Origin of the sequence: Pseudomonas sp. BNK-45, assembly GCF_047456255.1 — a bacterium.
Taxonomy (GTDB): domain Bacteria; phylum Pseudomonadota; class Gammaproteobacteria; order Pseudomonadales; family Pseudomonadaceae; genus Aquipseudomonas.
The window spans coordinates 4380965-4496307 of record NZ_CP179909.1 but is presented as its reverse complement, the minus strand read 5'-3'; the positions used below and the strand labels follow the sequence as shown (position 1 = coordinate 4496307).

The window sequence follows — 115343 nt, the reverse complement described above, 5'->3', positions numbered from 1 at the left end:
CCGGTGGATCTGTTGAGCGAGGACTTTCACCCGCGGCGCAGCGAGCTGTTCCAGGCGTGCCTGGAGGAGCTGGAGGATGGCCGTTACCGGGACAGCATCCGTCAGCGCTTTGTCGCCAAATGGGGCCTGCAATCGCCTTTCGTGTTTTGGAGCGTCTTGAGCCAGGAACTGCTGGAACTGGCCCTGGACTGCCTGCCGGCCGAACACCTGAAACACTGGTTCCAGCGGCTGCTGCTGGACATCCGGGCCAACCGCGCCGGCATGCCGGACCTGATCCAGTTCTGGCCCGAGGAAAAGCGCTACCGGATGATCGAGGTCAAGGGCCCGGGGGATCGTCTGCAGGACAACCAGCTGCGCTGGCTGGACTTCTGCCAGGAGCACCAGATGCCGGTGGTGGTGTGCTACGTGCAGTGGCAGGCCCCGTCCTCGTGAGCTATCGCGTCGCGGTGCGAGCCCTGTGTGAGTTCAGTGCCAAGACCGGCGACCTGGATCTGCGCTTCACCCCGTCGCCCAGTGCGCTGGAGGGCATGCTCGGGCACCGCACCGTGGCGGCCCGGCGCAATCCCGACTACCAGAGCGAAGTGCCCCTGGAGGGCCGATACGGTGAGCTGCTGGTCAGGGGGCGGGCGGACGGCTACGACCCGGCGCAGAACCTGCTGGAAGAGATCAAGACCTACCGTGGCGATCTGGCGCGCATGCCGGACAACCACCGGCAGTTGCATTGGGCCCAGGCCAGGGTCTATGGCTGGCTGTTGTGCCAGAGCCTGCAGTTGCCGAGCCTGCGGGTGTCGCTGGTGTATTTCGACGTGGCCAGCGAACAGGAAACCGCCCTGGTGGAGGAACACAGTGCCGCGGCATTGGAGGCGTTCTTCAAGCGCCAATGCGCGGTGTTTCTGCAGTGGGCGCAGCAGGAACTGGCCCACCGTCAAGCCCGGGACCAGGCGACCCGCGCCCTGAACTTTCCCCACGCGACGTTTCGCCAGGGCCAGCGGCACCTGGCCGAATCGGTGTACAAGGCGGTCAGCACCGGCCGCTGCCTGCTGGCCCAGGCCCCCACCGGCATAGGCAAGACCCTGGGCACGATTTTCCCCATGCTCAAGGCCATGGCCCCGCAGCAGTTGGACAAGCTGCTGTTTCTCACCGCCAAGACCCCGGGGCGGCAGTTGGCCCTGGATGCGGCGCGGGTGCTGTTCGCCGGACAGGCCGGGCTGCCGTTGCGGGTCCTGGAGCTGGTGGCCCGGGACAAGGCCTGCGAACACCCGGACAAAGCCTGTCATGGTGAGTCCTGTCCCTTGGCCAGGGACTTCTACCAACGCTTGCCGGCGGCGCGCCAGGCGGCCAGCCAGGTGCCGATGCTCGACCGCCAGGCGCTGCGCCAGGTGGCCCTGGAGCATCAGGTCTGTCCTTACTACCTGAGTCAGGAAATGGCCCGCTGGAGCGATCTGCTGGTGGCCGACTACAACTACTACTTCGACTTCAGCGCCTTGCTGTACGGCCTGGCCCAGGCCAATCAGTGGCAGTTGGCGGTGCTGGTGGACGAGGCGCACAACCTGGTGGAGCGCGGGCGCGGCATGTACAGCGCAAGCCTGGATCAGCAACAGCTGGCCGCCGTGCGCCACACTGCGCCCCAGGTGCTCAAAGGCGCCTTGCAACGCCTGAACCGAGAATGGAATGCCCTGCACAAGGAACAGCTCGCGCCGTATCAGGCCTATAGCCAGTTGCCCACGGCGCTGCTCAGGGCCCTGGCCCTGTGCGTCGCGGCCCTGGGTGACTACTTCAACGAGCAGCCCCAGGGCCTGGACGCCGGCCTGCAGGGGCTGTACTTCGAGTTGCTGCAGTTTGCCCGGGTGGCGGAACTGTTCGATGAGCGGCAGTTCATCTTCGACATCAGCAAGCGCGCCCTGAGCGCCAAGCGCAGCCTGTCGCGCTTGTGCCTGCGTAATGTGGTGCCGGCGGCGTTGTTGGGCCCGCGACTGAGCGCGGCCCGCAGCACCGTGCTGTTTTCTGCCACCCTCAATCCCGAGCGTTACTACCGTGACCTGCTGGGCCTGCCGGACAGCACGGTGTGGCTGGAGGTGGAGTCGCCCTTTGCCGCCGCCCAGTTGCAGGTGCAGATCGTCAGCCGCATCTCCACCCGCTATGTGCACCGGCAGGCGTCGCTGGCACCGATCGTCGAGTTGCTGGCCCGCCAGTTCGCCGCGCGGCCGGGCAACTACCTGGCGTTCTTCAGCAGCTTCGATTACCTGCAGCAGGTGGCCGAGCTGCTGGCCCGGGAACACCGGCACATCCCCCTGTGGTTGCAGTCCCGGGGCATGGATGAAGCCTCGCGCCAGGACTTTCTCCAGCAGTTTCGCGCCGAGGGGCAGGGCATAGGCTTTGCCGTTCTGGGCGGGGCGTTCGGCGAAGGCATCGATCTGCCGGGGACGAAGCTGATCGGCGCCTTTGTCGCCACCCTGGGGCTGCCCCAGCTCAACCCGCTGAACGAGCAGATGAAACAGCGCATGGCGGCGTTGTTCGGTTCCGGCTACGACTACACCTACCTCTATCCGGGCTTGCAGAAGGTGGTGCAGGCGGCGGGGCGGGTGATTCGCAGCCAGACCGATCGTGGCGTGCTGATGCTGATTGACGACCGTTTCGCCGAGTCCCGGGTGCGGCAGTTGTTGCCGGGGTGGTGGGCGATCCAGGCCGAGGGTGCGGGGCCGGCTGAGGTGGAGCCGGCGGCAGGGTTTGGCGGGGAGTGACGATCAGCGGCGGGGGATGGCGCTGTCACTGGTCCCGGTGGACGCGGACAAAGCGGCGCAGGGTCTGGCCCGGCCCGGTGCTGAAACGGGTGGGCCGCGGTTGCCCCTCGTCGGCGGCGATGAACACGAACTCATCGGCGCTCAGTTGGTAGCTGGCCGGCAAGGGCTTGCCGGCGTCGGCTCCGATGGAATCGACCCAGGTGATGGACTTGGGCTGGGTGCTGCTGTCGAGGCTGAAGCTCCCCGCCAGCAGGGTGTCCCCGGCCACCGTCACCACGCGAAAGCGGTTGCCTTCGATCAGGGTCAGGGCGCCTGGCGCGCTGTGCTCGTCCGGTGGGTCGAGTACGCCGCTGTCTTCCATCGAGATCTGTTCCCAGGCGCCTTGCAGCGCCTCGAGCTGCAGCAGGTCGGCGTGCTTCAGGGGGGACGAACCATCCATTTTCGGGGGCTTCCTTATGACGATCAGTTGAAGATGTTGCGGCCAATGCAGTAGGTCAGCAGGTCCTGGTCGCTCTGCACGTCCAGCTTGCGCATGGCGGAGATCTTCTGGGCACTGATGGTTTTGGAGCTGCGGTTCTGGCTGCGGGCGATGTCGCTGACGCTCTTGCCGGAAACGAACAGCCGCAGGATCTCAAATTCCTTGGGCGACAGGGTGGAAATTCGCTCGTCGATCGCCACATTGGATTCCATCACCGAATGGGAGGCCGGCTCCAGGCTGCGGTACACGCCTTTTTGTGCGATGGCCTTGAGGGCGGTCTGGATCTCCTCGTGCAACTGGCTTTTCTGGATCACGCCCACCACCCCCAACTCGCGCAGGCGGGTGAGGATCAATTGATTGGAAATCATGGTCAGGATCAGGATCTGCAAGTGCGGGAAGTTGCGCTTGAGGTACTCCACCAGCTTCAGGCCATCGCCGTAAGGCGAGTCTCCGGGCATGTTGTAGTCGGTAATCACAATGTCCACCGGCCGGGATTCCAGCTGCTGGATCAGGCCTTTGGAACATACCGCTTCACCGACAATTTCGAAGCGGTCGTCGCGCTCCATGAGCTCGCGCACGCCGAGCAAAACAATAGGGTGATCGTCAGCAATGACTACTTTCAGTTTTTCCATGGCAAACACACCCGTGTAATACGCAATTTAGTAAAGAAACATAAGACTGACGGTACATTAAACCCTGCCACCCATTATTCAAGGGGCAGCAGAAGTTCCGACAAGTGCTGCATCAGTTGCCTGACTTGGCCCTCCAGAATCGGATTCAAAGTGTTTTCCAGCAATTGGCACTCCAGCTCGGCGCAGGCCTTGGCCAGGATGCCGGCCTGCACCGCGCCCATGGCCCCGGCGATGCTGTGCAGGCGCTCGGCGGCGGTCCGGCCCGAGCCGGTTTCCAGGGCCTTGGCCAGGCGTTGCAGGTCGTCGCGCATGGTGCTCAGGAACAGCGGTCGCATTTTCTCCGACACCTGTATCCGCTGCTCGGCCGGAGCCGGTTCCCGGGGCTGCAGCGGCTCCACCGGCCTGATGGTCGCGGGCGCTGCGGTGTTGCTGTCAGGCACCGGGCAGAGCTTTTCCAGTTGCCCGCGCAGGGTCTGCAGGGTCATGGGCTTGACGATCCAGGCACTCATGCCGGCGGCCAGGCAACGGCTGCCTTCCTCGCGCAGGGCGTTGGCGGTGACGCCGATGATCGGCAGCTTCGGCTCGCGTCGGCGCAGCTCCCGGGCCAGATCGTAGCCATTCATGAGCGGCATGTTGACGTCGGTGACGGCAATGTCGAACAGCTGGGGCTGCCATTGTTCCAGGGCCTGTTCGCCGTTGGACGCCAGGGTCACCTGGCAACCCAGGGCTTCGAGTTGTTCCTTGATGATCGTCTGATTGAGCGGATTGTCTTCCGCCACCAGAACATTGAGCGCCAGGTGGCGCAAGGTCCCGGGGGCGCGTTGCAGCAGGTCCAGGGGTTGTCCCTGGCGGGCCAGCGCCGCGGCCTGGGCGATGGCGCGGATATCGTGGGCGTCGACCGCCCATTGCGCTTGCGGGTGGTCCCGGTGACCCGCCGCTCCGGCGGTGACACAGGGACCGGGCCAGCCGGGCTGACTGTCACGGGGCAGCATGTCGATCAGCACCGTATTGCGCGGTTTGTCGTCCGTGCACAGAGGCACCGGAAAGGCTTGCAGGCCGAGGCGGTTGAGCCATTCGCAGGTGCTTTTCTGCAGCTCCGGCACCGGCGCCCGGACATACACCGGTGGCCCCTCGGGCAGCGGCGCGGCGCCTGGCAGGGCGCCTGCCAGGCACGGCAGGCTCAGGCGCAGGGAGAAACTGCTGCCCAGCCCCGGTTCGCTGATCACCTGTATGTGTCCACCCATCATCTCGCTGAGACGCTGACAGATCGCCAGCCCAAGCCCGGCACCGGCCTCATTGGAGGCGTCGCGGACCTGGTAGAAGGGGGCGAACAACTGCGGCTGCTGCGACGGCGAGATGCCGATCCCGGTGTCGGTGACTTGCCATTCGATGCTGGCCAGGCTGTCCTGCTGCGCCAGCACCCGGACTCGCAGCACCACCCGGCCGCTGTCGGTGAACTTGATGGCGTTGCTCAACAGGTTGTTGAGAATCTGCCGGATGCGCCCGGCATCCCCGCGCATCAGGTTTGGCAGGCTCGGGTCGATGCACGCGTAGAGCAGCAGTCCGCGGCGTTCGGCGAAGGCCGCATAGCTACGCAGCGCGTCTTCCACCAGGTCCAGTGGGCAGAATTCCACGGGTTCGATGCTCATCTGGTCGGACTCGATCTTGGACACGTCGAGCACGTCGCTGATCAGTTGGAACAGGTTGCTGGAAGAGCGCTGGATGGTTTGCAGGTATTCGCTCTGGCGCGCGTCGAGCGGGGTCAGGCCCAGCAACTCCAGGGTGCCGAGCACGCCGTACAGCGGGGTGCGGATCTCGTGGCTCATGGTGGCCAGGAACAGAGTCTTGGCCTGGTTGGCCGCGTCCGCCGCGAGCCGGGCCTGTTCCAGCAGTTGCGCGTCCTGCACATGCGCGGTGATGTCATAGAAGGTGCACAGCAGAACGTCCTGCCCCTGGTAGCGGGTGGCGACCAGCCCCACCTGCAAGTGCCGGCCTTCGATCTCGAGGCAGGTTTCGCCGCTGTCGCTCAAGGGCGGGTCGCGCTGCAGCATGCTCAGCAACTGGGTCGTGCCTTGCCACTGCACGGCCTGGCGATTCTCCATCAGCACCTTGAAGTCCTCACGGCGCACCACGCACAGGCCGGTGGGCGCGGTATCGAGCACCACGCGGCTGAAGGCCTCGCTCTCGGCAAGGGTCTGGTGCGCCAGTTGCGCCGGAGCCACCACCCGGTCGCGGTACCAGCGGCTGGCGATCCAGCCACAGACGATCGCGCCCAGGGCCAGCGCCGGGAGGCCCAGCAGCAGCCACAGGGCATAACCGAGATAACTTTTGTAGCTGATGCTGTAGAGCCCGGTCCAGAGCGCCGGAGTCGGGCTGGTGACCTTGAAGACCATGCCCCGCAAGCCGAAGTTCGGGCCTTCGCGCAATGCCTTGGCCGCAGGCAGGGAGCCGCTGAGGACGCTGCCGGAAGGTTCGATGAGGGTGAAGTCGTCGTAGATCGACCAGTCCATGAGGCGCTCGATGTCGTTGATCTTGTCCAGATTGAGCAGCGACGCCACCATCATCCAGCTGTTGGCGCCATGCAGCTGCAACGGCTGCGGTCCGAGGTGCAGATTGACGTAGGCCAGCAGCTTGGGCGCGACGTCCAGTGACTCCGGGAGCCTGTAGGTTTGCCAATGCACCTGTTGGTCCCGCGGGTCGCTGTGCTTGACCTTCAGTTGCCGCAGCACCTGTTCCATTTCGCCGTCATGGGAGCCGTTGCCCTGCCACGGATTGCCGCGCGCCTGGCGCGCCGCCGGCAGGCTGATGTCGTAGTTGCCGAAGCTGTTGAACAGAAAGGTGCGGGGCGCGTGATAGGGCGACGTGGACCAGAAGGCGTTGTAGAAGGTCGACAGCTGCAGGCCCAGGGCGAAGGCCTTGGGCAGTTCGTTGGCGGCCTGCGGTTGAGAGTCGAAGCTCGGGTCGAAGGGCGTCAGCAACGGCGGCTGGGCCTGGGAGAGGTCATTGGCGTCATGGGGCAGGGGCTGCTCGGCAGCCAGCGGCGCTGCGCTCGCTTGACGGGAAGCCAGCTTCTGCAGAAACAGTTCCTGTTCCTGGATGTTTTCCATCAACCGCGCGAAATGCAGCCTGACGCTGTTGTGCTGTTCATCGATCAGGCGCTGGGTGGTCCAGAACAGTAGGGCGAACAGCAGCAGCGCAAGGCCCGCCAGGGTCAGCAGGCCCTTGTTCAGGCGAATCGAACTGCGAGTCAGATTCTCCATCAAGGTATTGCGGTATTTCATCACTGAATTCCCAGATACGTAGAAGGGCCCCGCGTTCGAGATTCCTCTCTCTGAAGCAAGGCGGTCAGCGATGAGTGGCTGGTGCGGAGCAGGGCAATGGGTTCATCGGCTAGTACACCGTCGCCGGTCCATCTTGGGCCAGCAGTTGCTGAAACTGTTGCGAGGACACCGCGTGGGATATGAGGAAGCCCTGCACCTGGGTGCAGTCGATCTTTCTCAGCAGGGCCAGCTCCTGGGCGCTTTCCACGCCCTCGGCGACCACCGTCAGGCCCAACTGCCGACCCAGGGCGATGATGCTGGTCAGGGCCTGGGCCAGTTCTTCGTTGGCGTGGCAGCCCTGGACCAGGGCCCGGTCGATCTTCAGTTCGGTGAAGGGCGTGGACACCAGGTTCATGTAGGAGCTGTAGCCTTTGCCGAAATCGTCCTGGGACAAGCCGAAACCCTTGATGCGCAGGCGGCAGGCGCCCGCGTAGAAGTTGCTGATGTGTTCCGGGGTCGAGCATTCCATGAGTTCGAAGCAGATCTTCCCCGGTATGCCGTTGCGCTGGATGACAAAGTCATACAGGCGGTCGGCCAGGTCGGCGCTGTTGAGCAGGTGGGTCGGCAGATTGATCGAGACCGGGATGTCATAACCGTCCTCGCGCCAGCACACCTGGGCCGCCAGGGCCTGATCGAGGATCAGCCACAGCAGTTCTTCCTCCAGGCCGGCCTCGGTGAGCTCCGGAAGAAAGTCGCAGGGCAGCAACATGCCGTGCTGCGGGTGCATCCAGCGCACCAGGGCCTCGGCGGCAACGATGCGCCCGTTGTTCAGGGCCTTCTTGGGTTGAAACCAGGCTTGGATCTGCGCGTCGCGCAGGGCGTGCTGGAGGGTTTCACGGCTGCACTCGACCCACACCGCCGGCGTCGGTTCGTTGCTGGTAAGCCCCGGCAGTTGTGCCGTGATGCTGCGCAGGGCGGCCAGGTTGACCGGTTTGGAGATCAGGCCAATCACCCGCAGGCCCAGGTTGCGGGCCACCAGGCTGGCGCCCATGAGCATGCGCCGCGAAGAGGCGCTCATGATTGCCAGGGCCGGGCGCACACGATGGGTGGCCAGGCCCTGGATGAACTGCACACCGTCCATGCCGGGCATCAGCAGGTCCGTCAGAACCAGATCGAAGTGCCGCTGCTTGAGACGCTCCAGGGCCTCCCTGCCGTTGCTTGCGACCTCCAGCTGATACGGGCCCAGCTCGTTGAACAAGTGTTGCAGGTACATGTACTGAAACGGCTGATCTTCGACGATCAAAATGCTACAGGACTTCATGAGGGGCTCTTTCATAGGGCGCCAGATAGTTGAACAACGCTCTTAATGCAAACGGCTTGACCAGGCAGTGGTTCATCCCGGCTGCAAGACAGAGCTCTTCTTCTCCGCGCATTGCATTGGCCGTCGCCCCGATGATCGGGATCGAACAGCCCTGACGCCGAAGCTCTTTGGCCAGTTCGTAGCCGTTGAGCTTGGGCATGTTCACATCGGTCAGGATCACGTCGAAGTGCCCGGCTCTCCAGATGCAGAGCGCCTCTTCGCCGTTTGACGCCAATTCCACGCTGCAACCCAGCTCTTCCAGCTGATCCTTGAGAATCAGCTGGTTGATCACGTTGTCCTCGGCCACCAGGACATGCAGGCTGAGTTTTTTCAGTTCTCGGCTGTCGGGGTGCTCCTCGCTCGCAACCACCCAGACGCCCTGGGCCTGGCTGACCGCCTGGTGGATGGCCCGCAGGTTGTTGGTGTTGACATGCCAGCAGCCGCCCCGAATCCGCGGTTCGTTGTGGCCGTCGCCGCTGGCCAGCACCAGAGGGCCCTGCCAGTCCGGCTCCAGGCGCTGCTCCACGGTGCCGGGATGCAGTTCGATCAGCACATGGCCGCGGTTGCGATCCGACTGGGTCGGCAGGCTGAACTGGGCCCTGGCCCCCCAGCGGCGCAACCAGCCGGCCACGGACTCCGCCAGTTCGCGCACCGGCGACACCACGTAGATCATCTCCGGCAGCAACGGGCTGATCAGTGGCGCGCTGGCCCCCAGGGAGGAAGCTTCCAGAGGCAGGGTCAGGGTGAAACTGCTGCCCAGGCCGAGTTCGCTGACCATGCGGATGTTGCCGTTCATCAACTGCGTCAGACGCTGGCAGATCGGCAGGCCCAGCCCGGTGCCGGCGATCACGTTGGTGTTGCCCTCGGTCTGGTAGAAGGGCTCGAAGATCAGGGTCTGGTCGTCCTGGGCGATACCGCGGCCGGTGTCGGAAACCTGCCAGAGGATATTGCTGCGCTCACCGTCGCGGCTGTCCACCCGAACCCGCAGGACGATGCGCCCGGAGTCGGTGAACTTGACCGCGTTGTTCAGCAGGTTGCTGAGGATCTGGCGGATGCGCGTGACGTCGCCGAGCAGCACTTCGGGTAAATGCGGATCCACGCAGGCGTAGAACTGCAAGCCCTTGGCCTGGGCTGCGGCGGCATAACCCTGGATGATCTCGTGCACCAGATCCAGGGAGGAGAACTCGCTGAGTTCCAGGGCCAGTTGACCCGCCTCGATCTTGGACACATCCAGCACGTCGCAAATCAACTGCAGCAGGGTTCCGGACGAGCCCTCGATGGCCCGCAGGTAGTCTTTCTGCTGGTTGTCCAGCTGGGTGCGCGAGAGCAGCTCCAGGGTGCCGAGCACGCCGTACAGCGGTGTGCGGATTTCGTGGCTCATGGTGGCCAGGAACAGGGTCTTGGCTTCGTTGGCGGTATCGGCCAGGCGCTTGGCTTCCTCCAGCGCCGCTTCGATCTGCTTGCGCGCGCTGATGTCGCTGAAGGCGCAGAACAGCACGTCTTCGCCGTTGTAGCGGGTCGGCGCCGAACTGAGGTACAGATGGCGTCCGTCGGCGGTTTCGAAGTAGTCCGAGCTGTTGGGGCGATTGGGGTCGAAAGCCTGCTCGATCCAGCCGGCACACAGCTGGTCGCGCTCGGTGCCGTTGCCCAGCCACTGCTGGGACAGGGTGTTTTCCAGCACCACCTGGCCGTCGCTGCGGCGCAGCACGCAGAGCGCCACCGGGGCGATCTGGATCACGTCGCGGCTGAATGCCTCGCTTTCGATCAGGGCCTGGATCCGGTGCAGCGCCGGAGCGATCAGGCGCACCTCGATCCAGTGGCTCAGGAAGCCGATCAAGGCCATGCCGAACAGGCTGATCAGCAAGGCCGCAAGCAATTGCGGCCAAAGGCTCTTGAGCAGATTGTGCAGGTCGAAGGCGTAGACCAGTTGCCAGTCCGACGACCCCAGCTGCTTGCGGATCACCAGGTGATCGGGCCACCAGCGGCCGCCGAGAAACCCGAAGAAGCTGCCGCCCTGGACTTGCCGGACCTCCTCGCTCAACTGGGCGCTGGGAGTGCTGCTGAAGATCAGTCCACCCTGGGAGTTGAACATCATGAAGTCCCCGGCGCTCTGATCGCTGAGGGCGGCGGATACGCTGTTGCCTTCCATCTCCAGGCCCAGCCAGCCGGAGTTGGGGTAGCGCTCGTCGAGACGGGTGAAGATGTACAGGCGGGCGCTGCTCGAGGAGTGATCCATCAGCCACAACTGTTGCCCCGTCGGGATCTGCGAGGAGTTCAGGCTGGCCAGCTTGGCCAGCATCAGTGCGGGCAGGTAGGCGGCTTCGGGCTGGGTACTGAACAGACGTTGGACAGGCGGTTGTTCGCCGTCGTGGACGTAGAGCAGGTTCAGCTGTTTGCTTTTCAGGTAGTCGCGCATGCGCTGGGTGAGCCAGACCCCCCATTGATGCTCCCCGGGGGCGCCCAGTTGCAGGTGGATTTCCTCCTCGGGGTCGCTGCTGGATTCATAGTTGGGGTTTTGCCGGGATTTGTGCACGGCCGACAGGCTCAGGCTTTCCAGCAAGGCTTCGCGGCTGGTGAAGAACGTCTGCGCTTCGGCGATGGCGCTGCTCATGTAGCTGCGCCGTTGCGACAGTTCATTGTTGATGCTCGAACGCAGGAAGTTGTAGACGGCGCCGAGCAGGCCGATCAGGAAAATCAGCGCGACTACACGAAGCAGCCGACGGGCTGCTTCAGGACTGGAAAAAAGGGGATTGATCTGATGCAGGTAGCTTTTTAATCTCATCCGCCAACTGTAATTGGGGGCATGACAAGCAGGGATCAGACAATTCTTAAATAACCGGAAGCAAAGGATTTTTATACTGTTGAAACTTTTCCGGACACTAAGTTAATTGTCTGAAAGAGCAACTTTGCGGGTAGTCACTTTCTTGCAATTAATCTCTTGTAACTTCGCTTGCAATCGAACATGTCTGATTCCGCTATAACGTTTAAACCATCTCCAGAGGCTGCTTGCGGCGAGGCGGGGTAAACACCTGATCCAGTGCCTGCAGGTCCTGGGGCCGCAATTGCAGTTCGCCGGCCCGGGCATTGAGGCGCACGTGTTCCGGATTCACGGCCTTGGGAATCACCAGCACTGCGTCTTGACGCAACAGCCAGGCCAGGGCCACCTGCGCCGGGGTCGCGCCATGTTCCCGGGCAATCCGCTGCAACTGCGGTTCGGCCAGCAGGGCGCCGGCCTGGCCGATCGGGCAATAGGCCATGATCGGCATCCGGCGCTGCTGGCAGGCGGGCAGCAGGTCGAACTCGATGCCCCGGGACTCCAGGTTGTACAGCACCTGATTGGTGGCGCAGGCTGGCGCGTCGAGTTCATCGAGGTCCGCCAGATCGAAGTTGGACACTCCCCAGCGGCGAATCTTGCCGGCCTCCCGCAGGCGCTCGAATGCCTCCACGGTCTCCGCCAGAGGGTAGTGTCCGCGCCAGTGCAGCAGGTACAGGTCGATGACCTCGGTGCCCAGGCGCCGCAGGCTGCGCTCGCAGGCCAGGGGCAGGCCTTGGCGACCGGCATTGTGGGGATAGACCTTGCTCACCAGGAACACCTGATCGCGGCGCCCGGCAATGGCCTGGCCGACCACTTCCTCGGCGCCGCCTTCGCCGTACATCTCAGCGGTGTCGATCAGGGTCATGCCCAGCTCGATCCCGCTGCGCAGCGCGGCGATTTCCCGATCCCGCAGTCGACGATCCTCCCCCATGCGCCAGGTGCCCTGGCCAATGACCGGAACCTGGGTGTTCGCGAGCTCGAGCGTGCGCATGCTGCCTCCTGGGATCTGTGGCGAGTCGGATGGGAAGGGCACAGGGAAACAAAGCCATGGGCGGCGGTCAAGTTCCGCTGTACGGACTCCAGACCGGCAAATCCCGGGGCGAGGGCGGCAATTCAATATATCTAAAAGGCATAAAATACTAATTATTTATTCCTTTGAAGGCTTTGGCCAAAGGTGCATGTTTGTCACCAGCCGCTCAATTCCTGAGTCCGGTGCCCGCAGAGGATTTGCCAGCATGACCATTCAAGCCATCAACGTACGCAACCAGTTCAAAGGCGTGATCAAGGAGATCCACGAAGGCCAGGTGGTGTCGGAAATCGACGTGCAGACCGCTTCGGGCATCGTGACCTCGGTGATCACCACCCGCTCGGTGCGCGATCTGGAACTGAAGGTCGGCAGCGAAGTGATCGCCTTCGTCAAATCCACCGAAGTGTCCATCGCCAAGCTCTGAGCCCGACCACCGGACATCGTCAACTCACAGGGGAGTGAACCATGCCGCACTCGCTGGATATCACCGCACTACCGATTCTGGACCTGAGCCAACTGGAGGCGAGCCAGGAACAGCGCCAGGCGTTTTTGCTCAACCTGCGCCAGGCCGCGCGGGACGTCGGCTTCTTCTACCTCACCGGGCATGGCATCGACAGCGATCTGCTGCGCCGGGTGCAGGAGCAGGCCCGGGCATTCTTCGCCTTGCCCGAGGCCGACAAGGCCGCCGTGGGAATGATCCACTCGCCGCATTTTCGCGGCTACAACCGCGCGGCTTCGGAGATTACCCGCGGCCAGCCGGACCTGCGCGAGCAGTTCGATCTGGGAGCCGAACGCCAGGCCCTGCCGCTGGACCCCGACAGCCCGCCCTGGGCACGGCTGCAAGGGCCCAACCAGTGGCCGGCGCAGCTGCCGCAACTCAAGCCGCTGCTGCTGGAGTGGCAGCAGGCAATGACCCGCATGTCCCTGCGGCTGCTGCGCGCTTTCGCCCAGGCCCTGTCCCTGCCGGAGCAGGCGTTCGACCCTCTGTACGGTGCACGGCCCAATGAACACATCAAGCTGATCCGCTACCCCGGCCGCGCTGCGGGGCAAAGCAACCAGGGTGTCGGCGCGCACAAGGACTCCGGGTTTCTCAGCTTTCTGCTGCAGGACCAGCAGGCCGGCCTGCAGGTGGAGGTGGAAGAGGGCCGCTGGATCGATGCGCCGCCTCGGGACAACACCCTGGTGGTGAACATCGGCGAACTGCTGGAACTGGCCACCCACGGCTACCTGCGTGCCACGGTGCACCGGGTGCTGTCGCCGCCGGCGGATCGCGAGCGGCTGTCCATCGCCTTCTTTCTGGGGGCCCAACTCGATGCCCGGGTGCCGCTGTACCCCTTGCCCGAGGCGCTGCGACAGGAGGCCCGGGGCCCGGCCAGCGACCCCCACAACCCGCTGTTTCGCGACGTCGGCTGGAACTACCTCAAGGGCCGTCTGCGCTCGCACCCCGACGTGGCCCAGCGTTACTACGCCGATGTCCTGATACCCAAGGCCCTGAGCGCCTGACCCTCATTCGTCGAACCAAGGATGATTGCCATGCTGAAGACCTCCCTGTTTGCCCTGGCGCTGCTGGCCAGCCTGGGACACACCCTGCCGGCCAGCGCCGCGCAACCGTTACGGGTGGCCGCCGATCCGGTGCCCCACGCGCAGATCCTCGCCTATGTGCAGAAGCTCGACCCGCAACTGCCACTGAAGATCATCGAGATCCCCAACGGCGTGAATTCCAACGAACTGCTGGCCCACGGCGACGTGGACGCCAACTACTTCCAGCACCTGCCGTATCTCAAGTCCCAGGAACAGGCGCTGGGCCAGCCGTTCGCGGTGGCCGCCAGCGTGCATATCGAGCCTCTGGGCATCTACTCCCGGCGGCACCAGAACTTCGACCAGGTGCCTCAGGGCGGCAGCGTGGCGGTGCCCAACAATGTCACCAACCTCAGCCGCGCCCTGTACCTGTTGCAGAGTTACCAGCTGATCCGCCTCAAGCCCGGTTTCAGCGACCCGGCCCGGGACCAGGCCACCCCCAAGGACATCGCCGACAACCCGAAGCAGCTGAAAATCCTCGAAATCGAATCACCGCAGATACCCCGGGCCCTGGAGGACGTGGACCTGGCCGTGATCAACGGCAACTACGCCCTGGAAGCCGGACTGGTGCCGGCCAAGGACGCCCTGGGCCTGGAGAAGGCCGAGCACAACCCTTACGCCAACATCCTGGTGACCACCCCCAAACTGCAGGACGACCCGCGCATCCGCCAGTTGGCCAAGGACCTCAATTCACCGGAAGTGGCCCGATACATCAGTGAAACCTACTCGGGCTCGGTGATCCCGGTCGCGGGCCGCCAGCCATGATCCAGGTGGAGCAGGTCAGCAAAATCTATGGCAAGGGCCAGCCTCCGGCCCTGGATCGGGTTTCACTGACGGTTCCCGACGGCGCGGTGTACGGCATTCTCGGCCGCAGCGGTGCCGGCAAGTCGACCCTGCTGCGTTGCCTGAACCTGCTGGAGCGTCCCAGCAGCGGGCGCATCCTGATCGATGGCCAGGACCTCGGCGCATTGTCCGAGGGCTCGTTGCGCCGGCAGCGCCAGGGCATCGGCATGATCTTCCAGGGTTTCAACCTGCTGCATTCGCGCACGGTCGAGGACAACGTCGCGGTGCCCCTGGAAATCGCCGGCCTGGCCAAGCCGCAACGCCAGGCCCGGGTCCTGGAACTGCTGGACCTGGTGGGGTTGAGCGACAAGGCCCGGGCCTTTCCTTCCCAACTGTCCGGCGGCCAGAAGCAGCGGGTCGGGATTGCCCGGGCCCTGGCGGCGCGGCCTCGCTATCTGCTGTCGGATGAAGCCACCAGCGCCCTGGACCCGGAAACCACCGCCTCGATCCTGCAACTGCTGACCCACATCAACCGCGAGCTGGGGCTTACCATCGTGCTGATCACCCACGAACTGGCGGTGGTCAAGGCCATCTGCAGCCACGCCGCTTCCCTGGCCCAGGGCCGGTTGCTGGAGAGCGGTCCGATCGGCCAATTGCTCGCGGACCCGCAATCGGCACTGGGCCGTGCCTTGCTGCCGGGCTACAACCTGCCGTTCAACGCTAGCCAGCCCGAAGCCGAACTGACCTTTTTCGATAACCAGCGCGCCGCGCCGCTGTTGCAGCAACTGAGTCGCCAGCAGGGGCTGCCACTCAAGGTGCTGGCCGCTGGTGTCGAGTCTGTGGGCGGCCAGCGGGTAGGGCGCCTGCGCATCGCCGCCGCCCCCGCCGATGCCGGCAAATTCCAACAACTGCTGACGGCCCTGGCCCAGCGAGGGATTCGGAGTGAACGCCTGTGAACCGCAGCCTCGATTGGCCGGAGCTGGCGCAACTGCTGCTCACCGCCACCGGCGAAACCCTGTACATGGTGTTCCTGGCCTCGCTGTTCACCCTGTTAATCGGCCTGCCCCTGGGGGTAGTGCTGTTCGTCAGCCGCCCGGGCGGCCTGCGTCCCATGCCCCGACTCAATCGCCTGCTGGGCGCCCTGGTCAATCTGGGACGCTCCCTGCCTTTCGTGGTGCTGCTGATTGCCCTGATCCCCCTGACCCGGCTGGTGGTGGGCACGACCCTGGGCAGCACCGCGGCGGTGGTGCCGATCACCATCGGTGCCTTTCCGTTTTTTGCACGGATCGTCGAGAACGCCCTGGATGAAGTGGACAAGGGCCGGATCGAGGCGATCCTGGCCATGGGCGGGCATATCGGCCACGTGATCTTCAAGGCCCTGCTGCCGGAAGCCTTGCCGGCGCTGCTGGCCGGATTGACCCTGACCCTGGTGATGCTGATCGGCTTCTCTTCCATGGCCGGGGTGATCGGCGGCGGAGGCCTGGGGGATCTGGCGATCCGCTACGGCTATCAGCGCTTCAACAACCAGATCATGGTGGCCACGGTGCTGATCCTGGTGCTGCTGGTCCAGGGGGTGCAGAGCGCCGGCGACCGGCTGGTGCGGGCCCTGGCCCATCGGCGCTGAGTCCGGCGCGAAAGGGCGCTTCAGCGTCCTTCATGCTGCTTGCGATAGGCCCCCGGCTGCAGCCCCACCGCCTTGGTGAAGGCCCGGGTGAACGCGGCAATCGACTGATAGCCCACCGCGGCCCCCACTTGTTCCACCGTCTGGTTGGCCTTGAGCAGCTGGCAGGCATGGCGCATGCGCAGGGCCAGCAGCACCTGTCCCGGCGATTGCCCGGCCAGTTCATTGAAACGCTTGAAAAACGCCGAGCGCGACAGCCCGGTGAACGCCGCCATGCTTTCCAGGGGCCAGGCCTGGCCAGGGTGCTGGATCAACTGCTCCAGCAACGGGGCGAACCCCGGATGCCGGGCCAGGGCCACCAGGCCGCCGAGGTCCTGGTTGTCACTGACCTGCTGGCGCAACACATAGAGAAACAGCAGGTGGCTGAGGCGCTCCAGCAGTGCCGACGAGGGCGCGGGAGCGCGTTGGCACTCATCGAGAATCAGCTGGAACAGCGCCCGGGCAGCGCTCAGCGACGGATCGCCGGCCCGCAGCACCAGCCAGCCCGGCAGACCCTCGATGATCAGCGACGACAACCCGGGCTTGAAATGAAAGAAACCGCACACCAGCCCGACCCCATCCTGGGCGCCGGCATCCAGGGCGCTCATGGCGATGCGTGGCAGTTGCTGCGCCACTTCAGGCTGCGGGGCGCTGGACAGTCGATAGCCCAGATCCCGCAGCAGGAACACCGCATCTCCGGCGTTCAGGCGCAGGGGCTCGGGCACGCCGTCGATATGCAGCCAGCAATGGCCCTGCACGATCAGGTGGAAACTGGCCCGGGCCAGCCCCTGGGTGCTGGCGTGCCAGCCACCGCAGTAGCGCCCGACATGAAACAGGCTGGCGTCCAGTTCCAGGCTTTCTAATAACCAATCGACCAAGGGGCTTGATGAAATCATCTAAGGGAAACACTCAGGAGCAAGTAATCGCTACTTTAGAATATGGATCGGAATTCTTATAACCAACAGACTTGACGCACACCTACATACCAGGAGTCCACTCCATGTCCCGCGTCACTCTACACACCTTGCACACTGCCCCAGAAGCGGCCCGGCCATTTCTTGAAAACGCCCAGAAGAATTCCGGCTACATCCCCAACCTGCTGGGCATCCTGGCCAATGCCCCGGCGGCCCTGGAAACCTACGTCACCGTCTCGGGCCTCAACGCCAAGGCTGATCTGAGCCTGGCGGAGCGGGAAGTGGTGCAGTTGATCGCCGCCACCACCCATGGCTGCGATTTCTGTGTCGCAGGTCATACCGCCGTGGCCCTGAACAAGGCCAAACTCCCCGATCCGGTGGTCAGTGCGCTGCGCGAGCAGAGCACCCTGCCCGAAGCCCGGCTGGAAGCCCTGGCGGCCTTTGCCCGGGAAGTGATCGCCACCCGCGGCAAGGTCGACGAAGCGGCGTATGCCCGGTTCAAGGCCGCAGGCTACAGCGAGGGCAATGCCCTGGAAGTGATCCTGGGCATCAGTCTGGCGACCCTGTGCAACTTCGCCAACGTGTTCGCCGGGACCGAACTGAACCCCGAGCTGGCCCAGTATCGCTGGTCGGCCCAGGGTCAATGATTCAAGGCGCCGGTTATCCAACGGCGCCCCCTTCAAGGAGAAAACCACATGCTCAGTGCGCACTTGAGTGAATGGCTGGATGCCCAGGCCCAGGCGCTGGACCAGGGTCACTGCGATCCTCAGCAGGTACTCGTTCGACTGGCCGGGGCCGACGTGCTGCGGGTCGGCATCGACCAGGAACTGGGAGGCAGCGGCGGCGAACTGACCGATGCCCTGGAAGTCATGGCCGCGGTGGCCAGTCACTCCCTGGCGGCCGCCTTCGTGTTCTGGGGCCAGCGGGCCTTTATCGAATACCTGCTGCACAGTCCCAACCAGGCGCTGCGCGAGCGCTTGCTGCCCTCGTTGCTCAGTGGCGAGCTGGCCGGGGCCACCGGGCTGTCCAACGCCATGAAGTTCCTGTCCGGGATCGAGGCGCTGCAAGTCAAGGCGCGGGACCACGGCCAGGGCTGGAGCCTCAACGGCCGCCTGCACTGGGTCACCAACCTGCGCAAGAGCGGTTTTGTGGTGGCGGCGGCCATCGAGCACGAGGAGGGCGGTGCGCCCTTTATCCTGGCACTCCCCGATGCCTTGCCCGGGCTGCAGCGCTCCGACGACCTGCAACTGATGGGCTTGCAATCGAGCAACACCGCGGCCCTGGACTTGAGTCAGGTGCAGGTTCCGCGAGACTGGCTGCTGCACGACGACGCCCGGGTGTTCCTGCCGGCGGTGCGCCCGGCCTTCCTCGGCCTGCAATGCGCCCTGGCCATCGGTCTGGCGCGTCGCGCCCTGAGCGAGGTGCAGCAGCACCTCGGTGGCTCCCGCTCGGTGCTCCAGGAGCCGTTGCAGGAGCAACGCCAGCAGCTGGAACACAGCGTCGACGAGCTCAAGAGCGGCTTGCTCGACGGGCGTTTCCTGAGCCAACCGGCGGCGCTGTTCCGGGTGCGCATCGCCCTGGCCGAAGCCGCCGCCAACGCCGTGCAGCTGGAGTTGCAGGCCAGTGGCGGCAAGGCCTACCTGAGCGAGTTCGGCAGCGGTTTCGCCCGGCGCTGGCGCGAATCGGCCTTCGTGCCCATCGTCACCCCGAGCCTGGTGCAACTGCGCGCCGAACTGCAACGCCAAGGGCGGAGCGCGGCATGAGTGGCGTGCTCGATGCCCGACAGATCAGCCTGGGCTACCCCGGGGCCGACGGCTGGCACGCGGTGCTGGAAGACTTCGACCTGCAATTGCACGCCGGCGAAGTGGTGTCGATCCTCGGCCCCAGCGGGGTGGGCAAGTCCAGCCTGCTGCGGGTCCTGGCCGGCTTGCAGCAACCGCACAAGGGCCGGGTCAGCCTGCTGGGCGAGGAGCTCAGCGGGCCCCATCCACGGGTCGCGGTGGCCTTTCAGGACCCCAGCCTGCTGCCCTGGCTGAACCTGGAACACAACGTCGCCTTCGGCCTGGACTTTGCCCGCCAGCCGCACCTGAGCCCGGCGCAGCGCCAGCAACGCGTCGATCAGGCGATTGCCGCGGTTGGCCTGGAGCAGGCCCGCCGGCGCTACCCGGCGCAGCTGTCCGGCGGCATGGCCCAGCGCACCGCACTGGCCCGCTGCCTGGCGCGGCAGCCCCAGGTGTTGCTGCTGGATGAGCCCTTCGGCGCCCTGGACGAGGTGACCCGGGCCGACATGCAGCAACTGCTGCTGCAGATCATCGGTCGGCAGCGCACCGCGGCGTTGCTGATCACCCACGACATCGACGAAGCCCTGCTGCTGTCCGATCGGGTCCTGCTACTGGGTCACAGCCCGGCGCGCACCCTCGGCCAGTGGTCCATCGACCTGCCGGCGCCGCGCGCCGAGCGGATCGAGGAGCTGGGCGCCCTGCGTATCGAGATTCTCAAGACCCTTCGGCGGGCGAGCCGCAATCCCTCAACTTCCCCATTGCCTGCACCGTCGGAGATTGACCATGTGCCTGGACGACTTCACTCACACTCGGCGTGATTTTCTCAAACTCAGCGCGCTGCTGACCGCCGGCGGCGCCATGCCGCTGCTCAACAGCCTGCAGGCCCGCGCCGCCCAGGAGCCGGACGCGCCGGTGCGCATCGGCTACCTGCCGATCACCGACGCCACGCCGTTGCTGGTGGCCCACAACAACGGCCTGTTCGAGGCCGAAGGCATCAAGGCCGAGCGGCCGGTGCTGCTGCGCAGCTGGGCCCAGGTGATTGAGGCGTTCATTTCCGGCCAGGTCAACGTGATCCACCTGCTGTCGCCGATGACCGTCTGGGCCCGCTACGGCAGCCGGGTGCCGGCCAAGGTGGTGGCCTGGAACCACGTCGGCGGCTCCGGCCTGACCGTGGCCCCGGGCATTACCGAGATCAAGCAATTGGCGGGGCAGTCGGTGGCGATTCCGTTCTGGTACTCGATCCACAACGTGGTGGTGCAGCAACTGTTCCGTGACAACGGCCTGGTGCCGGTGAGCAAGGCCGCAGGCAGTGCCCTGGGGGCCAACGAGGTCAACCTGCTGGTGCTGCCGCCGTCGGACATGCCGCCGGCTCTGGCCAGCCAGCGGATCGCCGGCTACATCGTCGCCGAGCCGTTCAATGCCCTGGCCGAGGAACTCAAGGTCGGCCGGGTGCAGCGCTTCACCGGGGATGTCTGGCGCAACCACGCCTGCTGCGTGGTGTTCATGCACGAGCACGACCTGAACAACCGCCCTGAGTGGTCGCAGAAGGTGGTCAACGCCATCGTCAAGGCCCAGCTGTGGACCCGCGACCACCGCGCCGAGGCCGCCCAGCTGCTGTCCAAGGACGGTGCCAACCGCTACACGCCCCATGCGCCCCAGGTGCTCAACCGGGTGCTGGCCCCGGCGGCCACGGACCGCGAGGCCTACCTGGCCAGCGGCGCGATCCGGCACAGCCACTGGGACGAGCAGCGCATCGACTTCCAGCCGTACCCGTTCCCCAGCTACACCCAAGAGCTGGTCAAGCGCCTCAAGGACACCCTGATCGAGGGCGACAAGGGTTTTCTCGCCGGCCTCGATCCGGCGCACACCGCCCAGGACCTGGTGGACGAGCGCTTCGTGCGCAACGCCATCGCCGCCGTCGGCGGGCTCAAGGCCTTCGGTCTGGCGGACAGTTTCGAGCGTAGCGAGGAGTTCGGTCTCTGATGGGCAAGCAACCTTCCTCCTTGAACCACTGGGTCCTGGGCCTGGCGGGGCTGGCGAGCCTGCTGCTGGCCTGGTGGCTGGGGGTGCACCTGCTGGGCGGTGGCAGCGGCCTGGCGGCGCGTTTCTCGCCCGAGGCCACCTTCGCCAGCCTGGTGGAACTGCTGGGGCGTGGCGAGCTGTATGAGCACGTGCTGGTGAGCCTCAAGCGCATCCTGGTGGGCCTGCTGCTGGCGCTGCTGATCGGCGTGCCCCTGGGCCTCTTGGTGGGCAACTACCGGCACCTGGAAGCGGCCACCACCCCGGCGTTCCAGTTTCTGCGGATGATCTCGCCGCTGTCCTGGATGCCGGTGGTGGTGATGCTGATGGGCGTGGGCGACCAGCCGATCTACTTCCTCCTGGCGTTCGCCGCGCTGTGGCCGATCCTGCTCAACACCGCGGCCGGCGTGCGCCAACTGGACCCGCGCTGGCTGCAATTGAGCCGCAGCCTCAGCGCCACCCGCTGGGAAACCCTGCGCAAGATCATCCTGCCGGGGATCCTGGGGCACGTGCTGACCGGGGTGCGCCTGTCCATCGGCATCCTGTGGATCGTCCTGGTGCCCTGCGAAATGCTCGGGGTCAGCGCCGGCCTGGGCTACTTCATCCTCGACACCCGGGACCGCCTGGCCTATTCGGAACTGATGGCCATGGTCCTGCTGATCGGCGTGCTGGGCTTTGCCCTCGACGCCCTGGCCCGCGGCCTGCACCGTCGCTGGTCCCACGCCTGAGCCCGCAGCCAGGTGCAGGCGCAGTGATGACGAGAGCCTCTTGAAGCGGCGGCGCTCGTGGTCACGCCTTCAAGCAGGGTTTTGCTCCGGCTGAGTCTGCCGCGCCTGTTGCAGCAGGGTCACCCATTCGTTGGCGAAGCGGTGACAGTCTCCCGGCCAGCGGGCGGTCAGCAGATTGCGGTCGCGTACCACAAAACCGCGTTCGGGATGGGCGGCCGAGTCTCGGCGCGGGAGCCAGGGTCCGGACAGAAAATCCGCCGGGCTGGCCAGGGCCTGCTTGATCTCTGCCTCGACGCTGCAGTCGTAGGTGCGGTAGTAGCGCCCCAGCCAGGGCGCGGTGACGATCCAGGCCGCCAGTTCCATGGGGCCGGCCAGCAGCGCGGTGACCTTGCGCCCATAGAGCACGGAGCGCCCGGTGTCGGGATCGATGCAGCGGGCCAGGGCCAGGGGGCCATGGCACACCGCGGCCACCGGCTTGTCGGCCTTGAAGAAGGCCAGGATGATCCGCCTCACGTCCTCGGACTCCAGCAGGCTGCGCATGCCCCGGGCATGGCCGCCGGGAATCAGCAGGCCCTCGAAGGCCTGCGGATCGACCTCGGTGTACTTCAACGGACGGCGAAATTCCGGGTCCCGAGTCATGCTGTGGTAGCGCTGCAGATCCGCCGCCGGGGTCATCAACAGCGGATTGAGCGGGCCGAAGCCCAGGCTCACCAGGCGCGAATCGGCGTAGGCCGGCATCCCTTGCGGCGTGGCGAATTGCGCTTGGAACCCGGCGTCCCGGGCGGCCTGCCAGGGCAGGCTGCTTTCAGTGGGGTCGTAGTCGGCGTGGGGCAGCAGGATCAGGAACATAGCGCGGGCTCGCAGCACAAAAGGTGCGCTGCAGATTAGCAGTCGCCGGGCAGGCTGTAGTCGAACTCGTAGTGGTGCTGGCCATCCTGGATGCGGATCTGCATCCGGCCCGCCAGGCCCAGCAGTTCACCCCCGGCGGAGTCGGGCAGTACCTGGATATGCTGGGTCGCCTGGCCCCGGTCCATGACCCCGTAGTGCATCAGCACGAAGCTGCCGTTTCGGCCGGCCAGGCTGCCCTCGACGCGTTCCAGGGCCACATAGCCTGCCGAGCCCGCCACGGTGCCGAGGCTGTTGAGCATTTCGCCGAGGCTGGTTCCCTGCAGGTCGCCTTCGAAGGTCTTGTGAATGGCCATGCGCCCCAGTTGGGCTGCTTCGGTGCCCGGGGCTACGGGGTGGGCGGGCAGTTTGACGCTGAATTGTCCTGTGGCGAGCATGCTGTTCTCCGGTATCGGCTGGGTGATAATGCGCGGCGGACCTTGGGGCGTTGGGCCCCGGTTCGGGAACAAGGATGAAAACACACGCATCATGCAGTGCATTGGAAAAAAGCGACCGCCAGCCGCCACCGCTCCCGGGCCGGCTCGGGGCGTGCTCAATCAGCGTCTGGCGGCCCGGCACGTCGAACACTTGCGGCAGGCACCGCCGCCCGCCCTGGCGCCCTGGGTGGAGCACTTCTGGTACGTGGGCTGGGCGTTGCCCGAATCGCGGGTCGAGCACCAGCAAACCTTGCCCCACCCCAACGTGCATCTGGTGCTGGAGGGCAATCAGGCGCGGATCTGGGGGCCGCACCGGCAACGCTTTTGCAAGACCCTGGCCGGTCACGGTTGGGTGTTCGGCATCAAGTTTCGTGCGGCGGCGTTCCAGCCGTTCTGGGGGCGCTCCATGGAACTGTTGCGCGACCGTTCGCTCGCTGCGGCCGAGGTCTTGGGAACGGCCGACAGCCTGCTTGAGGCCGGCCCCTGGCCGGGCATGGCGTCGATGTGCGAGCGGGCCACGGCCTGGCTGCTGGCCCACCTGCCCGTGGTCGATGAGCGCGTGGAGCGGCTCAACCAACTGGTGGAGCGGGCCGCCGTCGACCCGCAACTGACCCGCGTGCAGGACCTGGCGCAACGGGCCGGCGTGAGCCCGCGCCAGTTGCAGCGGCTGTTTGCCCATTACGTGGGGGTGAGCCCGAAATGGGTCATTGCCCGCTATCGCCTGCACGAGGCCCTGGCTTTGCTGCAGCGCGGCGAGGCCCAGCCGGATGCCGAACTGGCCCTGCGCCTGGGTTACTTCGACCAGGCGCATTTCGTCAGGGATTTCCAGCGCATGGTGGGCCAGCCGCCGGCGGCCTATGTGCGGAGCCAGGTGGCGCGGGACTGAGCCCGCGCCGGCCTGGCAGGCGGCTGCCCCGTCACTTGGCCGCGGCGGCGCGGGTGCGCTGGATGTCCTGCACCAGGCCCTCGATGCGTTGCAGTTGCTCGCGGTTGTCGTGATCCCAGGGATGAAAGCCGGGTTTGAAGAACTGCAGCCAGGGCAGGGCAATGCGCGGGAACACGCCCTGGCTGCCATAGAGGTACTTGAGCACCCGCCACAGGCCGCGCCAGTGGCCGCCGCGACGGCGGTCGGCGATCAGCATGCGCACATGGAAGTCGAACACCACCAGCCAGAAGGTCAGGGTGGTGAAGAGCATGGTCGCGCTGCGCAGCAGGTAGCGTTTGGGCCCGGGGCGGATCACCTGGTTGAAGACGTCGAAGGACACTGCCTTGTGTTCGGTTTCCTCCAGGGCATGCCACAGCCACATCTGCCGGTAGCCTTCCACCGAGTGGCCGAAGCGGCTGGGGTCGCGCAGCAGCAGGTCGGCGAGGATCGCGGTGTAGTGTTCCAGGGCCACGGTGATCGCCAGGTTGAAGGCCGGCGGAAAGTGTTTCTTCTGGAAGTCGAGGATGATCCGCAGCCGCCGGTCCAGCAGATGGGCCGGCAGTCCGGCGTTCTGCAACAGGTCGTTGTAGTGCTGGTGCTCGCGGCTGTGCATGGCTTCCTGGCCGATGAAGCCCTGGATCTGGCGCTTGAGCTCGGGGTCGTGAATCTGCTCGCGGTAGTGGCGCACGCTGTCCATGAAGAACAGTTCGCCGGCGGGAAACAGCAGGGACAGAGCATTGAAGAAGTGGCTGACGTGGCTGCCTTGTTCGTGCCAGTCGCAGGCACGTTCGGCAGGCAGTTCAACCTTGATGTCACGGCGGATGGGCAGCATGGCTGGCGCTCCTCTAGACACTTGGCGGTGAAGGTGGGGGCCTCAGAGGCCGCGTTCGTCCTGGGGCTTGTAGAGCGGCGGCCGCTCCCGGCCCGGCTTGGGCGCCAGGCGCCGGCTGAGCCACACCACCAGTCCCTGGTAGGCACTGGGCAGCAGGCGCACGAACAGGTCGAGCAGGTGCGCGTCGCGACCGATCAGCACCCGTCGCTTGTTCTTGCGCACCCCGTGCAGGATCACCTTGGCGGCGGTTTCGGCGCTGGTGATGAAGAGTTTTTCGAAGTCGTCCCGGGCCTGCTGTTCGTTGTCGATCAAAAAGCCTTTGACGTTGTCGCTGATGCGGCTGGTGCGGGCGATGTCGGTGCGGATGCCCCCCGGGTGCACGCAGGTGGCGGAGACCCCGTGGCCTTGCATGTCCAGTTCCTGGCGCAGGGATTCAGTGAAGCCGCGCACCGCGAACTTGGTGGCGTTGTAGCCGCTCATGCCCGGCTGGGAGAACAGCCCGAACACGCTGGAGGTGTTGATGATGTGCCCCTCGCCGGCCTGCTTGAGGTAGGGCAGGAAGGCCTGGGTGCCATGGACCACGCCCCAGAAGTTGACGTCGACGATCCACTCCAGGTCCGCCAGGCTGGAGCCTTCCACGGTGCTGGACAGGGCGACCCCGGCGTTGTTGAAGATCAGGTTGATCTGGCCGTGTTCGGCGGCGCTGGCGGCGGCCCAGGCGAACATCGCCTCGCGATCGCCGACGTCCAGCTCCTGGCTGCTGATGCGCAGCGGCAACAGCGTGGCGGCCCGGGCTTGGGCCACGGTCTGGGCCAGTCCCTGGGGGTTCTTGTCGGCCAGGGCCAGGTGGCAGCCCTCGCGGGCCAGGGCGACGGCCAGGGCCCGGCCCATGCCGGAGGCGGCGCCGGTGATGGCGGCGACTTTACCGTTAAAGTTTTTCATCGGACGGCCTCTTCGAGGTTCAGTGGGCGCGCTGCGGCTTCGGCGGCGGCGACGGCGACGGTTCCGGGCTGGGGCAGCTGGGTGCTCAGGTAGTCCTGGAGGCGAAAGTGCTGCACGGTCTTGCGAAAGCTCCAGGTGGACCCGGGCCACAGGGTGGTGTTCTTGCCGCTGCGCGGGTCCAGGTACCAGCTGCGACATCCGCCGACGCTCCAGATGGCGCCGGCCAGGCGCTGCTGCAGGCGCTGGTTGTACTGGCGCTCGACCTCGGGGCGCACCTCGATACTGGCCAGGCCGTCCTGGCGCATCCGTTCCAAGGCCTTGAGGATGTAGTCCACCTGGGCCTCGATCATCAGGATCATCGAGTTGTGGCCCAGGCCGGTGTTGGGGCCGACGATCATGAACAGGTTGGGAAAGCCCGGCAGGCAGGTGCCGAGGTAGGCATGGGCGCCCTGTGACCAGCTGTCCACCAGGTCCTGGCCCTGGCGGCCGAACAGCAGGCCGCGGGGCAACGGGTCGGTGGCCAGGAAGCCGGTGCCGAAGATGATGCAGTCCACCGCATGGCGGTTGCCGTCGGCGGTGATCACGGCGTCGCCGTCGATGCGCAGGATCGGCTCGCTGATGACCCCGACGTTGCCCCGGGACAGGGCCGGGTAGTAGTCGTTGGAGATCAGGATGCGCTTGCAGCCGATGCTGTAGTCAGGGGTCAGTTTCTGGCGCAACAGCGGGTCGGGCACTTGCTTGCGCAGGTGACGCAGGGCCACGCGCTGCACCAGCTTCATCAGTTGCGGCCGCCGGGCAAAGGCAATGACCCGGCTTTCCAGGGCCCAGTACAGTGCCGAACGCACCAGATGCTGAGTGAATGGCAGGTGCTTGAAGGCCCAGCGTTCCAGGGCGCTGAGTTCGCGGTCGGGCTTGGGCATGATCCAGGGCGGGGTGCGCTGGAACAGTTTGAGCTGGGCCACCCGCGGAGCGATTTTCGGCACGAACTGGATGGCGCTGGCGCCGGTGCCGATCACCGCCACGCGCTTGCCTTGCAGGGCATAGCGATGGTCCCACTGCTGGGAGTGGAAGCGCTTGCCGGTGAAGCTTTCCAGCCCGTCAATCTCCGGTAGCGCGGGGCGCGACAGGCCGCCCATGCCGGACACCAGCACCCGGGCACTGACCTGGCGGCCGTTGCCAAAGCGCAGTTGCCAACGCGCGCTGGCCTCATCGAACCGCGCCTGTTCCAAACCCATGTTGAAGCGCAGCCAGGGGGCCAGGGCGAAATCCCGGGCGCAGTTTTCCAGGTATTCGCGGATTTCCGCCTGGGGCGCGAACTGCCGGGTCCAGTGCGGATTGGGCGCAAAGGAATAGGAATAGACATGGGATTGCACGTCGCAGGCGCAGCCGGGGTAGTGATTGTCGCGCCAGGTGCCCCCCAGGGACGCGGCTTGTTCGGCGACAAAGAAATCCACTAGCCCGGCTTCCTTGAGCTTGATCGCCATGCACAGCCCGGCAAAGCCGGCGCCGATGATGGCGATGTCCACGACCTCGGGGTCGTCGGGTGGCGAGTACGCATTCATGGTGTGTACCTCGATTGTAGGGTGACGCTTGGGGAGACTTTCGTCGGTGAGTGAAATCTCAGGATTGCACAATTTAAAATAATGTTTTAAAAATTAATTTAAATAAATCACCTGGAAATGTCACCTACGCCATCGGCTTGTGGATTTTGACCGGGCGCCTGCGCACTGCGCCGGCGACGCCACAGGCGGCACCAGGCCAAGGCGACAGCCATGCAGCCGGATCATCCTGGTCCTGGCGTGCGGCGCAGGGAAGCTGAGGGGGCGGGTTATGGAATGGCTAGTGGCGGCGGCAGTCTTCCTGGTGGTCAGTGCGCTGCTCTGGGGCGTGAGCGTCCGCATCAATCGCAGGATCGAACGCCAGGTTCCGATCAACGGGCGTTTTCTGGAGGTCGGCGGCGAGCGTATTCACTACACCGACGAAGGCCGCGGTCCGGCATTGCTGATGATCCATGGCCTGTCCGGCTGCGGGCGCAACCTGACCCACTCCCTGGCTCCTTCATTGCGCGAGCGGTTCCGGGTCATCACCCTGGACCGCCCCGGGTCCGGCTATTCCACCCGGGCCCGCGGGGCGGCGGCGGACCTGCCGGCCCAGGCCGCCCTGGTGGCCAGATTCATACGTACCCTGGATCTGGGGCAGCCGCTGGTACTGGGACATTCCCTGGGGGGCGCGGTGGCGCTGTCGTTGGCTCTGGATCATCCGCAATCGGTGTCCGGGCTGATCCTCGTGGCGCCCCTGACTCATCCGCAGCGCATGCTGCCGCTGGTGTTCCTGTCCCTGGGCGTGCGCCCGTCCTGGCTGCGCCGCTGGATGGCCCTGACCCTGGCGGCGCCCATGGCCATGCTCGGCCGCCGTGGGCTGGTCAAGGCGATATTCGCCCCGGACCCGGTCCCCGAGGACTTCGCCGAGCGCGGCGGGGGCTTGCTGGGCATGCGTTCGCAGAACTTCTACAACGCTTCCAGCGAGATCGCCGTGGTCAACCGTTCCTTGCCGGAGATGGTCAAGCGCTACCCCAGTCTGAATCTGCCGGTCGGCTTGATCTATGGCTCGGAGGACTCGGTACTCAATTACCGCAAGCATGGGCAAGCGATGGTCGGCAAGGTGCCGGGGCTGTCCCTGGAGATTGTTCAGGGCAGGGGGCACATGCTGCCGATCAGCGCCGTCGAACGGGTGGTGGCCCTGGTTGAGGAGGTCGCCTCCCGGGCGACGCCGCACCGCAGCGCCACGGTGCTGCGCCCGCCGTTCGCGGCATCACGAGCAAGCTAGAGGGGAGGTGGGGGACGGTTTCGAGCCTCCCCCAACCCCTCTGCAAGCCGCTGTAAATGCGTCACGGGCGACATTCAGGACAAGCCGAAAAAATAGTTGACGAGCTAACGAACCCGAGCTATTTTTTTAAAAAAATGTTTTGAATGTTTTTTTTGAAAGTGCAATTGAGCGATTAAAATAATGAAAATAACGCCATTTCACGCTTTTGTTTTTTCATCCAATCACGCGCCATGCAGCGTCATCGCGCTGTCCTTTATAGCATCCCTGTCCACTGCCTCTGTGCGGAGGCTGCCATGACTGTTTCCGTGGCGGCACCCGGCGTCTGGACCGATGGCAAGCGCCACCTCTGGTGGCTTGGCACCTTGCCGATGATCACCCCTTTGCTGGCCGGGCTGTTTGCCCTCACCACCGGTGTCCAGGTGTTCTGGTGGAGCGGCGTGGTGGTGATCTTTGGCCTGATTCCACTGATTGACGGCCTGCTGGGGGAAGACGCCAGCAACCCGCCGGAATCCGCGGTTCCCGATCTGGAGAAACAGCCTTACTACCGCTTTATCGTCTACAGCTGCGCCGTGCTCTCGGTGTTGTCCCTGGTGGTCACTGCCTGGATGGCGGTCAGCGGGGTGGACTGGATCATCGCCGGCGGGCTGCTGCAGTTGAGCCAGCAGCTACACCTGCAGGGCGGCCTGGCGAACTTCGCCACATTCCTTACCGAGCGTGCGCAACTGCACGGCAGCGTCGGCTGGTTCACCTACCTGGGCATGGCCATGTCCACCGGTGCCGCCACCGGCATCGCCATCAACATCGCCCATGAACTGGGGCATAAGAACCGCGGTATGGCCAAGTTCCTGGCCAAACTGGCCCTGGCCTCGACCTTCTACGGGCACTTCTTCGTCGAGCACAACCGTGGCCACCACGTTCGCGTGGCGACCCCTGAAGATCCGGCCAGCTCGCGCCTTGGCGAGTCGTTCTGGAGTTTCCTGCCGCGCACCGTGTGGTTCAGCCTGCGTTCGGCCTGGCACCTGGAAAGCGAGCGCCTGCACAAGCTCGGGCTGCCGACCCTGCACTGGAAGAACGGCGTGCTCAGCGCCTGGCTCTACAGCGTGGTGCTCTGGGGCGTGCTGATCGCCTGGCTGGGCGTGACGGTGATTCCCTTCCTGGTGATCCAGGGCATCTACGGTTTCTCCCTGCTGGAGGTGGTGAACTACGTCGAGCACTACGGCCTGCTGCGCCAGAAGCAGCCCAACGGCCGCTACGAACGCTGCTCGCCACGCCACTCCTGGAACAGCAACCGTATCGTCACCAACATCTTCCTGTTCCAACTGCAACGGCACTCCGACCACCACGCCAACCCGACCCGTTCCTACCAGGCCCTGCGCCACTTCGACGAGTCGCCGCAACTGCCTTATGGCTACGCCACCATGATCGTCTGGGCCTATGTGCCAGTGCTCTGGCGGCGGCTGATGGACCACCGGGTCCTGGCGCATTACGCCGGGGACGTGCGGCTGGCCAATCTGCATCCGGCCAAGCGTGCCGAACTGCTGCGGCAATACGGTTTTACCGACACCGATCCAGGCTCCGCCGTTTAGCTGTACCGCTCGCCTTCAAGCGCCGGTGGCCTGTCCGGGGCATCCGCTTGAAGGGCCAGCGAGGCAACACCGAAGTCCTTACGCCAAGTTGACCGACAACAACAATAAGCAACTGCAAGGAAGTCACGGATGTCTATTTCACCTCTGTTCGCTGCCCGGCTGTTCGTGGTCCTGGTGGGCGTGTCACTGCTGAACGCCGCCGAAGCCGCGCGCATCGAACCGGCCAATACCGAGTTCAGTGCCAAGGGCCCCATCAGCTTTGCCAAAAGCATCATCAATGCCGACTGCACCATCCAGGTCAGCGGCAAGGTCAGCCCCGACGGCAGCTTTGCCAGCGTCGACAAGGTCGACTTCAGCGGTGGCCTCAAGTGCGGCCAGGTGGAGGCCACGCACCTGCCCTGGAAGCTGGTCGCCAAGGACGAAACCAGCGGCGCCATGTCCGGCATCCGGGTCACGGTGCACGCGCCCCTGGTGGGCGGCGAATGCGGGCCGAGCACCGCCGAGGGCAGCTGGAACAACAGCACCGGAAAACTCGAGGCGGCCCAGGTCAGCCTCGACGGTGGCTGCACCATCAAGACCGTATCGATCCAGATGCCGCCCACGTTCCGGGTGGCGCCCTGAAGCCAGCACACCATCCATGGAGGGACGCTGATGACACTGCGATTGAGTCCGGAAGTACCGGTTGTTCAAGCCGGGTCGGTATCGCCCTAGCGCGCTCCAGTACCGAATTCGGTCGAGCCCGAGAGCCGATGGCGTCATCGACCCCCTGGCAAGGCTGATAACCCCCTGGCAACTGCCTGTTGCCTAAATCTTGAGGAAAACAACAATGCAAAGCATCAAGACTCTGGTCTCCGTAGCTTCCTTCGCCATCTGCCTCGGCGCCGCGTCGATGGCCAACGCCGCAACCATCGCGCCTGCCGGGGCGACCTTCTCGGCACCGGGCACCATTTCGGTGTCTTCGCCGGCGTCGTTCGGTCTCCCGGTCAATTGCAACATCAACTTCACCGGTACCGTGGCCGCCAACGGCTCCAACGCTTCGATCACTGGTGCCACCGTCAGCGGCAGCAACTCGCTGTGTAACGTGCCGGTCCTGTTGGGCCTGCCTTGGACCCTGTCCGCCTCCAGCGCCACCGCCGGCACTGTGAGTGGGGTCAACTTCAAGATTGTGTCCAACTGCAGCAGCTCTCCGGTGGCCATCAACATCAGCTGGAACAACGCTACCAATACTCTGAGCATTCCTTCGGCACAGACCGTTGGCAGCTGCAAGATCACTGCTCTGAGCGTCAATCCAAGCCCAGCCTTCACCGTAACGCCATGAAGTTGAGGTGACTTCAGCCTGTTGATCACTTGCTGAAAAAAAACAGGCGCCTCGTCAGAGGCGCCTGTTGCAGTCCCCCGGATCGGTGGTGACCGACCGCGGTCGATAATAATAAGGAGTGGGGCATGAATAATAAGAAACACAAGATCCAGACAGTCATCGGCCTGGCCATGCTGGGCGGCCTGATCAGTTCCGGGTCGGTGCAAGCGGGTGGTTTCACTACTCCAACCTACGGTACCCCAGGCTGGGGGCGGGCATTCGGTGGCGGCTCGCTGTTCAAGAATGATCCCAGCGCGGCGTACAACAATCCGGCGGCCATGGCGTTCATCGATCAGAACGTGGCGCAGATGACGGTCGATTACGCGCGGATCAAGCTCAAATACAAGGGTAATGCCTACGATTACCAAGGCAAGCCGGCTTCCAGCTCGCCGATTGACGATCCTTTCGCCCAGACTCCGATTGAAGGCAATGGCGGCGAGGGTGGTTTTACCGCCTGGTTGCCGACCGGCTTCCTGGTCATGCCGATCAATGATCGTTTTGCCTTTGGCCTGAGCCAAGTGGTTCCCATGGGCATGCGTAGCACCTGGGATAGTGACTGGAAGGGCAAGGATTTTGCGGTGGACACCAAGATCGAAACGGCGGGCGTCTCTGGCTCCTTTTCGTTCAAGGTCAATGATCAGTTCGCACTCGGCCTGGGCGCCATCGTCCAACACACCAGCGGTTTTGTCAGTCAGAACCTCAACTTGAGCGGTGCCGCCGGGGTCTCGCTGTTGCCGGGTGCTCCTTCTGGCGTGGGTTCCAACCTGATGCGGGTCAAGGTGGACAACACTTCCGTCGGCTGGTTTACCGGGGTGACCTGGAAACCAACCGAGCAGGACACCCTGGGCCTGAACTACCACGCCAAGATCAAGAACAAGCTGGAGGGCAAATACAATATCCGTGCCGACGCACTGGGCCGGGCGTACACCGACTCTTCTTCAGGGCCATCCCTGGTGGAAATCGCCTACCCGGGGCTCAAGCTGTATCCGGATGGCGCCAATGCTTCGGCTCAGCTGGATATTCCGGCTAGCGCCGGTATCGACTGGGTTCACGTATTCAACGATCGCTTCACGCTTGGCGTCAGTGCCCTGTGGACACAGTGGTCGTCGTTCAAGGACCTGACGCTCAAGTCCGATGGCAATACCATCGTTTCGATCCCCTACAAATACAAAGACTCGATGATGTATTCGCTGGGCGGTGATTACCGTTTCACCGATCAACTGACCCTGCGTGCCGGTGTGGCTTTTGATGAGACGCCGACCCGTGGCTCAACCCGTGACCCACGGATTCCAGACAATGATCGCTGGTTCACCTCGCTGGGTTTTGGTTATGACATCAAGGCCATTCCAGGGCTGACCATCGACGGCGCTTACTCACGGCAATTTGTCAAGGAAGCCCGGATCAAGACCCAGAACCAGGATCGTCTTGGCGGGTCGCGGCTGGATGGCAAAGTCGAAGCTTCGGGTGAGGTGGTCAGCCTGTCGGCAACCTATCACTTCTGATTCAAGCGTTGTTCCGGCTTGGGTGTGCGGCGGTGCGGGGCGTGAGCCCGGTATTGCCGTAGCCTGGGTTGAGGCCTTCATTTTCGTTGCTAGCTATTGTCCTCGATGACCCCGGGCTGACGCTGTTCAGCCGTTATGCATTGGCGAATTCACTCAAAACAATATTTAAAAATAAAATTTGAAACATGCTTCTTTCCTTTGTAGGGTGATCTGCAGGGGGCCGGCACAACGCCCAGGGCCCTGGTGGTCGTCTCGTTAGAACAAGAGAGGTATTCCATGATTGTCTGGTTATTGGTGGGACTTGCCGCAGCGCTCGCGCTGGCTTATCGACAGGCGACAGCTGCCCTGTGGCTGGGCGCCGCAGTGGTGTGGCTGGCGGTCGCGTATCTGTTCAGCCTGGTGGGCACCCTGGGATTGACCCTCGGCGTGTTGCTGGTGTTGGCGCCGGCCGCGCTGCTGTGCATCAAGCCCTTGCGCCGCGCCTTGCTCACCCGCCGCGCCCTGGCGATGTTCCGCAAGATCATGCCGGCCATGTCCGACACCGAGCGTGCGGCCATCGAGTCCGGCACGGTCTGGTGGGACGCCGAGCTGTTCAGCGGCAAGCCGGATTGGCCGCGTCTGTTGCAGAGCGCTCCGGCCAGCTTGAGCGCCGAGGAACAGGCGTTCATGGACAACGAAGTGGAAACCCTGTGCGACATGGCCAACGACTGGGAAACCACCCAGATCTGGCAGGACTTGTCGCCCAAGGCCTGGCAATACACCAAGGACGCCGGGTTCCTGGGGATGATCATTCCCAAGCAGTACGGCGGCAAAGGCTTCTCCCATTACGCCCATTCCCAAGTGGTGATGAAGCTCTCGACCCGCTGCTCGGCGGCGGCGATCTCGGTGATGGTGCCCAACTCCCTGGGCCCGGCCGAGCTGCTGCTGCACTACGGCACCGAGGCCCAGCGCCAGCATTACCTGCCGCGCCTGGCTCGCGGTGAAGACATTCCCTGCTTTGCCCTGACCAGCCCCTATGCCGGTTCCGACGCCGGGGCGATTCCCGATGTCGGGGTGGTGTGCAAGGGCCAGTTCGAAGGCCAGGAAGTGCTCGGCTTTCGCGTCACCTGGGACAAGCGCTACATCACCCTGGGCCCGATCGCCACGGTGCTGGGGCTGGCGTTTCGCGCCGAAGACCCGGACGGCCTGCTGGGCAGCAAGGGCAGCCTGGGGATCACCTGCGCGCTGATTCCCACCACCCATCCGGGGGTCAATACCGGGCGTCGCCACTGGCCGCTGAACGCGGTGTTCCAGAACGGCCCGACCACCGGCAAGGATGTGTTCATTCCCCTGGAATGGGTGATCGGCGGTGGCGCCCAGGTGGGCAATGGCTGGCGCATGCTGATGGAATGCCTGGCCGCCGGGCGCGCCATTTCCCTGCCGTCGGCCAACGTCGGCCTGGGCAAGGTGGCGGTGCGCGGCACCACCGCGTATGCGGCGATGCGCAAGCAGTTCGGCCTGCCCATCGGCAAGTTCGAAGGGGTGCAGGCGCCCCTGGCGCGCATGGCCGGGCATCTGTATGCCTGTGACGCGGTGCGCAAGGTCTCGGTGGCGTCCCTGGATGCTGGCGAGAAGCCGTCGGTGATCTCGGCCATCGCCAAGTACCACGTCACCGAGCGCGCCCGGGCCATCGTCAACGACGGCATGGACATCGTCGCCGGCAAGGGCATCTGCATGGGCCCCAACAACTTCCTGGCCCGGGCCTACCAGCAAAGCCCGATCGCCATCACCGTGGAAGGCGCGAACATCATGACCCGCTGCCTGATCATCTACGGTCAGGGGCTGATCCGTTGCCATCCTTACGTGTTCCGCGAAATGGAAGCGGCGCGGGACACCGGGCGCAAGGGCCTGGAAGCGTTCGACAGCGCGATGTTCGGTCATATCAGCTTTGTCTTCGCCAACACCGTGCGTGCCGCCGTGCATGCGCTGACCGGCGGCCGGCTGATCAAGGCCCCGGCCAATACCGACAAGGCCCTGGCCGGCTATTACCGGCAGATCCAGCGCCTGTCGGTGGTGCTGGCCCTGGCTTCGGACATTTCCATGGGCGTGCTGGGCGGTGCCCTCAAGCGCAAGGAAAGCATCACCGGGCGCCTGGGGGACATTCTGTCACAGCTGTACATCCTGTCCTGCGTGTTGAAGCGTTTCGAGGACGACGGCCGGCCCCAGGCCGATCTGCCCCTGGTGCACTGGGCCGCTCAAGACTCCCTGCTGCGAGCCCATGAAGCCCTGGCCGAAGTGCTGGACAACTACCCGTCCAAGGCGGCTGCGCGGATCATTCGCGGCCTGAGCTTTCCCCTGGGCATTGCCCAGCGCAAACCCTCGGATCGCCTGCTGGCGCAAGTGGCCGAGCTGGTGCAGACCCCAGGCCCGACCCGCGACCGCCTGCTGGCCGACTCCTACATCCCGCAGCCGGACATCGACAAGCTGGCCTATGGCGAACTGGCGTTCCGTCTGCAGCCGCAGGTGGACCTGATCGAGGCGCGGCTCAAGCCGGCGATCAAGCAGGGCGTCCTGGCGCCGCTGCCGATCTCCCGCGAGGCCTTCGTGATCTGGCGGGTCAAGGCCCTGGAACTGCAACTGATCAGCGCGGACGAGGACGAGCTGCTGGGGCGCTACGTGGAATACGGCGATCACGCGATCCAGGTCGACGACTTCCCTCAGGACTTCGGTCTGCTGGAAGCCCTGCAGCAGCGTCAGGCGCACTTCGAGCAAGGCGCCAGGCCGGCCTCGCGCAAACGTGCGGCCAGCAGCGAAGACGCGGTGGTCGCCAGCGATTCGGCCTATTGACCCTCTACTGGATTGGATCGGGATCTCTTTATGTCTGACGGTTATCTTTCGTTCGTCAATTCCGGGTGGGGCCGCTGGCTGGCCCAACGTACCGGCCTGCCGCAACCGGTGCCGCTCCAGCGCCACCGCGAGGGGCAGGGCGGCAACCTGATCAACCCGGTGATCCTCGCCGCGGCGCCCGAAGGCCGCCTGCTGGGCGAACTGCAACGGATCTTCGCCGCCACCGACACCGTGGCGGCCCAGGCCGCGAGTATCAATGCACCTTCGACGGTGAAGGTCCAGGGCCTGGTGTTCGACGCCAGCGGGCTGGCGGATATCGCCCAGCTCGATGAGCTGTACCGCTGCTTTCACGCCAATGTCCGGCGCCTGGGCGCCCATGCTCGGGTGCTGGTGCTGGGCACGCCGCCGGAACACTGCAAGGCGTTGGAGCAGGCGGTGGCGCAGCGGGCCCTGGAAGGTTTCGTGCGCTCCCTGGGCAAGGAACTGCGTCGGGCCATCACCGTCCAGTTGCTGTATGTCGAGCCCGGTGCCGAAGCCGAACTGGACAGCAGCCTGCGCTTCTTCCTGTCCCGGCGCTCGGCCTATGTCTCGGGCCAGGTGGTGCGCATCGGCGAGCCGGTGGACGTGCCCCGGCACATCGATTGGGAGCGGCCCTTGAGCGGACGGCGAGCCCTGGTCACCGGTGCCTGCCGCGGCATCGGCCTGGCGATTGCCAAGGTCCTGGCCCGGGACGGCGCCCAAGTGGTGTGCCTGGACATTCCCCAGGTCGAGGCCGAGTTGCAGCAGGCCGCAGCCGGCCTCAAGGGCGACGCCCTGGCCCTGGACATCACTGCCGCCGGGGCCGGGCAACGCTTGCTGGAGTTCGTCGGCGAGCACGGCGCGTTCGATATCGTCGTGCACAACGCCGGCATCACCCAGGACAAGACCCTGGCCAAGATGACCGAGGCGGCGTGGCGCAAGGTCATGGCGGTCAACCTGGAAGCGCCGCTGCTGCTCAGTCAGGCGTTGCTCGCGGGCCAGGGCCTGAACCCCGGTGGGCGGATCGTCTGTGTGTCGTCGATTTCCGGAATCGCCGGCAACCTCGGGCAAAGCAACTACGCCACCTCCAAGGCCGGGGTCATTGGCCTGGTGCAGAACCTGGCGCCCCTGGCGGCGCGTCAGCAGATCACCGTCAATGGCGTGGCCCCGGGGTTCATCGAAACCCAGATGACCGCGAAGATCCCGCTGCTGATCCGCGAGGCGGGACGGCGCATGAACTCCATGAACCAGGGCGGGCAGGCCGTGGACGTGGCGGAAACCATCGCCTGGCTGGCCCATCCGGGTTCCGGCGGGATCAATGGGCAGGTGGTCCGCGTCTGCGGGCAAAGCCTGCTGGGGGCCTGAGCCATGAATAGCGACAGCGCCATTCGCATCATCGAACCGCCACCGTCCCGGGGCCAACTGCTCTATGACGGCATCCGCAGCCTGCGCAAGCCCAAGCCGGACACCGCGCCGGCGCTGCCCGCCGAGCGCCTGGTGCGTCCGGCGGTGGAGTTGCAGGCCGCCGGGATCGCCCGCTACGCCCAGGCCTGCGGCTTTCGCCGGGAACACGGGGTGCCGCTGGCCTTTCCCCATACCCTGGCGTTTCCCTTGCACCTGTTGTTGCTGACCGACCGCAGGTTTCCCTATCCGGCCAGCGGCATGGTTCACCTGGCCAATCGCATTCGCCAGTACCAGAAGCTGGAGGAGGGCCAGGCCCTGCGCCTGGAAGTGTTCGCCGAACGCTGGCTGGCCCATCCCAAGGGCCAGGCGCTGTCCATCGCCACCCGGGGCCACAGCGGTGGCAGCCTGGTCTGGGAAAGCCACAGCCTGTACCTGCGCCGTGGCGTGTCCAGCCCCATCGGCGAGCCCTGGGAAGGCGCGCTGAAGCAGGATGAAGCGCCACTGATTCGCACCCAGCGCTGGAACCTGGGGGGCGACCTGGGACGGCGTTTCGCCCAGGTCAGCGGCGACTTCAACCCGATTCACACCTCCTGGCTCGGCGCCCGGCTGTTCGGTTTCCGCCGCCCCATCGCCCACGGCATGTGGACCCTGGGCCGGGCCCTGGCGGCCCAGCAACCGCCTCATGCGCTGGCGGCGGCGGAGCTGGACTGCGAGTTCAAGCTGCCGATCCTGCTGCCGGCGGCGGTGACCTTGTGGAACCGTCTGCCGCACGGTTCGCGCCATGAGTTCGAAGTGCGCAACAACGCGGGGGACAAGCCCCACATGCGCGGCCTATTTATCTGGGGAGCTGGGCAATGACTGAGTACAGTTTCAATCCGGCGCCGGTGCGCCGGGTGGCGATCATCGGCGGCAACCGGATTCCCTTCGCCCGCTCCAACACGGTCTATGCCAACGACAGCAACCAGGACCTGCTGGTGGCGGCGTTGCAGGGGCTGGTGGATCGCTACGGCCTGTCCGGCCAGCGCCTGGGGGAGTTCGCCGCGGGGGCGGTGATCAAGCATTCCCGGGATTTCAACCTGGCCCGGGAGAGCCTGCTGTCCACCACCCTGGCGCCCCAGACCCCGGCCTATGACGTGCAGCAGGCCTGTGGCACTGGGCTTGAGGCGGCGTTGCTGGTGGCCAACAAGATCGCCCTGGGACAGATCGAGGTGGGGATTGCCGGCGGTGCCGACACCACCTCCGACGCGCCGATCGGCATCAATGAAGGGCTGCGCCGGATCCTGCTCCAGGCCAACCGGGCCAAGGGCACCGGCAACAAGCTGCGCAGCCTGCTCAAGGTGCGCCCGGGGATGTTCTTCAAGCCGCTGCTGCCGCGCAACGGCGAGCCACGCACCGGGCTGTCCATGGGCGAGCACTGTGAAGAAATGGCCAAGCGCTGGCACATCAAGCGCCTGGCCCAGGATGAACTGGCGCTGGCCAGCCACCAGCAGCTGCATGCTGCCTATCAGCGCGGCTTCTTCGACGACCTGATCACCCCGTATCGCGGCCTGACCCGGGACAACAACCTGCGAGCCGATGCCAGCCTGGAGAAGCTCGCCGGCCTGGGCCCGGCCTATGACCGCCACAACGGCACCCTGACCGCCGGCAACTCGACCCCGCTCACCGACGGTGCCTCGGTGGTGCTGCTGGCCAGCGAAGACTGGGCCGCGGCCAACAACCTGCCGGTGCTGGCCTACCTGCGCACCGGGGAAACCGCCGCGGTGAATTTTGTCGACGGCAGCGAAGGGCTGCTGATGGCCCCGGCCTACGCCGTGCCGCGCATGCTGGCCCGGGAAGGGCTGGGCCTGGGGGATTTCGACTTCTACGAGATTCACGAAGCCTTCGCCGCTCAGGTGCTGTGCACCCTCAAGGCCTGGGAAGACGCCGATTACTGCCGGGAAAAACTCGGCCTCGAAGGGCCGCTGGGCAGCATCGAGCGCAGCAAGCTCAACGTCAACGGCGGCTCCCTGGGCTGTGGGCATCCGTTTGCCGCCACCGGCGGACGCTTGCTGGCGACCCTGGCCAAGGCGATCCACCAGCGCGGCTCCGGTCGGGGACTGATTTCCGTCTGTGCCGCAGGCGGGCTGGGTGTCACCGCCATCGTCGAAAAATAAAATAACAAGGAGACTGCCAATGAGTGTCGTGAGCCTGCAACCCGCCGAGCGTATCTGGCTGAACGCCTACCTGCCGGGGGTGCCCAGCGATATCGAAGCCGACATCGACCGCTACCCGTCACTGCGGGAAGTGTTCCTCGAACACGTGGACAAGTACCGCCACCGGGTGGCCTACGTCAGCATTGGCACCGAGATGGGCTACGACCTGTGGGAGAAACGGGTGTTCGCCTTCGCCGCCTGGTTGCAATCCAAAGGGGTGAAGAAGGGCGACCGGGTGGCCCTGATGATGCCCAACTGCCTGCAATACCCGATCTGCCTGTTCGGCACCCTGCTGGTGGGGGCGGTGGTGGTCAACGTCAACCCGCTGTACACCGCCCATGAACTGCGGCACCTGCTCAAGGACAGCGGCGCCGAGACGGTGGTGATCTTCGAGAACTTCGCCCACACCCTGGAGCAGGCGATGCCGGGCAGCCGCCTGAAGAACATCGTGGTGGCCGCCATCGGTGACCTGCTGGGGACCTTCAAGGGCGCGGCGCTGAACTTCGCCCTGCGCCACGTGCAGAAGCAAGTGCCCAAGTTCAACCTGCCGGGCTCGATCCGCTTCCCGGCGATGATGAAGCTGGCCAGTGTGCTGGAGCACCGGCCGGTGGAGCTCAAGCAGGATGACATCGCCTTCCTGCAATACACCGGCGGCACCACCGGCGATGCCAAGGGCGCGATGCTCAGCCACCGCAACATCCTCGCCAACCTGATGCAGGCCAAGGCCTGGGTCGGCGATCAATTGGACGAGAACCAGCAGGAAACCAACGTCACCCTGCTGCCGCTGTATCACGTGCTGTCGCTGACGGTGAACTGCCTGATGTTCATGTGCCTGGGCGGGCGCAACATCCTTATCGCCAACCCGCGGGACGTGAAGCGGGTGCAGATGATCCTGCGCAAGGAGAAGTTCAGCGGCATCGTCGGGGTCAACACCCTGTTCAACGGCCTGCTGGAAAACGAGGAGTTTCGCGGCCGGGACTTCTCCGACCTGAAACTGGCCATCGCCGGTGGCATGGCCACCCACACCGCCGTGGCCCGGCGCTGGAAGGAGGTCACCGGGGTGCCGATCATCGAAGGCTACGGCCTCACCGAGTGCTCGCCGGTGGTGAGCATCAGCCCGATCGACATCGCGCGCATGCGCGAGGGCGATTTCACCGGGACCATCGGCGTGCCGCTGCCGTCGACCTGGGTGCGCTTCGTGCGCGAGGACGGCGAGCTGGCGGAATTGGGCGAGGAGGGCGAGCTGCAGGTGCGCGGGCCCCAGGTGATGAAGGGCTACTGGCAGCGTCCGGAAGAAACCGCCAAGGTCCTGGACCGCCACGGCTGGCTGTCCACCGGGGATATCGGGGTGATGAACGAGCAGGGCTTCATCCGTCTGGTGGACCGCAAGAAGGACATGATCCTGGTCTCGGGTTTCAACGTGTACCCCAACGAGATCGAGGACGTGGTGGCCCTGCATCCGGGCGTCGCCGAGGTGGCGGCGATTGGCGTCGAGGATGGGGTGACCGGGGAGAAGGTGAAGATCTTCGTGGTGCGCAAGGACCCGAACCTTACCCAGGAGCAGTTGCTGGCCCACTGCCGCGAGTACCTGACCGGCTACAAGGTGCCGCGCTACGTTGAGTTCCGTACCGAAGAGTTGCCCAAGACCACCGTCGGCAAGGTCCTGCGCCGCGCCCTGCGTTAGTTTCGAGGGCGTCCGAGGTTCTTCTGAAGATCGTCAAGCAAGGCCCTGCGGGCCTTTTCGCAGCCTCGCCGGGGCTCGGCAGCGGCTACCTCCACGGCGATCACTGTAGCCGCTGCCGAAGGCTGCGAACGGCCCGCAGGGACGCAAGTGTCCCGAGGGCGCTAGAGGTTCTTCGGGTGATAGCCGGGTAAGCCTGAACCTACAAGGCGTTGGGCAGGCGGACCTGGCCCGGCTGCAGGCCGAACACTTCCACGCCCTCCGGGGTCGATTGGCCCACGCTCACCGGTACCCGCCGGCCTGTTTGATCGGCCGTTGCCCGGTATTCCACGCTCATGCCGTCGGCCTCGCGCTGGATCGCCGCTGGCGGCAGCACTATGGCCTGATCGTTGCGGTAGGTAATGATGCTCAATCGCGCACTCATGCCCAGGCGGACGCGCTGCTGTTGTTCGCGGGTCAGCTTGGGCACCGACAGGGTCACCGGGAACTGCGCGCTGGCACCGCTGGCGTCCCCCGGCAGCGCCAGACTGCTGACGATGTCCACCTGGCCCTGGAGGCGCTCGCCGTCAAAGCCGTCACCGAGAATTTCCACGCTCTGGCCCTGGCGCAGCTGGTTGATGTCCAGCTCCGACACCTTGCTGACGATCTTCAGTTGCTCGATGTTGGCCAGGCCGAACAGGGCCTGGCCCTGGCCGACCTTGCTGCCGGTCTGCACCGGCCCCGAGGCCGCCGCCGACGCGATGGGCGTCAGGTTGAGCCCCGGCGCCGGGACCACGATTCCGGCAAAGGGGGCGACCACGTCCTTGCCCGCCAGCAGCGCGCGCAGGGCTTCGTACTTGACCGTGGCATTGGTCAGTTCCATCTCGGCAATCTGGCGGAATTCACCCTTGCCCTGATCCAGCGCCTGTTGCAGTTCACCCTGGGCCGCCGTCAGGTCCAGGCGCTGGCTCTGCAGCAGTTGCTTGAGATCGTCCAGTTCGTTGCGGGGAATGATGCCCCGGGCAAACAGGCTCTGGCTTTCACTGAGCTTGCGTTCGGAATTGCTCACCGCCATCTGCGAGGCGCGCAAGGTGCGCCGGGCCCGGGTCACCAGGGCGCTGCTGTCCCAGTTCTGCAGTTCCTGAACGCTGCGCCGGGCCTTGAGCTGGGCTGACAAGGCTTCGCGCACCTGGATCTCGATCAGGCTGGGGTCCATCTTCAGCAGCGTTTGACCGGCCTCCACCCGCTGGCCCTGTTCCACCAGATTGGCCAGAACGTTGCCGTCGAACGGCGCCGTCAGGCTGATGGTGCGCTGGGGCTCGATCTTGCCCACCAGGCCGATCTGATGAATCAGCGGCGTAGTGCTGACCTCGATCCAGCGACCCTGTTGCAGCGCCGGATCGTCCACGGCGCGGTAGTGGGTGAGGGCGACGCCGGCCACGGCCAGCACGATCAGGGCCGTGCCGCCGAGCAGGCCGCGCTTGCGCCAGTTTTTCTGCTCAGAAGTCGTTGAGCGCAATGTCCCAGGTCTCCAAGGTCGTGCCCAGGGTCAGATCCAGCTGGGTCTGGGCGTTGAGGTAGGCAATCAGTGCATTGAGGCGGGCGTTTTCACTGGTGCGCAAATCGCTTTCGTAACTCAGCACCTGGAAGTTGCTGGAGCGCCCGGCGCTGAGTTTTTCCCGTTCGATATCCAGCTTGCGCCTGGACAGTTCCACGGCGCGCTGGGCGATCTCGTACTGGCGCCAGCGGGTGCCCAGGTCGCGCACCACGTCACTGACGCTGCGCTCCAGGGCCTGGCGGGCATCGGCCAGCACCAGGGCCTGGTTTTCCACGTCGACCCGGGCATGCACCTCGGCCTGACGGGTACTCAAGTCGCCGATGGGAATCTGCACCTGCACGCCGGCATAGCTGTCCCAGGTCCGTCCCGCGCCGTTGCCGCCGTCGTTGTCGTAACGGTTGCGCACCTGATTGGCGCCGGCCACCAGGGACACATCCCAGCGGCTCTGGTCCTTGGCGATGATCAGGTTGAGGTCGGCCTGCTGGCTGCCCAGCAATGTCGCCAGGTAGGTGGGTTGCTGGATCTGCGCCAGGCGCAGGGCGTCCTGCTGGTCGATGCTGACTTTCGCCGCTTGCAGGCCGTCGCTGGCACGGATCCGGGTCGACAGGTCCAGGGCCAGCAGGCGCAGCAGCGACAGGCGGTTGATGTCCACCTGATTGCGTGCCTCTTCCACCCCCAGCTCCTGGCTGGCGATGTCGGCTTCGGTCTGCACGATCTCGAACTCGGCCATGCGCCCGGCGGCGATCAGCGCCTTGTTCACCTGGAGCAGGGCATTGGCGCGCTTGAGGGCGTCCTCGACGATCGCCAGCTGTTCCTGGGCCCGCAGCAGTTCGCGGTAGGCGCCGATGATGTCGCTGATGGTCTGCGCCACGTTGGCCTTGAGGTTGAGGCGGTAGGCCTGTTCGTTGATCCGCGCCAGGCGCAGCGGCGCGGTGGTCACGTCCCAGCCGGCGCCCTTGAGCAGCGGCTGGATGATCGACAGGTCCAGGCCGTCGCGGCGGTAGTAGCCGGCCCGGTTGGCCTGGCTCAGTTCCTGGTGCCAGGCCATGTTCAGGCGTGTGCCGTATTCCCCCAGCAGGCTGGAGCTGGGATTGAGGGTGGTGTTGCGCACCCCGTCGTTGCTGCCCTTGTTGGCCCGGTAGGTGCCGCTGAGCAGCAGCTTGGGGTTGAAGGTGTCCTCCGACACCCGCAGGTCGAACTTCTGTGCCACCCGCTGCAGGTAGGCGCTGCGGATGCCACGGTTGTTGCGCAGGCCCAGGTAGACCGCATCGGCCAGGGTCAGCTCGGTCTGCTGTTGGCTCAGCAGCACGCTGCGTTCGTAGGCGCTGCGCAGGGTCGGGGCCGACGCCTGGCGGGCCACGTCCATGTCCCGGGAGCCGGCCTGGCCCAGGGGGCTGAGCAGGCACAGCAGCAAGAGCGCGGCGCGTTGGCGATCATTCATCCCGCAGCGCCTCCACCGGTTGCAGGCGCGAGGCCGAGACGGCCGGGTACAGGCCGAAGAACAGCCCGATCAGCAGGGTGCTGCCGATCCCCAGGGGCAGGGAGGCGCCGGCCAGGGAAAACTGCCAGCCGGAGAGGCGGGCATAGAGGTAGGCGGCGCTCATGCCCAGCACCGCACCGGACAGCGCGCCCACGGCGGTCAGGGTCACCGCTTCGAGCAGGAACAGGTTGCGGATGTCCCGGCGCCGCGCGCCCAGGGCCATGCGGATGCCGATCTCCCGGCGCCGCTCCGAGACGTTCATCAGCATCACGTTCATCACCCCGACGCCACCGCCCACCAGGGAGATGCCCCCCAGGGCCATCAGCAGGTAGCCGAAGGTGCGGCTTTGCCGGGTCATGCCGTCGATGATCTTCTGTGGCACCTGCACCTCGACGCTGCGCCCGGGCAGGTGCTGCTTCAAGGTGTCGCCCAGGGCCGCGGCCAGCCGGTTCATGTCCTGGGCCGGTGCCGCGCGGGCGATCAGGTTGCTGATCTGCGGGCTTGAGGAAATCCGCCGCATGCCTTCCAGGGGGATGAACAGGGATTCGTTGGTCTGCACCGGGATCAGCACCGCCGCCGGTTGCCTGGCGAGGATGCCGATCACCTGGAACAGGTAGTCGTTGATGCGAATCCGCTCCCCCAGGCGCAGCGGGTCGTGGGGCGTGCTCAGGGCTTCGGCGACCTGGGCGCCGACCACCGCGTAGGTTTGCCCGCTGTCGAACGCCGAGAGAAAGCGCCCTTGCTGCACCTGCAGGCGCATGGCACTGGCCAGGGACGGGGTGCTACCCACCAGGTTGGCGTTGCTGGAGCGTCCGCGGTACACCACCGGCCCGCTGAACAGCGCCACCGGGGCGATGTCCAGCAACTGCGGCAGGGCCTGGTGCAGGGCCGCCAGGTCGAGGAGCGGCGGCATGGGCGCGCGGCTGGCCGAGGAATCGGGAAATTGCACCGCCAGGGTGTCGGTGCCCATGTCCTGGAAGATCGCCGCGGCGTCCTGGGCGGCGTTATGGCCGATGTTGATCAGGGCTACCACCGATGAGCTGCCGATGACGATGCCCAGCAGGGCCAGGATCGAACGCTTGCCCAGGGTGCGCAGGCTGACGAAGGCTTCGTGCAGCAGCTGGCTGGCGCTCTGCTCGACCTTGAGGCTCATGCCGGGCAGACCTCCTGGACCACGCCGTTGGTCACGCGGATCTGCCGCTCCAGCCGCTGGGCGATGCCCGGGTCGTGGGTGACGATGATCAGGGTCACCTGGCGTTCGCGGTTCAGCGCCAGCAGCAGGTCCATGATGTCCCGGGCGGTGTGGCTGTCGAGGTTGCCGGTGGGTTCGTCGGCGAGAATCACCGACGGCTCGCCAACCAGGGCCCGGGCGATCGCCACGCGCTGGCGCTGGCCGCCGGAGAGGTCGGCGGGGCGGTGCGCGGCGCGTTGCCCGAGGCCCACCTGGTCGAGCATGTGCTGGGCGCGCTCCAGGGATTCGCGCCGGGCCACGCCGCGGTAGCTCAGGGGCAGGGCGACGTTGTCCAGGGCGCTGAGGCGTGGCAGCAGGTTGAAGCTCTGGAACACGAAGCCGATCTGCCGGTTGCGGATGGCCGCCAGTTGGTCGGGGCTGGCGCGGAAGATATCGTGGCCGGCGAAGCGGTACTCGCCGCTGTCGGGCAGGTCCAGCAGGCCGAGGATATTGAGCAGGGTGCTTTTGCCGGAACCCGAGGCACCGAGAATGGCGCAGCTCTCGCCGGAGTCGATGGACAGGGAGACGTTCTTGAGAATGTGGAGCGGTTGCTCCGCCAGCCGATAGCTCTTGCCTATGCCTTGCAGGGAGATAAAACCTGAGTCGATTATCGTCGCTGTCATCGCTTACCGCGCCGGCTGGCTCGACTGCTTGCTTGAATATCCACGGTGCGCAGGCGTCGCGTTGCGCGGGGTCCAAGGGCAAGGCCAAGCTCTGGTTTTTATTTATTGTTTTAAAAAATTGTTTGAATAGTAACTGCGTTCACCCTGGTGCGCCAGCCGTCTGAACCGGCTAATTGGGGGCTTTTCGAGGTTTTTTCGCGGCGGCCGAAACACGGGGACCCGTGGGTCATAAAAGGTTCTTGCAGGCCGGCGTGGGTCCTTGGGGCGCTTGCTTTTAGGGCTTCTCGCGGGTATAAAAAATCAAATTTTTTTTTAAAACACTGTTCGAACGGTCAGTTTTTCACCCAGCAAAGGTTAGTCCTCCATGGTCGCCAAGAAACTCAGTGCCCCCAATGTCACCAAGACCCGACTGCTGGAAGCGACCGAGGCATTGTTCATCAAGTACGGCTACGACGCCGTGCTGCTGCGTCAGATCACCGAGCGCGCCAAGGTCAACCTGGCGGCGGTGAACTACCACTTCGGCGACAAGGATTCGTTGATGAAGGCCCTGCTGATGCAACGCCTGGGGCCGCTCAACGATCAACGTCTGGAACTCTTGGCCAAGTGCGAAGAGCAGGCCGACGGACCGCTGGATTGCGAGACCCTGCTGGGGGTGCTTTTCGCTCCCGCCATGGGCCTGGAGCGCAGTGATGAAAGCGGTGGCCTGGAAGGCCGGTCGTTCATTCGTTTCCTCGGCCGGGTGTACAGCGATACCTCGCCATTCATTCAGGAATACCTCAAGGAACACTATCAACCGGTGTTCGAGCGCTTCTTCAAGGCCTTTGCCCTGGCGCTGCCGGACCTGCCGCGCAACGAACTGGGGGTGCGCTTGCAGTTCGCCCTCAAGGCGATTTCCGGGGTCATGGCCGGCACCGAACTGCGCCTGCTGATGCAGGCCATGAGCCTGGGGCGTCCGGCCACCGATGCCGAAGTCATGGCCAAGCTGATCAGCCTGGTGTCGGCAGCGATTCGCGCCCCCATGCAAGATCCCGATTCCGAGCAGGCCCTGGAAAAGGTCTTGAACACCCAGCGCCTGATTCGTCAGCACAGCCAGTCCCTGGCCGGCATGATTCCCGCCTGAGCGGACGCCACGCCTGCCCGCACCTCAGGGTGCCGGCAGGCGTGGCTCCCTCATTCAAACCATCAATATTGCTCAAGGCTGCGGCCACCATCTGCTAGGTTCTGCTCCTCGCATCTGCCCTGGAGCGCCCGGCATGCCTGACTATCAACAGCATCTTCTGGCCGTCAACGGAATCGAACTCAGTGTCCAGGTCGCCGGACCGGAGCACGGAGCCCCGGTGTGGCTGCTGCATGGTTTTCCCGAGTGCTGGCACTCCTGGCGCCATCAGGTGCCGGCCCTGGTGCGCGGCGGGTTTCGCGTGTTCGTGCCGGAGATGCGCGGTTACGGCCGCAGCTCGGCGCCGGAAGCGGTGGAGGCCTACGATCTTCTGACCCTGTGCGCGGACATCCAGCAGGCCATGGATGTCTTTGGCCATCAGCGGGTGTGCATGGTCGGCCACGACTGGGGCGCCCCGGTCGCCTGGCACCTGGCATTGCTGGAGCCGCGGCGGGTGGCGGCGCTGGCGACCCTTTCCGTGCCCTTTGCCGGGCGTCCGAAACGGCCGGCCAGCGAGATCATGCGCGAGGTGCATGGCGGGCATTTCAACTACATCCTCTACTTTCAGCAGCCCGGGGTGGCCGAGGCGGAACTGGACGCCGATATCGACGCCAGCCTGCGGCTGTTCATGGGCAATGTGCAGGCCTTGCTCGAGCCCAAACCGGCCGATGCCCGGCTGTTCGACGGGGTGAGGGTGCCACGAGAATTGCCGCATTGGTGCAGTGAGGAGGACTTCCAGGCCTATCGCCAGACCTTTACCGGGCGCGGCTTTTGCGGTGCCCTGAACTGGTACCGCAACTTCGAGCGCACCTGGCAGCGCACCGAGTTCCTGGCCCAGGCCCGGGTGCAGCAGCCGACCCTGTTCCTGCTGGGCGACCGTGATCCGGTGGGCGTGCTCGAAGCCCATACCCTCAAGCGCATGCCCGGTCAGGTGGCCGACCTGGAACAGCACCTGCTGACGGACTGCGGACACTGGATCCAGAATGAGCAGCCGCAGCGGGTCAATGCCCTGTTGCTGGATTTTCTGCAGCGACGGTTCACCTAGAGCACCCGCCGGTTCCTCGGACGCTGGCTTGCCAGCGAAGGCCTCGGCAGGGGCGGCGCAAGGCGGCGATCCCTGTTCGGCAAGCCGGCTCCGACGGCGGCGGATGCGGCCGGCGAAGGAGGTCGCTCAACCGAGCATTTCGCGCATCCGGTGCCAGAGCATGCCCAGGGCCAGCAGCGGTGCGCGTAGCGCAGGGCCACCGGGAAAGGTCATGTGCGGCACGCCGCTGAACACGTCCAGGCCCTGGCTGTGGCCGGCCTCGATCGCCTCGGCCAGCAGCCGGGCGGTCCAGTGGGTGACGTTCAGGCCATGCCCGGAATACCCCTGGGCGTAATACACGTTGGGGTACTGGCGCAGACGTCCGACCTGGGGGAAGCGGTTGGCGGTGATACCGATCTTGCCGCCCCACTGGAAGTCGATGGCCACATCCTGCAACTGCGGGAACACCTTGAGCAGCTTCGGCCGCATGTAGCCGGCGATGTCCGCCGGGTCGCGTCCCGAATAGTGGCAGGCACCGCCAAACAGCAGGCGCCGGTCGGCGGTCAGCCGGTAGTAGTCCAGGCCGACCTTCTGGTCGCACAGCGCCAGGTTCTGCGGGATCAGCGCGCGGGCGCGCTCTTCGCTCAGGGGCTCGGTGGTGATGATGTAGCTGCCGGCCGGCAGCACCTTGCCACTGAGCCGCGGCTCCAGATCCTCCAGGTGGGCATTGCAGGCCAGCACCAGGTGCCCGGCGCTGACCGTGCCCGTCGCGCAGCGCACGGTGACGCTGTCGCCGTGGGTCAACTCCAGCACTGGGCTCTGCTCGAACACCCGTACCCCCAGCGACGCCGCAACCCGCGCTTCCCCCAGCACCAGCTTGAGGGGATGCAGATGCCCCGAGCCCAGGTCCACCAGGCCCCCGGCATACACCGAGGAGGCCACCACCTGCGCCATGTCCTGGGGCCCCACCAGGCGGGTCGGGTGGCGATAGCCCAGGCTCGCCAGGTGATCCTGTTCAGCCTGGAACGCCGCGAACTGGGCCCGGGTATTGGCCAGTTCGCAGAAACCCCAGCGCAGGTCGCAATCGATGCCGTGCGTGGCGATGCGCTGGCGCACCAGTTCCACCGAGTCGATCCCGGCGCGCTCAAGGTATTTCACCCCATCCTGGCCGACGTAGCGGGCAAAGCCCGTGACGTCATGGCCAATGCCGCGAATCAGCTGGCCGCCGTTGCGCCCGCTGGCGCCCCAGCCGATGCGCCGGGCTTCCAGGAGAATCACCGACAGCCCGCGCTGGGCCAGTTCGATGGCGGCGTTGACCCCGGTGAAACCACCGCCGATGACACACACATCGGCCTGCAGGTCGCCACTGAGGGCCGGGTAGCCGGGCAGGGGCCCGGCGGAGGCGGCGTAGTAGGAGCGGGCATGCTCGCTGGCGCTGCCCGAGTGTCGTGGCTGATTCATTTGTTGGACTTCACTTTGCTCCAGGAACGGGTCATCAAGCGCATGATGGCCGGCGACTGGGTGCTGGAGATGTACAGCTTGTCGAGTACGGCCTGCGGCGGATACACCTCGGGATTGTTCACCAGCTCGGCGTCCATGTACGGCTGTGAACCCGGGTTGGGGTTGGCGTAGCCGACGTAGGCGCTGACCTTGGCGATCACCTGCGGGTCCAGCAGGTAGTTGATGAAGGCGTGGGCTTCCTTGACGTTGCCGGCATCGGCGGGAATCGCCAGCAGGTCGAACCACAGGTTGCTGCCTTCCTTGGGAATCGAGTAGGCGATGTTCACCCCGTTCTTGGCTTCCTTGGCCCGGTTGGCGGCCTGGAACACGTCCCCGGAGTAGCCGAAGGCGATGCAGATATCACCGTTGGCCAGGTCCGAGACGTACTTGGAGGAGTGGAAGTAGGTGATGTACGGGCGCAGGGTCAGCAGCTTGGCCTCGGCCTTCTGGTAGTCCTCGGGGTTTTCGCTGCGCGGTTCCAGGCCCAGGTAGTTGAGCACCGCCGGGAACACTTCATCCGGCGAGTCCATCATCGACACCCCGCATTGCTGGAGCTTCTTCAGGTTTTCTGGCTCCAGCAGCACCGCCCAGGAGTCGATGTGGTCGATGCCCAGCACCTGCTTGACCTTGTCGACGTTGTAGCCGATGCCATTGGTGCCCCACAGGTAGGGCACCGAGTACTGGTTGCCGGGGTCGTTCTGCTCCAGCAGGGCCAGCAGCTTGGGGTCCAGGTTCTGCCAGTTGGGCAACTGCGAGCGGTCCAGCTTGAGGAACGCGCCGGCCTTCACCTGCCGCGCCAGGAAATGGTTGGAGGGCACCACCACGTCGTAGCCGGTGCGCCCGGCCAGCAACTTGCCCTCCAGGGTTTCGTTGGAGTCGAAGACGTCGTAGATCACCTTGACCCCGGTCTTGCCCTGGAAGTCGGCGAGGGTGGTCTGGCCGATGTAGTCGGTCCAGTTGTACACGCTGACACTGGGTTGTGCCTGGACGGCGGCGCTCATCAAGGCCGCCAGTGCTGCCGGGATCACTGCTTGCAAAAGACGCATATCGACACCTCTTCGGGTTGTTTTTATGGGTTGCAGACGCTGGGGAATCAGACGCTGAGCAGCAGGAACTCGCGTTCCCAGGAGCTGATCACGCGCTTGAAGTTCTCGTGTTCGGCGCGCTTGACCGCCACGTAGCCACGGACGAACTTGCGCCCCAGGTACTGCTCGATGGTCGGGCAGTCCTCCATGTGCGCCAGGGCGTCCTCGATGGTGATCGGCAGGCGCAGGTTGCGGCGCTCATAGGCCCGGCCTTCCACCGGGGCGCTGGGTTCGATGCCTTCGACCATGCCCAGGTAGCCGCACAGCAGGCTGGCGGCGATCGCCAGGTAAGGGTTGGCATCGGCGCCGGGCAGGCGGTTTTCCACGCGCATGGCTTCCGGGCTGGCGGTCGGCACCCGCAGGCCGACGGTGCGGTTTTCCTCGCCCCATTCGACGTTCACCGGGGCCGAGGTGTCCGGCAGGAAGCGGCGGAACGAGTTGACGTTGGGGGCGAACATCGGCAGCACCTTGGGGATGTACTTCTGCAGGCCGCCGATGTGGTGCAGGAACAGCTGGCTCTTCTGGCCGTCGGCATCGACGAAGATCGGCTTGCCGGTGGCGATGTCCACCACGCTCTGGTGCAGGTGCATGGCGCTGCCGGGCTCGTCGGCCACCGGCTTGGCCATGAAGGTGGCGGTGACGTTGTGCTTGAGCGCCGCCTCGCGCAGGGTGCGCTTGAACACGGTGATCTGGTCCGCCAGGTCCAGGGCGTCGCCGTGGCGGAAGTTGATTTCCATCTGCGCCGGGCCGTCTTCGTGGATCAGCGTGTCCAGGTCCAGGCCCTGGGCTTCGCACCAGTCATAGACGTCTTCGAACAGCGGATCGAACTCGTTGGCGGCGTCGATGGAGAACGACTGACGGCCGCTTTCCGCGCGACCGGAACGGCCCAGCGGGGCCTTGAGCGGCAGGTCCGGGTCCTCGCAGCGCTGGGTCAGGTAGAACTCCATTTCCGGGGCGACGATCGGCTGCCAGCCCTTGTCGGCGTACAGCTGCAGAACCTTTTTCAGCACGTTGCGCGGCGACAGCTCGATGGGGTTGCCGAACTTGTCGAAGGTGTCGTGGATGACGATGGCGGTGGGTTCGATGGCCCAGGGCACCAGGTAGATCGATGACGAGTCGGGGCGGCAGACCATGTCGATGTCCGCCGGGTCCAGCAGTTCGTAGTACAGGTCGTCGTCGACAAAATCCCCGGTTACCGTTTGCAGCAGGACACTTTCCGGCAGGCGCATGCCGCGCTCGTGCAGGAACTTGTTGGTGGGCGCGATCTTGCCGCGGGCAATGCCGGTCAGGTCGCTGACCACGCATTCGACTTCGGTAATCTTGTGATCTTTCAGCCAGGAGGACAGCTGATCGAAAGGGGCGTTCATAAAGACCTCGATGATTGTTCTTGTCTGCTCCGAGGTGAGCGGGAGTATCCCGGCAAGGCTTCCCCTGCGGCGCATTGGCGACTATCTTGGGCGAGCCTTGTTGTTCCATCTATCCACTTTAAGCAGCACCAAAGCGCACCAAAAGAGTGCGCAAGGTCCCCCGATGACAGCGTCCAATCCGCTTCAGGTTCAAGCGTTCAACACCTTCGATGTCGCCGATCAGATCCGTGCCACCCCGGGTTGGGTCCAGCATTACCAGCAGATGTCCCCCGGGCATTTCAACGGCCTGGTGCGCTACCTCGACCTGCAGGGCGTGGAGATCTACGAGGAGTGCATGAACACCCGGGTCGAGCAGAATTTCAGCGCCCCGCAAGGCGCCCTGGCGTTCTGTTTCGACCGCAGCGACAACGCCCTGTACCTGCTCAATGGCGAGAGCCGCAACATCTGGATCACCCCGGAGAACTACCAGGAAGTGGCGGTGGTGTTCGGCCCCGAGTTCGTCCAGCGCCAGGGCCTGGGGGTGGATCGCCTCGACGGCCTGTTCATGGCGCCGCTGGGCAGCCAGCAGAACGCGCTGTTCTGCCGCTGGCTGAGCGCCACCTTGACCCGCCTGTCCCAGACCCTCGATCCCCCCAGCCGCGAAGCCCTGACCCAGCAACTGCTGGACGACTGCCTGTACATCCTCGACAACGCCTGCGTGCGCCTGGACCCGGGTGGCCTGCAACGGCGCAGCGAAGAGCGGGTGATCATGCAGCGGGTGGCGCAATGGGCGGCCGACGTCCCTGAGGAAACCCTCAATCTGCTGGAGCTGTCCCAGGTGGCCGGGGTTTCCCTGCGTCAGTTGCAAAGCGCGTTCAAGGCCTTTGCCGGCATGGCCCCCAGCCAGTGGCTGCGCCTGCGCCGGCTCAACAGCGCGCACCGCGAACTGCTCAGCCGCGGGCCCAGCGAGACCACCGTGGCCGAGGTGGCGATGCACTGGTCGTTCTGGCACCTGGGACGGTTTTCCAGCAGCTATCGGGCGCTGTTCAAGGAGTTGCCCAGCCAGACCCTGAAACGTCGCCCGAGCTGATCGGCAGCACTGGCCGCAGAAACTGGTTTGCCAGCGAAGAGGCCCGCAAACCCTGCATCACTCTCAGCCTTCGTCGGCAAGCCGGCTCCTGCAAGGCGCTGGGCGGCCGATTCGCGAAAGTGCCGGCAGCGCTCTATTCTCGGTGTGGGCTGTCTTCCTGGGGCGTGCAATGCTTGAAACCATCGACCTGACCAACGCCGCCGCGGCCCTGGGGATCGGCATGCTGGTGGGCCTGGAGCGCGAGCGGCGCAAAGGGCAGGGGCCTCAGCGTGGCAGCGCCGGGTTGCGTACCTTCGCCATCACCGCGCTGTTGGGGTTCATCGGCCAGCGAGTCGGCGGTCCGCTGCTGTTGGCCTCGCTGGCCATTGCTGTGGCCGGGTTGGTGACGGTGGCCTACTGGCGCAACGAGCAAGAGGACCCGGGAGTCACCAGCGAAGTGGCGCTGCTGGCGGTGCTGATCCTCGGGGCCTTGTGTGGCACGGCCCCGGAGCTGGCGCTGGCCATCGCCGTGGTCATGACCGCCTTGCTGGCCTATCGACAGACACTCCATCACTTTGTGCGCAGTCAGTTGAGCGACCGGGAAATCGCCGACGGTCTGACGCTGCTGGTGGCGGCGCTGGTGATCCTGCCCCTGGCGCCGGATCGTTTCATCGGCCCCTACGAGGCGTTCAACCTGCGCACCATCGGCACCCTGACCGTGTTGCTGATGGCGGTAGGGGCCCTGGGCCACGTCGCGGTGCGGACCCTGGGCGCCCATTACGGTTATGCCCTCAGCGCCGTGGCGTCGGGATTCGTTTCCAGCACCTTGACCATCGCCTCCATGGGCCAGCGGGTCGCCAAGGCGCCCGAGCAGGTCAGGGTTCTGGCCGCCGCGGCGCTGCTGTCCAACCTGGCCACGGTGACCCAGATCGCTCTGATCCTGGTGACGGTCGACAGCGCACTGCTGCAAACCATGTGGCTGCCCCTGGTGCTGGGGGGGCTCTGCACCGCGCTGTATGCCGCTTGCCTGGTGTTTCCACGCAGCCAGCCCAGCAGCGTCGAACCGGTCAGCGACAAGGGCGCGTTCAATCCCAAGCTGGCCTTGATCGTGGCCCTGACCATGAGCGCCATTACCTTCGCCTGTTCGCTGATGCTCAATTACTTCGGGCAGTTGGGCCTGATGTTGAGCGCCTTGATCAGCGGCTTTGCCGATGCCCATGCGTCCACGGCGTCCATTGCTTCGCTGGTCAAGTCCGGGCAACTGCCCGGCAGCGCCATCGGCAGCGCGGTGATGCTGGCGGTCAGCAGCAACTCCCTGAGCAAGTGCATGCTGGCGGCCCTCAGCGGTGGATGGCGCTTTGCGCTGTACGTCGTGCCCGGGCAGGCGCTGCTGACCCTGGCGATGTGGGTCGGTGTCTGGCTGCAATAAGCGGCTGCCAGGTCGAAAAAAGCCGCGCCGCCTGATAAAGATCAACTCGTGCCTGGCCATTGCGCTCAGTCTTGAATGACCCCCTAGCGGTTTCTTCAAGCTCCAGTGCCGAGGTGAACCATGTCGCAAACCCCGCGTTTACTCTTGATCGCGCCCCAGCAGATGCAGCGCACGCCGGCGTTCGAACGCACGGAGCAACTGGCCCTGGCCATGCAATTGCCGGTGCATATCGTCGCCCTGGATCATCTGCAGGCCCTGACGCTGGCCGGGCTGTTCGAGAGCCGTGAGGCCGAGCAGTTGCAGGCGGCCTACCTGGAACAGCACGGGCAATGGCTGGAGCTGCAGGCGCAAGGCATGCGCGAGCGTGGCCTGTCGGTGACCTGCGAAGCGCGCTGGGCCAGCCAGCCGTATCAGGAGATCCAGCTGTTCGCCAGCGAAATGCCCCTGGCCCTGATCATCAAGGACGCCCATGCCGAGTCGGCGATGCGGCGGATCTTCTATACCCCGCTGGACTGGCAGTTGCTGCGCGATTGCGCGCTGCCGGTGCATCTGGTGACCGAGGCCCGGCACCCACGGCCACGCCGGGTGCTGGCCATCATCGACGTGCTGCGCAGCGAAGTGCAGGACCTGCAGTTCAACGATCAGATCATCGACGCCGCGGTGAAGCTGGCCGAGCAGTGCGACGCCGAGCTGGACCTGTTGCATGTGTATGACTGGGTGGCGGTCTACGCCAAGGACGCCGGGGTCGGCGCGCTGTCCCTGGCCAGCGGCTTGTACGAAGCCCTGGGGGAGGCGCAACGCGACGTGTATCGCGCCGTGGCGGAGCGCCACGGCGTGCCCCCGCAACGCAGCCACTTCATCGAGGGCATGCCGCTGCAGCAAATCTGCCGTTTCGCCGAGGAGCACCAGAGCGATGTGATCGTCATGGGCACCACCCAGCACCGCGGCCTGCACAAGCGCCTGGGCAGCACCGCCGAACATCTGCTGTTGCAGGCACCCTGCAGTATCTGGGCGGTCAAGCCGCCGCGTGACCCCTTGTCATGAACCGCACCAGGCCACGCCGGTGCCGCACCGGCGTGGCACCGCCGATCACAGGAGCAAACGATGCACCACCTGATGGGCGTCGTCCGGGTCGGTGTGGGTGGTGAAACCCAGGTGCGCGGCCAGCTCGCGCATGGCCTGGTTGTTCACGCTGTCCACCGAATACATCTGCACAAACCCATGCTGGCGGGCGGCGCGGATCAGATGGGTCATCAGCAATGACCCCAGACCCAGATGCTGCCATTGATCCGCCACGGTGACGGCGCACTCGCATTCATCGTGGGACGTGGCGGCATAGCGGCTGACACCGATCTCGATCAACTGGCCCTGTTCATGCACCAGGGCGATGTAGGCCAGACGCTGCTTGCCGTCGACGTCCATCAACTGCTCGAGCATGGCGGCGTCGGGCTCCTTGATCTGCGCCAGAAAGCGCATGTGTCGCGATTGCGGGGACAGGCGCTTGATGAAGTTGTACTCACGCTCGCGGTCTTTCTCGGCCAAGGGCCGTATCAGCACATGGCGGCCGTCGTTAAGCGCCTCGATCCAGTGCAGGCCGGTCACGGCGCCGTAGGCAGCGGCGGCCTGATCGTTGTGTTCCTTGATGCTGAACATGGGGCGATCCTCTGGGGACGATGAAGGTGGGCCCGCGACCCGCGGCCGCGTGCTGACTATCCTTTACCCCTGTTGCCCGGAGCAGGATCTGATCTGGATCAGATGCGGCCCACCGCCGCGGATATTGACTGTCGGCGCGGGCTTAACCCGAGGCTTTGTGACTTTTGTCAAATCGGCGGCCTGAGCGGCGCGCATCATCGGCGCATCGGCTCGGGACTCCCGGGCCGTTGTCCAGTGCGCCGCCCGGGAGGTGCCCATGTCCACACTGCAACGCGTGTTGTTGATCGCCCCCACGGCGCTGTCTCGTACGCCGGCTTTCGACCGGGCCAGTGCCCTGGCCCGGGCCATGGGCGCCAGCCTGCACATCGTCGCCTTCGACTTCATCGAAGTGCTGGAGGTCGCCGGGCTGTTCGATCACCAGGCCATGGCCCAGGCCCGGGAAGGCTACCTGCAGGTGCATCGGCAGTGGCTGGAGCAACAGGCTCGCTTCGAACGGGCCAATGGCCTGCGGGTGACCACCGAAGTCTTGTGGGCCAAGGCCCGGCTGCAGGACATCCTCGATTATGTGACCGACTACCACCCGGACCTGGTGATCAAGGACGCCCAGCCAGTACCGGCCCTGCGGCGCATTTTCTACAAGCCCCTGGACTGGTTGCTGCTGCGCGACCTGCGCCAGCCGCTGCACCTGGTGACCGACAGCCGCCATCCCTTGCCGTTGAAGGTGCTGGCGGCCCTGGATCTGTCCCATCTGGAATACCTGACCCAGGGCCTGAACCAGCGGATTCTGGAGATGGGCGCGACCCTGGCCAGATACTGCGGCGCCCGGGTGCACCTGCTGAACGTGGTGGACTGGGCCACGGAAAACGCCACCGGCCTGCCCATCTACAGTCCCGACAACGACCTCAGCATGCGCGATGCGGTGAACGACGCGCAGCAGGAAGCGTTCGAAACTCTGGCCGAGCGCTACGCCATAGCCCCGGAGCACTGCTATCGCCTGGAGGGCGTGCCGCATCAGGTCATCGCGCGCTTTGCCGCCGACAACGACTTCGACCTGATGATCCTCGGGCGCGCGCATCGCCGGGGCCTGCAACGCTTTGTCGGCGGCAGCGCCGAGCAACTGCTGTATCACACGCCCTGCAGCCTGATGCTGGTGGAGCCCCAGGAGTGAGGCCCGGCCATGCCCCGCAACCTCGCCCGACACGAAGGAGATGGAGATGCGCCTGAGCTTTCTCGGTGCCGCCGGCACCGTCACCGGCAGCAAATACCTGTTGCAGCATGAGGACCGGCATGTGCTGGTGGACTGCGGGCTGTTCCAGGGCTACAAGCAGTTGCGCCAGCACAACTGGGAAGCCTTTGGCCTGCCGCTGCGCGAGCTGGACGCCATCGTGCTGACCCATGCTCACCTGGATCACAGCGGCTACCTGCCGCTGCTGGTGCGCAATGGCTATCGCGGGCCGGTGTATGCCACGGCGGCCACCTGCGAGCTGGCCAGGATTCTGCTGCGCGACAGTGCGCGCCTGCAGGAAGAGGAGGCGGCCTATGCCAACCGCCATGGCTTCTCCAAGCACTCTCCGGCATTGCCGCTGTACACCGAGCGCGATGCCGAGCAGGCCCTGAAACTCCTGCATCCGCTGCAATTGCACCATCGGGTGGAAGTGCTGCCGGGGCTGCACATCCAGTTGCGCGGCGCCGGGCACATTCTCGGCGCCGCCACGGTCCAGGTCGACGCCGCGGGCATGAGCCTGGTGTTTTCCGGTGACCTGGGCCGCATGCAGGACCCGCTGATGTTCGCCCCCGAAAGCATCGAGCAAGCCGATTATCTGCTGGTGGAGTCGACCTACGGCGACCGCCTGCATCCCCGGGACGACCCCGAGCAGCAACTGGCCGATGTCATCAACCGCACCGCCGAGCGTGGCGGCATCACCCTGGTGCCGTCCTTTGCCGTGGGGCGCGCGCAACTGCTGATGTACCACCTGTATCGCCTGCGCCAGCGCCAGGCGATTCCCGACCTGCCGATCTACCTCAACAGCCCCATGGCCACCGACACCACCCATCTGTATCAGCGCTTTCGCAGCGACCATCGACTGTCCCGGGAGGAGTGCGAAGGCATGTGCCATGTGGCGCACATCGTGCGCAGCACCCAGGAGTCCATGGCCCTGGACCAGCTCAAGAGCCCGGCGGTGATCATTGCCGCCAGTGGCATGGCCACCGGTGGCCGGGTGCTCTACCACCTCAAGGTGCTGGCGCCCGATCCGGCCAACAGCCTGCTGTTTCCCGGGTTTCAGGCCGGCGGCACCCGCGGCGCGCAGATCATCGCCGGCGCCGAGTCGGTGCGCATTCATGGCCGGGAGGTGCCGATCCGCGCCGAAGTCACGGCCATGCAGAACCTCTCGGCCCATGCCGATGCCGACGAGATCATGCAATGGCTGCGAGGCTTCAAGCGCCCGCCGAAACACACGTATGTGGTCCACGGCGAGGCCAACGCCGCCGACACCTTGCGTCGGCGCATCAGCCTGGAACTGGGCTGGTCGGTGTCGGTGCCGGAATACCGGGACAGCGTGGAGTTGCAGTCGGGCCCGGCGACCTAGTCCCTGGCCGCGTTCTGGCAACCCGCGACCCGCTGCTTCAGGCCCTCCAGATCGAGGATCTCCACCTGCTTGCCGTTGATGGTCACCAGGCCCTGGTCCCGCAGATGGGCTATGCCCCGACAAACGGTTTCCAGGCGCAGCCCCAGGTAGGAGCCGATTTCCTCGCGGCGCATGCGCAGGATAAAGGCCCGGGACGAATAGCCCCGCAGGCTCAGGCGCTGGGACAGATTGAGCAGGAATGCCGCCAGGCGCTCGTCGGAGTTCATGTTGCCCATCAGCAGCAACATGCCGTGATCACGCACGATCTCCCGGCTGAGGATCTTGTTCAGGTTGTGCTGCAGCGAAGGCAGGGCCTGGGACAGGTGCTCCAGCTGGGCAAAGGGAATCGGGCAGACCTCGCAATCCTCCAGGGCAAAGGCGCTGCAGGCATGCTGGTTGGTGCTGATGGCATCCAGCCCGAGAATCTCGCCGGCCATCTGGAACCCGGTAACCTGCTCGCGGCCATCCACCGACAGCACGCAGGTCTTGAAGAACCCCAGGCGCACGGCGTACAGCGAATGCAAGGGGTCGCCGGCGTGATACAGCGCATGGCCTTTCTTCACCTTCAACCGTTGCAGGATCAAGGTGTCCAGGCACTCCACTTCCTGGTGGCTGAGGCCGATGGGCAGGCACAACTCCTGCACGCTGCAACTTGAGCAGGCGGTCTTGAGGTGCTGTACCTGAATCGGGCGTGCTTCGAATGGCGGCATGGGGGGGCTCTCGACGGTTGAGCCGACTCGGCAAGGGAGGAGGGCAAGCCTGACGATTAACTGTAGACCGAGGCGATCGGTGCTGCTTGATGTCGATCGGAAGTCTTCAGCAAGGGGATGGCAATGGGCCATAAAGTCATTAAAGTGAGCGTCCCCCACCCTCGTTCAAGGATTGACGATGCGCCCGACCGGATTCTGGACCCGCTGCCAAACCACCCTGCTGACCAGTTGCCTACTGGGCCTGCCGTTGGCCGTTCTGAGCCTTGAGGCTCAGGCCGCGGAGCCTGATTTCATTACCCTGGTGATCGAGAACGAAGGCGACTATCCCGTCACGTTCGAGCCGCCGTTCCACGTCGATTCTTCGGATTTCGAGCGCAAATACCCGGTAAGCGTGCCCAAATACGCCACCGCCAAGGGCCTGGAGTCCGGTCCCGTGATGATCGGCGCGCGCCAGCAGGGCATGTTGGTGATGGCCTTGAGCAAACCGATGTTTAACATCTTCGATATCTTCCACAAGGATTGGGGTTTCAACCTCAAGTTCTGCCAGGAGCGTGGGGCCTGTGACGAAGCCCGGCTCAGCGGGACCATCAGCTCCACCACCAGCTTCAACTGGAAGCAGTCGAACAACTTCAGCGACGCGCAAGTGCACGACATGACCAACGACGAGCTGGAGGCCTATGCCAAGACCAAGGTCGTGATCTCGGGCATTCTGAGTACCCTGGGCAGCGTTCTCGGCCTGCCGATCGGTGCGGGCGGGATGATCGGTGGCCTGCCGGATGCGCAGAACTTCAAGGTGACTCTGAAGCAGCAATGTAATGCACGCTTTTCGATGAGCCTGGAGCCCTCGCTGGCGCCCAACGGCGACTTTCTCGTCGACTTGCGGATCAACCGCGTGCTGCCCAGCGACATGGTCAACTTCAACGGTTTTGTCATCGATGACAGTGCGGTGGTCAGCCAGGGGCTGCGCCTGGTGGAAAACGGCTGCCGCGACGGCCGGCAGGCCCAGTGCCTGATCAGGCTCAACGGCGGCACCGAGATCAAGAACCTCAACACCACCGAGTTCGCCGTCACCGATCGCGCCGGATGCAAGGCCGGTGACAAGCTGGCCTATTCCCAGGGCGCTTTCATGCTCAGCAACAAGGTCGGCTTCCCGGTGCGCTACAGCCTGTTCATCAAGGACCGCATGGTCGCCAACGACGAAGTCTTGCCCGACCAGAACAAGGACCTGCGCCAGTTGGTGGGTCAGGTCATGGCCACCGTCGGCGACCAGGAATGCCCACAAACCCAGGACCCCTGGATGGGCGGGCGGCGCATGGGTGTCTGCCCGTTGCGCCTGGAAGTCCAGGGGGATGGCGGCCCCGGGCTCAAGGGCAGCCTGCGTTGCAGCCTGTCCATGCGCCAGGGCACCGTAGGCGACCCCAATGCCGACTACATGAACCTCTACAGCCTGACCGGCTGTACCCCGGCCATGCCGGCTTCGATCAGCCCGGTGGCCGGTTTCTACCAGATGGACATCAAGCGCATGGTGCCGCTCAGCGGCATGTACAAGATGATCTCCATCGAGCTGATCAAGCCGCAGCAGCAATAAGGACCCCAGCAGATGTCGGTGACACAGGCTTTTACCGCCCCGGGCGGACACGATGCGGCGCTGACCCGGCGCGACGACGACCTTCTGGATCGCTGGCCGGTGGCCAAGCTGGTCTATCGCATGATCACCGCGACGCCCCTGGGCTGGTCGACCCGGCTCGGTCTGTATGGCCCGTGGGGCAGCGGCAAGACCAGCGTGCTGAATTTTTTGCAGCTTATAGCCGAGGAGAAGGGCGACATCATAGTGCGGCTTCCGGCGTGGCGGACCAGCGGCGAGCAGGAGTTCATCGTGCAGTTCTATCTGGCGCTGGCAGAAGCATTGCAACGTTCAGGCGTTGGTGAACCCTTCAAGCACTGGACCAAGCGCCAGTCGAAAAAGATCGCCGATATCCTGGAAAAAGCCGCCAGGAAAACCGCTGACCTCAAGCTTCCCGAATCGGCCAGCTACAGCGAAATCGTAACCTTGGCCGCCGGTGCGGCAGGGCTGGTCTTCGAGAAACTGAGCGAAATACTGCAACTGGAAAAAAGCGACCTGGATGCCCTGCGCGGGCAACTGGGCGATAGACGCATCATTGTCTTTGTCGACGACCTCGACCGTGCCGATCCGCGGATGCTCCCGGCGACCCTGTTGACGCTGCGCGAACTTCTGGACTGGCCGGGATTCGTCTTTGTCCTGGCCTTCGACAAGGACGTGGTGGGCAAGGCACTTCGCTCCTATTCCGAAGCCTTCGGCGAGTCGGCCCAGCACTTCCTGGAGAAGATCATCGATGTACCGGTGACCCTGCCCGAGCCAAGCCCGAAGCAGGTGCAGCGAATGGTCGCCAGGAACCTGAAAGACTGCTGCCCATTCCTGCCGGACACGGCCATCGCGCAGACCGCTGAGTGGTTTCCCGCCAATCCGCGCCAGGCCAAGCGCATCTGCCGCAGTTTGTCGGTGTTTGGCGCGGCGGCTGATCGGCATGCCGAGGGCCAACTGGACTGGCGCGGAATCATCCTGCAGACCCTCTTGCGTGAGACCGAACCCAAGGTGGCCCAGGTGGTAGAAGAGCACATGCTGGGTGTCCACTCGGACTTCGGTGCCAGCATGTTCGGCAATGCCAATAACGCCAAACAGGAGCAGCACAAGCAAGCAGCGCTCAACGCCGCGCAATGTCCCAAGGATGAAGTCAATAACAAGCGTCTGTGGAAGTTGATCGAAGAGCTGGGCCATGCCAGAAGCAAACTGTCTTTGGCAAACATTCACTATGAGATGAGCCTGGCGTTCCGCGAGGTGGAGTTCACCATTCCCGAGTTTTCCCGGTTGGTGAAATCCTGGGGGGAATACCCGAGTGCCCAGACCCTCAACGACTTCATTCGTGAGGCGGCCAGTCGTAGCGATGAAGGTGAGGTTGCCGTGGCCAGCGCGATCCTCAACATGGCGAATTTCCAGTATGGCGAGCAGTTGGGCAGAACCGCGTCCCTCTACTCACGGGAGGCGTTCGAACGAGCGATGCGCAGCGCCGCAGAGCTCCTGAGATTGATCGAGTTCTGTTACTCGACCGAGATTGAAGGGGCCATGTCCACGGCGCGCGGCGACTATGAAGTGTGCATCGGTTTTATCAGGAGCTTTTTTGCAAGCGTTGCCAAAGACGCTAGCGCACCTGAAAGGGCGCTCCGTGAGCGCGAGCTGCGACTGGCGGCGATCATTGCCGCTCAGTGCGATGATCCGCAGCGCCTCTATCTGGATGCCGAACCTGTTCAGGGCACCCTGCGTGTCCCTCCCTGGGAATTTTCTCGTGCGCGCGAGGACTATGTGACAGCGCTGCAAGAGGTACTCGCGCCTCGTTTGATACGCCGTGCCATTCATGTGTTCGCCATACCCGATGGCGTCATGAAGGCACTGATTCAGGATGATGCGCGGCTCAAGTGGGTTCTGACTGAAGGGCGCTCCCCTCTGTACGCGGAGGCCAGCAAAGACCTGGGATGCGCAGCCTTGAAGCAACTGATCGGCAGCACCCAGGAGCTGGGCGCCAGGGAAATATTGGCGAAGAACGCCTTGTCCTACCTTGGTGCGTTTACTGATCGATGGGAGTCTTCCTCTACCTGTGCAGAGCAGGCCACGCGCTACCTGGAATATATCCAGCTGGCTTGGCAAGCCCTCTGCCAGCTGGAACCGACCATCCAGACCCGGGTGTATCTGAAGAAGTTGAAGTCGCAGCTTGAACAGCAGGTGGCGATCCCGGAGTTTCTGAAGACTCCCACCTGGTGGGAGGGCGATCCCGATGCCATCGAGCATGAACGGCAAGGTATTTGACTGCGTGCGGCCTTTGCTCACTGGCGCCAGACGTCATCGACCCGCGTGTCGATGACTTGCCTGGGCCCTTGGCACGGCGATCGCGGTGCACTCACCCCGGCGGCAGCAACCGCAACGGGTCCACCGGTACGCCATTGGCGCGGATCTCGAAGTACAGCTGGGCGCGGTCGGTGTCCTGGGAGCCGGCTTCGGCGATCTTCTGGCCCTTGATCACCATCTGGCCTTCCTTGACCAGCAGCTTGCTGTTGTAGGCATAGGTGCTGGTGTAGGAAGGGCCGTGCTGGAGAATCATCAGGTTGCCGTAGCCGCGCATGTAACCGGCGAACGCCACCTTGCCGCCCAGGGTGGCGTGGATGGGCTGGCCTTCGGTGGTGGCGATGCGGATGCCCTGGTTGAGTTTGCCGGTAGGGGAGAAACGGCCGATCAGCACCCCGCGCAGCGGCCAGCTCCAGCCCTGCAGGGTGACCTTGGGCATGGGCGGGGCAGGCGGGGCGGCCTTGGCCTTGCTCTTGCTGGCGCTGCTGCGCGAGCTGCTGGCCACCCGGGTGCTCTTGGCCGCACCGCCTACTCGCAGCACCTGGCCGACTTCCACGGTATAGGGCGCCTTGAGGCCGTTGAGCCGCGCCACTTCCTTCCAGCTGGTGCCGTTGCGGCTGGCAATCGAGTACAGGGTGTCACCCCGCTTGACCCGATATTCACCGGCCTTGAGCGGCGCATTGCCGCCAGGATCGGTGGAATGGGAGCTGCAGGCCGATACCGCCAGCAGCAGTGCAATCAATAGAAGTCTTACCAACACGCGGCAACCATTAAGTCCTGACCAAGTCCTGTAGCCCAAGCTGCCTGTAGCGCGCCGGGCAAGCCGGCAACTATACCCGTTTGCCGGACAACCGGCGCGCAATAGACAGTGTTCGGTGCCGTTAAATTCCATCAGGACTCAGGGCATGGCGGATTTCCCGGGCCGCCCCGGGCGGGCTATTGCCGTCGATAGACTGTCGCACTCCAGTAGCGACTGCCGTCGCTGTGCTGGCGTTTCCAGCCGGCCGCAGCCAACTGCTTGCCGATCAGGCGGTTCATCCAGCCATGACCGAGCAACAGCACCGGCTGTTGTCCGGCCAGGGACTGCAATCGACGGGCGGCGACAGCGGCGCGCTGGCGGGCCGCAGCGGCCGATTCGACCTGTCTTGAGTAACCGCACACCCAGAGGATTCTCAGGATCGCAGCCCAGGTAAAGGGCGACAGGCGTGGTCGTCTCCAGCGTGCGTAGGGCAGTTGCGCCTCGCCGAACACCGGGTCCACCAGGGTTGGCTCCCTCCTGAGCGCCTGGACGGACGCCAGGGCCCGCGGAGCGTTGCTGGAGACAACCACCCCGGCGCTGGCGGCCAGTTGCAGGCTGGAGGGCGGGGCCGGTTGCCCGCCGATGTCGGAACGTTCGTAGTCCTGTATCCAGCCCTGCATGTCGAGGGCGGAAACTTTCCGGGTGGCGATACCTTGGGGCTGACCGTGACGCATGAGAATGATGGTGTTGTTCAACGGCTTTCTACGTCCTTGTTGGTGCTGCTTGAGGAGGCGGGGGCAGCCTGGGCGATCCAGCCGTGATCCCGGTACCAGGCCAGGGTATCGCCAATGGTGCGTTCCAGGGAGCGAAAATTCAGCTCGAGTTCCTGTTCGCTCTTGCGGGGGTCGAAGTGGCTGCGGTCCGCTTCCCGGAGCATCAGGCGCACGGTCGCCAGGCTCAGCAACACCGGCTTGCCGGTCAGGCGCGCATAGACCTCCTGCAAGGCGGCCAGGGTATAGAGCAAGGGCACCGGCAGCGGGCGTGTCGGCGTGGCGACCCCGGCGATACGCCCGATGATGGGCACCAACTGGGCCATGGTCATGTGCCGGCCCGCCGCCAGGTAGCGTTGGCCGCGGCGTCCGTAGCGGGCAGCGGCAATCTGCGCCAGGGCCACATCCCGGGCGTCGACCAGGGAGAAGCTGCCGGGAACCAGTCCCGGCAGGCGGCCGTGCACCACGTCCATGAGCAATTGCCCGGAGGAGGTCGGCCCGATATCGCCGGGGCCCCACATCCAGCCGGGCAGGACCATGCACCCCTGCATCTGTGGATGGCTGTCGAGAAAGGCCAGCAGGACGCGATCGGCGAGGATCTTGCTGCGGTAGTAGTGGTCTGCGCCTGCCGGGTCGCGCAGGCAGGTTTCATCGATCAGGCTGCCGGGCGCGCCGTTGAGCACGGCAATCGACGAGGTCTGCACGACGCGGCGGATGCCGGCGCCGTAGGCCCGCTCCAGCAAGTGCTGCGTGCCCAGGACGTTGATCTTGTGCAACTGCTGCCAGTGGCTGCCGCCCTTGTAATTGTCGCGAAAGAACGCCGCGGCATGAAACAGCGTGTCGCAGCCCTGCAACGCGGCGGCGAACCCGTCGACATCGGCCAGGTCGCCGACCACCAGTTCCAGGCCGTGCAGGGGGCCGAACTGCTGTTCGCCCTTGGCCCTGGAGCGCACCAGGGCCTTGACCTTGCAGCCTCGGGCCAGCAGCTCGCGTACCAGGTTGTTGCCCAGCAGGCCGGTGGCACCGGTGACAAAGGTGCAGTGCATTTCAGGGCCATAGCCGCTATCGGTGTCCGTGGTTACAGGGTGTTCGGGGGCGTTGCTCATTCAATCCGTTCCATGGGGAGGCGAGGGCGCTAGATATACCTTGGACGAGCCCCTGGAAAAATGGCGAGTCCTGCATAATGGCTTTGCGAATTTGCACAGCTGACGGCAGGGAGTAGCACTTTGGAAGCCAATTGGGATGATCTGCGCCTGTTGCTGGCGGTCTGGCGACGGGGCAGCTTGCTACAGGCCGGGCAGTTGCTGCAGGTGGCGCCGTCGACGGTGTCCCGGCGCTTGAGCCAGCTGGAGGCGGCCCTGGGCGAGCCGTTGCTGGAGCGGGGCGTCGAAGGCTGCTGGTTGACCCCTCGGGGCCAGGCGCTGGTGGACGTGGCCCTGGCGGCGGAGGCCGGGCTCAGGCGACAGCGGGCCCTGGGCAACCCGCCGCGACCGAGCGAACTGCAGGGCAGCATCCTGGTCAGCGCCGGGGAGGGGTTTGCCTCCAGTGTGCTCGAGGCGGCCCGGCGCCTGACATCGGCCCACCCTGGATGCTCGGTGGAATTGCAGGTCAGTGCCGAGTTTCACAAGCTGGCTCGCGGTGTGACGGACATCGCCGTGCGAACCGCGCACCTGGGGGAGCCGTCGCTGATCTATCGAGCCCTGGGCAAGCTTGAATACGGGGTGTTTGCCAGCGCGGAGCTGCTGCGCCGCTACCCGGGCATTACCCCGGCCACCGCACCCACCATCGGCCTGCTGCCGCCCCTGGACAACTTGCCGCCGATGCGCACGGCCAAGGCCGCAGGCCTTGACGGCAAGCAGATCCGGGTCAACTCGTTCAGTGCGCAGGTCGAGGCGGTGCGTCAGGGGATGGGGGTTGCGGTGATGCCGCGGATTTTGGCCGGGGATCTGCTGGAGGTGTTTGCGCCCATGACATTTGCGCCGCTGGAGGTCTACCTGGTGACCCGGCCGCAAGCCTTGAAGCAGCCGCACATCAAGCAGTTTTTCGCGGTGCTGGAGCAGGTGCTGGGTGAGCGGCTGTCGGCTGCTGCAACCGGCGCAACCGCTTAGGGTTGCGCCGGCCCGGCACTCAATGCGGTGCGCGGGGGATGGTCTTGAGCAGGTCTTCGGGGCTGATATGGCCGACGACGGCTTCGGCGGCGGCGCTGCCGGGCAGCGGCAGGTCGAGAATGTGGCCCTTGATCTTGCCCACCACGTGCATCTCGCAGGGCTTGCAATCGAACTTCAGGGTCAGCACTTCGTCACCGTGCACCAGTTGCATCGGCGCCACCTTGGTGCGCACCCCGGTCACGCCCTTGGCCTGCTTGGGGCACAGGTTGAAGGAGAAGCGCAGGCAGTGCTTGGTGATCATCACCGGCACGTCGCCGTGCTCTTCGTGGGCCTCGAACGCGGCGTCGATCAGTTGCACGCCGTGGCGGTGGTAGAAGTCCCGGGCCTTCTGGTTGTAGACGTTGGCCAGGAACGACAGGTGCGACTCCGGGTACACCGGCGGCGGGTTGCTTTCGGCCTTGCGCGCGCCTCGCGGATGGGCGGCGATGCGTGCGGCGTCCAGGGCTTCGATGACTTCCCGGCGCAACGCCTTGAGCTGGGAGTTGGGGATGAAGTAGGCCTGGGGCGCATCCAGCTTGATGTCAGTGGCGTGGTAGAGGGTGGTGCCCAGTTGCCCGAGCAGGTCCTGCAGTTGCCCCAGGGCCTGTTCCGGCTTGTTGGCCACGCCGAACGGGCCCTCCAGGGCGACGCTGGCGCTGATGCCTTCTTCGCTGGTGGCGGTCAGTTCCAAGCGTTCTTCCCGCAGGCGGGCCAGCCACGACAGGCCGATGCGCCGCTCGGCGGAGGTGCGGGTCAGGGCCTGTTGCCAGTTGTGATCGAGGTTGCGGCTCAGCGGATGGTTGGGCCGCAGTCGGCTCAGGGCTTCGGGCATCTCGTTGGGTTCGACCCGATAGCGGTAGCGTTTCTCGCCGTCTTCTTCGAACTCGCCGCGGGCTTCAGCGATGTTGGCGCGAAAACCCACCACCTCGCGCTTGACCAGCAGGTTGAGGCCGTCGCCATTGGACAGCGGCTCAAAGGTCACCACTTGCAGGTCGCGCTTGCCGACCTTTTCCACGGTGCCCACCGGCAGCCCGGTGAAGGTCGGCGAATCGAAGGCGCCGATGTCGATCTTGCGCTCGCTGACGAAGTAATCGGTGCTGCCACGGTGGAAGGTCTTGTCCGGATCGGGGACGAAGAAGTGCGCAGTGCGGCCGCTGGAAGCGCGGGCCAGATCCGGACGGTCTTCGAGCACGGCGTCCAGGCGCTGGCGGTAGTAGGCCGTGATGTTCTTCACGTAGGCCATGTCCTTGTAGCGCCCCTCGATCTTGAACGAGCGCACGCCGGCTTCCACCAGGGCGCGGATGTTGGCGCTCTGGTTGTTGTCCTTCATCGACAGCAGGTGCTTCTCGTAGGCGATCACCCCGCCGTGCTCGTCTTTGAGGGTGTAGGGCAGGCGGCAGGCCTGGGAGCAGTCACCGCGGTTGGCACTGCGCCCGGTCTGGGCGTGGGAGATGTTGCACTGCCCGGAAAACGCCACGCACAGCGCGCCGTGAATGAAGAATTCGATGGCCGCGTCGGTTTCGGCGGCGATGGCGCTGATTTCCTTGAGGTTCAGCTCGCGGGCCAGTACCAGCTGGGAGAAACCGGCCTGGTCGAGGAACTTGGCCCGCTCCAGGGTACGGATATCGGTCTGGGTGCTGGCGTGCAGCTCGATGGGCGGAATATCCAGCTCCATCACCCCCAGGTCCTGGACGATCAACGCATCGACACCGGCGTCGTACAACTGGTGGATCAGCTGGCGCGCCGGCTCCAGTTCGTTGTCGTGGAGGATGGTGTTGAGGGTGGTGAACACCCGGGCGTGGTAGCGGCGGGCGAACTCCACCAGCTGGGCGATCTCGCCCACCTCGTTGCTGGCGTTGTGGCGGGCGCCGAAGCTCGGGCCACCGATGTACACCGCGTCGGCGCCGTGCAGGATGGCTTCGCGGGCGATGGCCACGTCGCGGGCAGGGCTGAGCAGTTCCAGGTGATGTTTGGGCAAGGACATGTTTTTTTAGTCAGGCTTATCAGGGTCAAGGCGCGCATTGTAGCGGCGAAACGCGTGCCCGGCACCCGTGTGCTGCCCGGTGGCGGCCACGCCTTGCGCGCAGCCGCCGGTTACAGCCGCTGCGTCAGGCCTTGGCGGCCATGGCGGTGACTTCCACGCGCATGCCTTCCACCGCCAGGGCGGCCACGCCAACCGCGGCGCGCACCGGCCAGGGCTTGGCGAAGAAACGCTGGTAGACCTCGTTGAACGCGGCGCGGTCGGCCATGTCGGTGAGGTAGATGGTCAGGTGCATGACCCGGTCCATGGAGCTGCCGGCGCGCTCCAGGGCGACTTTCAGCGCCTGCAGGGTGCATTCGCTCTGCAGGGTGATGTCCCCCAGTTCCAGGCTGCCGTCGGCGCGCGTGGGGATCTGGGTCGACACCAGGATGCCGTTGAACGCGGCAACGTCGGAGGAAATGGAATCGGCGTCCGGGTCGGGGGTGAAGATCAGGTCTGGCTGGGTCATGGGGGGCTCTGGTGTCCAAGGGTTCAAAAAGCTATGGAGTATAGGGGCGGCCCTGCGCCCTTGTCAGCGCCGATGCGTGGCCTGTGGCGACGGCGGCGCTGAACGCCGTGGGCTGCTGCGGGTTACATTCCCGCGACTTGCCGCTACTCTTTGCAGCCGCGCCGCAGGCTGGCCAGTGCGGCGCTTGACGATTCATCTATCCAGGTAAGGAACAGGCTTTGACTGATCGCATGGTGTTGACGGCTGATGGCAGCGTTAGCGCGTTTTCCACCTTTGAATCCGTGACCTGCCTGGTGCTGCTGGGTGATCCCGGAGCCGGCAAGAGTCATCTGTTCGAGCACTGGGCCGAGCAGGCGGGCGGCCGGGCCATGTCGCTGCGCGGCTTTCTGTTGCGCGATCCCGCGCTGATCGCCGAGGGCAGCACCTTGTTCATCGATGCCCTGGATGAGCACCGTGCGCAGTATGGCGAGCGGCCCGCCTTCGACGACCTGATTCGCCACCTCGGGCGCTTGCCGCCGTGCCGGGTGCGCATTGCCTGTCGCAGTGCCGATTGGGCGGGGCTCAATGACCTGAAGCTGTTGTCCAGCTGCTTTCCGGGAAGGGACCAGGTGCAAGAGCTGCACTTGCTGGCGCTCAGCGAAGAGGAACAGCAGCAGGTGCTGGAGCAGCATGGCGGCACGCCTAAGGACTTTCTGCAGCAGGCGCGCCAGCGCGGCCTGGGAGAAATGCTCGGCAACCCGCTGACCTTGCTGATGCTGGCCCAGGTGGTTGCCCAGGATCACTGGCCCCTGACCCGCAGGGAGCTGTTCGAGCGTTCCAGCGTGCTGTTGCTGGACGAGCTCAATGCGGCGCACCGCGATGATCGTCAGCCCCATGCGCAACTCTCGGAACAGCAGATGCTGGAGGCGGCAGGCCTGTTGTGCGCCTTGCGCCTGCTGGCCGATATCGACGGGTTCTGCACGGACGAGCGCTACGACCGGCGCTATCCGCCCCTGCGCAAGTTGCATGCATTTGGCACTGCCGCGCTGCGTGCGGCCCTGGCCAGCCGGGTCTTTACCTCGACCCGCGAGCCCGGGGTGTTCGACTACGGCCACAAGGCCAGCGCCGAGTACCTGGCGGCGCGCTACCTTGCCGGGCAGTTCCATGCCGGGTTGCCGCTGAGCAGAATCCGCCTGTTGCTCTGTGTCGAGGGCAAGCCGGCTTCGTACCTGCGCGGCGTGCATGCCTGGCTGGCGGTATTTCTCGGGGCGCAGGCCAGCCCGTTCATCGAGGCGGACCCTTATGGAATCCTGGTCTATGGCGACGCTGCCTCGCTGAGCGTGCAGAGCAAGGTCCAGTTGCTGCAGGCACTGGCCACGCTGGCGTTGGCCGATCCCTGGTTCCGTGGCCAGGAGCCGCCGGCATTGAACCTGGCGGGCTTCACCGAGCCGGGGCTGGAGCCCTGTTTTCAACGCCTGTTGTCCGACCCGGGCCTGCCCCACGAGCTGCGCTTGCTGCTCTTGGACCTGTTGCGCGCCGGCCAGCCACTGCCGGCGATGTTGCAACCCTTGACCCAATTGCTGGCCGCTGCGGGCACTCACCTGAACGAGCGTGCCTACGCCGCGCAGGCCTTGGCGCGCTGGGGCGAGGAGGGAACTCAGGTGGTGCGCCGGGCCTACCAAGACCTGGTGGGCGACAAGCACGCCAGGAGCCTGTGTGGCTACATCCTCAGTCACCGCCTGGCAGGCCAGGTCCACTATGACCAGCTGCTGGAGCTCTACCGCCAAGGCGCCGATGCCCAGGGTGCCGCCTACGCTTCGCTGGCGCGCTGGAGCTTGCATGAGGTGGTGGCCGATCCCGAGATGACCGCTTGCCTGGACGGCATGGTCGAGTTGTGGCCGCAAATCGCTGAGGACAACCCCAGGGGCGAGGTGCTCAGGTTCGTCCTGCACTTGCTGGTGCGGTATCTCAACTCCGTCGCCGTGCTGGACGAGCCCCGAGTGTTTCAATGGCTGGCGTTTATCAATGCCGGCGTGGTCGACCCGCATCCGTGGCTGTTCAATGGGCTGCGCGCGGCGCTGCAGCGACGTCCGGAGACGGCCCAAGGCCTGTTGGACAGGGCCGCCAGCCATCCTGGGCTGGCGGGCTGCGAGTTTCTTGAGCAAGAGCTGCCAAGCGCGGACGAGCCGCAGGACGAGCCGCAGGAGAGCGGCTATCCGTGCCCCGAGGAATATCAACCTGCGGTTGCAGCGTTGCGCCAGCAACTGCAAGCCGCTGAGGCGCCGCGCACCTGTGACGCCTTCCTGCTGGGGTTCGTGATCTTCGACTGTATCGAACGCGAGACCCTGGCCGGGCAGGCCTGGTTCTCAGCCTTTCGCCAAGCGCAGTACGCGGACTATATCGATTGCATCGTCCTGCACTTTCTGGTGCTGCCGGACCATTTCAGGCAGCGCAGTTGCCTGTCGTGGAAAGCCACCCGGCAAATCGCCTTGGCGGACAAGCTCGATGTGGTGTTCCAGGTCCTCAATAGCGCCGCGTCGCTGGACAAGACGGCCTTGTACGATGTGGTGCGACCGTTCTGCCGGCACCTCGACCTGCCACGCTTTGGCCCCTGCATCAGTCAACTGCTGAGCAGCGGTGCAGGCCTGGAACATCAGGCCTTCATCATCACCCTGGGGCTGTTGCTGTCGCTGGAGTCGTTCGCTCCTGTGCTGCAAGCCAGCGATACCGCCACCCGCAATGAGGTGGTCTGGTACCTGCGCGACCTGACCGGGCTGGTGCGCGGATTCGACGGCCCCATGGACCTGTCCGCCGAGCAGGCGTTCTGTTTCTGCCGCCTGGTCGCCGACCAATACCCGGCCACGCCGCAGGCTTTCGATTGGTTTGCTCCCAGTAACACCGGGGCCGAGGACGCCGATGAGCTCCTGGCCGGACTGATCAGCTATCTGGCGAGCAAGACCTGCGACGACTCCCGGCGTCATCTGCTCAGCTTGCAAGGTCATCCGCGTCTGGCCTCGTGGCACCCCTACCTGAACCACGCGCTGCTGCTCAACGACGCCCGGCGGCGTGATGCCCGGCACACCCGGCATGGCTGGGAGCAGGTGGCGCAGGTCCTGAATAACGGCGTGCCCGGCACTATCGAGCAGATGCAGGCGCTGGTGCTGGATGAGCTGCATGGGATTGCCGGCCTGCTGCGCAGCAACCTCGACGTGCACAAGTTCTTCTGGAACGAGGTCAAGGGCCGGATCAGCACTCCCAAATGGGAGGAAAGCTGCCGCGACGTGCTGCTGAGCCTGTTGCGTCCGCGACTGGAGGCACGCCAGATCACGGCCGAGCCCGAGGCGCACATGGCCGATGAAAAACGCGTGGATATCGCGGTGCAAAGCGGGCCCATCAAGCTGGTGATCGAGCTCAAGCGCAGTTCACACAAGGACGTCTGGAGCGCGATCCAGGATCAGTTGATTGCGCTCTATACCCCCGATCCCGGAGCCCGTGGCTACGGCATCTACGGTGTGTTCTGGCATGGACCGCGGGCCAAGGTCCGGGCCGGCCCCGGGGGCGTGGTGCCGCAGAGCGCGGAGCAGATGCTGAGCCTGCTCGAAGCCAGCGTCCCCGAGCCGCAGCGGGCGTACATCAAGGTCTTTGTGCTGGATGTCTCGGGGCGCTGAGGGCTGGACGGGGCGGCGTAGCGGCGCTCAATCGGCGTCGGCTGCGTCCTGGACAGGGCTCAACCAGGTCGCCAGCACCCGCCGGTCCAGCTCCTCCCAATCGGCCATGCCCAGTACCCGGGTGGTGTTCAGGCCGCGCAGGTAGCCGCGCAGCTGGTAGGCCACGGCCAGCAGCAGCTGCGGGTCGGCGCTGGGGTCGCCGAGCACGCTTTCGTACTCGATCAGGTAGTCGGCGACGCGGTCGCGGAACTCGGGCAGGACGGCATCACGGATCAGGTCAAAAGTTCGCACGCAAGAATCCCTTTTAGTTGTAGTTGGACTGCCGGGCAGTCTGCCCGGAGGGCAACTATTGGTTCAAGTAATAGTGACAATCAAAAAACAGCTATTTTGCTGGGCGCACTAACCGTGGAAAATCGCCGCCCTCGATAGCGCCCGCCAGATTCGACCCGTGGCGCCCTGTACCCGCGTTCTTGACTCCAGGATTTGTCCGATGCGCCTTTTACCCCTGTTTGCCATGACTTCTGCCGCTCTCGTGCTGGCCGGCTGTGCCTCCGCGCCGAACGACCCGAGCCTGGTCATGCAGACCCGCAAAACACCTGCCCAGTACGCCGATTGCGTGATCCCCAAGCTGCAGAGCAGCGACCAGACCGCGACCGTTTCGCAGTCGCAGCGCGGCTACCGGATCGTGGTCACCAGCAAGGTGGCCGCGGACAACGTACTGGAAGCCTACAAGGCCCCCAATGGCGGCAAGGTGTTCCTCTATGAGCGGCATCTGCTGGCCTCCAGCTTTGCCCCGTCCCATTTCGAAAAGGCCGCGCAAGACTGCCTGTAGCCTGCCCCAGGGCTCATGGCTGCCTGGCGCGGGCGCTGCGGCGACAGCGTTCGGAGCACCAGCGCACCTCATCCCAGCAACGCGCCCAGCGCTTGCGCCAGGTGAAGGGCCGGCCGCAGGCGGCGCAGTCCTTGCGTGGCAGTTCGGACTTCTTCACAGGGCCTCTCCGGCGTCCAGGCGCGCGAGTAACTCCTCGCCCCGTTGCCAGATGGCGTCCCGGCGCGGGGCGTCCATGCGTTGCAGGTTGCGATAGGTGAGGGCCAGCCGCGGATTGCCGCCCAGTTGCTCTTGGTGGCGGATCAGGAAATGCCAGTACAGGGCATTGAACGGGCAGGCATCGTTGCCCGTGGCCTGGTCCACCCGGTAACGGCAGCCGCCGCAGTAGTCGGACATCCGCTGGATATAGCGGCCGCTGGCGCAATAGGGCTTGGAGCCCAGGTAGCCGCCGTCGGCGTGCATCACCATGCCCAGGGTGTTGGGCAACTCGACCCAATCGAAGGCATCCAGGTAGACCGCCAGGTACCAGTCGCAGATGGCCTTGGGGGCGATGCCGGCCAGCAGGGCGAAGTTGCCGGTGACCATCAATCGCTGGATATGGTGGGCATAGCCCAGCTCCAGGGTCTGGCCGATGGCCTGGGCCATGCAGCGCATGTCGGTGGCGCCGTTCCAGTAGAACTCCGGCAGGGCCCGGCTATTGCCCAGGCCGTTAAGCTCGGCGTAGTCGGGCATGCGCAGCCAGTAGATGCCGCGGACATATTCACGCCAGCCGATCAGTTGGCGGATGAAACCCTCCGCGGCATTCAGTGCCACCCGGTTCTCGCGGTAGGCACGCTCGACATCGGCGCAGAGCTGGCGCACATCCAGCAGGCCGATATTCAGCGCGGCACTGATCCGCGCGTGAAACAGAAAGGGCTCGCCCTCGGCCATGGCGTCCTGGTAGTCGCCGAAGGCGGCCAGGGAAAAGTCGAGGAAGTGCTGCCACAGCTGCTGCGCCTGCTCGTGGGTCACTGGATAGTCGAAGCCTGCCAGGTCGCCGTAGTGATCGCTGAAGCGCTGGCTCACCAGTTGCATCACGTCGCGGGTGATGGCGTCGTGGCCGAAGCGCGCCGCAAAGGGCCCGCGCAGGCCCCGGGGCAGGGCCTTGCGGTTGTCGGCATCGAGGTTCCAGGTGCCGCCGCAGGGGCGCCCGTCGGGCTCCAGCAGCAGGCCGCTTTGCTTGCGCATCTCGCGGTAGAAATATTCCATGCGCAACGACGTCCGCCCGGCCGCCCACCGGCCGAAGGCTTCGCGGGAGCACAGGAACCGCCGGTCCACATGAAAGGTCAGGGGCAGGCCCGCATCGCGCAGCGCCTGTTCCAGTCGCCATTCTCCGCACTCGGTGACATGCAACTGCGTCGCGCCGAGGGCCGCCTGCCAGCGCCGCAGCTCACCGGGCAGGCTGCCGCTGTTGTCGGGGTCGTCCAGGGTGACGTAGATCACCTGCCAGCCTTGCTCGCGCAGGCGCGCGGCAAAGTGGCGCATGGCGCTGAAGATCAGCAGGATTTTCTGTGGATGATGCCGGACATAACGCGCTTCGCTGTCGACTTCGGCCATCAGCAGCGTGTCGTGGGCCGGGTCCAGGACCTTGAGCAACTCCAGGTCGAACGACAGCTGGTCGCCCAGCACCAGCCCCAGTCGACCGCCAGTAGCGGCGCTTACCATGGCAGACGCTCGCCGTCGTAGGCAAAGAACTGGCCGCTGTCGGCTGCGCTCAGGCGGTCGATCAGCGCCAGCAGCTCCCGGGCCGCCACGCTGGCCGGACGCGCCGCCGCGGAGCCGCGGAACGGCTGCGACAACTGCGAAACCACGGTGCCGGGATGCAGGCTGAGCAGGCGGGCGCCGGGCCGGGTTCGCGCCAGTTCGATGGCCGCGGTCTTGACCAGCATGTTCAGCGCGGCCTTGGAGGCACGATAGGCGTACCAGCCGCCCAGGCGGTTGTCGCCGATGCTGCCGACCTTGGCCGACAGCAGCGCCATCGCGCCCTGGGGGGCCAGCAGGGGCAGGAAGTGACGCATGACCAGGGCCGGGCCCACGGCATTGACCTGGAACACTGCCTTGAGTGTCTCGTCCTCAAGGGCGGCGTAGGTTTTTTCCGGCTTGACGTCGGCGCGATGCAGCAGGCCGGCGGCATGCACGATCAGTTGGTAGGGCGCCTCATCCGCCAATGCGGCGGCGGCCGCGGCAATGCTCTCGGGCCGTTCGAGGTCGAGCCCGGGAAGCGTGCCGCGGGACAGGGCGCGGACCCCCGCACAGTGCGGGTCCTCTTCGAGCCATTGGCAAAAGGCCGAACCCAGGGCGCCGCTGGCGCCAATCACCAGCGCACGGTAGCCCGCGCCCAGGGACTGCATGTTCAAGGTATTGCTCATTGTGTGTTACCCACCGATTGACGTGGCAGCGAGCCTGACTCCCTGCTCACACCGTGAAAATCCATGGGTAATATTTGTACATAAAATTTGATTTTGTACAGGTTATTTGCAGAATTGCCTGCTAAAAATCTACCGGCACAAGCCATTGCCGGCTTCTGCGAACCCAGGAGAGTGCCATGTGGGGGATCTACCTGCTGTTGAGCCTGGTTGCGGTCATGGCGCTGTTCCTGTGCCTGCGCCGACGCCAGCCCAGGGGGACGGGCCAGCGGCACAGGGCCAGTGCCTGTCTGGGCGGCGAAGAGTCGTACCCGGGGGATTAGGTTGTACGTTGAGAGTCTGCTGTACAGCTTTGCCCTGGGGCTGGGCTGGGCAGGAGCTGCCCGCCGGCCCGGGTCAGGGGCGGGCGGAGCGCTCGATCAAGCGGCCACGCCGAGCCAGGGCAGCGCCAGGTACAGCTTGATCACGATGGCGTTGCTGATGTCGATGAAGAAGGCGCCGACCATGGGCACCACCAGAAACGCCATCTGCGACGGCCCGTAGCGCTGGGTCACCGCCTGCATGTTGGCGATGGCGGTCGGGGTCGCGCCGAGGCCGAAGCCGCAATGGCCGGCCGCCAGAACCGCGGCGTCATAGTTGCGGCCCATGACGCGGAAGGTGACGAAGATCGCAAACAGCGCCATCACCAGGGTCTGCACGGCCAGCAGCGTCAGGATCGGCAGGGCCAGGGTGGCCAGGTCCCACAGCCGCAGCGACATCAAGGCAATTGCTAGGAACAGCGACAGGCTGACATTGCCCAGCAGCGACACCTCCTGATCGACGACCTGGTGCCAGCCCAGTGCCGACAGGCCGTTGCGCAACACCACCCCGACGAACAGCACGCAGACGAAGGTCGGCAACTCCAGCGCCGTGCCCTGGATCAAGTCACCGAGAAAGCTCCCGGCCTGCAGGCTGATGGCAACCAGGGCCAGGGTTTCGATGAAGCTCAGCGCGGTGATCTGCCGCTCCTTGTACGGCTGCTCATAGCCCCTGGGCAGGCGCGGCTCGGCCTGGGCAAGGCCGGGAGTCTGCACCCGCTTGACCAGCAGGCGGGCGACCGGTCCGCCGATCAAACCGCCCAGTACCAGGCCGAAGGTGGCCGAGGCCATGGCAATTTCCGGAGCCGAGGCCAGGCCGTACTGCTCCTTGAATACCGCCCCCCAGGCGCCGCCCGTACCGTGACCGCCGGACAGGGTCACCGAGCCGGCCAGCAGCCCCATCAACGGATCAAGCCCCAATGCCTTGGCCAGGCCGATGCCCATGGCGTTCTGCACCAACAGAAAAGCGGTCACCACCAGCAGGAAGATCGCCAGTTTGCGTCCGCCCTTTTTCAGGCTGGCAAAGTCCGCGCTCAGGCCGATGGTGGCGAAGAAGGCCAGCATCAAGGGCGCCTGCAGTGATTTGTCGATGCTGACCTCAATGTCTGCAAAAACTCGAAGCGCCAGAAGCAGCACGGCCACCACCAGGCCGCCCGCCACCGGTTCGGGGATGTTGTAGGCCCGCAGGAAACCGACCCGGGTGACAAGGCCCCGTCCCAGCAACAGCACCAATGACGCGGCCACCAGGGTTCCATAGAAGTCCAGTTGGACCATTCGCACACTCCTCGGTCTGGGTTCCCGGACGCGCTGCCTGCCTGCGGCGTCGACGGATTGGGTTGAGAAGCCTCAACCCGATGGATTAGGGGGCAAGGGCGGCCGTCACTGGCTTGCCTGCCTCAAGCATGATTTGCGCGCATTGCCCGGTGCCGACCGATCGGGCCGGAGCGGCGGATCGGCGTCATGACCGGCAATGCTTGGGGGGCGCTGCGGTCGCGTTGTCGCCGGCCGGAGCTTTGGTGCTTTGCCTGGGTCGTGTTCAAGCCGTTGATTCACCAGGTATTTCACCCCGGCAATGAAGCGCGGAGTTCAGCGCCACAGCGTTAAGCACGGATTAACAGTGGGACAGGCGCGGCTGGAAACCGGCTTTTTAAGAAATGTCCTAAAGAGCCGCCGGGTAGCGCCGGTCTTTTCCGCCATCCAGGTCGGTACTTTCTGATCCAGATCAGCACATTCGACTCAGCGACGCCCAGACTGACGGGCGCCGGACTCAAATCTGTCAATACCGGGCGCATAAGGGCATAGGGAAGAGGCCGCGCGGCTCCTTCTGTTGCGGGTGTCCCGCGCCTCAAGCCCCGTTTCGCCAGCCACCACCTGGCTGGCAACGCATTCAGTGGAGTCGCTATGTATCGCTTCAATGCACGGCTTTCCAGCGCTGAGCTGGTCGATACCCCGTTGCCGATCCAGGCCGGCGCTGCCGAGTCAGCCGGGCCGCTGGCGCCCGAACTGCTGCTACGCCTGCAGCGCTACTGGGACGCGGCCAACTACCTGTGCGTCGGCCAGATCTACCTGCAGGCCAACGCCTTGCTGCGTGAACCCTTGCGCCCCGAGCACATCAAGCCGCGGCTGCTGGGGCACTGGGGGACATCGGTCGGGCAGAGTTTCATCTACGTGCACCTGAACCGGCTGATCAGCGAGCGCGGCGTGCAGACCGTCTTCATTTCCGGGCCGGGCCATGGCGGCCCCACGCTCAACGCCTGCGCCTGGCTGGAGGGCACCTACAGTGAGGTGCACGCCGACGTCACTCAGGACGAAACCGGCATGCTGCGGCTGTTTCGCAGCTTCTCCACCCCCGGTGGCATACCCAGCCACTGCGGGCCGCATACCCCCAATTCACTGCACGAAGGCGGCGAGCTGGGCTATTCGCTGTTGCACGCCTTCGGTGCGGTGTTCGACAACCCGGACTTGCTGGTGGCCTGTGTCGTCGGTGACGGCGAAGCCGAGACCTGCCCGCTGGAGGGCAGTTGGAAGAGCGTGCACTTTCTGGACCCGCGGCGTGACGGCGCGGTGCTGCCGATCCTGCACCTCAACGGCTACAAGATTTCCGGGCCGACGGTGGAGGCGCGCCTGGCCGATGAAGATTTGCTGGAGCTGTATCGCGGGCGCGGTTATCAGCCGCAGATCGTCGCCGGTGACGATTTGCCCGGGATGCATCAACGCTTCGCCGCGGCGCTCAATGACTGTCACGACCAGATCCTGTCGATCCAGGCGCAGGCCAGGACCCTCGGCTCGCCGGTACGGGCGCGCTGGCCGCTGATCATCCTGCGCAGCCCCAAGGGCTGGACCGGTCCGAAAGTGGTGGACGGCCTGCCGGTGGAGGGCACCTTCCGCGCGCATCAGGTGCCCCTGGCCAATGTCCGCGACAATCCCGAGCACCTGCAGCAGCTGGAGAGCTGGATGCGCAGCTATGCGCCGGCCACCTTGTTCAGTGACAGCGGGGCGTTGCTGCCCGAACTCCAGGCCCTGACGCCACCGGCCGAGTTGCGCATGGGCGCGGTGCCCCATGTGAATGGCGGCCGGCGGCTGATCGCCCTGGAGCTGCCGGATTTCGCCCACTACGGGCTGCAGGTCCCAGGCCCCGGGCAGGTGATTGCCGAGGCACCGCGCAAGCTCGGCGAGTACCTGCGGGACGTGATGCGCAACAACCCGCGCAACTTTCGTGTGTTCGGCCCCGATGAAACCAACTCCAACCGCCTCAATGCGGTATTCGAAGCCGACCGGCGCACCGCCTGCGGCCCGTGCCTGTCGATCGACGATCGGCTGGCGCCGGACGGCCGGGTCATGGAGGTGCTCAGCGAGCACCTGTGCGAAGGCTGGCTGGAGGGCTATCTGCTGACCGGTCGCCACGGCATGTGGTCGACCTACGAGGCCTTCGCCCAGGTGGTGGATTCGATGGTCACCCAGCACGCCAAATGGCTGCAGCAGAGCAAGGAGTTTGCCTGGCGGCGCCCCTTGGCGTCGCTGAACATCCTGATCACCAGTCATGCCTGGCGCAACGACCACAACGGCTTCAGCCATCAGTCCACCGGGTTTGTCGACAATGTGCTGCAGCGCCGATCCGACGTGGTACGGGTGTACTACCCGCCGGACGCCAATTGCCTGCTGAATGTGTTTGATCACTGCCTGCGCAGCCGCGACTGCATCAACGTGGTGACCTGCGGCAAACAGCCGGATTTTCAGTGGCTGGATTTCGCTACGGCGCTGCAGCACTGCTCCCAGGGCGCTTCGATCTGGGCGTTCGCCAGCAATGACCACGGGCAGCGGCCCGATGTGGTCCTGGCCTGCGCCGGCGATGTGCCCACGGCGGAAGCGGTAGCGGCCAGCTGGCTGCTGCAGAAGCATGTCCCGGGCATCCGCGTCAGGCTGGTCAATGTGGTGGACCTGGGCATTCTCGCCGCGCCCCAGGACCGGCCCCACGGCATGGACCATCTGGCGTTCGAAGCGCTGTTCACCGGCGATGTGCCGGTGATGTTCGCCTTTCATGGTTCGACCTGGGTGATCCACTCCATGGTCCATGGCCGGGCCAACGAAGCGCGCTTCCATGTACGCGGCTTCAGCGATCGCGGCAGCACCACCACGCCTTTCGACATGGTGGTGCTGAACAACATGAGCCGCTATCAACTGGCGCTGGACGCCTTGACCCATGTGCCGCGCCTGCAGGAGCAGGCGCGGCCGGCGGTGGAGCATTTCCAGAGCCAGCTGCGCCGCCACCAGCTGTGGATCCGCGAGCATTTCGAAGACCTGCCGGAAATCCGCAACTGGAGCTGGACCGCGGATTTCAGCGAGCGGCACAGCCCGCCGCCGCTGGCCCAAGGGCAGCTCAGGGGGCCAGCGTACAGCGACACCTGAGTGCGCTGCGCCCGAGGTCCTTGACCCGGGCGCAGGGCCCGCTGCCAGCAGCCAGGTCACGCTTCATCCGCCGGGTTGTTCGGTGTTAAAGTCGCGCCCCATGAAATTGTCCCGCCCCGACCGCTCACTGATTGCCTGGACCCTGTATTTTTGCGTCCTGTTCAATGTGTTCGCCTGCGGCTTGGGGCACGGCCAGATGATGGGCCTGGCCCTCAACGGTGTGGGCGGGCAGTTCTGCTCCTCCCTGGGCAGCAAGGCCCCGCTGCAGCAGTCCGACTTCAGCGACCAGAGCGCCAGCACCTGGGCCGGCAGCTTCTCCTGCCCGGTCTGTTCGGGAGCGGCCCTGAGTCTGGTCCTGCTGTTCTGCCTGAGCTGGCTGCTGCGTATCGGCCAGTTCCGGCGCCATAGCCTTGAACCGCGCTGCAAGGCGCCCCCGCGCTACTCCTGGCCCTCGGCCAATCCCCGAGCCTCCCCGCTGATCTGAGCTCGCAAGCGGACAGCCGCCTTCGCCGCTGACCGCCGGTAGGTCTGTCTCCCTCCTGCCTCTGGCTGCCGTTCGCGGCCGTGGCTGCGTGACTGAATGCAGGCCGTTCGATTCTCAAGATGTGGAGGGCGTGGCATGAACGCTTTTCAACGCGGGCGCCCTGACCTGGGCGCGCGCCGCTGATGTTCGGGTGCGGGCTGCGCAATGCCAGCCGGCAGAACGCCTGGGTCGCGGCGTTCCTGGCCATTGTGCTGAAGATCACGGCGCTGCCCATGGCCAGTGCCATGGGCACCCTGAGCCTGGAGCAACTGCTGGCGGGCAGTTTCTGTTCGTCCGGCGGCGTGCGGCTTGCCGTGGCCCTGGACAAAGAGCCGGCCAGTTCGGCGGTGCAGGGCGATTCGGGCCATTGCTGCTGCTCACAGTCGATCGGCGCTGCGCCGCTGGGGGCGTCTTCCCGGTCTTGCCGGTCTTCCTCGGCCTGGCACCGGGCCTGCCGAGCGGCCGGCCGCTGAGGCTGACGCCTCGCCAACGCTGGCCGTCGATCAATCCCCGGGCTTCTCCCCACGCTGATGCATGACCGTTGTCATTCGCGCGTCCCCACGGCCGGTGGCCGAGGACGTGTTCATGGTTATTGCAAAGATGCAAAGGAGCACCACATGGCTCGAATCATTCACGGCCGGCGACAGCCGCCACGGCCCGTGGCCGCCAATCTGGACAAGGGTCGCCGGAGGCTGGCATGCGCGCACTAGCGATCCCCTCTGGCGTCAGCCGTCTGCTGAGTAAAAGCACGCGGGGCCCCAACCACGGCGACTTTCTGCTGCCGTTTCCCGATTACCCGAGCAACGCTCGCAGCTTCGTGCACCTGGATGCGCGCCTGCTGCCGTACTGGCACACCCTGTTCGATGTCTGCCCCGGGCTGCTCAAGCTTGATCCGCCGGACGGCTTGAACATCTTTCGTGGCTTCATGACCTGGGCCTACCGCAATCATCCGCCGCTGAACTGGACCTATTACCTGAGCCTGTGCCGCTGGCTGCTGGGGTCGCGCTACGCAGCGCGGATCAATGCGGAGCATATCGAGGCGTTCATGAGCGCCGCGGCCGCGCGCTGGATCAACACCGACGACAGTCAGGCCCGTGGGCTGGTACTGGCCTGGCGCGAATCTGCGGACTGGGTGTTCGACTGGAAGGTGGCGCCGCGTCTGGTGCCGCAGGCCGAGGGCGGGCCGGAGGAGTACCCGCCGGTGCCCTGGGACTTTGCCTGGTGCCCGTTGAGCGCCAAGGGCGGCGCGGGCTTTCGTCGTTGGTTGCCGATTCCCTGAGACGGCTATCCGCCCAGGGCTGATGCCCGGCAGACCCCGGGTCTGCCGGGCACCTTGGGTTACCGCGGCAGCAGCACGCTGTCCACCACGTGAATCACCCCATTGGACTGCATGACATCGGCGATGCTGATCGCGGATTTGCCGCCTTTGGCGTCGATGACCCAGAGCTTGCCTTCATAGGGTTTGACCGTCAGGGCTTCACCCTGGACGGTCTTGAGCATCACCTGTCCGCCATGTTGCTTGGCCTCGATCAGCAGTTGCCCGGCGGTGTGGGTTCCGGGCACCACATGGTAGGTCAGGACCTTGCTCAGATCGGCCTTGTGCTCAGGCTTGAGCAGGGTGTCGACGGTGCCGGCCGGCAGCTTGGCGAACGCCTCGTTGGTGGGGGCAAACACGGTGAACGGGCCTTTGCTGTTGAGGGTGTCCACCAGCCCCGCGGCCTTGACCGCCGCGACCAGGGTGGTGTGGTCCTTGGAGTTGACCGCGTTTTCCACGATGGTTTTGCTCGGGTACATCGCAGCGCCGCCGACCATCACCGAATCAGCGGCGAATCCGCTGAGCGGGGCAGTGACGGAGAATACGGCAAAGCAGACAGCGGCCAGGCGCTTGCTAAACGTGTGCATGATGCAGCTCCTCGATTATTCGGCCCTCCTGATGAGGGTGCTGAATGTACGGGGCCCATCGGCAAACGGATGCGGCGCTGGCCGATTTTTCTCGGCAGCGCTCGCTCAAGCGACTCGGCAGTGGCTGCCCGGTCTGCACTGCAAGGGCAGAACAGGGCAGGGCGCGCGGCGCCTTACTTCGACATCCAATCGATCACCGCCTTGTAGTCCTCGGCGCTGCAATCCATGCACAGGCCCCGGGGCGGCATGGCATTGAAGCCTTCGGTCACGTGCTTGACCAGGACCTCGGTGCCTTGCGCCAGGCGCGGTTTCCAGGCCTGCTGATCGCCCTTTTTCGGTGCCATGGGCAACTGCCCGCTGTGGCAGGCGGTGCAGGCGCGGTTGAACACCGCCTCCGGGTCCTGGGCGGCGTGGGCGCTGGTGAATGCGAGTAAACAGGCGGCAGCCAGTAGCGTCTTCATGATGGTCCTCATCGTGTTCTTATCATCAGGTTGTCGCGCACGGGCGCGATCGACGCAGTGTAGGGAGGGGGTTTTTACACCCCCACTGCGACCGCCCGCCGCAGGTGCCGGCCGCCAGCGCTGAGTTAGGCGATCCACCGGCCGGCGGCGGGCAATCTGTGGCAGGTTGTCGCACATCAGGCCGGCAAAGCCTGCGTGCTAGATTGCCGGCCGACGGGATGCTTTCTCCAGGCAGGGTTACATCACGTCACTGAGTGCCGGTGTTTCGCGAGGAGCCCGGCACTCTTTTGCAGATTTCACGGGGCGGGCCAGCATCTCGATGCCCGCCGTCACCCTTGGCCACGGCGTCCCCCGTCGCCAGCCACCCCCTTGCCAGTTCCCCCTTCGACAGCTCCCGGGCCCGGGCGGGCTGGCGATCTTTGGCCCGTTCATGAGCTGGGCGCAGCAGCGGCTGTCACCGAACGGGACCTGTCACCTGTGGCTGGATGTCGGGCTGTAGCCATCGCGCGTTGCCCGGCAAGTGCTCCCGACCTTGCGCGACCAGTTGATGCTGGCCTCGGCGGTGCGCTGGGCCATCGGTGACCGCAGCCAAGGGCGCCATTGGCTGTTGCGTGGGGATGATCAGGGTTTTCCCATCGCTCGCCGCAGGAGGGGTGGCCGTTCCAGTCCGCGGACCCGGGTTATTGGCGCTGCGGCGGAATGTCGCAGGCATGGTTTTCCGCGCTCAATGGTCGGGGAGGGCTGCCGAGGCTCTACGTCAACATATTGGCTAAAAGTTCATTGTTTTTTAGAAATGGCCAGAACTAGACGTAATATTGACGTAATGGCTTTTTCACCCCAGTATGCGCTCGCTGAGCAATTGATTTTATTGATGTTTTTTTGACGCCAACATCATCGGATCGGCTCGGGCCAAGGCGCTAGAGCCTTCGGCAAACCACAGCTCCCCGGAAAATGACGCCCATGGCAGCTATTAGCCAGGGTGTTTTCAACCGGTGTGCTAGCTTGAATCGGCGTAGCGACGAAATTTTCCTTGGGATGATCTATGTCTTCTGAACGGATACTGGTTACGGGTGGCGCCGGTTTCATTGGTTCCCACTTGGTCGATGCGTTGTTGGCCAAAGGCTATGCCGTTCATGTTCTGGATGATCTGTCCACCGGCAAGACCAGCAATCTGCCGCTGACCCATCACGGCCTGAAACTCACGGTCGGTGATGTCGCCGATGCCACGCTCCTGGCCACGGCCATGAGCGGCTGCGACGCGGTGGTGCACCTGGCGGCGGTGGCTTCGGTGCAGGCCTCGGTCGAAGACCCGGTACGCACCCATCAGAGCAACTTCATCGGCACGCTGCGGGTCTGCGAGGCCATGGTCGCGGCGGGTATCCGCCGGGTGGTGTTCGCTTCCAGCGCGGCGGTGTACGGCAACAACGGCGAGGGCACCGCGATTGGCGAGGACACGCCCAAGTCGCCCCTCACGCCCTACGCAGCGGACAAGCTCGCCAGCGAGTACTACCTGGATTTCTACCGCCGTCAGCATGGCCTGGAGCCGGTGATCCTGCGCTTTTTCAACATCTTCGGGCCGCGCCAGGATCCTTCCTCGCCGTACTCCGGGGTGATCAGCATCTTCAGCGAACGGGCCAGGAGCCAGCAGCCGATCACCCTGTTCGGCGATGGCGGGCAGACCCGGGATTTCGTCTATGTCGCCGACCTGGTGAAGATCCTGGTCCAGGGCCTGGAGCAACCTGCGCCCGCGATCGATGCCACCAACGTCGGCCTGGGTGGCGTGACCAGCCTCAACGACCTGATCGCGACCCTGCAACAGATCAGCGGCCAGCCGCTGAAGGTGAATCATGCCGCGACGCGATCCGGTGATATCCGCCATTCGAAGGCCGACAACCGACGTTTGCGCGAGCGCTTCGATCTGGGGACGCCGACCCGCCTCGGGGAGGGCCTGGCGCAGCTGTACCGCAGTCTCTAGCTTCCTGGCCTTGAGCGTTCCGGCGAGCCGGAGCTCGACAGCCTGATGGTGTGCCGATTGATCTACTGAAGAGTGAGTTATGGACATCGAGTTTCGCAGGGGGCGTGTCTTCAACATGGTTCGGCGCCTGTTTACCGCATTGGCCTTGTGTGCAACCCCTTCGCTGGTACAGGCGGCGCCGGCGGCGCCTGCCAGCGTCGGCTTCTGGTACGCCGAACGACCTCCGCTGGAGGAGTTGGCGCAGTACGAGTGGGCGGTGGTCGAGCCCGGTCATATGAGCACTGCGGATGTCGCCACCTTGCGCAAGCTGGGCAGCCAGCCGTTCGCCTACCTGTCGGTGGGCGAGTTCGACGGTGACCGCGCGGCGCTGGACAAGCAGGCCCTGACCCAGGGCGCCAGCGCCATCCGCAACAAGGCCTGGGACAGCCAGGTGATGGACATCGCCACCCCGGCCTGGCGCGAACACCTGTTCAAGCGCGCCAAGGCCTTGCAGGACCAGGGCTATGCCGGCCTGTTCCTCGATACCCTGGACAGTTTCCAGCTGCTGCCTGAAGCCCAGCGCGAAGCGCAACGCCAGGCCCTGGCCTCGTTCCTGCGGGAGCTGCACAGCCGTCTGCCCAACCTCAAGCTGTTCTTCAACCGTGGCTTCGAGGTGCTGGGGGAGCTGGACGGCGTGGCCGCGGCCGTGGCCGTCGAATCGATCCATGCCGGCTGGGATGCCGCGGCCAAGCGTTATCGGCCGGTTTCCGAGTCCGATCGCAACTGGCTCGAAGGTGAACTCAAGCCACTGCGGGCCAAAAACATTCCCCTGGTGGCCATCGACTACTTGCCACCCAACCGCCGCGAAGAAGCGCGCAAGCTGGCCCGCCAACTGAGTCAGGAAGGCTTTATCCCGGTGGTCACCACCCCGGACCTCAACGCCATCGGCCTGAGCACCGTGGAAGTGCAGCCGCGGCGCATCGCCATGCTCTACGACCCGCGTGAAGGCGAACTCTACGATCACGCCGGGCATCGCATGCTCGGCGGCCTGCTGGAATACCTGGGCTACCGCGTGGACTACCTGCCGGCCGACGACAGCCTGCCGTCCTACAGCTTCGCCGGGCTGTACGCCGGGGTGGTGGTGTGGATGACCAGCGGCCCGCCCCAGGACAGCCGCGCCTTCAGCCACTGGATCGGCCAGCGCCTGGACGAACAGGTACCGCTGGCCATCATGGCCGGCCTGCCGATCGAAGACCGTGCACTGCTCAAGCGCCTGGGACTGGGCCTGGCGGCGCCGGGAACCCGTGGAAACCTGCAGGTGCTGAGCCAGGACAAGAGCCTGATCGGTGCCTTTGAAGCACCGGTGGTGGCGCGGACCCGTGAACTGACCCGGGTCACGCTGCTGCCCGACGGACCGAAACCGGCCTTGCTGCTGGGGGACGACAAGGGCGGCAAATATGCCCCCGTGGTCATCGGCACTTGGGGCGGCATGGCCCTGGCCCCTTATGTGGTGGAGGCCAATGTCGAGCGCAGCCGCTGGATGCTCGACCCGTTCGCCTTTATCCAGAAGGCCCTGCGCCTGCCGGCGCAACCGCGCCCGGACACCACCACCGAGAACGGCCGGCGGATCGCCACGGTGCACATCGACGGCGACGGCTTTCCGTCCCACGCCGAAGTGCGCGGCACCCCGTATTCCGGGCGCCAGGTGCTGGATGACTACATCCGGCCCAACCCGTACCTGACCTCGGTGTCGATCATCGAAGGGGAGATCGGGCCCAAGGGCATGTCGCCGTTCCTCGCCCGGGAACTGGAGCCGATCGCCCAGGAGATCTTTGCCGATCCCAAGGTCGAGGTGGCCACCCACACCTACAGCCACCCGTTCTACATGCAGCCGGACAAGGCCAAGAAGGACGAGGACTTCCACGCCGAATACGGCCTGCGCCTGAACATCCCGGGGTACAAGACCCTGGACTACAAGCGCGAGATCTACGGCTCGCGGGACTACATCAACAGCCGCCTGACCACCGCGCAGAAGCCGGTGAAGCTTATCTTCTGGCCGGGGGACGCGCTGCCCAGCGCCGACACCATCAAGATGGCCTACGCCGCCGGGCTGAAAAACGTCAACGGCGGACAGACCATCCTGACCAAGGCCAACCCGTCGCTGACCGGCCTCTATCCCTTGCTGCGTCCCACCGAGGGCGGCCTGCAGTACTACGCGCCGGTGATCAACGAGAACATGTACACCAACCTCTGGAAGGGCCCGTACTACGGTTTCCGCGATGTGATCGACACCTTCGAGCTGACCGACAGCCCGCGGCGCCTGCGCGGCATTCACCTGTACTACCACTTCTATTCGGGCACCAAGCAGGCCTCGATCAAGGCCATGACCGACATCTACCGGTTCATGCGTGGCCAGCAGCCGCTGTCCTTGTGGATGAGCGACTACCTGGACCGGGTCCACGGTCTGTACCAGGCCAGCCTGGCCCGTACCGCCGAAGGCGACTGGCAGGTGCGCGGCCTGGATGGCTTGCGCACCCTGCGCCTGGACCCTGAGCTCGGCTGGCCGGATCTGGGGCGCTCCCGAGGCGTGGCCGGGGTCCGTGATCTGCCCCAGGGGCGCTATGTGGCCTTGAGCAGCGATCATCCGTTGCTGGCCCTGCGTCCCGAGCGTGATCCGCGTCCGGCCCTGGAGCTGGCGAACATTCCCCTGCGCGACTGGCGTTATGTGAATGACCGGCAAGTGACGTTCTCCTTTGCCGGCCAGTTCAACCTGGAGTTCTCGGTGCGGTCGGCCAGCGCCTGCCGGGTCGAGGTCCAGGGGCAACGTTACGCCGGCAAGTCCGAACAGGGCCTGTGGCATTTCCAACTTCCTTTGAAGCAGGTGAGTGATGGCCAACTCTTCTGCAACTGACAAGGCCCCGCGGGCGCGGCTGCTCAATCCCTGGGCCTTGCTGCTGGTGGCGATTGCCGTCGGCGTGCTGCTGTGGGCGACCTATCGCAACGAAGACGCCTTCCGGCCCAAGGGCGGGCAACCGGACGAGGTGTCCGCCAGCTATGCCGAAGTGCTGCTGGCCGCGCACCCGGAAAACAGCGAATTGCGCACCCAGCTGCTGGATCTGCTGATCCAGCTGGGCGACTACCCCAAGGCGGAAAAACACCTGGCCGAGTGGCCGCAACCCGACCCGGCGCTCAAGGCCTACTACCGTTTGCAGCTCGATGCCCTGGCGCTGAACAACAGCACCGACAGCGCCGCGTTGCAGGCCCTGGCCGAGCGCTTCAAGGCCTTCGATTACCGTTCCTTGCCCAGCCCGCAGTTGGAGCGCCTGGCTTCCCTGGCCCTGGCGGCCCAGGCCCCGGGGCTGGCAGCGGATGCCTACGCCGAGCTGGCGCGTCGCGATCCCAAGCAGGGTCAGCACTGGCTGCCCGAGGCGGCGCGCTGGTACCAGGCCAGCGAACAGCCCGGACGCGCCGCCGACCTTTATGTGCAACTGCTCGATGCCAGCCAGGCCCCCGACGTGCGCCGCCAGCTCCTGCAGCAAGCCTTCACCACCCTGGTGGCGGCGGATCGTGGCGATCAGGCCGCCGAGCTGCTGGCCCGGGAACTGGCGACCCAGCCCGAGGCTGAATTCGATGCCGGACTGCTGGACCAGGGCGTCGATGTGGCGATTGCCCACAACCGTGCGGACCTGGCCGAGCAGTTCTTCAGCGCCTGGCGCAAGTTGCAGCCCGACAGCCCGGAGGTCCTGGCCAAGGAGTTCAAGCAGCGCCTGGCCTTCGGCGACCTCAACGGCGCCCATGCGGTAGGCGTGCAACTGCTGGAACTGCGCCCGGAGGATCCGGCACTGCTGGAGCAGATGGCCCATCTCGCCGAGTGGCAGGGCGATTCGGCCTCGGCGCTGGGCTACTGGATCAGCCTGAGCAAGCTGCGTCACGACCCGGCGCAGTTCGAACACACCTGGCGCCTGGCCATGCAGACCTACGACTTCGACCGTGGCATTCCGTTGCTGGCCGGGATCATGGACACCCGGGCCCTGAGTAACGTCGAGCTCGACGCCCTGGTGTACGCCGAAGAGTCCCGCGGCACCCCCGAGCGGGCGGAAGCATGGCTGCGCCGCTACGTCGCCAAGTACCCCAAGCACCGGCTGGCCTGGGTACGTCTGTTGCAGAACCTGGAAAACACCGAGCAGTACCCGGAGCGCCTGGCGGTCTGGAAGAACTTCGCCAAGCGGTATCCGCTGACCAGCACCGAACGGGTGGACTGGGCCAACAACTACCTCAAGCTGTTTGACAGCCAGTCGGCGTGGAAGGTGATCACCGCGGTCGATGGCAACAAGATCGACGACCTCAACTACTGGCAGTCCCGCGCCTCCCTGGCTTGGGACCTGGAGCTGGACGATGAGCTGCAGCTGGCGCTGGAGAGGATGCTGGCGATCAAGGGCTCGCTCAACAGCGGTGACGAGAGTCAGCTGATCGCCCTGTATCGCACCCGCGATCCGCGCAAGGCCCTGCAGTTGACCGTCGACAGCTGGCGCCAGGGGCACAATCCCCAGCGTCTGGTGGCCGCCCTGCAACTGGCCCAGGAGCTTCAGGACTGGCCGCTGGTGGTCGACCTGCTCAAGGAAGCCGAGCAGTACCCGGACGCCGCCGATCAGTCCCAGGTGCTGGCCGCCCGCGGCGCCCTGGCGGTGCAGCAGGGCAACAGCGACGACGCGTTGCGCCTGTATCGCCTGGGCTTGAGCCGGTTCCCGGATGACAACACCTTCCGCGAACGCCTGCTGTGGCTGTATGTCGACCTGGGGCGCAGTGCCGAGATCAAGCCGCTGTTGCAGCAATGGCGCTCCCTGGCCCGCAGCGACAGCACCTTGTGGCTGCCATTTGCCGCCGCCAGCCAGCTGGTGGGGCGCAATACCGAGGCCCTGGCCTGGTATCGCCTGTACCTGCAGGGCAACTCGCAGGACTGGATGGTCCAGGCTGCCTATGCCGATGCCCTGGAAAGTGCAGGTTATGCCGACTCGGCCCAGCGCCTGCGGCTCAAGCTCGATCGCCAGGTGACCGCGGAGCAGATCCGCGCCACGCCACAGGGCTATGCCACCTGGCTGCGCCTGCTGGCCAGCAGCTATTCGTCGCGCAAGGCGCAGAACAAGGCCATGCAATGGCAGGACGGTTCCAAGCCGATGCTGCAGCTGTGGTTCGATCAATTCCTTGCTCGCCTGGATGACCTCAATCAGTCGGCGCAGAAGGACGAGTGGCTGGCCTGGGCCCGCAGCCGGGGCCTGAAGATCAGCAGCTACGAACAGATCCAGGAAGCCTTGCGCGGCAGTAACCGCCAGGCCCTGGAGCGTCTGGTGGCCGGCGGCAGCCTTGATCCGGCGCAGCAGGTCGAGGCCCTGAACAGCCTCGGGCGCGGCGGCGAAGCGTTGGCCACCGGGCTGTCGGCGCTGGGTGACGACCAGCCGGCATCCCTGCGTGAGCAACTGCGACGCCAGACCATCGAGATGACCGAGCGCACGCCCCAGGGCGTGCAACTGGCCTGGGAGCGCCAGGACTACGGCGGACTGGTGTTCAACGGCCCGCGGCTGACCGCCGCGCGTTACCTCAACGACAACTGGTACGCCAAGCTGGTGCTGGAGCAGGGCCGCTACAGCGGCGACACCCTCGATACCGCGCGCCTGGGCAACGAGACCAATACCGAGCTGACCCTGCAGCGTCAGGTGGAGAACGGCAACTACAAGCTGATCTTCGACAGCAGCCTGCGCAAGGACGATGACCGCAACGGCCTGGGCATCAGTCGCAGCTGGCAGGTGGACAGCGGCAACGAACTGGACCTGGGCGCCGACTGGCACCGCAAGAACGAAGACAGCGGCCTGATGCGTGCCTTCGGCCAGCAGGACGATCTCTGGGTCGGTGGCCGGCATCGCTACTCGGCCCGCGACCAGCTGTCCTGGAACCTGGCCCAGCGCTGGTTCTCGACCCGCGGCGGCGATGACCTGGGCAGCGGTCAGGCGCTGAAGATCGAGTTCGACCACACCCTGCAGTTCGAAGGTCCGAACTGGGAACTGCGCAGCGGCATCGACTACCAGCAGAACAGCCTGAACAACCGGGCGCTGCCCAACCTGGCCAATACCCTGGGCGGAGGCATCGATCTGGCCGGCATCCAGCTCGACGACCCGAACCAGATCAACAGCCAGACCCTGCTGCAGAAACGCTATGGCCAGCTGTTCTTCGGCAGCGCCTGGCGCCGCGGCTTCCCGGGGGCGCTGAACCGCACGCGCGGGCAGTACACCTGGCTGGTGGACGTCAGCTCCGGCTGGCAGTGGACCGACAACACCATCAACTACGCCATCAGTACCGGTATCGGCACCGAGGTGATAGGGGATGACGAATTGGCAGTGACGTTCGGTTACCAGTCGGCGCCGCAAGGCGGAACCGGCAAATCCGGCGGCACTGCAGGTGTCAGCTACAGCGTGCGTTTTGGACGCTGATCATGGAATTCAAAGAGGAGTGAACCTTATGCAATCCCTTCGTTGCGTGAGTCTGGCGATGGCCGCCTTGCTGATGGCCGGGTGCACCAGCTTTACCGGTCAAAGCAGCCCGGAACTGTCGAAAAATGCCCGCTGGGGCGTGTTGCCGCTGGTCAACTATTCGCAGACGCCCCAGGCCGGCGAGCGCAGTGAGCAGATCCTGCTCAGCGTGCTCAGCAGTCGTGGCCTGCAACCCCAGGTCTACAGCGGCGCGCCGGGGCAGGGCGAGCCGGCCCTGCTGGACGATAGCGAACGTCTGGCCGGGGCCATGGACTGGGCCCGCGAGCAGAAGCTCGACTATGTGGTGTCCGGCAGTGTCGAAGAGTGGCAGTACAAGAACGGCCTGGACGGCGAACCGGCAGTGGGCATCAGCCTGCGGGTCGTCGAGGCGGGCACGGGCAAGGTGCTGTGGAGCAACAGCGGCGCCCGTGCCGGCTGGTCGCGCGAGAGCCTGGCCGGTGCGGCGCAGAAGGTCCTCGACAAACTGGTCGGCGGCCTGCGGATCGAGTGACGGCCATGAACTCTCCACACATGGACTACGCGCTGGCGCCCCGGGCCAGCGGTCCGGCGTCATGGCTGGAAACCTTCCTGGTGACCGCCCTGGTCATCGGCGTCGGCCTGTGGCTGGCGCCCCAGGACCCGCTGCAGGTGCAGGGCGAGTTTCCCTGGTCGGTGCTGGCGCCGCTGTTGCTGGGGGTGCGCTACGGCTTTGTCCGCGGTCTGATCAGCGCTAGCCTGCTGGTGGCGGCATTTTTCGTCCTGCGTCAGAACGGACTGCCGGGCTACGCCCAGATCGCGCCGTCCTACATTGTCGGCGTGCTGGTCTGCGGCATGCTGGTGGGCGAGGTGCGCGACCTGTGGGAGCGGCGGCTGCTGCGCTTGCAGATGGCCAACGAGTATCGCCAGTACCGGCTCGACGACTTCACCCGGGCCCATCAGATTCTGCGGGTGTCCCACGATCGCCTGGAGCAGCGCCTGGCCGGCAGCGACCAGAGCCTGCGCAGCTCGTTGCTGGGGCTGCGTGAGCGGCTGCGGGCGGCGCCCAATGGCGACGATGCCCTGACCCTGCTGGCCGAGCCGGTGCTGACCCTGCTGGGCCAGTACGGTTCGTTGCGGGTCGCCGGGCTGTACCGAGTGCAACAGGGCGCCAGCGCGGCTCCCCAGCTGAGCCTGCTGGCCTCCATCGGCACCATGCCCGCCCTGGACGACAAGGACCTGCTGGTGCGCCTGTGCCTGGAGCGCGAGGAGCTGGTGAGCGTGCGCGAGGAGCTGCTCGACAGCGGCGGACAAGCCTCGGTGTCATCGCTGCAGGCCTGCATCCCGCTGGTGGACACCCAGGGGCAGGTGCTGGCGGTACTGGCGGTGCGGCAGATGCCGTTCTTCGCCTTCCAGGAACGCACCCTCAGCCTGCTGGCCCTGCTGGCCGGGCACATCGCCGACTTGCTGCACGCCGATTCCCAGGTGTTGCAACTGCAGGACGCCGACAGTCAGCAGTTCACGCGCCAGCTCAAGCGTTCGCTGGTGGATGTCGAGCGCCACGGCCTGTCCGGCTGCCTCTATGCCTTCGAACTGACCCAGCCCAACGACGAACTGACGCGGCTGTTCGAACGCAGTCAGCGCGGACTGGACCTGCACCTGAGCCTGGTCAACGACCGCGGGCACGGGCTGCTGCTGGTGCTCCTGCCCCTGACCAGCAGCGAGGGTGCCCAGGGTTATCTGGCGCGCCTGGGCAAGCTGGTGCACGAGCACTTCGGCATGAGCGTGGAACTGGCGAGCCTGGGGGTCAAGGTGTTGCCTTATGACCTGGAGTCGGCCCGGCAACGGGATGGACTGCGTAACTTTCTGTACAACGAGTGTGGCCTGAATGATCAGCAAGTGGCTGTTTAGCGGAGCGCTGTTTTTCGAGGTCGGGAGCTGGGCCAGCCTGACGGCGCAGTTGCCCGACCTGCAGGTCGCGCTGCTGTATGCAATGAGTCACGCCATCGCCTGCGCGCTGCTCACCGCGGCGGTCTGGCTGCTGCTGCCGGCGCGTTATCGGCGGCCGTTGCCCTGGAGCCCGCTGTTCATTTTCAGCCTGGCGTTCTTTGTTCCGCTGCTGGGTTCGGTCGGGGTGATCGCGGCGATCTTTCCGGCGTTGTACCTGCCGCGCAAGCGCGAGGTGCAGATGTGGCAGGCGGTGGGCATTCCCGACCTGCCGTTTCGCGCCCAGACCCAATTGCACTCGCCGACCTTCGGCGACAGCGGCTTGCAGGATGTGCTGCGCCACGCCCCGGACCCCGACCAGCGCCTGGCGGCGTTGCTCGCCACCCGCAGGATGCCGGGCAAGGAAGCGGTGCCGATTCTCAAGCTGGCCCTGGGCGACCCCAGCGACGATGTGCGCCTGCTGGCGTATTCGATGCTCGACAAACAGGAAACCGACATCAACCAGCGGATCCAGGCGTCGCTTGCGCAGTTGCCCGGTGCGGTGCCGAAGAAGGCCGGCGCCTTGCACGCGACCCTGGCGCGCTGGTACTGGGAGCTGGCTTACCTGGGGCTGGCCCAGGGCAGCGTGCAGCAGCACGTGCTGGGCCAGGCCGGTGAACATGCCGAACTGGCGCTGCAGGCGGGCGAGGGCGGCGAACTGCTGTTGCTGGCCGGACGCATCGCCCTTGAACGCGGCGATATCGGCAAGGCCCGGCTGCACATGCACCAGGCCCAGGAGGCGGGCATGGACCCGGGCAAGGTCTTGCCGTTCCAGGCCGAGATCGCCTTTGAAAGTGGCAACTATGCCGAGATTCCCGGGCTGTTGAAGAGCCTGCCGCCGCAAATGCAGCAACGTCCGCCCTTTGCCGGGCTGGTAAGGACCTGGACATGAAAAGCGCCGTCGACCCGACCCCCATTGCCGATGTCTGCCTGCTCCTCGAAGGCACCTGGCCCTATGTGCGCGGTGGCGTCTCCAGCTGGATCCACCAGATGATCCTCGGCCTGCCGCAGTTGACCTTTTCCGTGCTGTTCATCGGGGGCCAGCGTGAAGCCTATGGCCAGCGCCGCTATGAGATTCCGGCCAACGTGGTGCACATCGAGGAGGTCTACCTGGAGGAGGCGTGGCGCAACCCCAGGCACAAGCGCGTGGCCCACAGCGCCTCGCTGGAAGAGCTGAGCAACCTTTACCGGTACCTGCACAACCCGGAGAAACCGCCCGCCGAGCTGGGTATCCGCGTGCTCGATTCCCTGGCCCAGGCGCGGATCACCCTGGACGACGTGCTCTACAGCCGCCCCAGCTGGGAGGCGCTGACCGAAGGCTACGAGCAGCATTGCGCCGATCCGTCCTTCGTCAATTACTTCTGGACCCTGCGCACCATGCAATCGCCGCTGCTGATGCTGGCCGCCGCGGCCCGGCGCATGCCGCGGGCCCGGGTCCTGCACTCGATTTCCACCGGCTACGCCGGGCTGGTGGGCTGCCTGCTCAAGCAGCTGTGGGGCTGCCAGTTCCTGCTCAGCGAGCACGGCATCTACACCAAGGAACGCAAGATCGACCTGGCCCAGGCCAGCTGGATCGCCGAAAGCAGCAACCAGGCGCTCAACGACAGCATGGACAGCGGTTCGGGCTATATCCGCATGCTCTGGGTGCGCTTTTTCGAACGCATCGGTCATCTGGTCTACGAGAGCGCCGACCAGATCATTGCCCTGTACGACGGCAACCGCCAACGGCAGATCAAGGACGGCGCGCCGCCGGAGCGCACCCAGGTGATTCCCAACGGCATCAACCTGCAGCTCTGGACCCAGGCCCTTGAGTCCCGTGCCGCCGGCATCGCGCCGGTGGTCGGGCTGATTGGCCGGGTGGTGCCGATCAAGGACGTGAAGACCTTCCTGCGGGCCATGCGCGGCGTGGTCAGCGTCATGCCCCAGGTGGAGGGCTGGATCGTCGGCCCGGAAGAGGAAGACCCGGAGTACGTCGCCGAGTGTCGCAGCCTGGTGGCCAGTCTCGGCCTGGAACAGAAGGTGCTGTTCCTCGGTTTCCAGAAAATCCAGGACATCCTGCCGCAACTGGGCCTGATGGTCCTGACCTCCATCAGCGAGGCCCAGCCGCTGGTGATTCTCGAAGCCTGGGCCGCCGGCACGCCGGTGGTCAGCAGCGACGTCGGCTCCTGCCGGGAGCTGATCGAGGGCGGCGCAGCGGTCGACCGCGATCTGGGGCTGGCCGGGGAGGTGGTGGCGATCGCCGATCCCCAGGCCACGTCCCAGGCGATCATCGATCTGCTGCGCAGCCCCGAACGCTGGCAGTCGGCCCAGGCCGCCGGCCTGGCACGGGTGCACCGCTACTACAGCGAAACCCTGATGATCGAGCGCTATCGCACGCTGTATGACAACGCCATGGGCGCCACACACAAGGAGGCTGGGTAAATGGCCGGCATCGGTTTCGAACTGCGCAAGATTCTCTCCCGCGACTCCTACACCGCGACCCTGCATGCCTATGTCTACGCCGGCCTGATCAGTTCCGGGCCCTGGGTGCTGTCGATTCTCAGCGTGATGCTGGTGGGGGTGATCAGCCTCGGGCTGGTGGTACCGGAGGTGCTGATCCGCCAGTTTCTGATCACCGTGACCTACCTGATGGCCACCTCGCTGATCCTCACCGGCGGCTTGCAGCTGTTTTTCACCCGTTTCGTCTCCGACCGCCTGTTCGAGCGCAAGTACGAGCAGATCCTGCCGAACCTGATCGGTGTGCTGTTGCTGGTGACCCTGGGCTCCGGCGTGCTGGGCATCCTGCTGCTGGTCACCCTGTTCGACCAGCCGCTGATCTACCGCCTGATGACCCTGGCCAACTTCGTGGTGCTGTGCAATCTGTGGCTGGTGATCATCTTCCTCTCGGGGATGAAGGCCTATAACCGCATCCTGCTGGTGATGCTGGCGGGCTACGCACTGATGGTGGGCAGCGCGTTCTTCCTGCGGCACATGGGCATGGAAGGGCTGCTGCTGGCGTTGTTGCTGGGCCACAGCTCGCTGCTGTTCCTGTTCCTGTACGACATCCTGCGCGAGTACCGCGCGGAAAAGCTGGTGGCCTTCGACTTCCTCGACCGCCGCCAGGTGTTTGTCAGCCTGCTGCTGACCGGGCTTTGCTACAACCTGGGGATCTGGATCGACAAGTTCATCTTCTGGTTCAACCCGGACACCTCCAGCCAGGTGATCGGGCCGCTGCGGGCGTCGATCCTGTATGACCTGCCGATCTTCCTCGCCTACCTGGCGATCATTCCCGGCATGGCGGTGTTCCTGGTGCGGATCGAAACCGACTTCGCCGAGTGGTACGACCGGCTGTTTCGCGCCGTGCGCGACGGCGAAACCCTGCAGCACATCGGTTCGCTGAAAGCCGAGATGACCTTCTCGATCCGCCAGGGCCTGCTGGAAATCTGCAAGGTCCAGGGCCTGACCGTGGTCCTGCTGTTTCTCTTCGGGCCGCGCCTGCTGGAGTGGCTGGGGATGTCCAGCTACTACCTGCCGCTGTTCTACATCGACCTGATCGGGGTGAGCATCCAGGTGGTGTTCATGGCGATCCTCAACGTGTTCTTCTACCTCGACAAACGGGCGATCGTGCTGGAGCTGTGCCTGTTCTTCGTCGCCCTCAACGCCGGGTTGACCCTGCTCAGCCTGCACCTGGGACCGAGCTACTTCGGCTATGGCTTCACCTTGTCGCTGCTGGTCTGCGTGCTGCTGGGACTGGCGCGGTTGTCGACGGCGCTGGATGACCTGGAGTACGAGACCTTCATGCTCTCGCGCTAAGGCTCGGCAGAGCAGGGCCGGCGCCACTCCCCACCGCGGCGTGAGGCCTTTGAGTCACCGGCCTGGATCCCTGGCCAGCGCTAGCGTCTCACCCGGTGCTTTCACGGGCTGGAGAGCCCGCGACCTGCCAGCGGGGCGCTGGGCCAGGGTGATGAACAAGGATCTGCCAAGGCTCACCCACGTTGGCCACGGCCGCCGCGTCACCGTCCAGCAGCGCGCCGAGGCTGAACTGTTCGCCATTGGCCTCACTGATCGCCAGGTCGCAGCGCAACGGCGAGCGTCCGAGGTATTTGTGCACCCCATGCCCGCGCCTGCGCAGCAGAGCCGTGGGCTGGCTCCCCGGTATCAGTGGTCGGCAATAAAAAGCGGAGCCTACCTAGGGGGGGTGAAATGACTGGCGAAAGTACATAACCCCTTCGATCGACGCAAAAGCTGCTCCAGCTCATGGCGATCAGCGGCTCGATTCGCTTGAATACGCGCCCTCGCGTCGCCTGGCCAAACAATAGAGGGTCGCCAGAGCGCAGCCCAAACATACAACGCACTATTTCGAAAGGACTCGGCATGTCGTTATCGCGCTGTCTATCTGGCCTGTCCAACTTGTTGCACTACCGCCGCGAATGGTTCCGCGCCGACCTGCGGGCCGGGTTGTCCGTGGCGGCAATCCAGATCCCGATCGCCATCGCCTATGCGCAGATTGTCGGCCTGCCGCCGCAGTACGGGCTGTACGCCTGTGTGCTGCCGATGATCGTCTATGCCTTGATCGGCAGCTCGCGGCAACTGATGGTCGGTCCCGATGCCGCCACCTGCGCCATGCTCGGCGGGGCCGTGGCGCCTTTGGCCATGGGCGATCTGCAGCGAACCGTCGAATTGTCGATGATCGTCACCGTGCTGGTGGGCCTGATGCTGATCGCCGCCGGGATCGCCCGGGCGGGTTTTATCGCCAGCTTCTTCTCGCGGCCGATCCTCATCGGCTACCTCAACGGCATCGGTCTGAGCCTGATCGCCGGGCAAATGGGCAAGGTGGTGGGCTTCAAGATCGAAGGCGACGGCTTCATTCTCGGGCTGGCGGACTTTCTCCAGCGTCTGGGGGAGATCCACGGCCTGACCCTGGCCGTTGGCCTGGCCAGCCTGGGCCTTCTGATCTGGCTGCCGCGACGCTACCCGCGGCTGCCGGCGGCGCTGCTGACGGTGGCGCTGTTCACCTTGCTGGCTGGGCTATTGGGCTTCGACCGCCTCGGAGTGGCGATCCTCGGGCATGTGCCGGCCGGGATTCCCGAGTTGTCCTGGCCCAAGACCAGCCTGGAGGAAAGCAAGAGCCTGCTGCGCGACGCGCTGGGCATCGCCACCGTGAGCTTTTGCAGCGCCATGCTCACTGCCCGCAGCTTCGCCGCGCGCCATGGCTACGCGATCAACGCCAATCATGAGTTCATCGCCCTGGGCCTGAGCAACCTGGCGGCCGGCGCCTCCCAGGGCTTTGCCATCAGCGGCGCGGATTCGCGTACCGCGGTCAATGACATGGCCGGAGGCAAGAGCCAGTTGGTGGGCATCATCGCCGCCCTGGCGATCGCGCTGATTCTGCTGTTTTTCACCGCGCCCATGGCGTGGATTCCGCAGCCGGCCCTGGGCGCGGTGCTGTTGATGGCGGGCTGGGGCTTGCTCGACGTCAAGTCCCTGAAGCAAATCTACCGGCTCAGCGGCTTCGAGTTCTGGCTGTGCCTGCTGACCACCGTCAGCGTGCTGGGGCTGGGCGTGCTGCCGGGCATCATGTTCGCCGTGACCCTGGCCATCCTGCGCCTGCTGTACAGCATCTACCAACCCACCGACGCGGTGCTGGGCTGGATGCCGGGCATCGAAGGCCAGGTGGATATCAGGCAATACCCGCAAGCGCGCACGGTGCCCGGCCTGGTGGTGTATCGCTTCGACGACGCGATCCTGTTCTTCAACGCCGACTACTTCAAGATGCGCCTGCTCGACACCGTGCAGCGCGAGAGCGAAGCCGAGGTGGTGCTGTTCGATGCCGAGGCGGTGACCGATATCGATGTCAGCGGCATCGCGGTGCTGCGGGAAATCCGCGAGACCCTGGCCGCCCAAGGCATCTACTTCGCGATCGCCCGTGCTCGCGGCACTTTCCTGGCGATGCTGGAACGCTCGGGGATGACCCGGGAAATGGACAGCCAGTTGCTGTTCGGTTCGGTGCGTTCGGGGATCAGGACCTACCGCATATGGCGCAACAGCATGCGCGGCAAGCAATGAAGCAGAGGACGCTGAGCGGCACGCAGGCCAGCGCCGGCGTGCCGATGGCGCCGAAGCGCAGGGCCTGGTAATTGACGCTCAGCGCCACCTGGGCGCCGTAAGTGCCCCCCCGATGGCGACCCGGGTCGGCCCGGCCCATTCGCTGCTGCCCCCCGGCGTACCGCCCGCTGCGGCGGTTGCCAGAAGCGGGCAGGACCGGGAAACCGACTCTGCGGGCATGCGCCAGATTCAAGGGAGAAGAGGGCGGCCGTGGGTCAGGGCGCGTCGAAGTAGGATTTTCGTATTCTCTCCAGCGAGCCGTCCTTGCGCAGCGCCTCGACCGCCGCGCTCAGCTTGCGCACCAACGCCGCGTCGCAGTCTCGGGAGCAGGCCAGGTACAGATCGCTGCTCATGAAGGCCGGACTGACCTGCAGCGGTTGAGTTGACACTTTGCGCCAGATGCTTTGGGTTTCGGGAATGCCGTTGAACCAGGCGTCGACCCGTCCCATCAGCAGCAATTGCGCCGGGTTCTCGCCAATTTCAAACGGATAGATCTGGTTGTCGCTGAAGCCTTCGGCCCGGAGCTTCTGCTCTTGGGCGCTGCCTCGGCCAACGGCGATCCGGGCATAGGTTTCCCGCGCCTGCTGCAGGGTTTCCACGCGCTTGTGGAGGCTGAAGAAGGCGCGGTCCATGGTCATGATGGGCGCGATCCAGGTGTAATCGGCCTCTCTTTCCGGCGTGCGGGTCAGGGGAATGATCAGCTTGTCGACGCCCTTGCGCACGCGTTGCTGGGCGCGTGCCCAAGGCACTTGCACAAAGTTCAGCGCATATCCGGCCCGGGTCGCCGCTTTCAGTGTCACGTCGCCGACGATGCCATGCAGGCCGGACTGGTCCAGCATCGATAAAGGCGGCGCTTCGGCAAAGTACAGGTCGACGCTACGGGGCTCTGCGCCAGACACCGAGGGCATCCAGACCACCGCCGCGAGCAGCGTCGTCAGGATCAGCGCCCCCCACTGGCGCAACGATTGACTCACTTGAGTCATGGCAGTAACTCAACAAACAGTGGCATTTCATGCTCTCGGATTAACGCTGCGTATTCGACACCTGCAAAGACCGACCCGCAACGACCTGCAAAACGTGCCGCCAAGATTAGAGGGTTATGTGCAGAGATGGACGGATTTGCCGGATTATTTTGACCGCTGATCGCCATCACGGTTCAGGGCCGACGCCAGCGGTGAGGGCCGCGACGGGCAGGCGCTGACACTCGGGTTGCACAGCCGTGGGCAGCGCCCCATCCATCGCCCCCTGGCTTGTCCTGCCCGGGCCCCGTTCCCGCTGCATGCGCGATCCGGGCCTGCGGGGCATTTGCGGGACAGCCTTAAGTTTTAGTTAAAACGCTTTAATCAAACTGCTGATTATCATTCGCAATTGGCTGACTCAGACTGCGTTCGTGCCTCCACGCTCCCCGGAGCCAGCAACGAGCGGTTTATGCCAGTCAATATTGCACCCTCCCGCAGCCTGTCTTCAGCGGACGCGCCGCTATGACGACGCTGTCTGCCACCTCATCCGCGGCCGGTACGGCCGTTCACTCGGCCTTGGCCTGTTGCCATCTGCTGCTGCAACTGACCGGGGAGCGCGTTGCGCCAACGGCGCAGCCGCCATCCCGGGACCCGTCCCCCTCGCAGGACCTGCGCCAGGCCCTCAGGGACTATGGGCGCAACGCCGGCGTTGATCTGCGTCTGGAGCGCCTGGCCTTGGCCCGATTGACCCCGAAGATGCTGCCCCTGGTCTGGCGCAGCCAGTGCGGCGATTTCAGGCTGCTGGCGCGGCTCTCGGACACCCAGGCGCTGGTGCAGCGCCCCTCAATGCCGACCCCGGACATGCTCGATCGCCGGCAGTTGGCCGAACAGTGGAGCGGGGAGGTGATCCGCCTGCGCCAGGGCGGCCTGCGCTTCGACCTGTCCTGGTTCATTCCGGAGCTGCTGCGCCACCGACGGATCCTCGGCGAGGTGCTGCTGTGCTCGCTGTTGCTGCAGGTGCTGGCCCTGGCGACACCGCTGTTCTTCCAGGCGGTGATGGACAAGGTCATGGTCCACCGGGCGCTGTCGACCCTGGATGTGCTGGTGATGACCCTGGTGCTGGTGGGGCTGTTCGAGGTCCTGCTCAAGGGCCTGCGCGAATACCTCTCGGCGCACACCGCCAACCGCATCGACATTGGCCTGGGGGTCAAGCTGTTCCGCCATCTGCTGGGCCTGCCGCTGCTGTACTTCAAGCAGCGGCAGGTAGGGGCGATCATCACCCGGGTCCAGGAGCTGGACAGCATCCGCGAGTTCCTCACCGGTTCCCTGCTGACCCTGTGCGTGGACGTTGCCTTCACCCTGGTGTTCTTCGCGGTCATGGCCTGGATCTCCTGGCCGCTGACCCTGCTGGTGCTGCTGACCCTGCCGCTCTACGGGCTGCTGGCCTGGTGCAGCAGCGGGCCGCTGGAGCAGCGCATCGAGCGCCAGTTCCAGAGCGCGGCGCGCAACACCGCCTTTCTCAATGAAAGCGTGAGCAGCAGCGAAACCATCAAGAGCCTGGCGGTGGAGCCACGCATGCAGCGGCGCTGGGAATCCCAGACCGCGGAAATGGTCGAGGCCGGGTTTGCCAGCCAGACCCTGGGCAGCGCCATCAGCCAGAGCGTGACGCTGTTGCAGAAAGTCACCGCGGTGGCGGTGATCTGCTGGGGCGCGAGCCGTGTCATCGAGCTGCAGATGACCATCGGCCAATTGATCGCCTTCAACATGATGCTGTCCCACGTCAGCCAGCCCATCGCCAAGCTGATCGAGGTCTGGCAGCAGTTCGTGCGGGTGCGGGTATCGGTGGACAAGCTGGGGGACATGCTCAACCTGCCGGTGGAACAGGCCGAGGACGATCAGCGCCCGCAGCAGCCGTTGCGCGGCGAGGTGCGCATCGAGCGGTTGGCCTTCCGCTACCGCCCGGAGCTGGCGCTGGTGCTGCGCGGCCTGGACCTGCACATCGGCGCCGGGCAGACCCTGGGCATCGTCGGGCCGTCCGGCTCGGGCAAGAGCACCCTGACCCGCCTGTTGCAGAAGCTCTACACCCCGGATGCCGGGCGCATCCTGATCGATGGCGTGCCCCTGGCGCAGTTGCCGCCGGCCTGGTTGCGCAGCCAGATCGGCGTGGTGCTGCAGGAAAACTACCTGTTCAACCGCAGCGTGCGGCACAACATCGCCTTGCGCCATCCCACGGCGTCCCTGGAAAGCGTGATCGACGCGGCGCGCCTGGCCGGGGCCCACGACTTCATCCTGCGTCTGCCCCTGGGCTACGACACGGTATTGGCCGAAGCCGGCAGCTCGCTGTCCGGTGGCCAGCGACAACGCATCGCCATCGCCCGGGCGCTGATGGGCGACCCGCGCCTGCTGATCTTCGACGAAGCCACCAGCGCCCTGGATGACGAATCCCAGGCGCTGATTCAGGACAACATGGCGCGCATCGCCCTGGGCCGCACGGTGATCATCATTGCCCATCGCCTGTCGGCGGTGCGCCATTGCCAGCGGATCATCGCCCTGGAGCAGGGGCGCATCAGCGAATCGGGCAGCCATCAGCAACTGTTGGCCAACGGCGGTTGCTACGCGCGGCTGTGGGCCTTGCAACAGGCGCTGCGCAAGGAGGACGCATGATGTTCGGTTCATTGATGTCCGCCTTGCGTCGTGCCCGTCAGCGCCTGGGCGAAGCCCCGGCACGGCTCAAGCGCAATCGCGACGAATACGAGTTCCAGCCCGGCTACCTGGAGATTGTCGAGCGTCCACCGGCGCCCTGGGCCCGGGCCACCGCGCTGCTGCTGATCTTCAGCATCCTGCTGGCCCTGGGCTGGGCCACCCTCGGTTTTCTCGACATCCATGCCAGCGCCGCCGGGCGCCTGATGGTCTCCAGCTACACCAAGGTGATCCAGGCTCACGAGGCGGGCGAAGTGCGGGCGATCCATGTGCGCGACGGCCAGCGGGTCAAGGCCGGCGAGGTGCTGGTGGCGCTGAACCCGATCGGCATCGAGGCCGAGTTGAGCGAGCTGCGGGCGCAGTTGGCCTTCAAGCGCCTGGAACTGGCCCGGGCCCGGGCGCTGCTGACCCCGCAGCCGCTGCTCAGCTACCAGGCGCCGCCGGGCCTGGACGCCGAGCAGGCCGAGGCGGCCCTGGAACAGCTGCGCAGCACCTGGAAGGAAATCAGCGCCAACCTCGACAGCCTCAACGCCGAAATCGCCATCAATCAGGCCAGCCAGCGTGCTCGGGGCAGCGAGATCAGTGCCCTGGGCAAGCTGGCCAGCAACGTGCGCAAACGGCTGCATGCGCGCCGGGCAATGGCCGCCGAGCAATTGATGCCCCTGGTCGAATTGCTTGAGCAGGAAAAGGAGCAACTGGAGGTGGAGCGTTCACTGGCCCAGCAACAGGCCGAGCTGCAAGTGCTCAAGGCCCAGGCCAACAACCGCCGCGAGCAGCGCGACAGCTTTCTGGCCCGCACCCAGCGTGAACAGCATGAAGTGCTCAACCGCAGCCAGCAGGACATCGCCGTGCTGGAGCAGCAACTGATTCGCGGCCGCGATCGCCAGCGCCTGCAGACCCTGCTGGCACCGGTGGACGGGGTGGTCCAGCAACTGGCGGTGCACACCCTGGGCGGCGCGGTGCAGGCGGCGCAGCAGTTGCTGGTGATTGTCCCCGAGGGCGCCGAGCTGGATGCCGAGGTCATGGTGCTGAACAAGGACGTGGGCTTCGTTCGCGCCGGCCAGCCCGTGGAGATCAAGGTGGATGCCTTTCCCTATACCCGCTACGGCACCTTGCGCGGCACGGTGGCCCATGTCTCCGGGGATGCCATCAAGGATGAGCAGTTGGGGCTGGTGTTCCCCACCCGTATCCGCCTGGAACGGGCGGCGATCGCCGCGGGGCAGGGCTGGATGCCCTTGCAGGCCGGCATGAGCGTGACCGGCGAGATCCGCACCGGCGAGCGGCGGGTGATCAATTACCTGCTGAGCCCGATCCGTGAGTATCAGTCCGAAGCGTTGCGGGAGCGTTGAGCATGACCACAGCCTGCCACCTGACCGGCGAACCCTCGCCGACCCTGCTCGACAGCGGCCTGCACGCCCTGGCCTGGGCCGCCCGGCGCTTTGACCTGAGCATCAGCGTGGCGCAGCTGGCGCACCGCCTGGGGCGGGTCGAGGGCCTGGCCGACAGCCTGGACCTGCGTCGCTGCGCCGGCTGGATCGGCCTGCGCGCCCGGGCCGTGCGCAGCCAGGTGCAGCGCCTGCAGCACCTGCCGTTGCCGGCCCTGCTGGAGACCACCCAGGGCTGGGCGGTGCTGGACGCGGTGGACGGCGACCAGTTGCGCATCTACTGGCCGCTGCAGGGCCAATGCCAGACCCTGACCCGCGGGGAACTGGCCTTGTGCTGGCCGGCCCGGGGCCAGGTGCTGTTGCTGGCCGAGCAGCATGTGCAGCCCAAGGCCCGGGGCTTCGGGGTGGGCTGGTTCCTGCCGTCGATCCTCAAGCACGGACGGCAGTTTCGCAGCGTGCTGCTGGTGTCGCTGATGCTGCAAGGGGTGGCCCTGGTGACCCCGTTGCTGTTCGAGAACATCATCGACCGGGTGCTGGTCAGCCGCGGCCTGTCGAGCCTGCAGGTGCTGGGCATGGCCATGCTGGCCCTGGCCCTGTTCGAACCGCTGTTCGGCCTGGTGCGTTCCTGGTTGTTCAGCAACGTGGCGAGCAAGATCAACGCCGAGTTGTCGGCCCGCCTGTACCAGCACCTGATCCAGCTGCCCCTGGGGTATTTCCAGGGGCGCCAGACCGGCGAGATCATCGCCCGGGTCGGCGAGATGCAGCAGATCCGCCAGTTCCTCACCGGCTCGGCCCTGACCCTGGTACTGGACCTGGCCTTCTGCGGGCTGTTCATCGCCGTGATGTACAGCTACGCGCCGTTGCTGACCTGGGTGGTGGTGGGCTCCCTGGCCCTGTACTTCCTGTTCTGGCTCTGTGTGGGGCCCTTGCTGCGCAGCCGCGCCCTGCGCGAGTACGAGTTGAACGCGGCCAACACCGCTTTTCTCACCGAGGCGGTGACCGGCATCGAGACGATCAAGACCGGGGCCATCGAAAACGGCTTCCAGCAGCAGTGGCAGCGCCAGCTGGCGGCCTATGTGCGCGCGGCGTTCCACACCCGCATCGTCGGCATCTGGGCCGGGCAGGGCATCGGCCTGATCCAGAAACTCACCGCGGCGCTGCTGCTGTGGTGGGGGGTGATGCTGGTCCTGGACGGCCAGTTGAGCCCCGGCCAGCTGGTGGCCTTCAACATGCTGGCCGGGCATGTGGTGGAGCCGATCCTGCGTCTGGCCCAGGTCTGGCAGGACTTCCAGCACACCCTGATTTCCCTGCGGCGCCTGGGCGACATCCTCGACACCGAGTGTGAAAGCGGCAGCGGCGGCCTGGCCTCGGTGCCGGCGCTGCAGGGCGGGGTGAGCTTCCAGGGGGTGCGCTTTCGCTACGCCGAAGACGGCCAGGAGGTGCTGCGCCAGCTTGACCTGGAGATCCGCCCGGGGGAGTTCGTCGGCATTACCGGGCCCTCCGGTTCCGGCAAGTCGACCCTGACCCGCCTGCTGCAGCGCCTCTACGTACCGCAGCACGGCCGGGTCATGGTGGACGGCATCGACCTGGCCATCGCCGACCCGGTGGCCCTGCGCCGCAACATGAGCGTGGTGCTGCAGGAAAGCGTGCTGTTCGCCGGCAGCGTGGCGCAGAACATCCGCCTGTGCCGGCCCCAGGCCAGCGATGCCGAGGTGCAGGACGCCGCCCGCCTGGCGGGGGCGGCGTCCTTTATCGAGGCCCTGGCCCAGGGCTACGAAACCCAGGTGGGCGAGCGCGGTGGCCAGCTTTCCGGCGGCCAGCGCCAGCGCATTGCCCTGGCCCGGGCGCTGCTCTGCAACCCCGGAATCCTCCTGCTGGATGAGGCCACCAGCGCCCTGGACTACGAGTCGGAGGCGGCGGTGATGGCCAACCTGCAGGACATCGCTCGGGGCCGCACGGTGATCAGCGTCGCCCATCGCCTCAACACCCTGCGCCATGCCGACCGGATCCTGGTCATCGACCAGGGGCGGGTGCTGGAACAAGGCACACACCAACAGCTGCTCGACCTCGACGGGCTGTATGCCCGGCAGTGGGCCCTGCAGATGAAGGATTGACCCCACCCACGGCAGGAGGACCCGCCCACCCGTCACGTCTCCCACCTCGCATTCCCCCAGGCGGCCTTTCGCAACGCGAAGGGCTTCGCGCAACACAGACAAAGGATCACTGCAATGGCTTTCCTGTCCAAGGATTTCACGCGCCTGCTCAACTCCCTGATCGATCAACAGATCCAGGCTTCAGGCCGGCAATCCGAATGGTTCAACATGAGCGCCGACGAGCGCGCCTCCTACCTCGCCCAGGTCGGCGACCGCCTGCTGGAGATGCAGCAGAGCACCCTGAGCGTGCTGGCCGCCCAGCACTTCCAGATGCAGGACAACCCGGTGTCGGTCGCCGACCAGTTGCAGACCCTGCAACAGCGGCGCAAAGAAATGGACGCCGTCCCCGACACCCCGGCCACCAGCGCCTACAAGCAGCAACTGGACCGGGACATCCTGTTGTACAGGCGCCAGGACGCGGCGCTCAGCCACTATGACAAGACCTGGAGCAAGGCGCTGAACATGCTCAGCCCCAATGGCGCCCAGCCGTTGGACGTCAAGGGCCTGAAGGCCGATGCGCTGGCCAAGCAGGACAAGCTTGGCGGGCGGATCAAGCGTCTGGAGCAGCAACTGAGCGCCCAGGTGGCCGACTCCACCTTCAACCAGGCCTACGTCACGCTGTTCGCCGAGTTGCAGGCCTACAAGGAGGTCAGCAGCCGCTACGACGCCTTGCTCAAGGCCGGGCCCAAGCAGCAGGCCGCGAGCCTGGGTGCACTGGCCAAGGCACCCCGGGCCTCCGACGACCTGCCGCTGAACATTTCCCTGTTGATGATGGAGGAGCGTCCCGGCTACATCCGCATGAACGTGGCGCTGGTCAATGCCAGCACCGACGGGCGCTTCAAGGACTTCTACCTGGACCACGGCCGGCTGGTGGTGCCCACCGACGGCGTGCTGAACTTCTCCTTCGGCACCGCGGCCCGTTCCCTGGCCTGGCAGCAGCAGTACCGGCTCAAGAGCGAGCCGCCGTCCATGCGCTCGCCGACCTATGCGCCGATCCGCTCGGTGCTGGTCAAGACCGGCTTCGTCGAACAGTACTTCGCCCACCACCTGGTGTCGGAAAGCGACCTGCGCGAAGGCTTCAAGGCCCAGTTGCTGAATGACGGCCACCGGCTGCTGCTGACCAACGTCGATCGCAAGGTGCCCAACCAGATCGGGATCCAGGTCTCGGGCCAGTCGCCCAGCACCAGCGTGCCCCGCGAAGTGCCCCTGGGCAGCGCCTTGGGCGAACTGATCAACCAGAACGCCGACATCACCAGCTTCCAGACCATCGGCCTGGAAGACTTCCGGCACAACAGTTACCAGCCGGACCGCGACGGGGTGTTCGTCAACATCCACGAACAGGAGCGGGCAGTGGGCTTTGCCGAGCGCCAGTACCTGCTGGAGATGCCCCAGGGCGGGGAGTTCCGCGCGGCCACGCCGTTTGCGCTGATGACCGTCGAGGGCGACAAGGTCAGCAGCAGCCACCTGAGCAAGGCCCAGACCGCCGCCTTGTACCAGTACAACGCGGCGTTCTTCGACACCCTGGAACAGCTGCGCAACGACGGCATCAAAGCCAGCCGCCTGTTCGAAGGCAGCCGCGAGCGCGCCACCTTCGTGCAGCAGTTGACCCGCCTGCTGCAACGCAACCACCTGACCCCGGCCGGGATACTGCTGCCACAGCACAGCCGCGACAGCCTGCGGGATATCAAGGGCAACAACCTGAACAAGGTACTCTGGGAGCAGGCCTTTGCCGCGTCGGTGTGGCAGAGCCGGGACAACGATGCCTTGCTGTTCGGCCTGGCCGACCAACTGGCGCACAGCCCGGCGCTGGCCAGGGTCCTGCAGGGCGGTTACCTGCAGAGCGACATTGCCCAGGCCAAGCTGCTGCTGGCGCCGCTCTACGAGCAATGGCGGGAGCAGGCGGTCACGGCGGAAAACCAGCGGGTCGCCAACGCCAACGCCGCCCTGCATTCGAGCAACCCGAAGCGGCACACCTTCGATCACGTGGCCGTGGAGCGCTCCCTGGACAGCCAGCTGCTGAACCTGCTGCTGCGCGGCCCCGCCGGGCTGCAGCCGGGCGATGCCGCCCTGCGCCCCAGCGTCGAGGCGCAGCTGTCCAGCGACCAGGGCCGCAGCCTGCGCAAGCAGGCGCTGTTCCATGCCCTGCGCCCGGTGGCCGACAGCCTTTCCAAGGCCGCGGTGCCGGTCAATGGCCACGCCGCACTGGCATCGCCCGATGGCGCCAACAAGCTGGTGATCAACAATCGGCTGAATCAGCCCGACCCCTACCTGATCCTCAACACCCAGCCGGAGCGGGCCCAGGCCGATGCGCCGTTGCTGATCGCGGACGACAAGTACCGCAGCTACAGCCAGTTCCGTCCCGACCCGGACAATCCCGCCACGCGCTACATGAACGACCTGGACACGCCGTTCGTGGGCGGCATTTCCGGAACCACCCAGACCGTCAGCAATGCCTTGCCGGAACTGTTCGGCCAAGGGCTGAGCGTCAAGCAGTACTGGCAGTTCCAGATGGCCAATGCGGCGTTCATGATCCGCAACGGCTATCACTCGTTCTTCGAGACCCTGTATGTCGCCGCCCGCTATGAACCCCAGGGCCCGGGCAGCATCGGCCCGCAGCTGCTGCAGATGTTCGACCGCTACCGCGCCGAGGGCAGCCAGGAGGCATTGCACGGCAAGCTGTACGACGGGGTGATGGCCCGGGTCCTGCCCATCGTCAATCAGGGCCGGGCGGCGAGCGAGGAGTTCCATCCGCCACGCTTCACCAGCGTCGGCCCGCTGCCCGCACTGCAGGGGCAGGCGCTGCAGGATCGGCAGCTCAAGGGGGGGCTGGCGTTGCAGGGGGCCGGTTTCGAAGCGCGCCAGGGCAGCGCCGACATCCGCGAGTTCGTCGCCGACCCGGTGCAGTTCGCCCGCAGCCACACCCTGAGTGCCGAGGCCCTGGTCAAGTCGGGACGCCTGCCGGCCCAGGGCCGTGTGCAACTGGTCAAGGTCGCGCCGGACCTGTACGAGCTCGAATACACCGAGCACGGCGCCAATGAGGTGGCCGGCAACAGCGCGCCGGCGTATTTCCTCGGCTACAACGGCCCCAACCAGGCCAATGCCGCGCCGGCCTACGTGGACATTCCCAAGCACGGGGCCGCGGGCAGCTTCCTGTTCACCGGCACCCTGTCGGGCTGCTCGCTGGTGGTGACCAGCCTGGACGCCAACACCTACCGGGTCTATCACGACGGCCGGGTCAACAGCTCGCTGCTGTACGACAACGTGGTGATGGCGGTGGACTACAAGGACTATCAGGTCGCCGGCACCGCCGAGGGCCTGGCCGCGGCCTACATGCAGTACGTCGATGGCCAGTGGCAGCTGGTGTTCCAGCGCCAGGAGTACCAGCGCCAAGGGCCGATGGTCTGGCCGAAGTTGCGCGATGGCGCCGAGCCCCTGGCGATCCAGACCGCCGACACCCAGGTGATGGAGCGCAACCGGGCCGAGTTCGCCGCCTACCGCGAGCAGGTGCAGCAGAACCTGAAAAAGGTCGCGGCCCAGTTCGGGGTGCCGGTCGACGGGGTGGCTGACGGTGTCTACGACAGTGGCGCCTTCTCTCCCGAGCATCCGGCGATCGCCGCCTGGAATCAGCTGCGTGAAGCCGTGCAGGCCCGGGTCAACGCCGATATCCAGCACCTGAGCGACCGGCGCTACCAGTTGCAGGAGCAGCGGCGCACCGCCGGCGACAAGGCGCTGATCGACCAGCAGATCCGGCAGATCAACCTGACCCAGGACTACTACCGGGCGCAGTACGAGCCGGTGCTGCGCGAAGCCGGCTCGGTGGAAAAGACCTGGCTCTGGCAGCAGATCAGGGCCAAGGAGGGCAGCGCCGCCGTGGTGCGCACCGACGACACGGCCATTCAGGGCGGTGGCGAGGAGCGAGCCAGCAGCATCGGCGAGCGCTATGCCACGGCCGAGGCCTACCAGCGCGGCGCGCGGGGCACGGCCTTCAGCGACGGCCTGCGGGATTATCGCCAGATCAAGATTCCCGGGGTGGACGACAAGATGTCCTCCCTGGACATGAAGCGGCTGTTCCTCGACGGCTCGCTCACGCCCCAGCAACGGGGTGCCCTGAGTGGCCGCATCAGTGAGACCGCCCAGGCCGAGTACATCGACAAGGTGCTGCGCCAGACTGCGGTGTTCAGCGAAGACTTCCAGAGCGCCGGCAGCGTCTTCGGCCAGCTGGCGCCTCAGGACTTCTACCTGTCCCTGGTGGGGGACCGCTCCGGCGGCCGTTGCTACCCGCTGGTGCGGGCCATGGCCGTGGCCCTGGCCAATGGCGGCGAGGCGGGGGTCAACAGCCTAGTGCAGAAGCTGTTCCTGGCCTCCGCCGACCCGCAGGCGGGCAGCTCGACCCTGCTCAAGAACAGCCTGATCCGCCTGCACTCCAACGTCGAGGCGGTGCAGGCGTCGACGCCGCTGGGGCAGCTCAAGCTGACCGAGGTGGTGGCGCGGCTGGCCGCCAGCAAGGGCCCGGCGATGTTCGCCCTCAATACCCAGAACCACTCGATGATGGTGGGCAGCACCACCACCGCCGAGGGGCAGCGCTACTACTTCTATGACCCCAACGTGGGGATCTTTGCCTTCGATTCCACCCAGGGCCTGTCCCAGGCCATGCAACAGCACCTGGTGAAGCGCAAGCTGGCCGCCCACTACGGCGCGTTCGGCAGCCAGTCGCTGCCTGCCTTCAACCTCATCGAGATCGACACCGGCAAGATGGCCGAGGTGCCGGTGGGCAATGGCCTGAACGTCGCCGACCTGTCCCGTCCCGAGGAACTGGCCGGGGTCATCGGCCAGCGCCGTCAGGTCGAGCAGGCGCTGGACGCCCGGCAGCGCATCAGTGACGACCTGCGCCTGGGCGCGGCACTCACCACCTTCGACGCCGAGCAGTGGGGCGCGCGCTTCGACGCCGCCAGCAGCCGGCTGGCCCGGGAGCACCAGCTGGGCAGCCAGTGGATACCGATCATCGCCACAACCGAGGAGCGGAAGGAGGGCGGCTATCGGGTGCAATTCATCAACCGCGACCAGCCCGAGCACACCCGCTGGCTGAGCACCGACGACGGCACCTTTGTCGAGTTCCGCCGTTTCGTCGATGAGCACATGCGCGTATTCACCGAACACTTCACCCTGGAACACGGCCAGATCCGGCCGCGGGCCGGGGTCGGCGAGGCGCCGGCGGTGGACGGCCTGAACGCCGGCTTCGCGGTGCAGACGCTGATCCAGTGGTTTGCCGACAAGCACCGCCAGGACGCGGCCCAGGGCAGCACTTCGGCGGATTTGGCCACGGCATTGAAGATCCACAGCTACCTGGGCCTGGTGCAGATCGGCCATGGCACCGTGCAGGATGTGGCCAAGGTCACCGAGCTGGTGCAGACCGCGTTGCGCGGCGAGGCCCTGGCCGCCGAAACCTCCCTCAAGGACTTTGCCTCGACCCTGGGGCATACGGTCAACGAAGGCGCCGGCCTGCTGTTTGGTGGGGCCATGGTGGGCCTGGACGCCTATGAACTGGCCCATGCCGAGAACGACGTGCAAAAGGCCGTGTTCGGCACCCAGCTGGCGTTCGACTCGGCCAGTTTCGTCACCGGCGCGGCCGGGGTCGGCGCCGGTCTGCTCGGGGCCTCGACGGCGGCCGCGGTGCTGGGCGGCGCGGGGGTGATCCTCGGCGGCCTGGCGGTGGGTTTCACCGCGCTGGCCCAGGCCTTTGGCGCGGTGGCCGAAGACGCCAAGGCGGTGGGGCGCTACTTCGACACGCTGGATCAGGCCTACAAGGGCAACGGCTACCGTTACGACGCCGACAAACAGGTGCTGGTGCCCCTGGCCGGCGCGGTGGTCAAGACCCTGGACCTGCGCAACAACCAGATCGCTTTCGACAGCCAGTACATCTACCGTACCCACCACGGTTCCACCGGTTCCGGGGCGATCAACTACTTCTTCTGGGCCGGGGATTTCCCGCGGATGATCCACGACCGCAGCCAGGCGATCGAGGTGCGCAGCGGCATCGGCTACCCCCAGGCGTCGCAGGCCCTGGCCCATGGCGAAAGCTCGGCGGTGATTCTGCCGGGCACGCCCAAGTCCTACATCAGCTACGAGTACATGATCCTGCCGGGGGCCACCACCCGGCATGACACCGGCTTCGACGTGATCCGCCGGCTGGAGAACGACCGGCGCTTCGACTACGACTTCTACATCTTCCCCAGCGAGGAGACGATCCGGCGCATTCACCAGGAATACGTCGACACCCCGATCCAGGTACTGCTCGATGGCCATGACCGCCAACTGGTGATTCCTGAGCTGCCCAAGGAGCTGTACGGCTACCTCAACTACCAGATCAAGGGCGCCGGCGGGCGCTATCTGGTGGGGCTCAACGAGGGCACCCGGGTCGAGCTTGCCAGCGAGGCCGGCAGCACGCCGTCGCGCTGGATCATCGACAGCAGCCAGCTGCAGAGCGAAACCATCAGCGTGTCCAAGGGCCAACTGACGGTCGGCGGGGTGGTGGTCAAGCTCGACCCGGCGAGCAATGGCCAAGTGCTGGTGGTCAACGCCAGGGGCGAAGTGCGCGAGGTGGACTTCGCCGGCATGACGGCCCAGGTGGTGGAAGAAGACGCGAAGCACTGGCAGTTGCCCGGCCAGCGCATCGAGCAGCACCTGAGCGAGCTGGCCAAGGCCCATCAACTGCACGGCCAGTACGTGGTCGTGGACAACTACAGCCATGCCGGGCGCAACGTCGGCCGGGCCTACTACGACGTGGCCAAGGACCGCATGCTGTTCACCGACACGGCGCTGGAACAGGCCCGCAACGCCCAGTTGGGCGCGGTGATCGGCGAGCACGCCTACTTTGTCGACGCCGAGAACGCCGCGGCCTGGCGGGTGGAGATCGCCACGGGCAAGGTCGATGTCCAATTCAACCCGCCGTTCAACCACAGCGCCGGGCGGATCAGCCGCTTCTGGCAGGAGGGCGACGCGGTCTATCTGGCCCGGCGTTATCAGCTCAAGGAGCGCGAGGCCGAGCTGAACTTCCGCATCCTCGGCGACCGCATGGAACTGGTGGGGGTGGTGGGCGATGAAGCGCTGCTGCAGCTCTCGGCCCGCACCGACCAGCATGGCGACCCTCTCACGACCCTGTTGCAGGGCTACAAGGCACAGGCCACGGAGCGCGACACCCCGGTGTACAGCCTTGGCGCGCCACTGATGGACCCGAGCCCCGCGGCGCTGGTGACGCTGTTTGGCCTCGACCGGGACAAGGTCGCGCACCGCTACTGGGTCCGCACCAGCGACGGCACCCTGATCAAACCGAACCTGGCACCGCCGTCCGCTCAGGAGCCGCTGCTGGATGCCCAGG

General features: G+C 65.5%; 87 protein-coding genes and 1 pseudogene (2 of these 88 running past the window's edge). 53 read left to right on the top strand and 35 right to left on the bottom strand.

All coding sequences use genetic code 11. The features are described 5' to 3' along the window. On the top strand, positions 1-432 hold the final stretch of the coding sequence (locus tag ACMGG8_RS20180; protein ID WP_414158277.1) for a VRR-NUC domain-containing protein. The gene continues 1221 nt to the left of window position 1, outside the view; only the last 432 of its 1653 coding nucleotides appear in the window; its start codon lies off the left edge, out of view; it ends in the stop codon at positions 430-432. Further along, positions 429-2741, top strand: a complete 2313-nt coding sequence (locus ACMGG8_RS20175; RefSeq protein ID WP_414158276.1) for an ATP-dependent DNA helicase — start codon at positions 429-431, stop codon at positions 2739-2741. Before ACMGG8_RS20180 ends, ACMGG8_RS20175 begins: the two co-directional genes overlap by 4 nt. A 25-nt stretch (positions 2742-2766) precedes the next feature. On the opposite strand, the gene ACMGG8_RS20170 is transcribed toward ACMGG8_RS20175, so the two are convergent. From ACMGG8_RS20170 to ACMGG8_RS20145, 6 genes are all read right to left on the bottom strand, one after another. Continuing rightward, positions 2767-3180, bottom strand: a complete 414-nt coding sequence (locus ACMGG8_RS20170; RefSeq protein WP_414158275.1) for a TIGR03067 domain-containing protein — start codon at positions 3178-3180, stop codon at positions 2767-2769. A gap of 23 nt (positions 3181-3203) precedes the next feature. Then, positions 3204-3851 carry a response regulator gene (locus ACMGG8_RS20165; protein WP_060839156.1) on the bottom strand — a complete coding sequence of 216 codons (648 nt, stop codon included), beginning with the start codon at positions 3849-3851 and terminating at the stop codon, positions 3204-3206. Between the two features lie 74 nt (positions 3852-3925). Further along, positions 3926-7132: an ATP-binding protein gene (locus ACMGG8_RS20160; protein WP_414158274.1), complete on the bottom strand. Its 3207-nt coding sequence runs from the start codon at positions 7130-7132 to the stop codon at positions 3926-3928. A gap of 109 nt (positions 7133-7241) precedes the next feature. After that, positions 7242-8432 carry an EAL domain-containing protein gene (locus ACMGG8_RS20155; protein ID WP_060839158.1) on the bottom strand — a complete coding sequence of 397 codons (1191 nt, stop codon included), beginning with the start codon at positions 8430-8432 and terminating at the stop codon, positions 7242-7244. Next, the gene (locus ACMGG8_RS20150; protein ID WP_060839159.1) at positions 8419-11253 is read right to left on the bottom strand and encodes an ATP-binding protein; all 2835 of its coding nucleotides are present in this window, start codon (positions 11251-11253) and stop codon (positions 8419-8421) included. Before ACMGG8_RS20150 ends, ACMGG8_RS20155 begins: the two co-directional genes overlap by 14 nt. A gap of 202 nt (positions 11254-11455) precedes the next feature. Further along, on the bottom strand, positions 11456-12277 hold the full coding sequence (locus ACMGG8_RS20145) for an aldo/keto reductase (RefSeq protein ID WP_060839160.1): 822 nt from the start codon (positions 12275-12277) through the stop codon (positions 11456-11458). 244 nt (positions 12278-12521) lie between these two features. On the opposite strand from ACMGG8_RS20145, the gene ACMGG8_RS20140 reads away from it, so the two are divergent. The 5 genes from ACMGG8_RS20140 to ACMGG8_RS20120 are packed head-to-tail and all read left to right on the top strand — an operon-like array spanning position 12522 to position 16298. Next, entirely contained in the window at positions 12522-12737 is a 216-nt protein-coding gene (locus ACMGG8_RS20140; RefSeq protein WP_011061476.1) for a TOBE domain-containing protein, read from the top strand. A gap of 41 nt (positions 12738-12778) precedes the next feature. Continuing rightward, on the top strand, positions 12779-13816 hold the full coding sequence (locus tag ACMGG8_RS20135; protein WP_060839161.1) for an isopenicillin N synthase family dioxygenase: 1038 nt from the start codon (positions 12779-12781) through the stop codon (positions 13814-13816). 30 nt (positions 13817-13846) lie between these two features. Continuing rightward, complete coding sequence (locus ACMGG8_RS20130; protein ID WP_414158273.1) at positions 13847-14656, top strand: MetQ/NlpA family ABC transporter substrate-binding protein; 810 nt, start codon at positions 13847-13849, stop codon at positions 14654-14656. Next, positions 14653-15630, top strand: coding sequence for a methionine ABC transporter ATP-binding protein (locus ACMGG8_RS20125; protein WP_414158272.1), 978 nt, complete (start codon positions 14653-14655; stop codon positions 15628-15630). Before ACMGG8_RS20130 ends, ACMGG8_RS20125 begins: the two co-directional genes overlap by 4 nt. Next, complete coding sequence (locus tag ACMGG8_RS20120; protein WP_414158271.1) at positions 15627-16298, top strand: methionine ABC transporter permease; 672 nt, start codon at positions 15627-15629, stop codon at positions 16296-16298. The genes ACMGG8_RS20125 and ACMGG8_RS20120 overlap by 4 nt, the downstream gene beginning before the upstream one ends. 20 nt (positions 16299-16318) lie before the next feature. On the opposite strand, the gene ACMGG8_RS20115 is transcribed toward ACMGG8_RS20120, so the two are convergent. After that, a complete protein-coding gene (locus ACMGG8_RS20115; protein ID WP_060843506.1) occupies positions 16319-17230 on the bottom strand; it encodes an AraC family transcriptional regulator in 912 nt (303 codons plus the stop codon). Positions 17231-17334: 104 nt separating this feature from the next. Between ACMGG8_RS20115 and ACMGG8_RS20110 the strand changes: the two genes are divergently transcribed. The 5 genes from ACMGG8_RS20110 to ACMGG8_RS20090 are packed head-to-tail and all read left to right on the top strand — an operon-like array spanning position 17335 to position 21776. Continuing rightward, entirely contained in the window at positions 17335-17895 is a 561-nt protein-coding gene (locus tag ACMGG8_RS20110) for a carboxymuconolactone decarboxylase family protein (RefSeq protein WP_129406023.1), read from the top strand. Between the two features lie 48 nt (positions 17896-17943). Further along, positions 17944-19011 (top strand): acyl-CoA dehydrogenase family protein, encoded by a 1068-nt coding sequence (locus ACMGG8_RS20105; RefSeq protein WP_414158270.1) that lies wholly within the window; start codon positions 17944-17946, stop codon positions 19009-19011. Then, positions 19008-19847 (top strand): ABC transporter ATP-binding protein, encoded by an 840-nt coding sequence (locus tag ACMGG8_RS20100; RefSeq protein ID WP_060839168.1) that lies wholly within the window; start codon positions 19008-19010, stop codon positions 19845-19847. The genes ACMGG8_RS20105 and ACMGG8_RS20100 overlap by 4 nt, the downstream gene beginning before the upstream one ends. After that, a complete protein-coding gene (locus ACMGG8_RS20095; protein WP_108543526.1) occupies positions 19813-21012 on the top strand; it encodes an ABC transporter substrate-binding protein in 1200 nt (399 codons plus the stop codon). Before ACMGG8_RS20100 ends, ACMGG8_RS20095 begins: the two co-directional genes overlap by 35 nt. After that, positions 21012-21776, top strand: a complete 765-nt coding sequence (locus ACMGG8_RS20090) for an ABC transporter permease (protein WP_414158269.1) — start codon at positions 21012-21014, stop codon at positions 21774-21776. Before ACMGG8_RS20095 ends, ACMGG8_RS20090 begins: the two co-directional genes overlap by 1 nt. 69 nt (positions 21777-21845) lie before the next feature. On the opposite strand, the gene ACMGG8_RS20085 is transcribed toward ACMGG8_RS20090, so the two are convergent. Next, the gene (locus ACMGG8_RS20085) at positions 21846-22625 is read right to left on the bottom strand and encodes a type 1 glutamine amidotransferase domain-containing protein (protein WP_414158268.1); all 780 of its coding nucleotides are present in this window, start codon (positions 22623-22625) and stop codon (positions 21846-21848) included. Positions 22626-22660: 35 nt separating this feature from the next. Further along, positions 22661-23059, bottom strand: a complete 399-nt coding sequence (locus ACMGG8_RS20080; protein WP_414158267.1) for a DUF3224 domain-containing protein — start codon at positions 23057-23059, stop codon at positions 22661-22663. A 151-nt stretch (positions 23060-23210) separates the two neighbouring features. Between ACMGG8_RS20080 and ACMGG8_RS20075 the strand changes: the two genes are divergently transcribed. After that, entirely contained in the window at positions 23211-23984 is a 774-nt protein-coding gene (locus ACMGG8_RS20075; protein ID WP_414158266.1) for an AraC family transcriptional regulator, read from the top strand. A 31-nt stretch (positions 23985-24015) separates the two neighbouring features. On the opposite strand, the gene ACMGG8_RS20070 is transcribed toward ACMGG8_RS20075, so the two are convergent. From ACMGG8_RS20070 to ACMGG8_RS20060, 3 genes are read right to left on the bottom strand one after another with little or no spacing between them, the layout of a single operon-like run. Then, the gene (locus ACMGG8_RS20070) at positions 24016-24855 is read right to left on the bottom strand and encodes a metal-dependent hydrolase (RefSeq protein WP_060839174.1); all 840 of its coding nucleotides are present in this window, start codon (positions 24853-24855) and stop codon (positions 24016-24018) included. A gap of 42 nt (positions 24856-24897) precedes the next feature. After that, positions 24898-25797, bottom strand: coding sequence for an SDR family NAD(P)-dependent oxidoreductase (locus tag ACMGG8_RS20065; RefSeq protein WP_060839175.1), 900 nt, complete (start codon positions 25795-25797; stop codon positions 24898-24900). Continuing rightward, positions 25794-27359, bottom strand: coding sequence for a flavin-containing monooxygenase (locus tag ACMGG8_RS20060; protein ID WP_414158265.1), 1566 nt, complete (start codon positions 27357-27359; stop codon positions 25794-25796). The genes ACMGG8_RS20065 and ACMGG8_RS20060 overlap by 4 nt, the downstream gene beginning before the upstream one ends. 268 nt (positions 27360-27627) lie before the next feature. On the opposite strand from ACMGG8_RS20060, the gene ACMGG8_RS20055 reads away from it, so the two are divergent. The 10 genes from ACMGG8_RS20055 to ACMGG8_RS20010 all read left to right on the top strand — a co-directional run bounded on the left by ACMGG8_RS20055 (position 27628) and on the right by ACMGG8_RS20010 (position 41192). Beyond that, positions 27628-28623: an alpha/beta fold hydrolase gene (locus ACMGG8_RS20055; protein ID WP_414158264.1), complete on the top strand. Its 996-nt coding sequence runs from the start codon at positions 27628-27630 to the stop codon at positions 28621-28623. A gap of 293 nt (positions 28624-28916) precedes the next feature. Then, positions 28917-30209, top strand: coding sequence for an alkane 1-monooxygenase (locus ACMGG8_RS20050; RefSeq protein ID WP_414158263.1), 1293 nt, complete (start codon positions 28917-28919; stop codon positions 30207-30209). Positions 30210-30338: 129 nt separating this feature from the next. Continuing rightward, complete coding sequence (gene praA, locus ACMGG8_RS20045; protein ID WP_060839179.1) at positions 30339-30830, top strand: alkane oxidation protein activator PraA; 492 nt, start codon at positions 30339-30341, stop codon at positions 30828-30830. A gap of 205 nt (positions 30831-31035) precedes the next feature. After that, positions 31036-31527, top strand: coding sequence for an alkane oxidation protein activator PraB (praB, locus tag ACMGG8_RS20040; RefSeq protein WP_414158262.1), 492 nt, complete (start codon positions 31036-31038; stop codon positions 31525-31527). A gap of 125 nt (positions 31528-31652) precedes the next feature. Next, positions 31653-33068 carry an outer membrane protein transport protein gene (locus tag ACMGG8_RS20035; protein WP_129406057.1) on the top strand — a complete coding sequence of 472 codons (1416 nt, stop codon included), beginning with the start codon at positions 31653-31655 and terminating at the stop codon, positions 33066-33068. Between the two features lie 276 nt (positions 33069-33344). Continuing rightward, positions 33345-35894, top strand: a complete 2550-nt coding sequence (locus tag ACMGG8_RS20030) for an acyl-CoA dehydrogenase (RefSeq protein ID WP_414158261.1) — start codon at positions 33345-33347, stop codon at positions 35892-35894. 30 nt (positions 35895-35924) lie between these two features. Next, positions 35925-37277: a 3-oxoacyl-ACP reductase gene (locus ACMGG8_RS20025; protein ID WP_060843519.1), complete on the top strand. Its 1353-nt coding sequence runs from the start codon at positions 35925-35927 to the stop codon at positions 37275-37277. Between the two features lie 3 nt (positions 37278-37280). After that, positions 37281-38174: a MaoC family dehydratase gene (locus tag ACMGG8_RS20020; protein WP_414158260.1), complete on the top strand. Its 894-nt coding sequence runs from the start codon at positions 37281-37283 to the stop codon at positions 38172-38174. Beyond that, the gene (locus tag ACMGG8_RS20015; RefSeq protein ID WP_060839185.1) at positions 38171-39469 is read left to right on the top strand and encodes an acetyl-CoA C-acetyltransferase; all 1299 of its coding nucleotides are present in this window, start codon (positions 38171-38173) and stop codon (positions 39467-39469) included. The genes ACMGG8_RS20020 and ACMGG8_RS20015 overlap by 4 nt, the downstream gene beginning before the upstream one ends. Positions 39470-39488: 19 nt before the next feature. Then, the gene (locus tag ACMGG8_RS20010; RefSeq protein WP_060839186.1) at positions 39489-41192 is read left to right on the top strand and encodes an AMP-binding protein; all 1704 of its coding nucleotides are present in this window, start codon (positions 39489-39491) and stop codon (positions 41190-41192) included. A gap of 199 nt (positions 41193-41391) precedes the next feature. Here ACMGG8_RS20010 and ACMGG8_RS20005 read toward each other — a convergent pair whose 3' ends face one another. The 4 genes from ACMGG8_RS20005 to ACMGG8_RS19990 are packed head-to-tail and all read right to left on the bottom strand — an operon-like array spanning position 41392 to position 46060. Then, complete coding sequence (locus ACMGG8_RS20005) at positions 41392-42687, bottom strand: efflux RND transporter periplasmic adaptor subunit (RefSeq protein ID WP_414158259.1); 1296 nt, start codon at positions 42685-42687, stop codon at positions 41392-41394. Further along, complete coding sequence (locus ACMGG8_RS20000; protein ID WP_060839188.1) at positions 42668-44167, bottom strand: TolC family protein; 1500 nt, start codon at positions 44165-44167, stop codon at positions 42668-42670. The genes ACMGG8_RS20005 and ACMGG8_RS20000 overlap by 20 nt, the downstream gene beginning before the upstream one ends. Further along, on the bottom strand, positions 44160-45359 hold the full coding sequence (locus ACMGG8_RS19995; protein WP_060843523.1) for an ABC transporter permease: 1200 nt from the start codon (positions 45357-45359) through the stop codon (positions 44160-44162). The genes ACMGG8_RS20000 and ACMGG8_RS19995 overlap by 8 nt, the downstream gene beginning before the upstream one ends. Beyond that, entirely contained in the window at positions 45356-46060 is a 705-nt protein-coding gene (locus tag ACMGG8_RS19990; protein WP_414158258.1) for an ABC transporter ATP-binding protein, read from the bottom strand. Before ACMGG8_RS19990 ends, ACMGG8_RS19995 begins: the two co-directional genes overlap by 4 nt. Before the next feature lie 364 nt (positions 46061-46424). On the opposite strand from ACMGG8_RS19990, the gene ACMGG8_RS19985 reads away from it, so the two are divergent. Together ACMGG8_RS19985 and ACMGG8_RS19980 are read left to right on the top strand one after the other, a co-directional pair. Then, entirely contained in the window at positions 46425-47180 is a 756-nt protein-coding gene (locus tag ACMGG8_RS19985; RefSeq protein WP_060839191.1) for a TetR/AcrR family transcriptional regulator, read from the top strand. A gap of 133 nt (positions 47181-47313) precedes the next feature. Next, entirely contained in the window at positions 47314-48261 is a 948-nt protein-coding gene (locus ACMGG8_RS19980) for an alpha/beta fold hydrolase (RefSeq protein WP_414158257.1), read from the top strand. A 126-nt stretch (positions 48262-48387) separates the two neighbouring features. Here ACMGG8_RS19980 and ACMGG8_RS19975 read toward each other — a convergent pair whose 3' ends face one another. The 3 genes from ACMGG8_RS19975 to ACMGG8_RS19965 are packed head-to-tail and all read right to left on the bottom strand — an operon-like array spanning position 48388 to position 52192. Next, a complete protein-coding gene (locus tag ACMGG8_RS19975; RefSeq protein ID WP_060843525.1) occupies positions 48388-49701 on the bottom strand; it encodes an NAD(P)/FAD-dependent oxidoreductase in 1314 nt (437 codons plus the stop codon). Further along, the gene (locus tag ACMGG8_RS19970; RefSeq protein ID WP_414158256.1) at positions 49698-50786 is read right to left on the bottom strand and encodes a polyamine ABC transporter substrate-binding protein; all 1089 of its coding nucleotides are present in this window, start codon (positions 50784-50786) and stop codon (positions 49698-49700) included. The genes ACMGG8_RS19975 and ACMGG8_RS19970 overlap by 4 nt, the downstream gene beginning before the upstream one ends. Positions 50787-50833: 47 nt before the next feature. Then, positions 50834-52192 (bottom strand): glutamine synthetase family protein, encoded by a 1359-nt coding sequence (locus ACMGG8_RS19965; RefSeq protein WP_414158255.1) that lies wholly within the window; start codon positions 52190-52192, stop codon positions 50834-50836. A 163-nt stretch (positions 52193-52355) separates the two neighbouring features. Here ACMGG8_RS19965 and ACMGG8_RS19960 point away from each other — a divergent pair, with 163 nt between their 5' ends. The 3 genes from ACMGG8_RS19960 to ACMGG8_RS19950 all read left to right on the top strand — a co-directional run bounded on the left by ACMGG8_RS19960 (position 52356) and on the right by ACMGG8_RS19950 (position 55713). After that, positions 52356-53261, top strand: coding sequence for a helix-turn-helix domain-containing protein (locus tag ACMGG8_RS19960; protein WP_414158254.1), 906 nt, complete (start codon positions 52356-52358; stop codon positions 53259-53261). Between the two features lie 169 nt (positions 53262-53430). After that, positions 53431-54669, top strand: coding sequence for an MgtC/SapB family protein (locus ACMGG8_RS19955; protein ID WP_207815130.1), 1239 nt, complete (start codon positions 53431-53433; stop codon positions 54667-54669). 120 nt (positions 54670-54789) lie between these two features. After that, positions 54790-55713, top strand: a complete 924-nt coding sequence (locus ACMGG8_RS19950) for a universal stress protein (protein WP_414158253.1) — start codon at positions 54790-54792, stop codon at positions 55711-55713. A 45-nt stretch (positions 55714-55758) separates the two neighbouring features. Here ACMGG8_RS19950 and ACMGG8_RS19945 read toward each other — a convergent pair whose 3' ends face one another. Further along, positions 55759-56322 (bottom strand): GNAT family N-acetyltransferase, encoded by a 564-nt coding sequence (locus tag ACMGG8_RS19945; RefSeq protein ID WP_060843529.1) that lies wholly within the window; start codon positions 56320-56322, stop codon positions 55759-55761. Between the two features lie 256 nt (positions 56323-56578). On the opposite strand from ACMGG8_RS19945, the gene ACMGG8_RS19940 reads away from it, so the two are divergent. Both ACMGG8_RS19940 and ACMGG8_RS19935 read left to right on the top strand, forming a co-directional pair. Continuing rightward, a complete protein-coding gene (locus ACMGG8_RS19940; protein ID WP_060843530.1) occupies positions 56579-57490 on the top strand; it encodes a universal stress protein in 912 nt (303 codons plus the stop codon). Between the two features lie 46 nt (positions 57491-57536). Further along, a complete protein-coding gene (locus tag ACMGG8_RS19935) occupies positions 57537-58910 on the top strand; it encodes an MBL fold metallo-hydrolase RNA specificity domain-containing protein (RefSeq protein ID WP_414158252.1) in 1374 nt (457 codons plus the stop codon). On the opposite strand, the gene fnr is transcribed toward ACMGG8_RS19935, so the two are convergent. Further along, positions 58907-59659, bottom strand: coding sequence for a fumarate/nitrate reduction transcriptional regulator Fnr (gene fnr, locus ACMGG8_RS19930; protein WP_060843532.1), 753 nt, complete (start codon positions 59657-59659; stop codon positions 58907-58909). The genes ACMGG8_RS19935 and fnr overlap by 4 nt on opposite strands. Before the next feature lie 178 nt (positions 59660-59837). Here fnr and ACMGG8_RS19925 point away from each other — a divergent pair, with 178 nt between their 5' ends. Continuing rightward, positions 59838-61247, top strand: coding sequence for a hypothetical protein (locus ACMGG8_RS19925; protein ID WP_414158251.1), 1410 nt, complete (start codon positions 59838-59840; stop codon positions 61245-61247). A gap of 12 nt (positions 61248-61259) precedes the next feature. Then, positions 61260-63539 (top strand): P-loop NTPase fold protein, encoded by a 2280-nt coding sequence (locus ACMGG8_RS19920; protein ID WP_414158250.1) that lies wholly within the window; start codon positions 61260-61262, stop codon positions 63537-63539. A gap of 91 nt (positions 63540-63630) precedes the next feature. Here ACMGG8_RS19920 and ACMGG8_RS19915 read toward each other — a convergent pair whose 3' ends face one another. From ACMGG8_RS19915 to ACMGG8_RS19905, 3 genes are all read right to left on the bottom strand, one after another. Further along, positions 63631-64335 carry a peptidoglycan DD-metalloendopeptidase family protein gene (locus tag ACMGG8_RS19915; protein ID WP_231979035.1) on the bottom strand — a complete coding sequence of 235 codons (705 nt, stop codon included), beginning with the start codon at positions 64333-64335 and terminating at the stop codon, positions 63631-63633. 176 nt (positions 64336-64511) lie between these two features. Continuing rightward, a complete protein-coding gene (locus tag ACMGG8_RS19910) occupies positions 64512-65048 on the bottom strand; it encodes a histidine phosphatase family protein (RefSeq protein ID WP_173655943.1) in 537 nt (178 codons plus the stop codon). A gap of 17 nt (positions 65049-65065) precedes the next feature. Further along, positions 65066-66130 (bottom strand): SDR family oxidoreductase, encoded by a 1065-nt coding sequence (locus tag ACMGG8_RS19905; RefSeq protein WP_414159960.1) that lies wholly within the window; start codon positions 66128-66130, stop codon positions 65066-65068. Positions 66131-66310: 180 nt separating this feature from the next. On the opposite strand from ACMGG8_RS19905, the gene ACMGG8_RS19900 reads away from it, so the two are divergent. Then, a complete protein-coding gene (locus ACMGG8_RS19900) occupies positions 66311-67192 on the top strand; it encodes a LysR family transcriptional regulator (protein WP_414158249.1) in 882 nt (293 codons plus the stop codon). Between the two features lie 19 nt (positions 67193-67211). On the opposite strand, the gene ACMGG8_RS19895 is transcribed toward ACMGG8_RS19900, so the two are convergent. Together ACMGG8_RS19895 and ACMGG8_RS19890 are read right to left on the bottom strand one after the other, a co-directional pair. Further along, positions 67212-69215, bottom strand: a complete 2004-nt coding sequence (locus ACMGG8_RS19895) for a peptidase U32 family protein (RefSeq protein ID WP_414158248.1) — start codon at positions 69213-69215, stop codon at positions 67212-67214. Positions 69216-69339: 124 nt separating this feature from the next. Further along, complete coding sequence (locus ACMGG8_RS19890) at positions 69340-69720, bottom strand: RidA family protein (protein WP_060839208.1); 381 nt, start codon at positions 69718-69720, stop codon at positions 69340-69342. Positions 69721-69938: 218 nt separating this feature from the next. Between ACMGG8_RS19890 and ACMGG8_RS19885 the strand changes: the two genes are divergently transcribed. Further along, positions 69939-73367: an NACHT domain-containing protein gene (locus tag ACMGG8_RS19885; RefSeq protein ID WP_414158247.1), complete on the top strand. Its 3429-nt coding sequence runs from the start codon at positions 69939-69941 to the stop codon at positions 73365-73367. Positions 73368-73394: 27 nt separating this feature from the next. Here ACMGG8_RS19885 and ACMGG8_RS19880 read toward each other — a convergent pair whose 3' ends face one another. Beyond that, complete coding sequence (locus tag ACMGG8_RS19880; protein WP_060839210.1) at positions 73395-73658, bottom strand: hypothetical protein; 264 nt, start codon at positions 73656-73658, stop codon at positions 73395-73397. Between the two features lie 199 nt (positions 73659-73857). Between ACMGG8_RS19880 and ACMGG8_RS19875 the strand changes: the two genes are divergently transcribed. Further along, a complete protein-coding gene (locus tag ACMGG8_RS19875) occupies positions 73858-74199 on the top strand; it encodes a hypothetical protein (protein WP_060839211.1) in 342 nt (113 codons plus the stop codon). Positions 74200-74212: 13 nt separating this feature from the next. On the opposite strand, the gene ACMGG8_RS19870 is transcribed toward ACMGG8_RS19875, so the two are convergent. From ACMGG8_RS19870 to ACMGG8_RS19860, 3 genes are read right to left on the bottom strand one after another with little or no spacing between them, the layout of a single operon-like run. Next, a complete protein-coding gene (locus ACMGG8_RS19870) occupies positions 74213-74356 on the bottom strand; it encodes a DUF2256 domain-containing protein (RefSeq protein WP_082729243.1) in 144 nt (47 codons plus the stop codon). Then, the gene (locus ACMGG8_RS19865; RefSeq protein WP_414158246.1) at positions 74353-75900 is read right to left on the bottom strand and encodes a cryptochrome/photolyase family protein; all 1548 of its coding nucleotides are present in this window, start codon (positions 75898-75900) and stop codon (positions 74353-74355) included. Before ACMGG8_RS19865 ends, ACMGG8_RS19870 begins: the two co-directional genes overlap by 4 nt. Then, the gene (locus ACMGG8_RS19860; protein ID WP_060839213.1) at positions 75894-76604 is read right to left on the bottom strand and encodes an SDR family oxidoreductase; all 711 of its coding nucleotides are present in this window, start codon (positions 76602-76604) and stop codon (positions 75894-75896) included. Before ACMGG8_RS19860 ends, ACMGG8_RS19865 begins: the two co-directional genes overlap by 7 nt. 176 nt (positions 76605-76780) lie before the next feature. Between ACMGG8_RS19860 and ACMGG8_RS19855 the strand changes: the two genes are divergently transcribed. After that, complete coding sequence (locus ACMGG8_RS19855; RefSeq protein ID WP_159426422.1) at positions 76781-76924, top strand: hypothetical protein; 144 nt, start codon at positions 76781-76783, stop codon at positions 76922-76924. Positions 76925-77020: 96 nt separating this feature from the next. On the opposite strand, the gene gltS is transcribed toward ACMGG8_RS19855, so the two are convergent. Beyond that, positions 77021-78232 (bottom strand): sodium/glutamate symporter, encoded by a 1212-nt coding sequence (gltS, locus tag ACMGG8_RS19850; RefSeq protein WP_060843541.1) that lies wholly within the window; start codon positions 78230-78232, stop codon positions 77021-77023. A gap of 627 nt (positions 78233-78859) precedes the next feature. Here gltS and ACMGG8_RS19845 point away from each other — a divergent pair. The 4 genes from ACMGG8_RS19845 to ACMGG8_RS19830 all read left to right on the top strand — a co-directional run bounded on the left by ACMGG8_RS19845 (position 78860) and on the right by ACMGG8_RS19830 (position 83166). Then, a complete protein-coding gene (locus ACMGG8_RS19845; RefSeq protein ID WP_414158245.1) occupies positions 78860-81364 on the top strand; it encodes a phosphoketolase in 2505 nt (834 codons plus the stop codon). A 100-nt stretch (positions 81365-81464) separates the two neighbouring features. Next, complete coding sequence (locus ACMGG8_RS19840; RefSeq protein ID WP_060843543.1) at positions 81465-81848, top strand: DUF2946 domain-containing protein; 384 nt, start codon at positions 81465-81467, stop codon at positions 81846-81848. Between the two features lie 182 nt (positions 81849-82030). Then, on the top strand, positions 82031-82360 hold the full coding sequence (locus ACMGG8_RS19835; RefSeq protein ID WP_414158244.1) for a DUF2946 family protein: 330 nt from the start codon (positions 82031-82033) through the stop codon (positions 82358-82360). Positions 82361-82584: 224 nt separating this feature from the next. Next, the gene (locus ACMGG8_RS19830) at positions 82585-83166 is read left to right on the top strand and encodes a putative natural product biosynthesis protein (protein WP_060843545.1); all 582 of its coding nucleotides are present in this window, start codon (positions 82585-82587) and stop codon (positions 83164-83166) included. Positions 83167-83225: 59 nt separating this feature from the next. Here the strand turns inward: ACMGG8_RS19830 and ACMGG8_RS19825 are convergent, their stop codons facing one another. Then, on the bottom strand, positions 83226-83789 hold the full coding sequence (locus ACMGG8_RS19825; protein ID WP_060843546.1) for a fasciclin domain-containing protein: 564 nt from the start codon (positions 83787-83789) through the stop codon (positions 83226-83228). Between the two features lie 173 nt (positions 83790-83962). After that, a complete protein-coding gene (locus ACMGG8_RS19820) occupies positions 83963-84253 on the bottom strand; it encodes a c-type cytochrome (RefSeq protein ID WP_414159959.1) in 291 nt (96 codons plus the stop codon). 1039 nt (positions 84254-85292) lie between these two features. Here ACMGG8_RS19820 and ACMGG8_RS19815 point away from each other — a divergent pair. The 8 genes from ACMGG8_RS19815 (at position 85293) to pelG (ending at position 98479) form a co-directional block, all read left to right on the top strand. Continuing rightward, positions 85293-86225 carry an NAD-dependent epimerase/dehydratase family protein gene (locus tag ACMGG8_RS19815; RefSeq protein ID WP_060839220.1) on the top strand — a complete coding sequence of 311 codons (933 nt, stop codon included), beginning with the start codon at positions 85293-85295 and terminating at the stop codon, positions 86223-86225. Between the two features lie 79 nt (positions 86226-86304). Further along, the gene (locus ACMGG8_RS19810) at positions 86305-89115 is read left to right on the top strand and encodes a bifunctional glycoside hydrolase 114/ polysaccharide deacetylase family protein (protein WP_060839221.1); all 2811 of its coding nucleotides are present in this window, start codon (positions 86305-86307) and stop codon (positions 89113-89115) included. Continuing rightward, positions 89093-92686 carry a tetratricopeptide repeat protein gene (locus ACMGG8_RS19805; protein ID WP_414158243.1) on the top strand — a complete coding sequence of 1198 codons (3594 nt, stop codon included), beginning with the start codon at positions 89093-89095 and terminating at the stop codon, positions 92684-92686. Before ACMGG8_RS19810 ends, ACMGG8_RS19805 begins: the two co-directional genes overlap by 23 nt. Positions 92687-92714: 28 nt before the next feature. Continuing rightward, entirely contained in the window at positions 92715-93236 is a 522-nt protein-coding gene (locus ACMGG8_RS19800; protein ID WP_060839223.1) for a hypothetical protein, read from the top strand. Positions 93237-93241: 5 nt separating this feature from the next. Then, the gene (locus tag ACMGG8_RS19795; protein WP_060839224.1) at positions 93242-94612 is read left to right on the top strand and encodes a PelD GGDEF domain-containing protein; all 1371 of its coding nucleotides are present in this window, start codon (positions 93242-93244) and stop codon (positions 94610-94612) included. Then, positions 94590-95579 carry a HEAT repeat domain-containing protein gene (locus ACMGG8_RS19790; protein ID WP_414158242.1) on the top strand — a complete coding sequence of 330 codons (990 nt, stop codon included), beginning with the start codon at positions 94590-94592 and terminating at the stop codon, positions 95577-95579. The genes ACMGG8_RS19795 and ACMGG8_RS19790 overlap by 23 nt, the downstream gene beginning before the upstream one ends. Beyond that, a complete protein-coding gene (gene pelF / locus ACMGG8_RS19785) occupies positions 95576-97108 on the top strand; it encodes a GT4 family glycosyltransferase PelF (RefSeq protein ID WP_414158241.1) in 1533 nt (510 codons plus the stop codon). Before ACMGG8_RS19790 ends, pelF begins: the two co-directional genes overlap by 4 nt. Beyond that, positions 97109-98479: an exopolysaccharide Pel transporter PelG gene (gene pelG / locus ACMGG8_RS19780; protein WP_060839227.1), complete on the top strand. Its 1371-nt coding sequence runs from the start codon at positions 97109-97111 to the stop codon at positions 98477-98479. An 88-nt stretch (positions 98480-98567) separates the two neighbouring features. Here pelG and ACMGG8_RS19775 read toward each other — a convergent pair whose 3' ends face one another. Next, positions 98568-98777: a hypothetical protein gene (locus tag ACMGG8_RS19775; protein ID WP_414158240.1), complete on the bottom strand. Its 210-nt coding sequence runs from the start codon at positions 98775-98777 to the stop codon at positions 98568-98570. 263 nt (positions 98778-99040) lie between these two features. Between ACMGG8_RS19775 and ACMGG8_RS19770 the strand changes: the two genes are divergently transcribed. Further along, the gene (locus tag ACMGG8_RS19770) at positions 99041-100732 is read left to right on the top strand and encodes a SulP family inorganic anion transporter (protein WP_414158239.1); all 1692 of its coding nucleotides are present in this window, start codon (positions 99041-99043) and stop codon (positions 100730-100732) included. A 254-nt stretch (positions 100733-100986) separates the two neighbouring features. On the opposite strand, the gene ACMGG8_RS19765 is transcribed toward ACMGG8_RS19770, so the two are convergent. Further along, positions 100987-101754 (bottom strand): substrate-binding periplasmic protein, encoded by a 768-nt coding sequence (locus ACMGG8_RS19765; protein ID WP_414158238.1) that lies wholly within the window; start codon positions 101752-101754, stop codon positions 100987-100989. Positions 101755-102252: 498 nt separating this feature from the next. On the opposite strand from ACMGG8_RS19765, the gene ACMGG8_RS19760 reads away from it, so the two are divergent. The 4 genes and pseudogenes from ACMGG8_RS19760 to ACMGG8_RS19745 form a co-directional block, all read left to right on the top strand. Continuing rightward, on the top strand, positions 102253-104394 hold the full coding sequence (locus ACMGG8_RS19760) for a peptidase domain-containing ABC transporter (protein ID WP_414158237.1): 2142 nt from the start codon (positions 102253-102255) through the stop codon (positions 104392-104394). Then, the gene (locus tag ACMGG8_RS19755; protein WP_414158236.1) at positions 104391-105779 is read left to right on the top strand and encodes an HlyD family type I secretion periplasmic adaptor subunit; all 1389 of its coding nucleotides are present in this window, start codon (positions 104391-104393) and stop codon (positions 105777-105779) included. The genes ACMGG8_RS19760 and ACMGG8_RS19755 overlap by 4 nt, the downstream gene beginning before the upstream one ends. A 2-nt stretch (positions 105780-105781) precedes the next feature. Continuing rightward, positions 105782-107929 (top strand): type I secretion system permease/ATPase, encoded by a 2148-nt coding sequence (locus ACMGG8_RS19750; protein ID WP_414158235.1) that lies wholly within the window; start codon positions 105782-105784, stop codon positions 107927-107929. 114 nt (positions 107930-108043) lie between these two features. Continuing rightward, positions 108044-115343 (top strand): annotated as a pseudogene (locus ACMGG8_RS19745) (TcdA/TcdB pore-forming domain-containing protein) (it continues 1438 nt past the right edge of the window).

Coding starts and splice junctions, on each gene's coding strand:
- ACMGG8_RS19945 (WP_060843529.1), bottom strand. CDS start 56,322: ATGTTCAGCATCAAGGAACACAACGATCAGGCCGCCGCTGCCTACGGC.
- ACMGG8_RS19920 (WP_414158250.1), top strand. CDS start 61,260: ATGTCGGTGACACAGGCTTTTACCGCCCCGGGCGGACACGATGCGGCG.
- ACMGG8_RS19860 (WP_060839213.1), bottom strand. CDS start 76,604: ATGAGCAATACCTTGAACATGCAGTCCCTGGGCGCGGGCTACCGTGCG.
- ACMGG8_RS19805 (WP_414158243.1), top strand. CDS start 89,093: ATGGCCAACTCTTCTGCAACTGACAAGGCCCCGCGGGCGCGGCTGCTC.
- ACMGG8_RS20000 (WP_060839188.1), bottom strand. CDS start 44,167: ATGAATGATCGCCAACGCGCCGCGCTCTTGCTGCTGTGCCTGCTCAGC.
- ACMGG8_RS20110 (WP_129406023.1), top strand. CDS start 17,335: ATGTCCCGCGTCACTCTACACACCTTGCACACTGCCCCAGAAGCGGCC.
- ACMGG8_RS20090 (WP_414158269.1), top strand. CDS start 21,012: ATGGGCAAGCAACCTTCCTCCTTGAACCACTGGGTCCTGGGCCTGGCG.
- ACMGG8_RS20015 (WP_060839185.1), top strand. CDS start 38,171: ATGACTGAGTACAGTTTCAATCCGGCGCCGGTGCGCCGGGTGGCGATC.
- ACMGG8_RS19975 (WP_060843525.1), bottom strand. CDS start 49,701: ATGAATCAGCCACGACACTCGGGCAGCGCCAGCGAGCATGCCCGCTCC.
- ACMGG8_RS20065 (WP_060839175.1), bottom strand. CDS start 25,797: ATGAAAAACTTTAACGGTAAAGTCGCCGCCATCACCGGCGCCGCCTCC.
- ACMGG8_RS19845 (WP_414158245.1), top strand. CDS start 78,860: ATGTATCGCTTCAATGCACGGCTTTCCAGCGCTGAGCTGGTCGATACC.
- ACMGG8_RS20165 (WP_060839156.1), bottom strand. CDS start 3,851: ATGGAAAAACTGAAAGTAGTCATTGCTGACGATCACCCTATTGTTTTG.
- ACMGG8_RS20105 (WP_414158270.1), top strand. CDS start 17,944: ATGCTCAGTGCGCACTTGAGTGAATGGCTGGATGCCCAGGCCCAGGCG.
- ACMGG8_RS19865 (WP_414158246.1), bottom strand. CDS start 75,900: ATGGTAAGCGCCGCTACTGGCGGTCGACTGGGGCTGGTGCTGGGCGAC.
- ACMGG8_RS20115 (WP_060843506.1), bottom strand. CDS start 17,230: ATGATTTCATCAAGCCCCTTGGTCGATTGGTTATTAGAAAGCCTGGAA.
- ACMGG8_RS19840 (WP_060843543.1), top strand. CDS start 81,465: ATGAAATTGTCCCGCCCCGACCGCTCACTGATTGCCTGGACCCTGTAT.
- ACMGG8_RS19970 (WP_414158256.1), bottom strand. CDS start 50,786: ATGCGTCTTTTGCAAGCAGTGATCCCGGCAGCACTGGCGGCCTTGATG.
- ACMGG8_RS19950 (WP_414158253.1), top strand. CDS start 54,790: ATGTCGCAAACCCCGCGTTTACTCTTGATCGCGCCCCAGCAGATGCAG.
- ACMGG8_RS19890 (WP_060839208.1), bottom strand. CDS start 69,720: ATGACCCAGCCAGACCTGATCTTCACCCCCGACCCGGACGCCGATTCC.
- ACMGG8_RS19815 (WP_060839220.1), top strand. CDS start 85,293: ATGTCTTCTGAACGGATACTGGTTACGGGTGGCGCCGGTTTCATTGGT.
- ACMGG8_RS19810 (WP_060839221.1), top strand. CDS start 86,305: ATGGACATCGAGTTTCGCAGGGGGCGTGTCTTCAACATGGTTCGGCGC.
- ACMGG8_RS19795 (WP_060839224.1), top strand. CDS start 93,242: ATGAACTCTCCACACATGGACTACGCGCTGGCGCCCCGGGCCAGCGGT.
- ACMGG8_RS20170 (WP_414158275.1), bottom strand. CDS start 3,180: ATGGATGGTTCGTCCCCCCTGAAGCACGCCGACCTGCTGCAGCTCGAG.
- ACMGG8_RS20080 (WP_414158267.1), bottom strand. CDS start 23,059: ATGCTCGCCACAGGACAATTCAGCGTCAAACTGCCCGCCCACCCCGTA.
- ACMGG8_RS19760 (WP_414158237.1), top strand. CDS start 102,253: ATGACGACGCTGTCTGCCACCTCATCCGCGGCCGGTACGGCCGTTCAC.
- ACMGG8_RS19960 (WP_414158254.1), top strand. CDS start 52,356: ATGACAGCGTCCAATCCGCTTCAGGTTCAAGCGTTCAACACCTTCGAT.
- ACMGG8_RS19830 (WP_060843545.1), top strand. CDS start 82,585: ATGCGCGCACTAGCGATCCCCTCTGGCGTCAGCCGTCTGCTGAGTAAA.
- ACMGG8_RS20085 (WP_414158268.1), bottom strand. CDS start 22,625: ATGTTCCTGATCCTGCTGCCCCACGCCGACTACGACCCCACTGAAAGC.
- ACMGG8_RS19990 (WP_414158258.1), bottom strand. CDS start 46,060: ATGACAGCGACGATAATCGACTCAGGTTTTATCTCCCTGCAAGGCATA.
- ACMGG8_RS20060 (WP_414158265.1), bottom strand. CDS start 27,359: ATGAATGCGTACTCGCCACCCGACGACCCCGAGGTCGTGGACATCGCC.
- ACMGG8_RS19965 (WP_414158255.1), bottom strand. CDS start 52,192: ATGAACGCCCCTTTCGATCAGCTGTCCTCCTGGCTGAAAGATCACAAG.
- ACMGG8_RS19790 (WP_414158242.1), top strand. CDS start 94,590: ATGATCAGCAAGTGGCTGTTTAGCGGAGCGCTGTTTTTCGAGGTCGGG.
- ACMGG8_RS19755 (WP_414158236.1), top strand. CDS start 104,391: ATGATGTTCGGTTCATTGATGTCCGCCTTGCGTCGTGCCCGTCAGCGC.
- ACMGG8_RS19905 (WP_414159960.1), bottom strand. CDS start 66,130: ATGCACTGCACCTTTGTCACCGGTGCCACCGGCCTGCTGGGCAACAAC.
- ACMGG8_RS20125 (WP_414158272.1), top strand. CDS start 14,653: ATGATCCAGGTGGAGCAGGTCAGCAAAATCTATGGCAAGGGCCAGCCT.
- ACMGG8_RS20010 (WP_060839186.1), top strand. CDS start 39,489: ATGAGTGTCGTGAGCCTGCAACCCGCCGAGCGTATCTGGCTGAACGCC.
- ACMGG8_RS20035 (WP_129406057.1), top strand. CDS start 31,653: ATGAATAATAAGAAACACAAGATCCAGACAGTCATCGGCCTGGCCATG.
- ACMGG8_RS19935 (WP_414158252.1), top strand. CDS start 57,537: ATGCGCCTGAGCTTTCTCGGTGCCGCCGGCACCGTCACCGGCAGCAAA.
- ACMGG8_RS19800 (WP_060839223.1), top strand. CDS start 92,715: ATGCAATCCCTTCGTTGCGTGAGTCTGGCGATGGCCGCCTTGCTGATG.
- ACMGG8_RS19980 (WP_414158257.1), top strand. CDS start 47,314: ATGCCTGACTATCAACAGCATCTTCTGGCCGTCAACGGAATCGAACTC.
- ACMGG8_RS20070 (WP_060839174.1), bottom strand. CDS start 24,855: ATGCTGCCCATCCGCCGTGACATCAAGGTTGAACTGCCTGCCGAACGT.
- ACMGG8_RS20025 (WP_060843519.1), top strand. CDS start 35,925: ATGTCTGACGGTTATCTTTCGTTCGTCAATTCCGGGTGGGGCCGCTGG.
- ACMGG8_RS20140 (WP_011061476.1), top strand. CDS start 12,522: ATGACCATTCAAGCCATCAACGTACGCAACCAGTTCAAAGGCGTGATC.
- praA (WP_060839179.1), top strand. CDS start 30,339: ATGTCTATTTCACCTCTGTTCGCTGCCCGGCTGTTCGTGGTCCTGGTG.
- ACMGG8_RS19855 (WP_159426422.1), top strand. CDS start 76,781: ATGTGGGGGATCTACCTGCTGTTGAGCCTGGTTGCGGTCATGGCGCTG.
- ACMGG8_RS20095 (WP_108543526.1), top strand. CDS start 19,813: ATGTGCCTGGACGACTTCACTCACACTCGGCGTGATTTTCTCAAACTC.
- ACMGG8_RS20155 (WP_060839158.1), bottom strand. CDS start 8,432: ATGAAGTCCTGTAGCATTTTGATCGTCGAAGATCAGCCGTTTCAGTAC.
- ACMGG8_RS19910 (WP_173655943.1), bottom strand. CDS start 65,048: ATGCGTCACGGTCAGCCCCAAGGTATCGCCACCCGGAAAGTTTCCGCC.
- gltS (WP_060843541.1), bottom strand. CDS start 78,232: ATGGTCCAACTGGACTTCTATGGAACCCTGGTGGCCGCGTCATTGGTG.
- ACMGG8_RS20160 (WP_414158274.1), bottom strand. CDS start 7,132: ATGAAATACCGCAATACCTTGATGGAGAATCTGACTCGCAGTTCGATT.
- ACMGG8_RS19995 (WP_060843523.1), bottom strand. CDS start 45,359: ATGAGCCTCAAGGTCGAGCAGAGCGCCAGCCAGCTGCTGCACGAAGCC.
- ACMGG8_RS20020 (WP_414158260.1), top strand. CDS start 37,281: ATGAATAGCGACAGCGCCATTCGCATCATCGAACCGCCACCGTCCCGG.
- ACMGG8_RS19925 (WP_414158251.1), top strand. CDS start 59,838: ATGCGCCCGACCGGATTCTGGACCCGCTGCCAAACCACCCTGCTGACC.
- ACMGG8_RS19955 (WP_207815130.1), top strand. CDS start 53,431: ATGCTTGAAACCATCGACCTGACCAACGCCGCCGCGGCCCTGGGGATC.
- ACMGG8_RS19940 (WP_060843530.1), top strand. CDS start 56,579: ATGTCCACACTGCAACGCGTGTTGTTGATCGCCCCCACGGCGCTGTCT.
- ACMGG8_RS20130 (WP_414158273.1), top strand. CDS start 13,847: ATGCTGAAGACCTCCCTGTTTGCCCTGGCGCTGCTGGCCAGCCTGGGA.
- pelG (WP_060839227.1), top strand. CDS start 97,109: ATGGCCGGCATCGGTTTCGAACTGCGCAAGATTCTCTCCCGCGACTCC.
- ACMGG8_RS20030 (WP_414158261.1), top strand. CDS start 33,345: ATGATTGTCTGGTTATTGGTGGGACTTGCCGCAGCGCTCGCGCTGGCT.
- ACMGG8_RS19985 (WP_060839191.1), top strand. CDS start 46,425: ATGGTCGCCAAGAAACTCAGTGCCCCCAATGTCACCAAGACCCGACTG.
- ACMGG8_RS20050 (WP_414158263.1), top strand. CDS start 28,917: ATGACTGTTTCCGTGGCGGCACCCGGCGTCTGGACCGATGGCAAGCGC.
- ACMGG8_RS20145 (WP_060839160.1), bottom strand. CDS start 12,277: ATGCGCACGCTCGAGCTCGCGAACACCCAGGTTCCGGTCATTGGCCAG.
- ACMGG8_RS19825 (WP_060843546.1), bottom strand. CDS start 83,789: ATGCACACGTTTAGCAAGCGCCTGGCCGCTGTCTGCTTTGCCGTATTC.
- ACMGG8_RS19750 (WP_414158235.1), top strand. CDS start 105,782: ATGACCACAGCCTGCCACCTGACCGGCGAACCCTCGCCGACCCTGCTC.
- ACMGG8_RS19835 (WP_414158244.1), top strand. CDS start 82,031: ATGTTCGGGTGCGGGCTGCGCAATGCCAGCCGGCAGAACGCCTGGGTC.
- ACMGG8_RS19765 (WP_414158238.1), bottom strand. CDS start 101,754: ATGACTCAAGTGAGTCAATCGTTGCGCCAGTGGGGGGCGCTGATCCTG.
- ACMGG8_RS19895 (WP_414158248.1), bottom strand. CDS start 69,215: ATGTCCTTGCCCAAACATCACCTGGAACTGCTCAGCCCTGCCCGCGAC.
- ACMGG8_RS20150 (WP_060839159.1), bottom strand. CDS start 11,253: ATGAGATTAAAAAGCTACCTGCATCAGATCAATCCCCTTTTTTCCAGT.
- fnr (WP_060843532.1), bottom strand. CDS start 59,659: ATGCCGCCATTCGAAGCACGCCCGATTCAGGTACAGCACCTCAAGACC.
- ACMGG8_RS20135 (WP_060839161.1), top strand. CDS start 12,779: ATGCCGCACTCGCTGGATATCACCGCACTACCGATTCTGGACCTGAGC.
- praB (WP_414158262.1), top strand. CDS start 31,036: ATGCAAAGCATCAAGACTCTGGTCTCCGTAGCTTCCTTCGCCATCTGC.
- ACMGG8_RS19770 (WP_414158239.1), top strand. CDS start 99,041: ATGTCGTTATCGCGCTGTCTATCTGGCCTGTCCAACTTGTTGCACTAC.
- ACMGG8_RS20100 (WP_060839168.1), top strand. CDS start 19,008: ATGAGTGGCGTGCTCGATGCCCGACAGATCAGCCTGGGCTACCCCGGG.
- pelF (WP_414158241.1), top strand. CDS start 95,576: ATGAAAAGCGCCGTCGACCCGACCCCCATTGCCGATGTCTGCCTGCTC.
- ACMGG8_RS20055 (WP_414158264.1), top strand. CDS start 27,628: ATGGAATGGCTAGTGGCGGCGGCAGTCTTCCTGGTGGTCAGTGCGCTG.
- ACMGG8_RS19875 (WP_060839211.1), top strand. CDS start 73,858: ATGCGCCTTTTACCCCTGTTTGCCATGACTTCTGCCGCTCTCGTGCTG.